Below are 113,005 nucleotides of genomic sequence, written 5' to 3'. Positions count from 1 at the left end.
TGCTTCATTCCAGCCCCGCATCCGCGGGGTTTTTTTATCCCGTCTCGGGTTGTTTACCGCGGAAGACGCTGTCAGATGCCGGGTGGCGGCTGCGCCTTACCCGGCCTACGGAAGCATTTGTAGCCCCGGTAAGCGAAGCGCCACCGGGGAAAATAGCTGATCAATGTCGACCGAAATTTTCCGGGCAGAACGTAAGTAAACTGAGATGACTAAGCTAAGGAGATATCAGAAAGATGGTGGTGGGGGAAGGATGACTCGGCTGCGCCTCGCCCTTCGGGTCGTTGCCTGCGGCAACGCTTTCTCGCTACGCTCGAATCGAACCTTAGTCGAAGCTTCTCAGCCTTCCCCTTCCGGGCAGAACGTAAGCAAACTGAGATGACTAAGCTAAGGAGATATCAGGAAGATGGTGGTGGGGGAAGGATTCGAACCTTCGAAGTCGATGACGGCAGATTTACAGTCTGCTCCCTTTGGCCGCTCGGGAACCCCACCAGGGGTAAAATTTTTGAGGTAAAGCTGAGAAATGGTGGTAGAGGAAGGATTATTCGTCGCTTCGCTCCTCACCCTTCGGGCCGTTGCTTTCAGCAACGTTTTCTCGCTTTCGCGAGAGTCGAACCTTAATCGAAGGTTCTCACCCTTCCCCGACTGGCGCCTTTTTCAGGATTGCCGGTCGGTGTTACTGCGTCACCGCAGTGAATAATGGTGGTGGGGGAAGGATTCGAACCTTCGAAGTCGATGACGGCAGATTTACAGTCTGCTCCCTTTGGCCGCTCGGGAACCCCACCACGGGGTAATGCTTATTACTGGCCTGCTTCCTTGCGGGAAGCGGGGCGCATCATATCAAATGACGCGCCGCTGTAAAGCTTTCCTTGAGAAAAATGAATCGTTTGGCTGCTTTTTATCCGCAAAGATGGAAAGCTAATCAATTCATTTACAATGAATTAAAGAATAATCGTCCTGTTGCCATAGACGAACACGCGCTGGGCCAACACCTGATAGAGCGCGCGGCTTAACACATTCTTTTCAACATCGCGTCCGGCGCGCATCATATCTTCGGCGGTATAGGTGTGATCCACATGAATCACATCCTGCATGATGATCGGCCCTTCATCCAGATTGTCGTTAACGTAGTGCGCCGTGGCGCCAATAATCTTCACGCCGCGCTCGTAGGCCTGATGGTAGGGACGTGCGCCAATAAAGGCGGGAAGGAACGAGTGGTGAATGTTGATAATCTTGTTCGGGAAACGGGCCACGAATGACGGCGTCAATACGCGCATATATTTCGCCAGCACCACGTAGTCAGGATTATGCGCCTCTATCGCCTGCGCCATCAGCGCATCATGTTCCTCGCGGGTATGGCCTTCATGGCTGACCAGTTCGAACGGAATATCAAAACGCTCCACCAGCGTGCGCAGGGTGTCGTGGTTACCAATCACCGCGGCGATTTCTACATCCAGCCCGCCATAGTTGGCCTTCATTAACAAATCACCCAGGCAATGCGCCTCTTTGGTAACCAGAATCACCACCCGGCGACGGCCCGCCGGGTTCAGCTCCCGCACGGAACCTTCCGGCAACGCGCCGTCCAGATCCGCCAGCAGAGTCGCGTCGTTAAAAATTCCTTCCAGTTCGGTGCGCATAAAGAAGCGACCAGTGCGGTGATCGACAAACTCGTTGTTCTGCACGATGTTCAGCTCGTGCTTGTAGCAAATATTGGTAATACGGGCGATCAGACCTTTCTGGTCCGGGCAAATGGTACGCAGTACTTTGCGTTGTAGTGATTGCATCGCGAGGAGATCCTGTTGAGTGTTTACTAATGTCTGTGGTGAGGCTTTACTGCCCGCAACACTTTTTAAATTTTTTACCTGAGCCGCAGGGGCAGGGATCGTTTCGGCCAAACTGGGGACGTGTACCATCAATATAGTACCACTCTCCCTGTTCCTGTAAGAACCGGGAGCGTTCGATAATAGCGCCCGGTTTTCCCTCTTCGCTATAACGCGCGACGAAGCTGACAAAACCCTCCTGCGCGTGGCTGCCGGGGGCGGTCTCATAGACCGTCAGCCCCAGCCATTGGGTGCGGGCGAATCCCGCTTCGATATCCTGGCGAAAATCGGCCGCATGGCATGAGGGGTGCCAGGTTTTGATAAGGTAGTCTGCGTCTTTCATCACAAAAGCAGTGTATCGGGAGCGCATAAGGTGTGACGGATCGGGCGCAACCTGCGCGCCAGTAAGATATCGCTGGCAACATAGGCTATAATCCGAGGCGCTACCACAGGGGCAAAGTTGAGACACGATTCGCTTCCTGGAACAAAAAAATTAACGCTGTAACACGTCTGGGTGGCACTATGTTAACTGAGCGGTAGCTATCATGCTACGCCCGGAATCCAGGGGAAGTTAAACAGGGATAATGAGAAAGGTCAAAATTGGTTTGGCGCTTGGTTCTGGTGCGGCCCGGGGATGGTCGCACATTGGGGTGATTACCGCCCTCCAGCGGCTGGGTGTCGAAATTGATATTGTTGCAGGGTGTTCAATTGGTTCGCTGGTTGGCTCCGCCTTTGCGTGCGGAAAAATGGCGGAGCTCGAAACGTGGGTACGTTCCTTTCGCTACTGGGATGTGCTCCGTCTGATGGATCTCTCCTGGCGGCGCGGCGGTCTGCTGCGTGGCGAGCGAGTCTTTAACCATTTCCGGCGTGTCATGCCGTACAGCGATTTCAGCGATTGCCAGATTCCGTTCGGAGCTGTGGCAACCAATCTCAGTACGGGCAGGGAGCTGTGGTTCACCGAAGGCGATATTCACCTGGCGGTCCGTGCCTCCTGCAGTATTCCTGGCCTGATGGCCCCGGTACCCCATAATGGTTATTGGCTGGTTGATGGGGGTGTGGTAAACCCTGTTCCCATTTCTCTGACCCGCGCAATGGGAGCCGATATCGTCATTGCAGTCGATTTGCAGCATGACGCCCACCTGCAGCAACAAGATTTAATGCCAGTCAATATCCACAATGAAAAGGCGGACGCGGGTAAGCGCGCCTGGCATGCCCGTCTACGCGAACGTCTGGGGCGTTCGGTCGCACGACAGAGCCGTGCGGCGCCCGCGGCGATGGAGATCATGACCACCTCCATTCAGGTACTTGAAAACCGCCTGAAACGCAATCGTATGGCGGGAGACCCGCCAGATATTCTGATTCAGCCATTTTGCCCACAAATCTCGACGCTTGATTTTCACCGTGCCGAAGCGGCGATCGCCGCCGGTACTCTCGCAGTTGAGAAAAAAATGAATGAATTGTTACCCTTGGTGCGAACAAGCGTGTAAGCACCCTTTTGATTACTTCAGCAAAATCTGACAGGCGATAGTTGCAATAGCATGCCACTATTTATCTATCGTCAGCCAGGGGAGAGACCATGACGCAGCCATTAACCGGAAAACAGATTTTGATTGTTGAAGACGAGCCCGTTTTCCGCTCGCTGCTGGATTCGTGGTTAACCTCGCTCGGTGCGTCCACGTCGCTTGCCCAGGATGGGCTTGAGGCGCTGGAAAAGATGAGCGGTATTACCATGGATCTGATCATTTGCGATTTGGCTATGCCACGAATGAATGGACTCAAATTCGTTGAGCGGGTGCGAAACGAAGGCGATCAAACGCCAATACTGGTGATTTCGGCTACCGAAAATATGGCTGATATTGCCAAGGCGCTACGCCTCGGTGTACAGGATGTCCTGTTGAAACCGGTAAAAGATTTAAATCGCCTGAAGGAAACGGTATTTGCCTGCCTCTATCCGAACATGTTCAATTCGCGTGTGGAAGAGGAGGAGCGTCTTTTTCAGGACTGGGACGCGCTGGTGAGTAACCCCAACGCCGCGTCGAAGCTTTTACAAGAGCTGCAGCCGCCGGTTCAGCAGATAATTTCCCATTGCCGGGTAAATTACCGTCAGCTTGTCGCCGCCGATCAGCCTGGTCTGGTCCTGGATATCGCACCTTTATCTGATGACGATCTGGCATTTTATTGTCTGGACGTTACGCGAGCGGGAGATAACGGCGTTCTGGCGGCTTTATTATTACGTGCCCTGTTTAATGGATTACTGCAGGAGCAATTGTCGCATCAGGGACAACGCCTGCCTGAACTGGGCAGTTTGTTAAAGCAGGTCAACCATCTTTTCCGCCAGGCCAATTTACCGGGTCAATTCCCACTGTTAGTAGGGTATTACCACAGCGGTTTAAAAAATCTTATCCTGGTTTCAGCTGGGCTTAACGCTACGCTTAATACCGGGGAGCACCATATTCAGGTCAGTAACGGTGTTCCGCTCGGTACGTTAGGTACCGCCTATTTGAATCAAATAAGCCACCGCTGCGACTCCTGGCAGTGCCAAATTTGGGGTACGGGTGGTCGCTTGCGCTTAATGTTGTCCACAGAATAAGCAAATGAATCACCATCAACAGATAGCTTTACCCGAGTTATCCTCGGGATGCTACTATCATTAGAAGATTCATTCGTATTTATCCTAATTCATCGATAGCGCACCCTTTTCGGACCCGGTTTAGCCGGGGGGGCTGATATACTCAATGCGTTATTAAATGTAAAAAAGTTCAAAACTTGAACAGTTCAGGAGAATTTCAATGGCTGCCCTAAATTCAAAAGTGAGAAAGGCCGTTATCCCGGTAGCGGGATTAGGAACGAGAATGCTGCCGGCCACCAAGGCTATTCCAAAAGAGATGCTGCCGCTGGTGGATAAGCCATTAATCCAGTATGTGGTCAATGAGTGTATTGCCGCAGGCATTACCGAAATTGTGCTGGTTACGCATTCATCCAAAAACTCTATCGAAAACCATTTCGATACCAGTTTTGAACTTGAAGCTATGCTGGAAAAACGCGTTAAACGTCAGCTGCTGGAAGAAGTGCAGTCTATCTGTCCGCCGCATGTCACTATTATGCAGGTACGTCAGGGACTGGCGAAAGGGCTGGGGCACGCAGTGCTGTGCGCACACCCGGTAGTGGGTAACGAGCCTGTCGCCGTCATCCTGCCGGATGTGATCCTCGATGAATACGAATCCGATCTCTCTCAGGATAACCTCGCAGAGATGATTAAACGCTTTGATGAAACGGGCAGCAGCCAGATCATGGTTGAACCGGTCGCCGACGTGACCGCCTATGGCGTTGTCGACTGCAAGGGCGTCCCGCTGCAGCCGGGTGAAAGCGTGCCGATGGTTGGCGTAGTGGAAAAACCGAAAGCGAATGCCGCCCCGTCTAATCTCGCTGTGGTGGGTCGTTACGTTCTGAGCGCAGAAATCTGGCCGCTGCTGGCAAAAACGCCTCCGGGAGCCGGGGATGAAATCCAGCTGACCGACGCGATCGATATGCTCATCGAAAAGGAAACCGTCGAAGCCTATCATATGAAAGGCAAGAGCCATGACTGCGGTAATAAGCTCGGTTATATGCAGGCTTTTGTGGAATATGGTATTCGCCATAATACGCTGGGTGAAGAATTTAAGGCATGGCTCAAGGAAAGCATGGGTATTAAAAGCTAACCCTGTGCCATGAACGATAAACCGGTGATAGCGTGCTACACCGGTTTTTTTGTGCCCGCAGAAGGCGCGTAAGAGGTTTTGTAAGGAAAGTTCAGCCGCGCCGGGATATATATGTCAGGTTGTGAATAGATGCTTCGTCTCAACCCAGGCAAAAAAAATCCCGCATTAAGCGGGATTTTTTAAGACAGAGCGGATGAGGGGAGATTAATCTTTAATCAGAAAATCTTCCAGCTGTTTGCCTTGCTCATCCATCGCTTTCTTGATTACTGCCGGAGTACGGCCCTGGCCGGTCCAGGTTTTAGTTTCGCCATTTTCGTCAACGTAGCTATATTTAGCCGGACGCGCAGCGCGTTTTGCTTTAGTACCGGTTTTAGCAGCAGCCATGCTGTTCAGCAATTCGTTAGGATCGATACCGTCAGCGATCAGCATTTCACGATATTGCTGCAGTTTGCGAGTACGCTCTTCGATTTCAGCAGCTGCGGCGCTTTCTTCTTCGCGACGTTCATTAACGACGACTTCTAATTTTTCCAGCATTTCTTCAAGCGTTTCGAGGGTGCATTCTCTTGCCTGCGCACGAAGAGTACGGATGTTGTTCAGAATTTTAAGTGCTTCGCTCATTGTAGTAATCTCAAACTTATAATGGGGGTGGTTTGTTGACCTAATAATAGAGCGATAAAAACAGATGTGCAATAGCCCGGAATGTAATTAATTCAAAAAGTATCCTCTATTAAGGATTAATATTAATTACGTTAACTTAAATTCTAAGTTCAGAACTGCGCCTCTGATAACACCTGGCGGGGCATAATCTGATGCCGTTGTGTTTGTTTTTGTGACAAATCCCGCAGCTTATTTAGTTTCTATGGATAAATATCAACCCGTAGTATTACCCCTGCAAAACTTCAGAGAATGGCGCAATCTTTTATAGATTCTGATTTTTACCTCATTAATGAGCATTATAAAAAGAGGTACGTTGCCGCATGCCGTGAGGATACAAAACGCGGTAAAAAAGAAAGTTACTCCCTGTTTTTTAATGCCATTTTTTGATGCGCATATATGGTTGCGACAGCAGATTCAGCCGGTTACAGCGGTGGACCCGGCTGTTCATATGACAAAATATGGTACACTCCCGTCATGGGAATATTACACGTTGATAAGGGTGTACCAGGCCAATGGCTCAACTTTATTTTTACTACTCCGCAATGAATGCAGGGAAGTCTACCGCCTTGCTGCAATCTTCATATAATTACCAGGAAAGGGGGATGCGTACGGTGGTTTACACCGCGGAGATCGACGATCGCTTCGGCGCCGGTAAGGTCAGCTCGCGTATCGGTCTATCTTCGCCTGCAAAGCTCTATAACCCGCAAACCGACCTCCTGGAGGATATCCGTGCGGAGAACGCCCGCAACCCCGTACACTGCGTTCTGGTGGACGAGAGCCAGTTTCTGACCCGTGAACAGGTCTATGCGCTATCTGAGGTGGTCGATAATCTGGATATCCCCGTACTTTGCTATGGGTTGCGTACTGATTTTCGCGGGGAGCTCTTTTTAGGCAGTCAGTATCTGCTCGCCTGGTCAGATAAACTTGTCGAATTAAAAACGATCTGTTTCTGTGGGCGTAAGGCCAGCATGGTGCTGCGCCTCGATCAGACTGGCAAGCCGTTTGCGGAAGGGGAGCAGGTGGTTATCGGCGGCAACGAGCGTTATGTTTCAGTCTGCCGTAAACATTACAAGGAGGCGCTGGCCGTCGGCTCTCTCGCGGCCCTGCAGGAGCCTGTGCGGGTATAAGTCATTCACCGGAAATATGCAGCCATAAAAAAACCCGCCAGCGGCGGGTTTTTTACAGAAGCGTCAATTAAGCGTTTTTCTTCGCTTTCTTCTCAGCTTTTACCGGTGCCTCAACGTTAGCGACTGCGGCTTCACCTTCACGATATTCACGACCGTAGTAGGTATCCAGCAGAATCTGCTTCAGCTCGGCGATCAGCGGGTAGCGCGGGTTAGCGCCGGTGCACTGGTCATCGAAAGCATCTTCAGAGAGCTTGTCAACGTGGGCCAGGAAGTCAGCTTCCTGCACGCCTGCTTCGCGGATAGATTTCGGAATACCCAGCTCAGCTTTCAGGCTTTCCAGCCAGGCCAGCAGTCGTTCGATCTTCGCTGCGGTGCGGTCGCCCGGCTGGCTCAGACCCAGATGGTCAGCGATTTCTGCATAACGACGACGTGCCTGCGGACGGTCATACTGGCTGAAAGCCGTCTGTTTGGTCGGGTTGTCGTTGGCGTTATAACGGATAACGTTGCTGATCAGCAGGGCGTTCGCCAGGCCATGCGGAATATGGAACTGAGAGCCCAGCTTGTGCGCCATAGAGTGGCAAACACCGAGGAAGGCGTTCGCAAACGCAATACCTGCGATAGTGGCTGCACTGTGTACACGCTCACGCGCTACCGGGTTTTTCGACCCTTCGTTATAGGATGCCGGCAGGTTTTCTTTCAGCAGTTTCAGCGCCTGCAGAGCCTGGCCATCAGAAAATTCAGACGCCAGCACGGAAACGTAAGCTTCCAGCGCGTGGGTTACCGCATCCAGACCACCGAACGCACACAGCGATTTCGGCATATCCATTACCAGGTTAGCATCGACAATCGCCATATCCGGGGTCAGAGCATAATCCGCCAGCGGATATTTCTGACCGGTGGCGTCGTCGGTAACTACCGCGAACGGAGTCACTTCAGAACCGGTACCGGAGGTGGTGGTGACCGCGATCATTTTCGCCTTCACGCCCATTTTCGGGAACTTGTAGATACGTTTACGGATATCCATAAAGCGCAGCGCCAGCTCTTCGAAGTGGGTTTCCGGGTGCTCATACATGACCCACATGATTTTCGCCGCATCCATCGGGGAGCCGCCGCCCAGCGCGATGATAACGTCTGGTTTGAAGGAGTTCGCCAGTTCAGCGCCCTTACGAACAACGCTCAGGGTTGGGTCTGCTTCAACTTCAAAGAAGACTTCAGTTTCAACGCCAGCCGCTTTCAGTACAGAGGTGATCTGGTCTGCATAGCCGTTGTTGAACAGGAAACGGTCGGTAACGATAAGCGCACGTTTGTGGCCGTCAGTAATCACTTCATCCAGTGCGATTGGCAGGGAACCGCGACGGAAGTAGATGGATTTCGGAAGTTTGTGCCACAACATGTTTTCAGCTCGCTTAGCAACGGTTTTCTTGTTGATAAGGTGTTTAGGACCCACGTTTTCAGAGATGGAGTTACCACCCCAGGAACCACAACCCAGCGTCAGGGAAGGGGCGAGTTTAAAGTTGTAGAGGTCACCGATACCACCCTGAGAAGCCGGGGTGTTGATCAGGATACGGGCAGTTTTCATCATCTGACCGAAGTAAGCCACGCGCTCTGGCTGGTTGTCCTGATCGGTATAGAGGCAAGAGGTATGACCGATACCGCCCATAGCAACCAGTTTTTCCGCTTTTTCGACCGCGTCTTCGAAATCTTTCGCGCGGTACATAGCCAGCGTCGGAGAGAGTTTTTCGTGGGCAAACGGCTCGCTTTCATCAACGACGTTAACTTCACCAATCAGGATCTTGGTGGAAGCTGGCACGGAGAAACCTGCCAGTTCTGCGATTTTATACGCCGGCTGACCTACGATAGCCGCGTTCAACGCGCCGTTTTTCAGGATCACATCCTGAACCGCTTTCAACTGCTGACCCTGCAGCATGTAGCCGCCATGGCTGGCGAAACGTTCGCGTACGGCGTCGTAAACGGAATCCACAACAACCACGGACTGCTCGGACGCGCAGATTACGCCGTTGTCGAAGGTTTTAGACATCAGCACGGATGCGACAGCGCGCTTGATATCTGCGGTTTCGTCGATAACAACCGGGGTGTTACCTGCACCTACGCCGATTGCTGGTTTACCGGAGCTGTATGCCGCTTTAACCATGCCAGGACCACCGGTCGCCAGGATCAGGTTAATGTCCGGGTGGTGCATCAGTGCGTTAGAGAGCTCAACGGAAGGCTGATCGATCCAGCCAATCAGATCTTTCGGCGCGCCGGCAGCGATCGCGGCCTGCAGAACGATATCTGCGGCTTTGTTGGTCGCTTCTTTTGCACGCGGATGCGGAGAGAAGATGATCGCGTTACGGGTTTTCAGGCTGATCAGCGATTTGAAGATAGCGGTGGAGGTTGGGTTAGTGGTCGGAACGATACCGCAAATGATGCCGATAGGTTCTGCAATGGTAATGGTACCAAAAGTGTCGTCTTCAGACAGCACGCCACAGGTTTTCTCATCTTTGTAGGCGTTGTAGATATACTCAGAAGCAAAGTGGTTTTTGATCACTTTATCTTCAACGATACCCATGCCGGATTCGGCAACGGCCATTTTAGCGAGAGGGATGCGAGCATCTGCGGCAGCCAGAGCGGCAGCGCGGAAGATTTTATCAACCTGTTCTTGGGTGAAATTGGCATATTCACGCTGGGCCTTTTTGACGCGCTCGACAAGTGCGTTAAGTTCAGCGACGTTAGTAACAGCCATAATGCTCTCCTGATAATGTTTAAACTCTTTTAGTAAACCAGCGATCGATACGACAACATTACATTATAGACAGAGGCGGTAGCCCTTGCGTAACCCTCATAAAAACAGTGGGTTACTATCTTGCTCTGCAACCTGCTTAACGCTAATTTACTAAAAGAGCCTTATCCTGGCATCATCCTTTTTTGATAGGGGACGCTCCCCGGTACGACACTCAGGTTACTCACTTCTGAGTACGAAAATCATGATCTGAATCAATTTATACCAAAGCTGATACCTTTCAGCAGCCATATTCTGGACAATATTTTCAAGTGTTAAATAATTACAAAAGTAATGGAGCCGGAAAATGCATTGCGTATACAAATAATTAACACATTTTCTTAACAAGGTGTTAAAGCAGATTTCTGGTGAACTGTTCTGATAAAAAGCGTATTGTCAGCACGGTTTTCTTCTTTTTATCCATTTTCTTCGGCATGGTGATTTGCGGAGCTGATTGTGACCCCTGTGCTCTTTGACGTTTCAACCTATTTTAAGTTCTTTATTGGGTTATTCGCCCTGGTTAACCCGGTCGGTATCATCCCGGTCTTTATTAGCATGACCAGCTACCAGACTGCTGTAGCCAGAAACAAAACGAACCTGACGGCCAACCTGTCGGTAGCGATTATTCTTCTCACCTCGCTCTTTCTCGGCGACTCCATTCTGCAAATCTTTGGCATCTCTATCGATTCATTTCGTATCGCCGGCGGCATTCTGGTGGTGACGATTGCGATGTCGATGATCAGCGGTAAGCTGGGGGAAGATAAACAGAACAAACAGGAAAAATCAGAGACGGCGATTCGCGAAAGCGTTGGCGTTGTGCCGCTGGCTTTGCCGCTGATGGCCGGGCCGGGCGCAATAAGCTCTACCATCGTCTGGGGTACCCGTTACCATACATGGGGTCATCTGCTGGGTTTCTCCGTTGCGATTGCGCTTTTTGCTCTCTGCTGCTGGGGATTATTTCGTATCGCGCCGTGGCTGGTGCGCCTGTTAGGGCAGACCGGCATTAACGTGATTACCCGTATCATGGGTCTGTTGCTCATGGCGCTCGGCATCGAATTTATCGTCACCGGGATAAAAAGCATTTTTCCGGGATTGCTGACATAAGCGTTTCGTATGAAAGAGCGGGGCCCCTGGCCACGTTCTTTCATGTGAATATCACAATTTCATATAAATTAAGTTGAATTTTTCTCCATCTATAATGAAATCCGCTAATAAAAATTAAGCGTTTATTTTCAGCCAGTTACCTTTCTTCTCAGTCTCTCTTTGCGCCGATTCCGTGCGCCATCTCTGTTATTTTATTCACATTATACTCTTGGGCTTGCTGTGCGATTACTGAAATGATATTAGTAATTTCAACATTCGCCCAGATGAATGTGCTAAATAATAACCAAATGTTAAATTTTTGTACAAAAACCAGTCGATGAGCCTGCTTGCAGGTGTTGTCGGGGAAAAGGGGACAGCTTTTTCTATACCGCCTTGAATCAACTTGGTTTTTTAATAGACTGCCCGTTTTACGGGGTACGCCTCACGCGGCCGGACCTCTCTTTAAAAGAGAATTGCTTAACAAATTTGCAAATTGTATTGGCGCGCATTTCGGCCATTTGATACTTTCCGGCGTGATATTTAGCAAGCGCATTTTAGCGAATGAGAATTATTTTCAAATAATAATGCTCGATAAGATCATTACACGTGTCTCAAACAGGGGAGGCGCGTCACGAATCGACGCAAGGTGGCCGGACGAGTCGCCAGTAATATATAAAGTCGGTGATAGCAAGCAGTACCCACCTGACAGCAGCATAAACTCCTGCGTTGCTCAGGTCCCGCAAGGGAAATTAAACAGGCTGGCTGTAAAGCCAGTAATTATAATGAGTGGAGTATCAACACAATGTCCATCATCACAAAAAAAAGTCTGGTAGCAGCGGGGATTTTAACTGCGCTAATCGCGGGCAACGCGGCAATGGCTGCCGACGTGCCTGCCGGTGTTCAGCTGGCCGAGAAGCAAACGCTGGTTCGTAATAACGGTGCTGAGGTTCAGTCTCTGGATCCGCACAAGATTGAAGGGGTGCCGGAGTCCAACATCAGCCGCGATCTCTTTGAAGGTCTGCTGGTGAGTGACGTTGACGGTCATCCTGCGCCAGGCGTAGCGGAAAAATGGGAAAATAAAGATTTTAAAGTCTGGACTTTCCATTTACGTAAAGATGCAAAATGGTCGGACGGCTCGCCCGTTACCGCCCAGGATTTCGTATATAGCTGGCAGCGTCTGGCGGATCCTAATACCGCTTCGCCTTATGCGAGCTATCTGCAATATGGTCATATTGCCAATATCGACGATATTATCGCCGGTAAAAAACCGATTACCGATCTGGGCGTGAAAGCGATCGACGCCAATACCCTGGAAGTGACGCTGACCGAGCCGGTACCCTATTTCTACAAGCTGCTGGTTCACCCGTCTGTCTCCCCGGTACCCAAAGCCACGGTGGAGAAATTTGGCGATAAGTGGACCCAGCCTGCCAATATCGTCACCAACGGCGCTTATAAACTGAAAGCATGGGTGGTGAACGAGCGTATCGATCTGGAGCGTAACCCCCAGTACTGGGATAACGCGAAAACGGTTATCAATCAGGTAACCTATCTGCCTATCTCCTCCGAAGTGACGGATGTTAACCGCTACCGCAGCGGTGAAATCGACATGACCTATAACAACATGCCGATTGAGCTCTTCCAGAAGCTGAAAAAAGAGATCCCTAAAGAGGTGCATGTCGATCCTTATCTCTGCACCTACTATTACGAAATCAACAACCAGAAAGCGCCGTTCACCGATGTACGCGTACGTACCGCGCTGAAGCTCGCTCTGGATCGCGACATTATCGTCAACAAGGTGAAAAACCAGGGCGATCTGCCAGCCTACAGTTACACCCCGCCTTATACCGATGGCGCTAAGCTGACCGAGCCGGAGTGGTTCAAATGGTCGCAGGAAAAACGTAATGAAGAGGCGAAAAAATTGCTGGCCGAAGCGGGTTATACCGCAGATAAGCCGCTGACCTTCAGCCTGCTTTACAACACCTCCGATCTGCATAAAAAACTGGCTATTGCCGTCGCCTCTATCTGGAAGAAAAACCTGGGCGTAAACGTGAAGCTGGAGAACCAGGAGTGGAAAACCTTCCTCGACAGCCGCCATCAGGGTACCTTTGATGTGGCGCGTGCGGGCTGGTGTGCCGACTATAACGAGCCGACCTCCTTCCTGAACACCATGCTGAGCGACAGCTCGAACAACACCGCGCACTATAAGAGCGCCGAGTTTGACAAGCTGATCGGTGATACATTGAAAATCACTGACGAAGCGCAGCGCAGCGAACTTTACAATAAAGCTGAACAGCAGCTCGATAAAGACTCTGCGATCGTGCCGGTTTACTATTATGTCAACGCCCGCCTGGTTAAGCCATGGGTAGGTGGATATACCGGTAAAGACCCGATGGATAATATCTCTGTTAAGAACTTGTATATTATCAAGCATTAATGGCAATAAGTGAGGCAGGCTCGCCTGCCTCACTGTGTCTAACCCTCGTCATACTATATAGGCACACGCCAGAAGGTACGGGCAATGTTGAAATTTATCCTACGTCGCTGTCTTGAAGCGATACCTACGCTCTTTATTCTGATTACCATCTCTTTCTTTATGATGCGTCTCGCCCCGGGGAGTCCTTTTACCGGTGAACGTACGCTGCCGCCTGAAGTTATGGCGAATATCGAAGCGAAATATCATCTGAACGATCCCATTACCACGCAATACTTCAATTATCTGAAGCAGCTTGCACACGGTGATTTTGGACCGTCCTTTAAATATAAAGACTATTCCGTAAACGATCTGGTGGCTTCCAGCTTCCCCGTTTCGGCGAAATTAGGCGCTGCGGCCTTTATTCTGGCGGTGGTGCTTGGCGTGAGCGCAGGGGTTATCGCCGCGCTTAAGCAAAATACCAAATGGGACTACACCGTCATGGGCGTGGCGATGACGGGGGTAGTGATACCCAGCTTCGTTGTCGCTCCGCTGCTGGTGATGATCTTCGCCATTACGCTGAAATGGCTACCCGGCGGCGGCTGGAACGGTGGGGCGCTGAAGTTCATGATCCTGCCGATGGTGGCGCTCTCCCTGGCCTATATCGCCAGCATCGCGCGTATTACCCGCGGTTCAATGATAGAGGTGCTGCACTCCAACTTCATCCGTACCGCGCGGGCGAAAGGGTTGCCGATGCGCCGTATCATCTTCCGCCATGCGCTGAAACCCGCGCTGCTGCCGGTTCTCTCATATATGGGGCCAGCGTTCGTGGGGATCATCACCGGTTCTATGGTTATTGAAACCATCTACGGTCTGCCGGGCATTGGTCAGCTGTTCGTTAACGGCGCGCTCAACCGCGACTACTCGCTGGTGCTGAGCCTGACTATCCTCGTCGGCGCGCTGACGATCCTGTTTAACGCTATTGTCGATGTGCTCTATGCCGTTATCGACCCTAAAATTCGCTACTAGCGCCGGAGTACGCCATGATGTTGAGTAAAAAAAGCAGCGAGGCGCTGGAAAACTTCAGTGAAAAGCTGGAAGTGGAAGGGCGTAGCCTCTGGCAGGATGCCCGCCGTCGCTTTATGCATAACCGGGCGGCGGTCGCCAGCCTGGTCGTGTTAATCATTATTGCCCTGTTTGTAACGCTGGCGCCGATGCTCTCCCAGTTCACCTATTTCGATACCGACTGGGGCATGATGTCCAGCGCACCGGACAGGGAATCGGGTCACTATTTCGGCACCGACTCGTCCGGGCGCGACCTGCTGGTTCGCGTGGCGATTGGCGGTCGCATCTCCCTGATGGTGGGGATCGCCGCAGCGCTGGTCGCGGTGATTGTCGGCACGCTCTACGGTTCACTCTCCGGCTATCTGGGCGGGAAGGTAGACTCGGTGATGATGCGCATGCTGGAGATCCTGAACTCCTTCCCGTTTATGTTCTTCGTCATTCTGCTGGTGACCTTCTTTGGCCAGAACATCCTGCTGATTTTTGTGGCGATCGGCATGGTCTCCTGGCTGGATATGGCGCGTATCGTGCGCGGCCAGACCCTCAGCCTGAAGCGCAAAGAGTTTATCGAGGCGGCCCAGGTGGGCGGCGTCTCCACCGCCAGCATTGTGGTGCGTCATATCGTCCCGAACGTGCTGGGTGTGGTTGTGGTTTACGCCTCTCTGCTGGTGCCGAGCATGATCCTCTTTGAATCCTTCCTGAGCTTCTTAGGTCTGGGCACCCAGGAGCCGCTGAGCAGCTGGGGCGCGCTGCTGAGTGATGGCGCGAACTCGATGGAAGTATCGCCGTGGCTGCTGCTCTTCCCGGCGGGTTTCCTGGTGGTAACCCTGTTCTGTTTCAACTTTATCGGCGATGGCCTGCGTGATGCCCTCGATCCGAAAGACCGTTAAGGAGTGGTGCCATGACAATTATTGACACGGCGATGGCGCCTCAGGCGCAACAGCAGAGCGACGTTCTGCTGAACGTAAAAGATCTGCGCGTGACGTTTAAAACCCCTGACGGTGATGTGACGGCTGTTAACGATCTTAATTTCAGCCTGCGGGCAGGCGAGACGCTGGGGATCGTTGGCGAGTCAGGTTCCGGCAAGTCGCAAACCGCCTTCGCGCTGATGGGGCTGCTGGCGCAGAATGGCCGGATTGGCGGTTCTGCCACGTTTAACGGTCGGGAGATTCTGAATCTGGCTGAGCCCGAGCTGAATAAGCTGCGCGCCGAGCAGATCTCGATGATTTTCCAGGACCCGATGACCTCCCTGAACCCTTATATGCGTGTGGGCGAACAGCTGATGGAAGTGCTGATGCTGCACAAGGGCATGGGCAAAGGCGAGGCGTTTGAAGAGTCGGTCCGCATGCTGGACGCGGTAAAAATGCCGGAGGCGCGCAAGCGTATGCGTATGTATCCGCATGAGTTTTCCGGCGGGATGCGCCAGCGCGTAATGATCGCGATGGCGCTGCTCTGTCGGCCTAAGCTGCTGATTGCCGATGAACCGACCACCGCGCTGGATGTGACCGTTCAGGCGCAGATCATGACGCTTCTTAACGAGCTGAAGCGTGAATTTAACACCGCTATCATCATGATCACCCATGACCTCGGCGTCGTGGCCGGGATTTGCGACAAGGTGCTGGTGATGTATGCCGGGCGGACCATGGAGTATGGTCAGGCGCGCGATGTCTTTTATCATCCGGCTCACCCGTACTCTATCGGCCTGCTCAACGCGGTGCCGCGCCTGGATGCGGAAGGGGAGTCGCTGCTGACCATCCCGGGCAACCCGCCAAACCTGCTCCGTCTGCCGAAAGGCTGTCCGTTCCAGCCGCGCTGCCCGCACGCGATGGAGATTTGTAACAGCGCGCCGCCGCTGGATGAATTTGCCCCAGGCCGCCTGCGAGCCTGCTATAAGCCGCTGGAGGATCTGGTATGAACGCTATAGATGAAAAACGCAACGTACTGCTGGAAATTGCCGATCTGAAGGTCCACTTCGACATCAAAGATGGCAAACAGTGGTTCTGGCAACCGCCGAAAACGTTAAAAGCGGTGGATGGCGTCACGCTGCGCCTCTATGAGGGGGAAACGCTGGGCGTGGTGGGCGAATCGGGTTGCGGCAAATCGACCTTTGCCCGCGCGATTATCGGGCTGGTGAAAGCCAGCGGCGGTAAAGTCGCATGGCTTGGTAAAGATCTGCTGGGGATGAAGCCGGACGAGTGGCGCGACGTGCGCAGCGACATCCAGATGATTTTCCAGGATCCGCTGGCCTCATTAAACCCGCGTATGACCATCGGCGAAATCATCGCGGAGCCGCTGCGCACCTACCATCCGAAGATGCCGCGTCAGGAGGTTCGCGAGCGGGTTAAAGTGATGATGATGAAGGTGGGGCTGCTGCCAAACCTCGTCAACCGCTATCCGCACGAGTTCTCCGGCGGTCAGTGCCAGCGTATCGGTATCGCGCGGGCGCTGATTCTGGAGCCGAAGCTGATTATCTGCGACGAGCCGGTCTCCGCACTGGATGTCTCTATTCAGGCGCAGGTCGTCAACCTGCTGCAAAAACTGCAGCGTGAGATGGGGCTGTCGCTAATCTTTATCGCCCACGACCTGGCGGTAGTGAAGCACATCTCCGATCGCGTGCTGGTGATGTATCTGGGTCACGCGGTGGAGCTGGGCACCTATGACGAGGTCTACCATAACCCGCTGCATCCTTACACCCGGGCGCTGATGTCGGCAGTGCCGATCCCGGACCCGGATCTGGAGAAGCATAAGACCATTCAGCTGCTGGAAGGGGAGCTTCCTTCGCCTATCAACCCGCCGTCGGGCTGCGTGTTTCGTACCCGTTGTCCCATGGCAGGCCCGGAGTGCGCGCAGACCCGGCCGGTGCTGGAGGGCAGCTTCCGCCATGCGGTTTCCTGTCTCAAGGTAGACCCTTTATAATCGCAAGGGCTGACATGATGTCAGCCCTTACTTTTTGCGAGGTTAATGTGTCTTTTACGATCTCATCCGTTCGCCGCCGGCTGTATCATCTGCTGTTCGATCTTAATACGCCTTCCGGCCGCCGCTTTGAAGGGCTCTGCGGCCTCTTCGCCCTGCTGAGCGTGGTGATTATTTTTGTCGAGTCGGGTTTAGGTACGCAATACCATCTGACCTTCGACGAGTGGCATCTATTTGTCTGGCTGGAGCTGGGAGTAACGCTGATATTCACGATGGAATATCTGCTGCGGGCCTTCTGCTGGCCGAACCCCAGGGCATATGTTTTCAGCTTTTGGGGGATTATCGATCTGGCCACTATTCTGCCGCTGTACGTGATGTGGTTGTGGCCGGAGATTAGCCTGAGCTACGTCTTTGCCTGGCGGGCGATGCGCGCCATTCGCGTGCTGCGTATCCTGAAACTGCTGCGCTTTATGCCGTCGCTGCGGGTCTTCTGGCAGGCGATCCTCAGCGCCCGCCACCAGCTCATCATCTTTTATTCGTTTATCGCCATCGTGATGATTATTTTCGGCGCCCTGATGTATCTGATAGAAGGGCCGAAATATGGTTTCACCACCCTTAACGCGTCGGTCTACTGGGCAATTGTGACGGTGACTACGGTGGGGTATGGCGATATTACGCCCCACACGCCGCTCGGACGTATTGTGGCTTCGGTGCTCATTTTGATCGGCTATTCCGTGATCGCCATTCCGACAGGGTTAATTACCACCCATATGAGTAGCGCTTTTCAGAATCGCCAGTTGCGTAAATGTACGAACTGCCAGCAGGCGGGGCATGAACATAGCGCACGGTTCTGCAACCACTGCGGTACGCGTTTGCCCTGAGGGGAGAGTGCCGGGCGCGGGCCCGGCGAAAGGCTTATTCGCGCCAGAGAATATGGCAGAGCTTGTGATCTTTTTCCCGGCACAGCAGCACACGGGCAAAGATATCGTTGATCTCTCCGCCGTCGGTGTCGGCAAGGCCAATCACCACTTCCGAGAAAAAGTCGGGGTTGAGGTCGAAGTCGACATGCTCGCTCCAGTCTTCGGAGGGATCGAAAAGCTCGGCGCCGCCACGCTCTTCAAACTGAAGATTAAAGAGGATCACATCCGCCGGATCGAGATTATCCACGGCGAGTTCGAGAAAAATATCATAAGCCTGCTCGAGCGTTTCATCCTCGGTCAGGCGGTTGTTCAGATCCATTTCCATGATGACTACCTGTTAAACATCGTTGGGCACGTTTTACAGCAACGGACTAAAGAAGTAAAACAGTCGTTCTGCAATTCGTTGCCAGAGAGGACGTTTCATCCATAGCCGCGCATCCAGCAGGCGGGAGCGGGAGATATAATCATCCTGAACGGCCGCCAGATCGCCGCCAAATCCGGCGTCGTCAATCACCAGCGTAATTTCAAAATTGAGCCAGAGGCTGCGCATATCGAGATTGACGGTGCCCACCAGACTCAGCTCACCATCCACCAGCACGCTCTTGGTGTGCAGCAGGCCCCCTTCGAACTGGTAAATTTTTACCCCCGCGGCCAGCAGTTCGCTAAAGAATGCCCGGCTCGCCCAGCCCACCAGCACCGAATCGTTTTTACGCGGCAGGATAATGCTGACATCCACACCGCGCTGCGCGGCGGTACAGATCGCATGCAGCAGATCGTCGCTCGGCACGAAGTAGGGGGTTGTCATGATCAGATATTCACGGGCCGAGTAGGCGGCGGTAAGCAACGCCTGATGAATAAGATCCTCCGGGAAGCCCGGCCCCGAAGCAATGGTGTGGATGGTATGGCCGCTCGCCTCCTCGAAGGGCATGATATTCGCATCGGGAGGCGGCGGAAGGATCCGTTTTCCGGTCTCGATTTCCCAGTCGCAGGAGTAGACAATTCCCATCGAGGTCGCGACCGGCCCTTCCATACGCGCCATCAGATCCACCCACTGGCCCACGCCCGCCTCCTGCTTAAAGAAGCGAGGATCGACCAGGTTCATGCTGCCGGTATAGGCGATGTAGTTATCGATCAGCACCATTTTACGGTGCTGGCGCAGGTCCATGCGGCGCAGAAAAACGCGCAGCAGATTAACCTTCAGCGCCTCCACCACTTCTATGCCCGCATTGCGCATCATGGCGGCCCAGGGGCTGCGGAAAAAGGCGACGCTGCCCGCGGAATCGAGCATCAGACGGCAGTGGATCCCCCGGCGCGCGGCGGCCATCAGGGATTCAGCTACCTGATCAGCCATCCCGCCGGGCTGCCAGATGTAAAACACCATCTCGATATTGTGACGCGCCAGCTGAATATCGCGGATCAGCGCCTGCATTACGTCGTCGGAATCGGTCAGCAGCTGTAGCTGGTTGCCTTTCACGCCGCCAATACCCTGACGCCGTTCGCAAAGCTTAAACAGCGAGGTGGCGACGCTGCTATTCTCCTGCGCAAAAATATGGTGGCACGATTTAAGATCGTTAAGCCATTTGGCGGTGGAGGGCCACATGGCGCGCGCCCGCTCGGCACGCCGCTTGCCGAGATGCAGTTCACCAACGGAGAGATAGGCGACGATACCCACCAGCGGGAGAATATAGATGATCAGGAGCCAGGCCATGGCGGAGGGAACGGCTCTGCGCTTCATCAGGATGCGAAGCGTCACCCCCGCAATGAGTAGCCAGTATCCCAGAATGACCAGCCAACTCACCACGGTGTAGAAGGTCGTCATAAAAAATCCTTTTGAAAGCGTATTGTTATGAGTTTACGCATCCCGCTTCATCTGGCAAATAAAAACGGCAGATAAAAGCGCTGGTATGTGGGCGCAGGGGATCTATAATGAGGCCTCTGTTAAGGAAAGAGTTGTAGACATGAAGCGCAGTAGAACTGAAGTCGGGCGCTGGCGCATGTTGCGACAAATGAGCCGCCGAAAAGCCCGCTGGCTTGAAGCCCAATCCCGCCGCAATATACGTATCCACGCCATCAGAAAATGTGGACAGAGTCGTCACCGCAACGCGCTGGTGTTTGCCGTGTACGATCTATGAAAAAGGGCACCGTTAGCGGTGCCTGTTGTTTATTAGCATGCTAATATTCTTAACATCTCCGTTTCGTTTTTCCTGTATAATCAGCGCAAACCCTTCACAGAAATTAACAATGAATCCATACGTTTGGGTCGTAATTGCGCTTTTAGCCATGGATGCGCTGCGCGAACTGATGGGAATGCCCTCTCTCTTTGCGCTTATAAATGAATTGTTATACTGGCTGCTATTTTGGTTACATCAATAGAACCTTTTCCGGAAACGTTTTATGCATACAATAGCGTCAGGCAGCAGTACCGTTACGCGTAATAAAGGAGAAAAACGTGTTAGCTGAATATGGCGTGATGAATTTCTGGACCTACGTGGTCGGCGCTATTTTTATTGTTCTGGTTCCGGGACCCAACACGCTGTTTGTTCTGAAAACAGGTATAGGCCACGGCGTCAAAAAAGGTTATCTGGCGGCGCTTGGGGTCTGGATGGGCGATGCGGTGCTGATGTTTCTGGCCTGGGCTGGCGTTGCGGCGCTGATTCAAACCACGCCGCTCCTGTTTCATACCGTCAAATACCTGGGCGCCCTCTATCTGCTCTGGCTTGGCGGTAAAATTCTCTGGTCGATGGCGCGAAACCGCGACCAGCAGGCGGGGGGCGTGGAGCCTGCCAGCGCGATTATGAAACGCTCGCTGGTATTAAGTCTCACCAACCCGAAGGCAATTCTCTTTTATGTCTCGTTTTTTGTGCAGTTTATAGACGTTAACGCCCGCGGTACCGGCGTCGCGTTTTTAATTCTGGCAACCACGCTTGAGCTTATCAGCGTGCTGTATATGAGCTTTCTCATCTTCTCCGGCGCGTTTGTTACCCGCTATCTGAAAAGCCGTAAAAAACTCGCCAGACTGGGCAACGGGCTGATCGGTTTGCTGTTCGTGGGATTTGCGGCGCGTCTCGCCACGCTGCACTAGAGAGGGCAGGCCAGTCAGTAAAACCCCTGACTGGCCATGTTCAGACGGTTTTTACAACCCTTTCTTATCCATCAGCAGCGCCAGATCCACCAGGCGGTTCGAGAAACCCCACTCATTGTCATACCACGCCAGAATCTTGACCATGTTTCCGCCAATCACCAGCGTGGAGAGGCCGTCGATAATGGATGAGCGCGGGTCGCCCTGATAGTCGCTGGAGACCAGCGGTTCGTCGCTGTAGCCCAGAATCCCCTTCAAAGGCCCGCTGGCGGCAGCCTGACGGAAGGCCTCATTCACCTCTTCGGCAGTGACATTTCGGCTCAGCGTCACCGTCAGATCCACAATCGATACAACCGGCACCGGCACGCGCAGGGAGTACCCGGTCAGCTTGCCTTCGAGAGCGGGGATGACTTTCCCCAGCGCCTTCGCCGCGCCGCTGGAGTAAGGGACAATCGACAGGGCCGCTGCACGCGCGCCGCGCAGATCTTTCTCGGGCTGATCGTGCAGCGCCTGGCTGTTGGTATAGGCGTGGGTCGTGTTCATCAGCCCGTGTTCAATGCCAAACTGTTGATGCAGCACCTGGGCCGCCGGTGCCAGCCCGTTAGTGGTGCAGCTTCCGTTACTGACAACCGCGTGCTGCGCCGGATCGTACAGTTCGTGATTCACTCCCATCACCACCGTCAGATCGTCATTCTTCCCCGGCGCGGAGATGATGACGCGCTTCGCGCCGCCGCGGGTGATATGCACCGCCGCTTTCTCACGCTCGGTGAAGAACCCGGTGGCTTCAATTACCACCTCGACGCCTGCCTCTTTCCATGGAATATTTGCCGGGTCGCGTTCGCTAAATACCGTGATGCGCTCGCCGTCGACCTGCAGCGCGCCATCCGCCGCCTCTACAGGCACCGGCAGCGTGCCGAGCAGGGAATCATACTTAAGCAGATGGGCGAGGGTCTTGCTGTCCGTCAGATCGTTAATGGCCACAATCTGCAGATCCGGGTTGCCCAGCGCCGCGCGCAGAAAATTACGTCCGATACGGCCGAAACCGTTAATACCGACCTTAACCATAATGCACTCCTTATCTCTGTTGTCTGGAGTTACTCTAGGCTTCAGGCCATATGGCGTAAATGACAAAAAAGGATCAGATTAAGCCATCTTGCGGCAGTGAAAGCGCTGGCGGTATTCCCCCGGGGTGAGATGGAGCTGCTTTTCAAAAACGCGGCGCAGGTTAACGCTGGTTCCAAACCCGCTTTTCCCGGCGATAAGCTCCAGCGAATCATGCGTCTGCTCCAGGAGCTGCCGGGCGGCGGCCAGACGCGCCTCGGTGACATAACGGGCCGGAGAGACGCCGGCGTCACGGGTAAACACGCGGGTGAAGTTACGGGGACTCATGGCGACGCGTTCGGCCAGCTTCTCGACGCACAAATCGGCGGTGAGGTTCTGCAGGATCCAGCTTTGCAGCTCGCTGATGGGGCCAGTCGTGCCGGACTGCAGCAGGTTATAGCGGCTGAACTGCAGCTGCCCGCCGGGACGCCTGAGATACATCACCATATCCTGCGCCACATCGCGGGCGAGGGAAAATCCGTAATCCTCTTCCACCAGGGCCAGCGTCAGGTCGAACCCGGAACTGACGCCTCCTGAGGTCCAGATGTGACCATCCTGAATATAGAGCGGGCCGCCTTCGACCCTGATTGTTGGATAGTGTGCCTGCATCGTCTCCAGCAGCCGCCAGTGGGTTGTCGCCCGCCGCCCGTCGAGTAATCCGGCCTGAGCCAGCAGCATCGCGCCCCCGCAGACAGAGACGATCCGGCGCGCGTGGGGAGCGGCAAGGTGCAGCCAGTCCACCACGGCAGTGCTCTCCTGCTCGTTCATGCCACGTCCGGTAATGATGATGGTGTCGAGCGGTTCGCGCGGATCCAGCTGCGGCAGGCGATAGTCCGCCAGCAGGTTTAAGCCGGACTGGCCGTGGATCACCTGATGGGGCTGGGTAGTGGCGATAATGATGTGATAGCAAGGGTGAGAAAGGCCTTCCGGGTGCAGCCGGTTGGCCTGCATCAGAATGTCGGCGATACCGGCGGCTTCGAACAGCATGCCGCCGTCAGGAACGATAATCAGGATCTTTTTCATGTCCTGAAAAGTACCTTTATCGAAAAATAAGTCAAGCCGCAGGAGAGGGGGCCGCCTCTTGCGCGCTGACCTTTTTCATCGGAATCACGGCGATAATCAACGCTCCCAGCACCAGGAAACCGGCCACCATAAAGATCCCGGCGTTGAAGTTCCCCGTGACATCTTTCATCCAGCCCATCAGCAGCGGGCCGAGCGCTGCGCCGGTCATCCCGGTAGCGTTAATTACCGCGATACCCACCGCCCGTGCACGCAGGGAGATATAGCGATCCGGCGTAGTCCAGAAGATAACCATGGCCGCAAACGCCCCCGCTGAAGCCATGACAATCCCGGCAAACTGCCATAGCGGGTTGGTGCTGGTGGCGGTCATTATCCAGCCCGCCGCGGCGAACAGATAAGGCAGCAGCGTGTGTACCTTACGTTCGTTCAGGCGGTCGGAACGTTTACTCCACCAGACCATCGCGACAATGGTACAGACCTGGGGAATAGCGCTCAGAATACCGATAGTGACGTTGCTGCTGTTTTCGTTGAAGCTGCGCAAAATCAGCGGCGTCCAGACGCTGAGCGCGCTGAGGGTATTGGTCAGACAAAAATAGGCAACGGTGTAGAGAATGATAATCGGGGTAAATAGCTCCCGCGCCATGCTGCGCGGGGGCAGGGCAGCGGTGCTGGCTGCCCGCTGCGAGTTTTGCAGCGCCACTTTATCCGCTTCCAGCATCTCATTCAGGCAGGCTTTATCATCTTCGGTCAGCCATTTGGCCTTCGCCGGACTGTCGTCCAGCCAGAACCAGACCACCAGCCCCAGCAGCACCGAAGGGAATCCTTCCAGCAGGAACAGCCACTGCCAGCCTTTGAGATTCAGCAGTCCGTCCATATTGAGAATGTAGCCGGAGGCGAGCGAACCCAGCGCCATGGTCACCGGCATGGCAATCATAAACAGGGCGTTGGCACGGGCGCGGTAGTGCGCCGGGAACCAGTAGGTTAAATAGAGCAGTAACCCTGGCAGGAAACCAGCTTCGGCAATCCCCACCAGCATGCGCAACACGTAAAGGCTGTTTGGCCCGGTGGCGAACATGGTGGCGGTAGAGGCAATACCCCAGACCACCATCAGAATGGCAATCCAGCGGCGCGCGCCGACGATACTCAGCATGACGTTACTGGGGATGCCGCAAATCACATACATCACATAAAACAGCGTGGTTGCGAGACCAAACATGGTGCTGGTTAGCCCCAGATCTTTGCCCATTGTCAGGCCGGCAAAGCCGATGTTAATGCGATCGAGGTAGGAGAAAACAAACAGAATAAATAAAAAGACGATTAAACGCCGGAACAGTTTTTTAATGACGGCTTGCTGACGCGGATCCAGAGGCGGTTGAGCAGGAGGTGCGTTCATGAAAAGCTCCACATTGCGATTTTTAGTATGAGGGTGCAGGTCGGCTAAACGTATAGAAAATAGCCAGTGGCTTCGTCAAATTAATGTTCTAAAAATGATACGTAATTGTTATTTGGATAGCATTTATGAATCATATTGCGATCGGGATCGCTTCTCCCGGTTGGCAGGCGGCGGAAACCCTCCCCGGGCGCGCATGTTGTTATAGCGGTCACAGATTCGCAGGGTATAATCGTTTATCAGCCGCCTGTTTTTGGTAAGGAAACGCATGAGTACCCCAAATAAAACCACTGACGATCGGGCATCTGCGCCTGGCTTTCATCGGGAAGATTTTCCCTTTTACTGGATCGTCAACGTCCACGCACGCTATATGCAAATTATGGAAATCTCACTCAAAAAAGCCCAGCTGGATGTCTCAGGCTTTCGGGTGCTGATGGTGACCCACCAGTATGGTAAGGCCAGCATTTCGCAGATCGCGGAATATGCCATGGCAAAGATGCCCACCGTCACCAAAATTGTCGGCAGGCTGCGTGAAGATGGACTTGTCACCACCGCCAGCAGCGAGCATGACGCCCGGGTAACGGAGGTGATGCTTACCGACGCGGGACGACAAAAAGTGGAAGAGGCGATGGCCCAGGCGAGCAAAGTTTTTGAGAAAGGCTTTAAAGGAATGACCAGCAGCCAGGTGGCAAAAATGAACCTCTCCCTGTCCAAAGTGCTCGACAACCTGAACGAGCTTTAAGGCAAAACAGCCGAATGACAAATTTGTGAACCGCGTAGACCTTTCCGCTAATTCTTTGTTATTTATCTGCTTTTTCTAACCTGTCGCGATGGGCCATCATCGCGCACTCCCACTGCCATTCGCTCTGTTTTACGTTATTTTTCATCATCATGAATAATTAACCATGCTTACATAATGGTTAATAAGATGTTGCTTGAGCGTAAAATTAACGTGAAATATTACTTGAATATTCATCTAATTCTTCCATGATTGACCTGACGTTAGTCAGGATAAAAAAAGAGCAATAATGCTCAGCCTGAATTTGATTCATTTTTTCTGGTGAAGGTATCAATCATGAAGCCAGTACGCAAGAGCAATGGTTTTGTCGAGCAGTTTACACTCGGCGAGGGGGATCTCCGCTTCGCGGTGAAAGACACGCTGGATGTTGCCGGATACCGCACCCGGGCAGGCTGTCCGGCGCTGGCAACCGTACCGGTGGCAGAGCGCCATGCCGGGGTCGTCGCCACCCTGCTGGAGGCGCGCTGCCTGCTGGTCGGTAAAACCACGCTGCATGAACTGGCTTTCGGCGTTACCGGCATCAATCCTCGCTGCGGCACGCCGGTCAATCCGCGTTATCCCTCCCTGATCCCGGGCGGCTCCTCCAGCGGGTCGGCGGCGGTGGTTGCCTCTGGCGAGGTGGATTTCGCCCTCGGCACCGATACGGGCGGCTCCGTGCGAATGCCTGCCGCCTGCTGCGGCATTATCGGGCTGAAACCGGGCTTTGGCGTGTTAAGCCGTCATGGCGTCATGCCTGAAGAGAGCTCGCTTGATTGCGTCGGCGTGTTCACCCGGGATGCGGCCATGCTACGCGACGTGGTGACCCGGCTGGCGATCCCCGTCGGCGAACCGCTCGACGCATTGCCCCCCATGGCCTGCGTGCTGGCGGCTGAGCCAGAGATTGACGCCTGCATTCTCGAATTTCTTGCACAGGCAGGATGTTCCCCCCAGGAAACGACGCTTGCTTTGCTGGAGGAGGCGCACCGCGCGGGGCTCACCCTCATTAGCCATGAAAACTGGCGTGCATCAGGCCCGCTTCTCGCCACCAGTCTGGTGTCGGCGGATGTGGCTTTACGCATCCGTGCCGGCGCAGACATTACCCCTGCCGCGTTACGCCAGGCAGAACAGACGCGTATCGCTTTTACCGCCGGGGTGGATGCCTTACTCGATAAGACGCCGCTGCTGGCGATGGCGACGCTGCCGGAGCTGCCGCCCACCTTGCAGGAGGCGAAGGAGCCGCTAAGCGTGGTCAACCTGACGCGTCTGGTTCGCCCCTTTAACCTCAGCGGCCACCCGGCGCTGACGCTGCCCGTCGGCGAAATCGACGGGCGTCCGGTGGCGCTGCAGCTTATCGCCCGCAAGGGTCATGACGGGTTGCTGGTGCAGGCCGCCGAGTGGCTCTTGTCGCGACGACGTCACTAGCCCTCACATTTCTGTTTTCACCCTGAAGATTCAGTGAGTTCGACTCATTGCGGCTTCGCTCGTCCTGACGCGCGCCGCTGATAACTATCCGGAGGATGCTATGTCTGCCGTACCTGTTCGTGAGGCGCTGGTTCCGCTGCTGAGTGAGGTGGCTAAACGCAGCCATGAATTTGAGCATCAGCGTCATATCTCCGACGACGTGATCGCCCGCTTCAAGGAGGCGGGAGTCTACCGCGCCCTGGTGCCCCGGATGTACGGCGGCGACGAATGTTCCCCGGCGCAGTTTTGCGAGCTGATTGAACAGATCTCCACCGCCGACGGCTCGGCCGGCTGGGTGGCAAGCTTTGGCATGAGCCCGTTCTACCTCGGCGCGCTTGCGCCAGACACCCTGAAGGAACTCTGGCGCGACGGGCCTGACGTGGTCTTTGCCGGGGGGATCTTTCCGACGCAAAAAGCGCAGCAGGCCGATGGTGGCTATCGCGTCAGCGGACGCTGGAGCTTCGCCAGCGGCAGCATGGGAGCGTCGGTGCTGGGCGTTGGCATCCTGCCGGAGGGCGATCAGCCCCTGCCGCGTATGGCGGTACTGCCAAGAGCCAGCGTGCAGATCGATCCGGTCTGGGACACCGTCGGGCTGGCGGGCACCGGCAGCCACGACCTGGTGGTTAACGACGCGTTCGTGCCGCATGAGTGGACCTTTGTGCGCGGCGGAGCGCTGAATCTGGAAGGGCCGCTTTACCGCTACCCGGTGCTCTCGCTTGCCACGCAGGTGCTCTCCGTGGTGGCGCTGGGGGTGGCGCGCGCCGCGCTCAACGAAATCTACGCCATTGCCCATCGTCAGCAGTCGGTCACCGGCGCGCCGGGGCTGGCTGAACGCCCGCAGGCGCAGATGCAGATCGCCCGTTGCGAAGCCGAACTGCGATCGGCCCGGGCCTGGTTTTATGAGGCGATTGACGAGGTCTGGCAGCGGTTGCTGGCGGGAGACGACCCGAACTGCGAGCAGATCAACGCCTTACGGCTTTCCTCTACGCATGTCACCCGCGTGGCCGCTGAGGTGGCGCGTCAGGCCCTGGCGCTGAACGGCATGGGGGGCGTCACCATGACCAGCCCGCTACAACGCTATGTTCGCGACACGATGGTGATTACCCAACATGCCTTTATGGGCGACCTCTCGTACCTCAATGCCGGGACGGTCTTTTTTGGCGGCAAACCGCTGCCAGGTTACCTGTGATTTTTAACGAAAGGAGTAACAGATGAGCCAGTCAACGACCTTACGCGTGCTGTTTTGCATCGGCGTTAACCAGAATTTTTTCGATGCCAGCGCGGCAGAAGCTAAACAGGTGTGGGCCGCCTTCGGGGTGATGATGAAAGGCATCGAGGAGACGCCGGGCATTCGCGTCATCGGCAATATGGACGACGACCAGCTGATGGTCGGGCCATCCACCGCCGCGCCGTGGACTACCTACGTGCTGGCGGATGCCGAGCGCCTGGAAAACGTGGCGGCGGTCTGCAACCTGTTCCGCACCACGCCGGTGGGCGACAGCGGAAGCAGACTATGGAAGTACTGCAAAATCGAAGCCCGCGTGGGCCGCGAACTGATTATTCAGAGCTGACCATGAACGCCCGGGATGCGCTGCGCCTGCAGCAACTCGAAGAATACCAGGCCGCACGTCTCTGCATCAGCCACTACATGCACCTGTGCGACCGGCTCGACACGCCGGAAATAGTGCAGGCCATTGGCGCGCTCTTTACCGCCAATGCCTGCTGGGAAGGGGTGGGTGAACCTTACGCCACTCGTCTCGGTCGCCACCAGGGGCGAGAGGCAATTATGACCATGATGGCGGGATATGTGCGAAAGCCCGCGCACTTTGCCATGAACGCCCATTTTCTCTGTTCAGAGGCGCTATGGCACGAGCCGGACGGGCAGCTTAAAGGCCGCTGGCTGATGTTACAGACCTCGGCGTTCAGCGCGGGCGGCGCCCATCTGAACGCCGCTGAAATTGAGGTCACCTTTACACCCGGGGAGCCCGGGATGGTGATGGCGCATTTCACGACCCGCAACCTCTTCAGCAGGCCGGTTGACCACTGGCAGGCGGCAGATGCCTTACCCGTACCGGATAAAAATTGACTGGCAGGAGACTGGATATGCAGTGCGAGCAACACATCAGCGTGAAAAACATCGACACCGTGCCGTCACGCACAGAAATCGCGGCGCTGGTCCAGCGTGACCGGGTCCACACCTCGCTCTACACCTCGGAGACGCTGTTCCGCCTTGAGCTGGAGAGAATTTTCAGCAAAACCTGGGTCTGGGTGGCGCACACCAGCGAAATCCCGGAGAGCGGCAGCTTTAAAACGACCGAGATCGGCACCCAGCCGGTGATCGTGGTGCGCGACCGTAAAGGCAACGTCCATACGCTGCTGAACCGCTGTCGCCACCGTGCGGCGACGGTGTGCGAGCATCGCAGCGGCAAAACCAACAGTTTTGTTTGCCCCTATCACGGCTGGGGCTACGCGCTGGACGGCAGCCTGCGCGGCGTCCCGCATCCGGAAAGTTACGCTGACCAGCTGGAGAAAGGGGAGCTGGGGCTGGTGTCGCTGCGCACCGAGCAGTACGCCGGAATGATCTTCGCCACCTTTAACGAGCAGATTGAACCGCTGGAGGATTTTCTCGGCGCGGCCAAAAAGTGGATGGATCTCTTTATGAAACAGGGGGCGGGCTATCCGATCAAAACCGGACCGGCGCACCGTTTCCGCTTCCCGGGCAACTGGAAAATCCAGCTGGAAAACACCACCGACGGCTATCACTTCCCGGTGGTCCACCGCTCGTTCTTAAGCTCCGTGGATAAGCAGACCGAAGAGATGCTCAACTTCGTTGACGGCAGCGGCTACGTCGAAGATTTAGGCAACGGACACAGCGTAATGGTGATGATCCCTGAGCTGGTGGATCTCGAAGCCAACCTTGACGCCCCCATCCCGGAACGCTTCACCGAACTGGCGGAGGCCCTGCGCGCCGATCATGACGAAGCGCAGGTGCGGCGCATCGTTCGTGCCGTCGGCGGCTCCGGTTTTAACCTCAATATTTTTCCGAACATCGCCTGTTCGATGGCCTTCTTCCGCGTGCTCCAGCCGGTATCCGTCAACGAAACCGAAATTCACCATGCGGTGATCACCATGGAGGGCGGGCCGGAGATTGCCAATCAGGCGCGCCTGCGTCTGCACGAACACTTTCAGGGGCCGATGGGTTTCGGCACGCCGGATGACTCCGAGGCCTGGGAGCGCGTGCAGCGCGGGGCTACGTCGGGCGACGATCTCTGGATCATGCTCAACCGCGGTCTGGCGGGGGAGTTCCGCACCGACGATGGACTGCGCAGCGACGTCAGCGCCGAAACCGGCATGCGCGCCGCCTATCAGCAGTGGAAAAAGCTCATGACGGAGAACGAAAAATGATGACGCCCGATTCTGCTCTCTTTACCGCCATGTCGGTGGTGAATCTTGAAGGCGATCTGCTCGACCAGGGGGAGTTCAACGCCTGGCTGGATCTGTGGCAGCGCGACGGTCTTTACGTGGTGCCCATCGATCCCGCCGAAACCGATTTTAAAAACAGCCTCAACTACGCCTGCGACGATCACCCCATGCGGGAGAAGCGGGTGAAACGGCTTTACAGCGGCGAATCGATCTCCACCACGCCGCGCGCCCGTACGCTGCGCACCCTGTCGCGCCTGCGCGTGCTGGAGTCAGACGACAGCACCATCGTGGTACGCGGGGCGCAATCCCTGTGGGAGCACCGCAAGGGCCATAGCCGCCACTACGCGGCAGATATCACCTGGCATCTGCAGCAGCAGGGCGAACGCTGGCTGATCCGCCAGAAGGTGATCCGCCTGGTTAACAGCGACGATGTGCTGCACAGCATCGGCTACATCCTCTGAGGAGCCGCGTATGACGCAAACCGTAGTAGTGACCGGCGCGGCCGCCGGGTTAGGAAATGTTATCGCCTCCACGTTGCTGGCGCAGGGCTTTCAGGTGGTGCTGACGGATGTGGACGCCGCCCGCGCGCAGCAGGCGGCAGATGAGCTGGATAACGGCAACGTGCTGGCACTCGGGCTGGACATCCGCCAGCCGGAGGATTTTGACCGCGCGCTGGCGGCCACCCTGACGCGCTTCGGCAGCCTGGAGGTACTGGTGAACAACGCTGCGCTGACGCTCGCCACACCGGTGATGGAGATCGACGTCGACGAGTTTGACCGGGTGATCGCCACCAACCTGCGCGGGACTTTTGTCGGCTGCCAGACCCTGGGGCGCTATTTCGCCAGCCGTGGCTACGGGCGGATTATTAACCTGGCGTCGCTCGCCGGGCAAAACGGCGGTACGGCGTCGGGGGCGCACTACGCGGCGTCCAAAGGCGGCATCCTGACGCTCACTAAGATCTTTGCCCGCGAGCTGGCGAAATCGGGGGTGACGGTGAATGCTATCGCCCCCGGCCCGATGGATCTGCCCACCGTTCATGCACTGGTCCCGGAAGAGAAGATGGCGAGCCTGTTGCAGACGATCCCGGTGGGTCAGCTGGGGGAGGCGGAGTTTGTGGCGCAGGCCGTAGCGCTGCTGGCTTCCCCGCAGGCGTCGTTTGTCACCGGGGCGACATGGGATATCAACGGCGGTCTGTTTATGCGCTAAGGAGCGATCATGCTGACGTTACAGGTTATCCGGCGCGAGCTGCAGGGCGAAGTGGTGCTACTGACGCTGGCGCATGCGCAGGGTATTGCCCTCCCGGCGTTCAGCGCCGGGGCCCATATCGACCTGCATCTTGCGAAAGATTTGGTTCGTCCGTACTCCCTGTGCGGCGATCCTCAGGACCGTCACCACTATCAGCTGGGCATTCTGAAAGAGAGTGACTCGAAGGGCGGTTCCGTGGCCGTACACGCGCTGAAGGAAGGTGACAGTGTCACCGTAAGCGAGCCGCGCAATCTCTTTGCCCTGGACGAACATGCCCCGCATAGCCTGCTGATTGGCGGCGGGATCGGCATCACCCCGATGCTGGCGATGGCCGCCGAGCTGCATGCGGCGGGGCGTTCATTCTCGTTGCACTACTGCGCCCGTTCCCGCGCGCAGGCAGCCTTCGTGTCACGGCTGGAAGCGTCAGCGTATGCGCCACATCTGCATTTTAGCGATGAACAGCGTCTGAACCTGACGGCGGTACTGAGCGACGTGCCGCCTGATACCCACGTTTACGTGTGCGGGCCGTCGCGTCTGATGGAGGCGGTTAATGCGCAGGCGTTAGCGCAGGGTTTTGCCCCCGGGCAGATCCATCAGGAGTGTTTTAGCGCGGAGGTGGAGACCAAAGGCGAGGCGTTTGAAGTGTTTGCCGCCGCCAGCGGCATCGCCGTGACCGTGCTGGAAAACCAGACCATCGTCGAAGCGCTGGCGCAGGCCGGGCTGAAGGTCAACGTCTCCTGTAAACAGGGGATCTGCGGCAGCTGCCTGACCGATGTCATTGAAGGGGAGCCGGACCACCGCGACCACTATCTCACTGACGAAGAGAAGGCCGACGGCGATCAGATATTGCTCTGCTGCTCCCGCGCGAAGTGCGGGCGGTTAGTTATCGATCTGTAAGGAGATCCCCATGACACTGCAAACTGAATTTCGTAACGCAATGGCCCAGCTCGGCAGCGCCGTGTCGGTGATCACGACAGACGGCCCGGCGGGCAAGTTTGGCTTTACCGCGTCTGCCGTCTGCAGCGTGACCGATACGCCGCCAACGCTGCTGGTCTGTATGAACCGCAGCTCTTATGCCCATCAGCACTTCTGTCGCAACGGGGTGCTTTGCGTCAACGTGCTCTCCGGCAGCCATCAGGAACTCTCCGGCATCTTTGCCAACGCCAGCTTGCGTTCGGAGGAGCGTTTCCTGCACGACAGCTGGCAGGTGATGAGCAGCGGCGCGCCGGTGCTGAGTTCGTCGGTAGCAAGCTTCGACTGCCTGATTGCCGACTGTCATGAGGTGGGCAGCCATTCAGTTTTCTACTGCCAGGTGCAGGCGATTCGCATCAGCGAGCAGCCGCGCGGGCTGGTTTATTTCAACCGTCGTTACCATACCATCGGGCATGACACTGAGCCTGGCCATTTTCCCGCCAGCAGGGGTAATGCGTAATGAGCAACGTCGTCACAGAACAAAAAATCAGTACTGAAGTGAGCCAGGATGCGAACCAGATGCGCAAGCTGGTGATCGCCTCTGTGCTGGGCAATGCGCTGGAGTGGTATGACTTTTTCCTCTACGGCACCGCTGCGGCGCTGGTGTTTGGGCCGCTCTTCTTCCCGGTAGGCGGCGATCCTTTGCAGGGCACGCTGCTGGCCTTTTCCGGTTTCGCCGTCGGCTTTTTAGCCCGTCCGCTGGGCGGGATTATTTTCGGCCACCTGGGAGACAGATACAGCCGCAAGATGACCTTGATCATGACCTTAACGCTGATGGGGGCGACCACTTTTGTGATTGGTCTGCTGCCTACCTACGCGCAGATGGGGATTTGGGCGCCATTGACGCTGATTATTCTGCGCTTTTTACAGGGCGTGGCCTCCGGCGGCGAGTGGGGCGGCGGCGTATTGATGCTGAGCGAAAACGCCCCGGCGTCCCGTCGCGGCTACTACACCGCCTGGAGCCAGATGGGGGTATCGGGCGGGTTTGTCCTGTCGGCATTTGCCTTCTATCTGGTGCAGAAACTGCCGGAAGCGGACTTTATGCGCTGGGGCTGGCGCCTGCCGTTCCTGCTGAGCATCGTTATCTTTTTGGTCGGCGTTTATATCCGCAAAAACATTCGCGAAAGCAGGGCGTTTACCCAGGCGAAGCCGGAAGATAAGCACGAAAAAATTCCACTGCTGATCCTGGTGCGCGAACACCCGAAAGCGCTGCTGCAGGCCATTGCGTTGCGCCTGCCGGAAAACGGCGCGTCCTATATCTTCTTCACTTTTTCAGTGGTCTATGCGAAGCACATTGGCATCAGCACCGGCGACATCATCAGCGCCGTGACGCTGGCGATGCTGGTGGAGTTTTTCTCCATTCTCTTCTGGGGGGCGCTCTCCGATCGTATCGGTCTTAAACCAGTCTACTACATCGGCGTCATCGGCCTGCTGGTGATGGCCTTCCCGTTCTTCTGGCTGCTCTCTACCGGCAGCTATGGCTGGATCCTGCTGGCCATGTTCCTCGGCCTGCCGTTCTGCCACGGAGCGATGATCGGCACCCAGCCCTGCATAATGAGCGATCTCTTCCCGGTGCGGGTGCGCTACTCCGGGCTGGCGCTCGGGCATGAAGTGGGGTCGATCTTCTCCGGCGGTTTGGGGCCGATGCTCGCCGTCGCGCTGCTGATCCAGTTTGACGCCGCCTGGCCCATATCGATTCTGCTGCTGGTTTACGCGTTACTGGCTTGGGCTGCGCTACGTAGCCTGCCGTCTCACAAAGAGGAAAGAGAATGATAGATAAAAGGGTGCTGGATACAGACCACGCGGTTGCCGACATCTTTGACGGCGCGGTGGTGATGGTCGGCGGATTTGGCCCGGCGGGGCAACCCGCAGAGCTGCTGGATGCGCTTATTCGCCGCAGGCCGCGCGGGCTGACGCTTATCAGCAACAACGCGGGAAATGGCGACTATGGCCTGGCGGCGCTGCTGAAGGCAGGCTGCGTAAAAAAGGTGATCTGCTCCTTCCCGCGTCAGGTGGATTCCTGGGTCTTTGACGATCTTTATCGTCGGGGAGAGGTCGAGCTGGAGCTGGTGCCGCAGGGCAATCTCGCGGCGCGCATTCAGGCGGGTGGGGCCGGGCTGGGCGGCATTTTTACCCCAACCGGTTTTGGCACCGAGCTGGCGAAAGGGAAAGAGACGCGACGTATCGACGGTAAAGATTACGTTTTTGAAACGCCGCTGAAGGCCGATTTCGCGCTGATCAAGGCGCTGAAGGGAGACCGCTGGGGCAACCTGGTGTTCGACAAAACAGGGCGTAACTTTGGCCCGATTATGGCGACCGCAGCCGCCTGCACCATCGCGCAGGTGAGCGAGACGGTGGCGCTGGGGGAGCTGGACCCCGAAGCGGTGGTCACGCCGGGGATCTTTGTGCAGCGAGTGGTGGTCGCGGCGGGCGCGCTTAAGGAGTCCGCATGAATAAGTTAACCCCAGAACAGCTGGCCCAGCGTATTGCCCGCGACATCCCCGAAGGGGCCTATGTCAACCTCGGCATCGGTATGCCTACCCGCATCGCCAACTGGCTGCCTGCCGACCGCGAGATCTTTTTGCACAGCGAGAACGGCATCCTCGGCATGGGGCCCGTCCCGGCGCCGGGCGAAGAAGATCCGGAGCTGATCAACGCCGGTAAGCAGCCGGTCACGCTGCTGGCGGGCGGCTGCTATTTCCACCACGGCGACTCCTTCACCATGATGCGCGGCGGTCACCTTGATATCTGTGTGCTGGGGGCGTACCAGGTCTCCGAACGTGGCGATCTTGCGAACTGGAGCACCGGTGAACCCTCGTCGATTCCGGCCGTGGGTGGCGCGATGGATCTGGCGATTGGCGCCAAAAAAGTGTTTGTGATGACCGAACATCTGACCAGAAAAGGCGAGTGCAAAATCGTCAAAGCCTGCACTTATCCGCTGACCGGAATAGCCTGCATCGACCGGATCTACACCGATATGGCGGTGATGGATATAACCGAAACGGGCGTCGTGGTGCGGGAGCTTTTTGGCGATATCACTGCCGACTATCTGCAGTCCGTCACGCCGGTCGCGCTGACGTTTGCCCTGTTGAACGAAGACGCCACGGCGTAAGGCGGGAGAGTATGGAGCTGGAATATCGACTCGATGGCCCGACCGACGCCCCGCTGCTGGTACTCTCCAGTTCGCTGGGCACCACCTGGGCGATGTGGCAGGCGCAGATGCCCGCCCTGACGCGCCATTTTCGCGTGCTGCGCTACAACACCCGTGGCCATGGCCGCTCACCGCTGCCGCCGACGGCCATCAGCCTGGCCTCCGTGGGCCAGGATGTGATTGATCTGCTGGATCACCTGGGGGCAGAAAAAGCCTCTTTCTGCGGGATCTCTCTCGGCGGTTTGATCGGGCTGTGGCTCAACCGCTACGCCCCGGAGCGTTTTCACCGTCTGGTGGTGGCTAACACTGCCGCCAAAATTGGTGCAACGGAGGGCTGGTTACAGCGGGCGGCGCTGGTTCGTGAGCAGGGTATGGCGCCCGTCGCGGCGACGGCAGCCGACCGCTGGTTTACGCCGGACTTTCGCCTGCAGCACCCGGATGGGGTGGCGGAGCTGGTCGCAGGGCTTAAAGATACGCCTGCGGAGGGCTATGCCGCCTGCTGCGAAGCGCTGGCCTGCGCCGATCTGCGTGACGAACTGCCGGCCATGCCGCGCCCGATGCTGGTCATTGCCGGAGAAAACGACCCGGTGACGACGCCTCAGGATGCGCGACTGCTGGTAGCGGCAGCCCCGCACGCCCGCTACGTAGCTTTGCCCGCCTCTCATCTCTCGAACGTCGCCTGTGCTGACGCCTTCAGCCAGCACGTCATCACCTTCTTAACGGCAGGAGCACAACATGAGCATCACAATTGAATCCATCGCCTGCTGGCTGGTGGATATCCCGACGATCCGTCCGCACAAGCTGTCGATGACGACCATGGGCTGCCAGACGCTGACCATTGTGCGCATGAGCTGCGCCCAGGGCGTCGTCGGCTGGGGCGAAGCGACCACCATCGGCGGCCTGAGCTACGGCGCCGAAAGCCCGGAGGCGATCAAATCCGCCATCGAAACCTATCTCGCGCCGCTGCTGTGCGGCAAAACCTTCAGCGGCCCGGCGGCGCTGGCGCAGGCTATGAACGGCAGCGTGAAGGGCAACACCTTTGCGAAATCGGCCCTCGAAATCGCGTTTCTGGATGCGCAGGGCAAAGCGCTGGGCGTTCCCGTCAGCGCGCTGCTGGGCGGTGCGATATGCGAACGGCTTCCCGTTCTCTGGACGCTGGCGAGCGGCGATACGGAAAAAGATATCGACGAGGGCAAACGCCTGCTTGCCGAAGGGCGGCACAACGCTTTCAAGCTGAAGATTGGCGCGCGGGAGCTGGCGACCGATATCCGGCACGCGCTGGCGATCGGGGCTGCGCTTGGGGACGACGTGAGCATTCGCGTTGATGTCAACCAGGCCTGGGATATGACCACGGCGATTAAGGGGATGCATCAGCTGCAGGAGGGCGGTATCGACCTGGTGGAACAGCCCATTCCCCTGTGGGACAGGCAGGGGTTAATTACCCTGAGCCAGCGCTTTGCCATCCCGATCCTGGCCGATGAGGCGGTCTCAACCAGCCATGACGGCTATGCGCTGGCAAGCGGCGGCTTTACCGGCGCGTTCGCGCTGAAGATTGCCAAAGCGGGCGGCCCGGCGCAGGCGCTGAAGCTGGCGCACATGGCGCAGGCGGCGGGGGTGGCGCTCTATGGCGGCACCATGCTGGAGGGGACGCTCGGCACGGTGGCGTCCCTGCATGCCTGGTCAACGGTGCAGATGCAGTGGGGCACCGAGATGTTCGGCCCGCTGCTGCTGAAAGATGACATCGTGGCGCGCCCGCTCATGTTCAGCGACGGGCAGGTAACCCTGCCGTCCGGCCCCGGTCTGGGGATTGAAATCGACACCGACAAACTGCGCCATTACGCGCGCCAGTAAGGAGCTTACATGCTTTTTAAAGTGGAAATGACCGTCAATATTCCTGCCTCGCTGCCGGCAGAGCAGGCTGAGGCGATCAAAGCCAAAGAGAAAGCCTATTCGCAACGTCTGCAGCGAGAGGGTAAATGGCTGCACATCTGGCGGGTGGTGGGACAGTACGCCAATGTCAGCATCTTCGACGTCGCGGATAACCAGGAGCTGCACACGCTGTTAACTGAATTACCGCTCTATCCCTATATGGCTATTACGGTGCAACCGCTCTGCGCCCATCCGTCTGCCATTTAAAACAAAAAATACCCTACAAAATGAGGAACCTGCCATGACCACGAATCCGGTATATCCGTCAGAACTGGACGCCTTGCTCGCCATCAGCAGCGGTTTAAATGCTGAGGGTGGAAACGAACGTTTTAAACAGATCATGCATCAGCTGCTGAGCGACCTCTGCCACACCATTAAAAAGTTCGATATCACCGACGAAGAGTTCTGGGTCGCCATTAACTACCTGAACGAGCTGGGCGAGCGAAAAGAGGCGGCGCTGCTGGCGGCGGGACTGGGCCTGGAACATTATCTGGATATGCGCGCCGACGAAAAGGAGGCTGCCGCCGGCAACACCAGCGGTACGCCGCGCACCATCGAAGGGCCGCTCTATGTGGCGAACGCGCCGCTGAGCCAGGATTTCGCCCGCATGGATGATGACAGCGAAGAGACGGAGGCGATGTGGCTTCACGGGAAGGTCACCGATCTGCAGGGCAACCCGGTGGCAGGGGCGGTGGTCGATATCTGGCATGCCAACACGCATGGTTGCTATTCCTTCTTTGATCCCTCCCAGAGCGAATACAACCTGCGCCGCCGCGTCCGGACCGCAGCGGACGGCAGCTACGCGGTGCGCAGTATTGTGCCCTGCGGCTACGGCTGCCCGCCGGACGGTCCGACGCAAAAATTACTCAACGGCCTGGGGCGTCACGGTAACCGTCCGGCGCACATTCACTTCTTTGTCTCGGCGCCGGGTTTTAAGCATCTGACGACGCAGATAAACCTCAACGGGGACCAGTACCTGTGGGATGACTTTGCGTTTGCCACCCGCGAAGAGCTGATTGCCGATCCGGTGAAAATCACCGATGACAAGCTGGCCCGCAAGCGTGATATTCACGCTCCCCATACGGAGGTGAGCTTCAGCTTTGCGCTGGTGAAGGCCGCTGAGAGCGGAGAGGAGGAGAGAGTTAAGCGTGCGCGCGTGATGGAATAGCAGGCTTCAGTGGCAAAGAGCCAGTCAGTCAGTTGCTTAACTGGCTGGCTCTTTTATATATCAGAATACTTTCTTATACGGCTTAACAATAACCTTGCTGTAAACGCCCGCCGCCACGTAAGGGTCCGCTTCTGCCCAGGCATTCGCTGCTTCCAGCGATTCAAACTCAGCAATAACGGTTGAACCGGTAAAGCCAGCTGCGCCCGGATCGTTACTGTCCACGGCTGGCATCGGTCCCGCGGTTAACAGTTTACCTTCATCATGCAGCAGCTGAAGGCGTGCCAGATGGGCAGGGCGAACGGAGAGACGTTTTTCCAGGGAATCGGCAACGTCTTCAGAGAAGATAACGTAAAGCACGGCAATGCTCCTTAAGAGAAAAAGTGAGGATTACGTTATGTGAAAGCGCTACGTCCTGCAATGTAAAGATAGCGACTTTGTTAAATCCCTGCCGTTAAGCGGGTTATTTTTCACCAGTAGCAGCGATTAATCTTCAGAAGATGGGATGGCTTATTGAATATGATTGCTATTTGCATTTAAAATCGAGGTCTGGTTTTTTCACTGAAACGATTATGACATCAATGACCCTTGATTTACCTCGCCGCTTTCCCTGGCCGACGCTTCTCTCCGTCGTCATTCACGGTGCCGTCGTGGCGGGGCTACTTTATACCTCGGTACATCAGGTTATTGAAATGCCCGGGGGCTACTTTATACCTCGGTACATCAGGTTATTGAAATGCCCGCCCCGGCGCAGCCGATTTCGGTGACGATGGTTACCCCCGCCGATCTTGAGCCGCCGCAGCCTGCACCTGCACCGCCCGAACCGGTGGTTGAGCCGCAGCCCGAGCCGGAGCCGGTTCCTGAACCGCCCAAGGAAGCGCCGGTGGTGATCCACAAGCCGGAGCCCAAGCCGAAACCAAAACCGAAGCCTAAGCCGAAGCCGGTGAAAAAGGTCGAGGAGAGGCCGAAGCGCGAGCCGCGACCGGTAGAGCCGCGCACGACGCAGCCGTTCACCAATACCGCGCCGTCCAGACCGCTGACAAGCAGCGCGCCCGCCACGACAAAACCGGTGGTCACCGCGCCCGCAGGTCCGCGCGCCCTGAGCCGTAACCAGCCGCAGTATCCGTCGCGCGCGCAGGCGCTGCGCATTGAAGGCCGGGTGCGCGTTAAGTTTGATGTCACCGCGGACGGGCGTGTGGATAACGTGGAGATCCTCTCCGCGCAGCCGGCCAATATGTTTGAGCGTGATGTGAAATCGGCCATGCGCAAATGGCGCTACGAACCGGGTAAACCGGGTCGCGGCCTGATAGTGAACATTGTTTTCCGCCTGAACGGCGGGGCGCAGATGGATTAAGTAGAAGCCAGACGATCAAAATCGAAGCCTCCTTATGGAGGCTTTTTTTACAGGGCTGGCAGGGGACGCGGCTTACCTTCGTTATCAACCGCGACATAGATAAAGAGCGCTTCGGTGGCTTTATAGCGCTGGCCAATCGGCTCAGATGAGACTTTCTTCACCCAGACCTCAATGTTAATCGACACGGAGGTGTTGCCGCGTTTCACACAGCGGGCGTAGCAGCAGACCACGTCGCCTACCGCAACCGGTCGTAAAAAGGTCATGCCATCCACCCGGACGGTCACCACGCGACCGTGAGCAATCTCTTTTGCGAGGATCGCACCGCCCATATCCATTTGTGACATTAACCAGCCGCCAAAAATATCACCGTTTGCGTTGGTGTCGGCGGGCATTGCAAGTGTGCGTAATACCAGTTCGCCCTGCGGGGCGGGAGTTGTTGTAGTCATTCTCTGTTTCGCTCGTGACGGATAACTTCAGGCGGGATGCTACTATGAATCCAGACGCAGGAAAATAGCGGACAACGCCCGCAGAGCGGGCGCTGTTGTATCAGAAGGTGAGGGTAACGCCCGCGTAATAAGCGCGCCCCGCTTCGTTATAGGTGGAAGCGCCCTCATTTTCACGATAGATCTGTTTATCCAACAGATTACTTATACCCGCGTTGAGTCGCATATTTTTGAGCAGCTGGTAGTTGGCGTTCAGACCGACAATCGAGTAAGCGCCAATCTCTTTATCAGACAGCGAGTCGGTTTCGTTGCGGATCTCAGCATTTTTTCGCGGTTTCTGACGACCATAGAGCGTCCAGTTGAGGTCCGCGGAGAGTTTGCTGCTGATCTGCCAGTCGAGCATGGTGTTGACAGTGTATTTCGGGATAACGGAGAGCGGGTTGCCGGTATCTTTGTTCTCCGATTTAATCATATAGGTGGCGTTGGTGCGCCACTCCAGCGTATCCGCCACCACCGGGATAGTAAGGTTTCCTTCCAGACCTTCCACCACCGCTTTACCGCCGTTTTCCCACTGCAGGATATTCGCTCCCGTCGAGGTATAGCCCAGCACGTCGGTGCCCGCGACAATCTTGTTTTTATAATCGTTACGGAACCAGGTCACCCCTGCTTCATAACCCTCAGCGGCGAAGGAGAGTCCCACCTCTTTGTTAATGCTGATCTCCGGGTCAAGATCCGGATTACCCAGCAGGTAACAGCTGCCGGTGGCGATCGTGTTCGGGCAGCCGTTCCCGCGGGTGGAGAGCAGATAACCTTCGCTCGACTGATAGAGGTTCGGCGCCTTGAAGACCCGCGCGATACCCGCCTTAAATTTGAACATGTCGCCTAAATCCTGGGAGAGGTTCAGGCTTGGGCTCCAGTTGCTGCCGAATTTATCGTGATAGTCAAAACGCAGGCCCGGGATCAGGTTAGTGCCCGGGCGCGCCTCGATATTATCTTCCAGATAGATGCCGGTGATGTCGGCGCTGTTTTTACTGCTGCGTTCCGAGGCGGTACCCGGGACGCCGCCAATCACCTCGCCCTCGACGTTAGTCGCCTGCATGGAGGCGGGATCGTTCAGCTCGTCGCGGTTCCACTCCGCCCCCAGCGTCAGGTTCTGGTCAACCAGCCAGAAGAGAGGAATGGTCAGCTCGCCGGAGGTTCGGTAAGACTCCAGACGGCTGGTGTTGTACTCGTCGCTGTTGATCATCCCCTCCACTTTGCCGGTGGAGCCCTCCTGCAGACGGGTATTGTTGGTTTTCTCGTAGTAGACGCCGAACTTCGACTGTCCCCAGTCCCAGATGCCGTTATGGGTCAGACCATAAGACTGGCGGTAGAGGCGGTTTGTCTCGTGACCGTAGAGAGAGGAGACCAGCCCGCCCGGGCTTACGTTACCGTTGCTGTACTGGGTATCGCCAGCGTAGATGTTGCCCTGCCGGCTGTAGCTGTAATCAAAATCCAGGATCTGCTGCGGCGTCATTTTCCAGGAGAGCAGGGCGTTAATATCTTTGTTTCTGACCCCTTCCCGGCCCGCGGCGTACGAGCCATTCTGCGCTGTGTTGATGTCCTGGGCGTCAGCATCGGTTTTATTGATATTACCGTAGAGGCGCATGGTCAGGGCATCACCTGCCAGCGGGCCGCTGAGGTCGAAGTTGGCGCGTTTCGTGGCTCCTTCCTTATCGTTCTCCGGCTGGTTGGTGAAAAGCGACAGGGAGCCGTGCCAGTCGTTGGTAGGCCGTTTGGTGATGATATTGATGACGCCACCCGCCGCGCCGGAGCCGTAACGCGCCGCGGCAGGACCACGCAGAACCTCAATACGCTCTACCATCTCCGGCGGCACCCAGTTGGTATCGCCGCGGGTATCTCGTTCGCCGCGCCAGCTGTAGCGAACGGCGTTGCGGGAGGTGACGGGGACACCGTCGATAAGGATAAGGGTATTCTCCGGTCCCATGCCGCGAATATCGATCTGGCGGTTATTGCCGCGGCTGCCGCTGGCGCTGTTACCGGTCAGGTTGACGCCGGGCATTTTGCGAATAATTTCCGAGAGGTCATTGACCGGCGGCGCTTTCTCTATATCTTTCGCGGTAATTATGGAGACGCCAGGCTGCTGTTTCAGCGCCTCTTCCGCCGCCTCAACAACCATCGTCTCGCCGTTATCCGGTATATCGTCGTCGGCAAAAGCCGTGTGGCTTAACGCAGCCAGAATCGCCAGCGTGAGTGAAGCGGGAGCGCATTTTATTATTTTGTTCATCAACTCATTTCCATTTGTTAAAAACGCGATGACGAATAATAATGATAGTTATTCTCATTACAATATCAGGTGCAAATCTCCTTAATTTCTTCACGATTGCGTCAATTTTGAAGGGGGTGTGAAAGAGGGGAATCGGGAGAGAAAAACGGCCAGAACGCAGCGCGATCTGGCCTTAGCACGTCAGGATTTTTCGTCCTGCGGCATGTGTCGGTAGATGTAAACGCCGCTTATCAGCGTAAAGATTAAGGTCAGCGCGGTCAGGCCAAACACCTTGAAGTTGACCCAGATATTTTGTGGCAGCCAGAACGCGATATAGATATTCGCCAGGCCGCAGAGAATAAAGAAAATGGCCCAGGCGATATTCAGACGCGACCAGACCGCCGCAGGTAGGGTAAGCTCTTTACCGAGCATGCGCTGAATCAGCGGCTTTTTCATTACCCACTGGCTAATCAGCAGCGCGCCGGCAAAGAGGGCGTAAATAACGGTCACCTTCCATTTGATAAACTCATCGTTGTGAAAGAAGATCGTCAGCCCGCCAAACACAGCCACCAGTACAAAGGTGATCAGCGCCATTTTTTCCACCTTGCGGTAGCGCACCCAGCTGTAGATCAGCACGACGGCGGTGGCGATAATCAGCGCCGTGGTCGCGGCGTAAATATCGTACAGTTTATAAAAGGCGAAAAAGACGACAAGCGGTAAAAAATCCAGAAACTGCTTCATTCTACGATCCCATCCAGGTGTGGGGCGGAGCGATCAACGCTCCGCCATCAGGATATTACTGACGAATTAACATATACAGGCGGAACAAATAGACCAGCAACAGCGCGGAGATCAGGTTGCTGATGGTATTGGCGACCACCGCGCCTACGTTTGGCGTCAGAACGGCAAAGTTTGGCGCAAAGAGTAGCAGCAGGGTTTTTGCCAACAGCCAGCTTATCACGCCGGGCGCCACCAGACGCACGTTAGACCATGCGAGCTTCATGCTGCTGCGCATCGCGCTAAAGACGCCCATTTTATCCTGCACCACCATCACGGGGGCGAAGGCCAGAACGATCGCCAGCACTACGCCCGGCACCACGACCAGCATGATCCCCATCTGCACCAGCAGGGTGGTTAAAAAGATCAGGATAAAGAGCTTCGGTAACACCGGTGCGCTGGCGCCAATGGCGCGTAGCGCGCTAACGCGTTGACCCGCCGATACCAGCTGGATCATCAGCAGCACCCCGCCGGCAAGAATGGCATTACCAATCAGACCGGAAAAGGTGGAAGCGGCGGAGGCGCGCAGCAGGATCTGCTGCTGTTCCGGCGTCATGTTCTGCACCAGTTCGAACAACCCCGCGCTGCCGCTGAGGTTATCCCCCTGGCTTAACAGGGCAATTTGCTCATCGCTGGGTGAAAACGCATGGCCAAGCACTACCGTAATAAACGCGCATAGCAAAGCGATCAGCAAAAACGTAATGAACTGATTGCGGAAAAAATTCCCCGTGTCACGGTAGACAGACTTCGCCGTGATAGACATTTACTCTCCTTGAGTATGGCAGATGTTAATTAACAGGTAATTGTACCCTGGATAACTCAGCGGTGGCATCCTCAAGGCTTGTATGGAAAAGCATATCTTTGTAAAGCGGCGGTAATCCATACCGCGCCCGCGCCCGGTTACACGCCTCATTCACCTGTCCATCTTCTCCTGACATGGCAAATTCCCGACAGGGAGAGGGACGGTTTTCATAAATCGCGCAGCGCGTCGCGCTGCCGGGGGAGCCCTCGAGTGCGGCGCAGCGACTCTTACGCTGGTTGGTGCCGCTCATGCAGCGCAGGAAAGGGGTTAACGGCTCGGTAAGGTGAACTGGCACCGAACCGCCGCCATCTTCGGTTTCGGCCCAGTAAAAGGAGACACGAAAATACGCACAACAGGCTCCGCACGACATGCACGGATTGAGATCACTCATAGTACACACCTGCAAAAAAAGAACGCATCAACAGAAATTGTCAGAGCGCTAAATTAGCCAGCCGTTTTGCCACGGGCAAGAGGGTATCAAAGAAAATTTTGTAACCGTGTTATTGCGCAAAATTGATGTGGATGCGAAACGGTGTGACGCAGGTAGTTACCAAAAATTAATCCAGATCAATGAATGTTAAGTTACTGGTTTTAATGTGATCTGAGGTAGATCACTTGTTACTCATTTATGAGTATATTCACCGCGCATGTAAAACCACATCGATGGAGCGGATATGAAAAAGTTAGCGGTGGCAGCCCTTGTGTTAAGTTCATTCTCTGGCGGGGTTTCTGCCCATGAAGCGGGGGAGTTTTTTATTCGTGCCGGTTCGGCCACGGTTAGACCGACGGAAGGCTCGGATAACGTGCTGGGTCTGGGCGGCTTTAACGTCAGTAACAATACCCAGCTCGGGTTAACCTTTACCTATATGGCGACGGATAATATCGGCGTTGAGCTCTTGGCCGCCACGCCATTTCGTCACCATGTCGGCACCGGCCCGACCGGGGATATCGCCACGGTCCACCATCTGCCGCCCACCCTGATGGCGCAGTGGTATTTCGGCGACGCCAGCAGCAAGGTGCGCCCCTACGTCGGCGCGGGTGTGAACTACACCACCTTCTTTGATGAGAAGTTCAACGACACCGGCAAAGCGGCAGGGCTTTCCGATTTAAGCCTGAAAGATTCATGGGGAGTGGCGGGCCAGGTGGGGCTGGACTACCTTATCAACCGCGACTGGCTGATCAACGCCTCGGTCTGGTATATGGATATCGACACCGATGTGCGCTTTAAGGCGGGGGGAGAACAGCAGAGCATCAGCACCCGCCTTGACCCGTGGGTCTTTATGTTCTCGGCGGGCTATCGTTTCTGATCCTGTACGCAAACTGGCCCCCGCATGGCCAGTTTGCTTCGCTTTCCTTAAAACGACGGATAAACCGGGCGCTCGTCCAGCTTCGTGCAGTATCTCGGGGTCGTTTCGCCATCATAGATATAGGTGAAAGCATCGTTTGAGATGGAATGGAAAAGCATATCGCCGTTCGCAAAGGGCACCATCTCGGTATCCCCGGATCGTTTGTGCCCGGCGCCGGTTTCAAAATGTCCCCTCCATCTCTCCTGAGTATGGTCGTAGGCGTGCAGGATAACCTCGACCAGCCCTCTCTCCGGACAGTTAAGCCGCAAAAAGGTGGAAGAGAAATTCAGGGAGATTGCAGGGAAAGGGATAAAAAAGAGTAAAACCAGGAACGCTCTGTAAGACATCAACCCATAAAAACCTTGTTCAAAACAGAAATAAGATTTTACTTACGTTAATAAAAACGTTATTGCAGTGGATCAAGATATTTTATATTTCAAGGGGATAAAGGTCTCTTGCGAGACCTTAAACGATCATTTTTGAATCAAATAGCGAATGGTCGGCCCGTCCTGCTGGATATCCAGCACCTTATAGCCATGGTTTTTTGCATCCTGCGGAATATTGTTGATGGATTGCGGACAGTCGCTCACCACTTCCAGAATCTCCCCTTTTTTAAGCTGCGGCAGCGCCTCCAGCGTGGCGACCGCCGGGTAAGGGCAGGGTTCGCCCACCATATCCAGGCGGTAGTCTGGCACAATCGCTTTCATACAACGTTCTCCTGCGTTTCTGTTTTGACTGCGGTACGGCGGAAGAAGCGCTTCTCCTGCGCAAGGACCAGTAAAAAAGCAATAAGCAGCAGGCCATAGGTGACCAGCAGGCCGCCCAGCGGACCGAAGGTGCTGAGCAGATTGACTTTGTCCCAGCGGGTGGCGAGCGCGGGAGAGAGATCGTCCCAGAAGTAAGCCAGAAGGGTAGAGCCAATCACGTTACCCAGCCCAACCCACCAGTAGTGCACCTGCCCCTCTACGGCGCGGTACATCCAGCCGGTTTCACATCCCCCCGCCAGCACAATACCAAAGCCAAACAGCAGACCACCGATAACCGCATTCGGGCCTGCCCACATAATTTTGGGTTCCACGCCAAGCTGGACGTAGCTGAAAATCCCGATAGCGCTTACCGCCATCCCGGCAATAATCGCTTTCGCCATCATGGTGCGCCCAGTGATCCACATATCGCGAAACGCCGAGGTAAAGCAGATCTGCGCGCGTTCAATCAGCAAACCGAAACCGACGCCGAACAGCATCGCCAGCCCCAGCTTCGGCTGATTGAGCGCAGTGCAGAGCGCCCAGGCGATTATTGCCAGAAAGACCAGCATTCCGAGGCGGAAACGGCGGCGCGCCTGATCCGGTTTTTGCGTTAACGGCGAGGCGGCGCTGACTTTGGTGATTTTTACCGGGATGCGAAAAAGCGGCAGCAGCGTAAAGCGAGCGCCAAAATATGAGCCGATGGCGGTTGCCACCGCAAAGAACCAGGCGTGCAGGGAGAACTGCGGGATGCCGGTAAAAAAGGCCGCCAGGTTACAGCCCATCGCCAGCCGCGCACCAAATCCGGCAATAATCCCACCGGTAATGGCCTGTGCGATGCGGATACGGCTTTTCGGCATGCGTAGCTTGACGTTATTGGCCCACAGCGCCGCGGCGAAACAGCCGCCGAACATGCCGATAATCATCATGCCATCAACGCGGGTCAACGGCGTCCCGTCGAGATGGATCAGCTTATAGTAGCCCCACTCTTCGGCATGCACCCCCGCCAGCTGGAGTAACTGTCCGCCCCAGCGCGTAAATTCGCCGGTTACGGCCCAGAAGGTGCCGGTGATACCAAAGTAGTAAGTAGAGAGAACGCCCGCCGCGATAACGGCCGGAACCGGCGACCAGAACTTAATCAGATACGCCTGTTTGAAGTGTTGCCATGACATATTTAAACCTCTGAACTCAGAAGGATCTAAATGGCCGAAAGGCCGGAAAAGGAGAGGGGATAATACGCTGATGGGAGGATTAGGGAAGCACAGATAAGGCAAAATATCGACGCGATCAATTTTGCCCTCAGGATGCCGTCCGGCAGAATACCGGACGGGGAAACGTTACGCGGGGCGGGTCGCGGCCTTCATGGCGCTGGCGAAGGCTTTTAGCTCATCCAGCATCGGCTGCGGCCTGTCGAGATTACGCTCGATGATTTTCACTACCGCCGAGCCGGAGATGGCCCCCGCGGCGCCCGCGCTCACGGCAGCGGAGACCTGCTCGGGGGAGGAGATACCAAATCCCTGCAGCGGCGGCGCGGCATGATACTCTGTGAGTTTTTCCACCAGATGGTGCAGCGGCAACGCCGCTTTGTTTTCCGCGCCCGTAACACCCGCGCGGGAGAGCAGGTAGGTGTAGCCGCGACCCCAGGAGGCGATTTGCCGCAGCAGGTCATCGTCGGCGTTGGGCGGGCAGATAAAAATAGGCGCCACGTTATGGCGCATCGCCGCCTGGCGGAACGGCGCGGACTCTTCCACCGGCACGTCGGCCACCAGCACGGAGTCGACCCCCACGCGGGCGCACTCGGCGTAAAACTCATCGATGCCGCGATTAAAAACCAGGTTGGCGTACATCAGCAGGCCAATGGGGATGGTCGGGTGTTTCTGGCGAATAGCCGCCAGCATTTCAAAGCACTGGGTCGGCGTCACCCCGGCGGCGAAAGCGCGCAGCGTGGCGTTTTGTATGGTCGGGCCGTCGGCCAGCGGATCGGAGAAGGGGATCCCCAGCTCCAGCGCGTCGGCGCCGCCTTCAATCAGCGCGTCAATAATTTTTAAGGACTGCTTCGGCCCCGGATCGCCCAGCGTCACGAAAGGAACAAAGGCGCCCTCCTGGCGTGCTTTCAGTGCGGTGAAGGTATTGTCGTAGCGTTCCATCAGATCTCACCTCGTGCTTTCAGAATATCGTGAACCGTGAAGATATCTTTATCACCGCGACCGGAAAGGTTAACCACCAGCAACTGCTCTTTTTCCGGGTTCGCTTTCATCATTTTCAGGGCGTGGGCCAGCGCGTGGGAGGACTCCAGCGCCGGGATAATTCCTTCGTTACGGCAGAGGGTCTTGAACGCCTCCAGCGCTTCGTCATCGGTAATCGAGACATACTCGGCGCGCCCGGTGCTGTTGAGGTAAGCGTGCTGCGGCCCGACCGACGGGAAATCGAGCCCGGCCGAGATGGAGTAGGACTCCTCGATCTGCCCCTCGTCGGTCTGCATCATCGGCGCCTTCATGCCGAAGTAGATCCCCACGCGGCCATGCTTCAGCGGCGCGCCGTGCTCGCCGGTTTCGATGCCGTGGCCCGCAGGCTCTACGCCAATCAGACCGACGCTGCTCTCTTCGATAAAATCGGCGAACATGCCGATGGCGTTGGAGCCGCCGCCAACGCAGGCGATCACCGCATCCGGCAGGCGACCCTCTTTCTCAAGGATCTGCGCTTTGGTCTCTTCGCCGATCATGCGCTGGAACTCACGCACGATGGTCGGGAAAGGGTGCGGCCCCGCCGCGGTGCCGAGCATGTAGTGCGCGGTTTCATAGCTGCCGGACCAGTCGCGAAGCGCCTCGTTACAGGCATCTTTCAGGGTGGCTGAGCCGCTATGCACAGGAATCACTTCCGCCCCCATCAGGCGCATACGAAATACGTTTGGCGACTGGCGCTCCACATCTTTCGCGCCCATGTAAATACGGCACTTCAGGCCGAGCAGGGCGCTTGCCAGGGCGGAGGCGACGCCGTGCTGTCCCGCGCCGGTCTCCGCGATAATTTCTGTTTTGCCCATCCGCTTCGCCAGCAGCGCCTGCCCCAGCACCTGGTTTGTTTTATGCGCGCCGCCGTGGAGCAGATCCTCGCGCTTGAGATAGAGCGTGGTGTTCGTGCCTGCGGTCAGGTTACGGCATTTGGTCAGCGCCGTCGGGCGGCCCGCGTAATTTTTCAGCAGGTCGGTAAATTCAGCCTGAAAGGCGGGGTCTTTCTGCGCGCTCACAAAGGCTTCTTCCAGCTGGCGCAGCGCGGGCATCAGAATTTGCGGAACGTACATACCGCCAAATTCGCCAAAATAGGGATTCAGTAAAGTACTCATTATTGCTCCTTAGTAAGCACGCAGCGTCTTAAATACCGAGGCCAGCTTGCTGGCGTCTTTGATGCCCGGTTGGGATTCGACGCCGGAATTAAAATCGAGGCCAGCGCAGCCAGCTTTCGCTGCTGCCACGCAGTTGTCCGGCCCTAAACCACCCGCCAGCAGGACGTTATCCAGCTGTTCACCGCCGAGCAGCGACCAGTCAAAACGCTCGCCGGTGCCCCCCTGGCCATTGTCCAGCACATATTTATCCACCCGCTGCAAATTGCGCGGCGGCAGGGTGTGGCCCACGCTCATTGCTTTCCAGATCTGCACCTGGGCAGGCAGGGCATCGCGCAGCTGGTCGATATAGGCCTGGTCTTCACTGCCGTGCAGCTGCACCGCGGCCAGCTCCAGCGACTGCGCCTTCGCAACCACCTCATCAACCGGCGCGTCGCGGAATACGCCCACATAGCGCAGCGGCGCGCCAGCCATTACCGTGCGCGCCTGTTCATCGGTCACGCAGCGCGGGGAGGCGGCGACAAAAATCAGCCCGCCGTAAATCGCCCCCGCTTCCAGCGCGGCGGCGGCATCTTCAGGACGGGTAAGGCCACAGACCTTATTTTCCCCCAGCAGCACGCGGCGGATCGCGGCGCTCAGATCGTCCTCGGACATCAGCGCCGAGCCGATCAAAAAGCCGTTGGCAAAATGGCTCAGCTCGCGCACCTGAGCGTAGGTGGTAATTCCCGACTCGCTGATTACCGTGACGCCAGCGCCAAGACGCGGGGCCAGCTCGCGGGTGCGGTTCAGGTCAATGGAGAGATCGCGCAGGTCGCGGTTGTTGATGCCGACGACTTTTGCCTCCAGGGCGATAGCACGCTCCAGCTCCTCTTCATTGCTCACCTCCGTCAGCACCCCCATATTGAGGCTGTGCGCCACGGCGGCAAGCTGGCGATACTGGTCATCGTCCAGCACGGAGAGCATCAGCAGGCAGGCGTCCGCCTGGTAAAAGCGGGCCAGCCAGATCTGGTACGGGTCGATGATGAAGTCTTTGCACAGGATCGGCTGCGGCGCGATGTTGCTGACCACGGGCAGAAAGTCGAAGCTGCCCTGAAAATATTTCTCATCCGTCAGCACGGAGATGGCTGAGGCATGGTGTTTATAAATCCCGGCGATGCGCGCAGGATCAAAATCGTCGCGGATCACCCCTTTAGACGGAGATGCTTTTTTACACTCCAGAATAAAGGCGGTGCGGGCGCCACGCAGGGCATCATAAAAACGACGGCTGCTCGGCACGACCTCGTTCTGGAAGCTCGCCAGCGGCTGCTGCGCTTTGCGGGCCTCTACCCAGATGGCCTTGTCGGCGACGATTTTCGCTAAAACGGTCTGCATTGTTTACCCTCTTGCAGCAAGTGCGGTAACGCGGTCATATGCTGCGCCGGAGCGCAGCACATCCAGAACTTTTTGTACGTTGGCTTTTAAATCTTCTTCGCCGTGCAGGCGCATCAGCATCGCGACGTTCGCGGCAACGGCGGCCTCGTGGGCGGCCTCACCTTTACCTTGTAGCAAGCGCGTAAGAATGTCACGGTTTTCTTCCGGCGTGCCGCCCGCCAGCTGTTCCTGATGATAGGGGGTAAGGCCAAAGTCCGCCGCCTCCAGCTGATAGCTCTCAATATTGCCGTCGCGCAGCTCCGCCACCAGCGTTGGGGCGTGGAGGGAGACCTCATCCATACCACCGCTGTGTACCACGGAGGCGCGCTGATAGCCCAGCACGCGCAGCGTTTCAGCAATCGGTAGCACCAGTTCCGGGCTGTAGACGCCAATCAGCGCCAGCGGGGGATGTGCCGGATTAATCAGCGGCCCCAGGACGTTGAACAGGGTGCGGGTCTTAAGCTGCTGGCGTACCGGCATCGCGTGGCGGAATCCGGTGTGGTACTTCGGCGCAAAGAGGAAACAGACGCCCAGCTCGTCCAGCGCTTCCCGGGAGCGCTCGGCGTTCATCTCCAGATTGATGCCGAAGGCGGCAAGCAGATCGGACGAGCCGGAGCGGCTGGAGACGCTGCGGTTGCCATGTTTCGCCACCTTCAGCCCGCAGGCCGCGGCGACAAAGGCGCTGGCGGTGGAGATATTGATGCTGTTGCTGCCGTCACCGCCGGTGCCGACAATATCGGCAAACAGGTAGTCCGGGCGCGGGAAGGGAGCCGCGTTTTCCAGCAGAGCGGTGGCCGCGCCGGCGATCTCCTGCGGATGTTCGCCGCGGATCTTCATGCTCACCAGCGCGGCGGCCAGCTGCTCCGGCTTAAGCTCGCCGCGCACCACGGCGCTGAAGAGCTGGTGGCTCTCCTGCTGTGTCAGGGTTTCGGCCTGGTAGAGTTTTTCCAGCACCGGCTGCAGGGTATTGGTCTGTTCCAGCTTTTGCAGCGCCCAGTCGAGAGTCTGCTCCAGCAGGCGCGCCCCCTGCGAGGTGAGGATCGATTCGGGGTGGAACTGCATCCCGCAGACGCGGTCCGCGTCGTGACGCACCGCCATCACCATCCCCTCGAAGGAGGCGTTAATGGTCAGACCCGCCGGGATATTGCTCCCCACCAGGGAATGGTAACGGGCCACCGGCAGCGGGTTGGGCAGACCGGCGAACATCCCCTGGCCGTCGTGTTCAATGCTGGAGGCTTTGCCGTGCAGGATCTCCCCCGCCTGGCCGACGTAGCCGCCGTAGGCTTCGACGATCGCCTGATGGCCCAGGCAGATACCGATTATCGGCAGCTTGCCGCGCAGGCGGGTTAACAGCTCCGGCATACAGCCCGCTTCGCTTGGCGCGCCCGGCCCGGGAGAGAGGAGGAGCACCGGATTCTGCATGGTCGCCAGCCGGTCAATCAGCGTTTGCGCCGGAACGTGGTTGCGGTAGATCACCACGTTATGGCCGTTCGCGCGCAGCTGGTCAGCCAGGTTGTAGGTAAAGGAGTCGATGTTATCGAGCAGCAGAATGTCAGCCATCAGAAAATCTCCTGTGCGTGGTGTGCGGTGGCAATGGCGCGCAGGACCGCGCGGGCTTTATTACGCGTTTCATCAGCTTCAGACTGCGGAACAGAGTCGAGAACTATGCCGGCCCCGGCCTGGACGGTGGCAATGCCATCTTCCACGTAGGCCGAGCGAATGACGATGCAGGTATCGAGATCGCCGTGGGCGGTAAAGTAGCCCACCGCGCCGCCGTAGCTGCCCCGGCGCTGACCTTCAGCCTGGGCGATGAGCTGCATGGCGCGCACCTTCGGCGCGCCGCTCAGGGTGCCCATATTCATGCAGGCGCGGTAGGCGTGCAGCACATCCAGATCGCTGCGCAGCTCGCCCACCACGCGGGAGACCAGATGCATCACAAACGAGTAGCGATCCACCTTGGTGAGGTCCGCCACGTAGCGGGTGCCGGGGGTGCAGATACGCGCCAGATCGTTGCGCGCCAGATCCACCAGCATCAGGTGTTCGGAGAGCTCTTTGTGGTCGGTACGCATCTCCAGCTCAATGCGGCTGTCGAGATCGCGATCCAGCGAACCATCGGCGCGACGACCGCGCGGGCGGGTGCCGGCAATGGGGTAGATCTCAATCTCGCGGCTGACGGCGTCATATTTCAGGGAGCTCTCCGGCGAGGCGCCGAAGAGGATGAAGTCGTTATCCTGCATAAAGAACATATAGGGGCTGGGATTGCTCTTTTTCAGTACGTCGTAGGCGGCCAGGGGGGAGGGGCACGGCAGCGAGAAGCGGCGGGAAGGGACGACCTGGAAAATTTCTCCGGCGCGGATCGCCCGCTGCATCTGGCGCACCACCGCGCCATACTCCTCGTCGCTCTGGCTACATTCGCAGCGCATATGTTCCACCCTCTGCACCGGCAGCGCGGGCGGCTCTTCGGTCATCTGTGCTTTGAGCTGGGCGATGCGCTGTTCAAGGCGCACTTTTTCCGCGGCGCTGTCGCTGAAAAGGCTGGCCTGAATGCGGGTATATTTTTTCTGATGATCCACAACCAGCAGCGTTTCCGCGAGATAGAAGCAGTAATCGGGGCAGCGGTTACCCTGCGCAATCTCCGGCAGGTTTTCAAACCCGGCCACCAGGTCATAGGCAAACAGGCCGCCGAAGAACATCGCCTCGCGTTCGTTTTCCGGCACCGCCACCAGCGTCTGCAGCAGGCGGAAGGTATCAAAAACGGAGAGGGAGCAGAGACGGGCATCTTCATCCAGCAGCTGGCTGACCGGCGGGAAGCGCAGGGTGCGCGCATCGGGGCGTTTTTCATTCTCTACCCCTGCCGGAAGTGCCGCGTCAAGGCGCGGCAACAGGGAGGCGCCATTTTCGGAGAGCGCCTGGATCGTGACAGTGTCACCTGTAGCGGTAATACGTAGCGCGCTGTCGACCAGCAGCAGGCTTTTCAGATCGTCCTTGCTGTCGATATCGGCTGACTCCAGCAGGAGTGTCGCCGGGCGCGCGCCGCAAAGTTGATGGAACAGAGCGGCAGGGTTGTGGCGATAGGCCACCTCGCAGGTCAGCAGTTCGAGTTGTGGTTTGGCTGTTTGCATGTTGCTGTTCTCATATTCTGTTCAAAAAAAAGCCCGCCGGGGGCGGGCAAGGTATCCGTGCGCGTACGCAGACGTGCAGCGCTGCCCGAGAATCAGGAGGTGCGCCAACCGTAGTGGAGTGAAAGAGTAAGGGTCATTGTCGGATACCTTGTCGTGTGAACTTGCGTACTAGTTAACTAGTTCGATGATGTAAAGTCAACCCCTGATTTCAGAAATTGCCAACAAATCGGTATCATAGATTTTTAACCTCTTATTTACCTTTATGGAAGCCGTTTTGAGCGACACAAATTACGCCGTGATTTATGATTTACACAGCCATACGCAGGCCTCCGACGGCCTGCTGACGCCCGAAGCGCTTGTCCATCGTGCCGTGGAGATGCGTGTTGGCACGCTGGCGATCACCGATCATGACACCACCGACGCCATTGCCGCCGCCCGCGCGGAGATCGCGCGCAGCGCGCTGCCGCTGGCGCTGGTATCAGGCGTGGAAATCTCCACTCTCTGGGAAAATCACGAAATTCACATCGTTGGTCTTAATATCGATATCGCCCACCCGGCGATGTGCGCGTTTCTTGCAGAGCAAAAAGCGCGGCGTAACCAGCGGGCGCAGCTGATCGCTGAACGGCTTGAAAAGGCGCATATTCCCGGCGCGCTGGAGGGGGCGCGTCGGCTGGCTAATGGCGGAGCGGTGACGCGCGGTCATTTTGCCCGCTTCCTGGTCGAGGCCGGGAAAGCGAGCAACATGGCGGATGTCTTTAAAAAATACCTCGCGCGCGGGAAAACCGGCTATGTTCCTCCCCAGTGGTGTACAATAGAACAAGCTATTGATGTGATTCATCATTCTGGCGGCAAGGCGGTACTGGCCCATCCGGGGCGCTATAACCTTTCCGCTAAGTGGCTGAAAAGGCTGCTGGCGTATTTTGCCGAACAGGGCGGAGAGGCGATGGAAGTCGCCCAGTGCCAGCAGGCTCCCAACGAGCGAACCCAGCTTGCGGCATACGCCCGCCAGTTTGGGCTGCTGGCTTCGCAAGGGTCTGATTTTCATCAGCCCTGCGCCTGGATTGAACTGGGCCGTAAGCTCTGGCTGCCCGCAGGCGTGGAACCGGTCTGGCAGCTCTGGGAACAGCCGCAGCAACCTGTAAACGAGAGGGAAGTATGAGCCAGTTTTTTTATATCCACCCGGACAACCCGCAGCCGCGCCTGATTAATCAGGCGGTGGAGATCGTGCGTAAGGGCGGGGTGATCGTCTATCCGACCGATTCCGGCTATGCGCTGGGCTGTAAAATTGAAGACAAGTCCGCCATGGAGCGCATCTGCCGCATTCGCCAGCTGCCGGACGGTCACAACTTTACCCTGATGTGTCGCGATCTCTCAGAGCTCTCGACCTATGCCTACGTGGATAACGTGGCGTTTCGCCTGATCAAAAACAATACGCCGGGTAACTACACCTTCATCCTGAAAGGGACCAAGGATGTGCCGCGCCGCCTGTTGCAGGAGAAGCGCAAAACAATTGGTATGCGCGTCCCCTCGAACCCGATCGCTCAGGCTCTGCTGGAGACGCTTGGCGAGCCGATGCTCTCCACCTCCCTGATGCTGCCGGGCAGCGAATTTACCGAATCGGACCCGGAAGAGATCAAGGATCGCCTCGAAAAAGTGGTCGAGCTGATTATTCACGGCGGCTATCTGGGGCAACAGCCCACCACGGTTGTGGATCTGACGGATGATTCCCCGCAGGTGATCCGTGAAGGGGTTGGCGACGTGACGCCATTCCTGTAGACGCGTCAGCGCCTGGTTAACGCCAGGCGCTGATATTCGCTATCGCGCTCCTGTGTCGCTTAACAGCAGGGCAATACTCCGCCCGCCCTCCGTCTGCTCCAGCGCAATCTTCACGATAATCGTCAGCGGTACGGAGAGCAGCATCCCCACCGGACCGAGCAGCCATCCCCAGAAGATTAACGATAAAAAAACCACCAGCGTCGAGAGGCCCAGCCCACGCCCCATCACTCGCGGCTCAAGAATATTCCCGAACACCAGGTTCACCAGCAGATATCCCCCCAGCACGATAAGCGCATCGTAAAAACCATTAAAGACCAGCACCTGCGCGATAGGGGGAAGGGCGGCCAGCACCGAGCCGATATTAGGAATATAGTTAAGGGCAAAAGCCAGCAGCCCCCAGATAAAGGCGAAGCGCACGCCCAACGCGGCCAGCATGCCCCAGACCACCAGCCCGGTAATGATACTGATGGCAGTCTTGAGCACCAGATAGCGCGAGACGCTGTCCACCGCCCGCTGGATAGCCCCCATGCCTTCGGCCGGGCGCGACATCAGCGGCTGAAGCTTAGCCGGCAACTGCGGCACCTCCAGCAGCATAAAAACCACGGTTAACAGCAGCAAAAAGATGGCGCTCATGGCGTTGGAAAGCTGCGCCAGCAGGCCGGTCACCAGCGACATCGCGGCGTTCGGGTCAATATATTTCAGCAGATCCTCCACCGACACCCCGATCCCTGCCCGCTGCAGCCAGGGTTCCAGCTGCTGCAGCGGCACCGCCAGCGAGGAGCGATACTGGGGTAGCGTACGGGTCAGCTCATTGAGGGAGGTGCCCAGATAGGCAAGCAGCAGCACCATTCCCAGCACGATAACGCTGATCAGCAGCGTAATGGCCACCACGCGGGGGAGGCGTAAACGTCCCATTCGCTGCACCAGCGGATTAAGGATCACGGCAATAAACAGCGCCAGAATAAACGGTACGATAATATCGGCCGCTAAACGGATGCCCGTCAGAATAATCACCAGCATACCCAGCATGATGACCAGCTTTAATCCGTTCAACGTAATAACAGGTTTAGCCATAGCAGTTCCTGAACTGATTTTTCCAGACAGAATAAAACGCCTCGCTAAACAAAATATTAACGAATATCAAATACGAAGGGTAAAGAAATGAAAAGCCTTTGAGTTAATTCCTGGCCTGTGGTACAAATCCGATGTGTTTAATAACTGAGGACAATTTTCATCCGCAAAGACGAGAAGCAACCCCGCGGATAATTGTAATATTATGGACAATCTGTTCAGCAAATGGTTTTCTGCTCACCCCACGCCTTCGATCCCTCTTTTTTGCCTGCCGTCCGGCGAGCAACACTGGCGCAGCGCGCTCTAGCCCCGTCTCCTGCCTAAGCTGGCGTGTTACGCCATTTTTACATTTTCGGTTTGCCGTTCACGGTATACCGCATGGAATATTATTCTCAAGCAGGAGAAGAACGATGTTTTACTGGATACTTTTAGGTCTGGCGATTCTGACCGAAATTACCGGCACCTTGTCGATGAAATGGGCAAGCCTCGACGGAGGACATACTGGCTTTATTTTAATGCTGGCCATGATCTCCCTCTCTTATATATTTCTCTGTTTCGCGGTAAAAAAAATCGCGCTGGGCGTGGCGTACGCGCTCTGGGAAGGGATCGGTATTTTACTGATTACGATTTTCAGCGTTCTGCTGTTTGATGAAGCGCTGTCGGTCACAAAAGTGACCGGTCTGGCGATTCTGGTGGCCGGCATTGTGCTGATTAAATCGGGGACCCGCCACGCATCCGCAGACAAGGAGGAGCGCCATGCAGCAGTTTGAATGGGTACATGCGGCCTGGCTGGCGTTAGCCATTGTGCTGGAGATTGTCGCCAACCTCTTTCTGAAATTCTCAGACGGCTTTCGCCGCAAACGCTATGGCTCCATCTCCATCGCTGCCGTGCTCGGCGCCTTCAGCGCCCTGTCGCAGGCGGTTAAGGGCATCGATCTGTCGGTGGCCTACGCCCTGTGGGGCGGCTTTGGGATTGCCGCGACGCTGGCGGCAGGGTGGATCCTGTTTGGGCAGCGTCTTAACGCCCGCGGCTGGGTGGGGCTTGTGCTGCTGATCGCCGGAATGGTGGTCATCAAACTGGCCTGAGGCTACTGCCGGGCCAGCGCCTCCAGCCGATCGCGAAAGCCGGTAACCGATATCGCCCGGTTATCGGCCCGATAGCGATCCTTGGCCGCCGGGGCGGAGCTCTGAACGCCAATCAGCTGCCACCCCTGGTCGGTTTCAAGCATGAGCGGCGAGCCGCTGTCGCCCGGCAGCGTGTCGCACTGGTGGGACAGCACGCCGGTCTGCGCCCAGCCAGTTACCTCGCAGCCCGCATGGGTGTAGAGCGTATCCAGATGATCGACCGGATAGCCGGACTGCGTCACTTTTCTCTGTGCCGTTTTCAGTGCGGCGGTGAGTGCCGCTTTGTCGCCCTCAAAGAGCGGCAGGGGCGTAATGCCGGACGGGGGATAGCGTAGCACCACCAGGCCAAAGTCCCACTCCGCGGCATTCGGCGGTACGATCCAGCCGTCACCGTCCGCTTTGAGCCGTCGGCCAAGCGACGGATCGACGCGCCCTTCAATACCGTGAATGTCGTAGCGCCAGTGTCCTTTAAGCGAGACAAAGCGCAGGGCGACAGCTTTATCCGGTTTGCCGTTCGGCGGCGTCAGCAGGCAATGCCCGGCGGTTAAGGCCAGGTGCGGAGAGATCAGGGTGGCGGTGCAGAGATTGCCGCTGGCGGTTTCCAGCTGGCCGATAGCGTCCCAGGGGGATTGAGTGGGATCCGTTACGCGCGTGCGATCGTCGTGGCCGAAAAACAGCGTCTGCACTTCCGTGGCATTGATGGCGTCATCATCGCCCTCATCTGCGTGTACAAAGCCCGAAAAGAGGCAAAACGTTCCCAGTAAACTTACAGCTATTTTCCGCATATCTCACTCTGGTGGGGTAATTATGATTATTAAAAGCGAACCCTATGAAAATACTATAGACGGGACAGCGTTAAAGCGGGAGTAAAATCAGCGTGCTACATTCATGAAAGATAAAAATGGAGGGTGACGAGCGCGCATATAATGAGTGCGGTAAGAATGAACTCAAACCGGTAACGGCGCAGCATACCCCCTCCGCAAAAGAAACGGCGCCGATCCTGTGTCGGTTCAGCGCCGGATTACTGTTCTCCCTTACGGGAGCGGTTCCTGACGTTTACGCAGCAGGCTGAGCCGCCGGTTTAGCCGCCGTAGATTTTACCGCTTTTTTGTGGTGTTTTTTGGCCGCCTGGGCTTTCTGTTCAGCTGGCGCACTTTCCTTTTTCACCGCTTTTTTGTGGTGCTTTTTCGCAGCCTGCGCTTTTTGCTCAGCCGCTTTTTTATGTTTTTTGTGGTGAACCGTTTTCGCCGGGGCCGTTTTAGCGGTAGCGGCTGGCGCAGCGGAAGCGGCGGTGTCAGCCGCGAACGCAGCTGAAGAGAGACCCATAGCAGCGGCAACGACCAGAGCTAATACTTTTTTCATTCCTGTACCCTCGAATTTAATTTCTCATGCAACCCCCCTGCGGGGCCGTTGAAATCACTATATCTCTGTAAATCCGGGGCTTCCGTGAGTGAATGGTATCGGCGTGTAACGCTTTGTACACTGCCGGGGTTTCCCCCGGCAGAAGGGTTACAGATAGCGGGTAGTGAGGTGTTCGCGGAAAAAGCGAATGTTTAACGGCTCGCCGGTTGCCTGCTCGATGAGCTGTGCGGTGGTAAAGCGGCTGCCGTGCTGCCAGATATTCTGGCGCAGCCAGTCAAAAAGCGCGGCAAAATCGCCTTCGGCAATGGCATCCTCCAGCCCCGGCAGCGCGCGACGGGCGGCGCTGAACAGCTGCGCGGCATACATGGCGCCCAGGGTGTAAGAGGGGAAGTAGCCAAAGCCGCCATCGGTCCAGTGAATATCCTGCATACAGCCGTTGCGGTAGTTCTCTTTCGTGGAGAGCCCCAGCCAGGCCTGCATTTTTTCATCCCACAGCGCCGGAATATCCTCTACCTCGATCTCGCCGTTGATCAGCGCACGCTCGATCTCATAGCGCAGAACAACATGCGCCGGATAGCTCACCTCGTCGGCATCAACGCGGATATAGCCCGGCTTCACGCGCTGATTCCAGGCGATAAAGTTCTCTTCGCTGAAGGCCGCCTGGCTGCCAAAACGGGCGTGGACCGCCGGCAGCAGATGTTTAAGAAATGCGTTGCTGCGCCCGAGCTGCATTTCGAAAAAGAGGCTTTGCGATTCGTGAATGGCGGTGGAACGCGCCAGGGCGACAGGCTGGCCGAGCCAGTTGCGGGGCAGGTTTTGCTCGTAGCGGGCGTGGCCTGTTTCGTGGATCACGCCGAACAGGGCGCTGAGAAGCTCCTCTTCGTCATAACGGGTAGTGATGCGTACATCCTCCGGCACGCCGCCGCAGAAGGGATGGGCGCTCACATCCAGGCGGCCGGCGTTAAAATCAAAGCCGAGCATGGACATCGCTTCCAGCCCCAGCTCCCGCTGGATGGCGGTGGGGAACGGCCCCTGCGGCGGCACAAACGACTGGTGGGACTGCTTTTCCACTACCTGAGCCAGCAGATCCGGCAGCCAGCTCTTCATATCGCCGAACAGCCCATCCAGCTGTGCGCTGGTCATGTCCGGCTCAAAAATATCGAGCAGGGCGTCATACGGCGTGCAGCCTTTCGCCGCGGCGCGCAGGCGCGCCTCTTCGCGGCTTAGCCTGACCACCTCTTTCAGTTTGGCGCTAAAGCCCTGCCAGTCGTTTGCCGGGCGCTGAGTGCGCCAGGCGTGCTCGCACTTGCTGCCCGCCAGCGATTTCGCCTCCACCAGCGCTTCCGGCAGCAGGGAGGCCTGCTGATAGTGACGTCGCATCTCACGCAGGTTGGCCTGCTCCACATCATCAAGATCTTCACTTTCGGCGGCGCTAAGCCACTCACCTACCTTTTTATCGGTGAGGATCTGGTGCTGCAACACGCTAATCTCGGCCAGCGCTTCCCCGCGCGCGGCGCTGCCGCCGGGGGGCATAACCGCGAACATATCCCAGCTGGCGATGGCGGAGAGGTGCGAGAAGCGGGAGAGACGCTGGAAGGTACGGGTGAGCTGTTGATAAGCAGATGATTTTTCCACTGTTGTTATTCCTTATCGTTCGGGATCGCTCCGGGAGTTTAACGTGATTTTTACATTATTTATCTGTTTTTCATGCACGCATGCTCAGGTGTCAGGCGTAAAAGGCAGGGGAGCGTCGTGCGTGGCGCAGAGAAAAAATGAAAATACCGGGATTTTCGCCAATGTCGCTTTGCGATATTGATGAAACTGCATATATATTTTTGTTCAGGATTCTGGCTGGATTTATGCTGCCTGGCGCGCTAATGGTCTGGATCATATTGGGCCGGAAAATACGAAAATTGCCCGATCGGGCCTGTCAGGCGTTCCTGAAGAGAGAATATGTTGCGATGACCACTTTTTATCAACTGGCGGCCACCAGCCTGCAGGGGCAACCGGTCGCTATGGAAGACTACGCGGGAAAGGTAGTCCTGGTAGTAAATACTGCCAGCCGGTGTGGCTTCACGCCGCAATACGCAGGGCTTGAAACGCTTTACAGAAAGTATGCTGCTCAGGGGCTGGTGGTGCTCGGTTTTCCCTGCAACCAGTTTGGTAAGCAGGAGCCCGGTGGTGTCGACGATATCGCGCAGACCTGTTACATCAACTACGGTGTGAGCTTCCCGATGTTTGAGAAAGTGGAGGTCAACGGCGCCGCAACACACCCGGTATTTCGTTACCTGAAAGAGGAATTACCCGGCGTGCCGGGGAAGCGGATCAAGTGGAACTTTACCAAGTTTCTGATTGGGCGAGACGGCAAACCGCTTAAGCGATTTGCACCGTTTACCACGCCGGAGAAAATGGAAACGGCCATCATTGCTGCACTAAAAATGTGAACATCTGAACTATTCGGACATTCACATTAAATCGCATACGAGAGAGATAATATTTATATGACGCCACGATCAGGCGTTAATTTTCGAAATCAGTTTTACAGACGCGGGACGGATTACGTCGAAGCGCGCAGCTTACGGATGTCTTTCCTCATTGCTGTCTGGAATTTTATGCAGGGCGTCGATATCGATTTCGCTGTCCGCTTTTTCAATTAACCGGGCAATCGCGAGGAGATCGTTAAATTCGCTCAGCAGCATTTGCGCGTCAGAGCGCAGCAGATCGTCAGAGACTTCCATCACCGAGTTAATGGCTTTATTGACGCTCTCGACCATCTTATCCGTGCCGCCATTTTTCCCGACCGCCAGCAGCATTGCGCTGAGCAGCAGGGACTGCGCCTCCACCTGCGCGGTGAGCGCTTTGGCTTCAGCGTCCATCTTTGAGATCTTGGCGACCATACTGATAATGATATTTTTCATTTTAATTCCCCGTGAATGATTCGCGCATTCTACCAGGGTTTTGGGTGAAAACAGTGATGGTTTTCCGAAACTCAAAGAGAGAATTTAAAATTAATGTAAGCGCCGGTGCAGGCTCGCCCCTGCCAGCAGCGCGCCGCAGAGCAGCAGGGCGATAAAACCGCCCACGCCATTCCAGCCGTAACGGTGCCAGAACAGACCGCCGAGCGTCCCGGCAATGCTCGATCCTACATAATAACTGAAGAGATAGAGCGATGAGGCCTGCCCTTTGGCGCGGCGCGCGCGCGGGCCGATCCAGCTGCTGGCGACGGAGTGGGCGGCAAAGAAACCGGCCGAAAAGAGCAGCATGCCGGCAAAAATGAGCCACAGGGAAGAGAAGAGCGTCAGCAGCAGGCCGAGCAGCATCACCGCAGTGGAGAAGATCATTACCGGCCCGCGCCCGTAGCGCGTGGTCATTGCTCCCGCTTTCGGCGAGCTCCAGGTGCCGGTGAGATAGGCCACCGACAGCAGGCCGACCAGCGCCTGGCTCAGATGCCAGGGGGAGAGCATCAGCCGATAGCCAATGTAATTAAACAGCGTGACAAACGCCCCCATCAGCAGAAACCCGATTAGAAACAGCCTCGGCAGCCCCGGGTCGCGCCAGTGCAGACGGAAGTTGATAAAGAGCGTTTTCGGGCGCAGGGAAGAGGGGCGAAAGTGGCGCGAGGCGGGAAGAATTTTCCAGAACATCAGCGCCGAGGCCAGCGCAAAACAGCCGATTGCCGCCAGTGCGATCCGCCAGTTAAAGAAGTCGGTCATCACCCCGCTCAACAGTCGCCCGCTCATACCGCCGATGGAGTTACCGCTGATATAGAGTCCCATTGAGAAGGCGACAAAGCTGGGATGGATCTCTTCGCTCAGGTAGGTCATGCCAACCGCCGCTACGCCGCTCAGTGAAAGGCCCACCAGAGCGCGCATCACCAGGATACCGTGCCAGCTGCTCATCATCGTTGAAAGTAGCGTACAGACGGAGGCGAGCAGCAGCGCGGTGACCATCACCGGCTTACGCCCGATGGCGTCAGAGAGCGGGCCGGTAAAGAGCAGGCCAACCGCCAGCATCGCCGTGGAGACCGAGAGCGAAATACTGCTGCTGGCAGGCGAAACCCCGAACTCATGGGAGAGCACCGGCAGGATCGGCTGCACGCAGTAGAGCAGGGCGAAGGTTGCAAGTCCGGCGGAGAAAAGCGCCAGGGTGACGCGCATAAAGGGGGGCGTGCCTCGGCGGATAAAGGTTATCTGAGGTGCGGAAGCGGGCGTTTTGATATCGCTGGATGGGGCGATATCAACGGCAGAAGTACGGCTCACAGAAGTTCCTTGTATAAACATCCCCGTGATTCAGGTGACGGGTATGACCACAGCTACAGGGTAGGAAAATGTAAATATTCTGTCTAATATATTAATAATCTTAAATGATACTTTTAAAATATGAATATTGAACTGCGCCATCTGCGTTATTTCATTGCCGTCGCCGAGGAGCTCCATTTTGGCCGCGCCGCCGCCCGGCTCAATATTTCCCAGCCGCCGCTTAGCCAGCAGATCCAGCTGCTGGAGCAGCAGGTTGGCGCCCGTCTGCTGGCGCGCACCAACCGCAGCGTTGAACTCACGGCCGCGGGCAGGCAGTTTCTTGCCGACAGCCGCCAGATCATGAGCCAGGTGGATGACGCCGCCGCCCGCGCCGCCCGGCTGCACCTCGGGGAAACCGGGGAGATCCGCATCGGATTTACCTCCTCGGCGCCCTTTATCAGCGCGGTTTCTACTACGCTCTCCTCCTTTCGTCGCGACTACCCGGACGTGCATATTCAGACCCGCGAAATTAATACGCGCGAGCAGATTGCCCCCCTCAACGAAGGCTCGCTGGAGCTGGGGCTGATGCGCAATACGCACCTGCCGGAGACCCTTAGCTGGCAGAAGATACTGCGGGAACCGCTGCTGGCGATGATCCCCACCGATCACCCTCTGGCGTCACTTCCCGCCGTAAGCCTGGCGGCGCTGGCGAAAGAGCCGTTCGTCTTTTTCGATCCACACGTGGGTACCGGGCTGTATGACGACATTCTGGGACTGATGCGCCGCTACGGGCAGGCGCCAGTGATTACGCAGGAGGTGGGGGAGGCGATGACCATCATCGGACTGGTAGCCGCCGGTCTTGGCGTTTCTATTCTCCCCGCCTCCTTTAAGCGGGTGCAGCTGGAGGAGATGCGCTGGATCCCGCTGGCCGAAGAGGACGCTATCTCCGAGATGTGGCTGGTCTGGTCCCGTCATCATCCGCTGAGCCAAGCGGCGCTCCGGTTCAAAGATCGGCTGCTTGCAGCGGCGCATCGTCCGTTTTGAGCGCAAAAGATGGGGAAAAATGTGCAGTAAATCACAAGGCTAAGTAAAAATTTGACGATCGTCCGCGAAGTGTTTCACCATAGCCGAAAGTTTATTTCGAAGCGCGAAAATAAGGGAGTGCCAGGTGGTCGCTGACAGTCAGCCGGGACATATCGATCAGATTAAGCAAACCAATGCGGGTGCAGTATATCGCCTGATAGATCAGCTTGGTCCGGTCTCGCGTATCGATCTTTCTCGTCTGGCCCAGCTGGCCCCCGCCAGTATCACCAAAATTGTGCGTGAGATGCTGGAGGCGCATCTGGTGCAGGAGACGGAGATCCAAGAGCCGGGCAGCCGCGGGCGTCCGGCGGTGGGGCTGGTGGTGGAGACGGAGGCCTGGCACTACCTGTCGATCCGCATCCTTCCCGGCGAGCTCTTTCTCGCCCTGCGCGATCTGAGCAGCAAGCTGGTCGTTGAGGAGCAACTGACGCTCTCTCTTGAGCCTGGCGAAGCGTTGCTGTCGCGCATCATCTGGCATATCGACCAGTTTTTTATTCGCCACCAGAACAAGCTGGAGCGTCTGACCGCTATCGCCATTACGCTGCCGGGCATTATCGATACCGAGAACGGCATCGTGCACCGGATGCCCTTTTATGAAGAGGTGAAAGAGATGCCGCTGGGTGATGCGCTGGAGGCGCATACCGGCGTGCCGGTCTATATTCAGCACGACATCAGCGCCTGGACGATGGCCGAAGCGCTGTTCGGCGCGTCACGCGGCGCGCGGGATGTCATCCAGGTGGTGATTGACCATAACGTTGGCGCGGGCGTCATCACCGACGGGCGGCTGCTCCATGCGGGCAGCAGCAGCCTGGTGGAGATTGGCCACACCCAGGTCGACCCCTACGGCAAGCGCTGCTATTGCGGTAACCATGGCTGCCTGGAGACTATCGCCAGCGTTGAGAGCGTGCTGGAGCTGGCGCAGCTGCGCCTGAGCCAGTCGATGAGTTCGGCGCTCCACGGCCAGCCGCTGACGGTCGAATCCCTCTGCGCGGCGGCGCTCGAAGGCGACCTGCTGGCGCGGGATATCATTACCGGAGTGGGGAATAACGTGGGGCGTATCCTGGCCATCATGGTGAACCTCTTTAATCCCCAGAAGATCCTTATCGGTTCGCCGCTCAACAAAGCCGCTAATATCCTCTTCCCGGCGATTTCCGACTGTATCCGCCAGCAGTCGCTTCCCGCCTACAGCCGCAACATCGTGGTGGAAAGCACGCAGTTTATCAATCAGGGGACGATGGCTGGGGCGGCGCTGGTCAAAGATGCGATGTACAACGGCTCCCTGCTGATCCGCCTGTTACAGGGATAACTCTTTTTCAAAGATGTAAGAAAATTTGCGCTAACGCAAGCCTGCTCCCGGGTCCATACCTTAGACTGCCTCCACTGAATTATTTACCTGGTTTATATTTTCGAAGCATATACCCAAGAGGTGGAGTGAGTGATGCTTAAGCGTTTCTTTGTAACGGGTACAGATACCTCTGTCGGCAAGACGGTTGTCTCCCGTGCCTTGCTGCAGGCCCTGGCGGCAGGTGGTAAAAGTGTGGCTGGCTATAAGCCGGTTGCGAAAGGCAGTAAAGAGACGCCGGAGGGACTCCGCAATAAAGATGCGCTGGTGCTGCAGAGCGTCTCCAGCCCAGAACTGCCTTATCACGCCATTAACCCCATCGCGCTCAGCGAAGAAGAGAGCAGCGTGGCGCACAGCGGCCTTATCAATTACTCCCTGCTCTCAAACGGGCTGGCGCACTTAAGCGAGCAGGTTGACCATGTGGTAGTGGAAGGCACCGGCGGCTGGCGCAGCCTGATGAACGATCTGCGTCCGCTCTCCGAATGGGTGGTGCAGGAACAGCTGCCGGTACTGTTGGTGGTAGGCATTCAGGAAGGGTGTATCAACCACGCTTTGCTGACGGCGCAGGCGATCGCCAATGACGGCCTGCCGCTTATCGGCTGGGTCGCTAACCGCATCAACCCGGGCCTGGCCCATTATGCCGAGATTATCGACGTGCTGAGCAAGAAGCTGCCGGGGCCGCTGGTGGGGGAATTACCCTACCTGCCGCGCGCCGAGCAGCGTGATTTAGCGCAGTACATCAACCTGTCGATGTTCGGCAGTATGCTCTCCGTAGATCGAGTCGTGGCGTAAGGTCCGCGACAGCACCGACGCCACCACGCAGGCGATTAATAAGGCGGGCAGTAAGAGATACTGCCCGGTCATCTCACACACCATCAGCGCCGCCATAATCGGCGCATGCGTGGTGGCTGCCAGCAGCGATGCCATTCCGGCCAGACCCAGCAGTAGCGCAATCTCCGCGTCAGGCACCCAGAGGCCGATCAGACGGGCAAAGAGCATACCCGTCGCCAGTCCGACAAACAGGGTAGGGGTAAAAACGCCGCCGGGCGCTCCCGAACCGCTGCTTGCCAGAACCGCCAGCAGCTTGCAGAGAAAGACCCCGGCTATCATCGACAGCAGCGGCGGCTCCAGCAGAAAGGCCTGCACCACGCTATAGCCATTCCCCCACACCTTCGGCGTCAGCAGCGAAAGCAACCCGACGATAAGCCCCCCCAGCGCCAGCTGGAGCGGGGGTGAGAGCTTCAGGCGTAAAAAGAGGGTATGGCTGTAACGCATCAACGCCATCAGCGCCGGCCCGCAGAGGCCCGCCAGCAGCCCCGTCGCCAGGATCAGCGCGTAATCAAGCCCGTTCAGCTCACCGCTGAAGTTCACCTGATAAAGCTGCGCCGCGCCGGGACTGAGCAGGCGGGTGGTGAGTAGCGCCACTACGGCGGCGATCACCACCGGCCCCAGGGAGGCGAGCATCAGCGTCCCAAAGAGAATTTCGGCGATAAAGAGGCTGCCCGCCAGCGGCGCATGATAGGCGCTGGCCATACCGGCCGCCGCGCCGCAGGCGATCCAGAGCTTCCATTCGCTTTTCGGCGTAAAGCGGCGGGCAAAAAACGACGCGGCGAGGGCGGCCAGGAGGATCATTGCCCCTTCCCGGCCTATGGCGCTGCCGCTGGCGACCACCAGCAGCGAGGCGAGGGATTTGACCAGGCTCGCGCCGTAGTCAAAGCGACCATCGTCGGTCTCCAGCGCCTCCATGTAGTCAGTCGGCGCATGGGGACGTTGCTGGTTAAGCCGCTGCCAGCCCCAGAGCAGTAAACCCGCCGCCGCGCCGCCAAGCGCGGGGGTCAACGCCCGTCGCCAGGGCGCCAGGGCGCTGGCGGCATTCACCAGGCTTCCGCTCTGATTATCGAGAAACAGCCACTCCAGCCAGTACATGGCGTGACGAAAGAGCGCCACCGCCAGCGCGGCCAGTACCCCTGTCAGAGAGGCGATCAGCAGACGGCGAAACATCGCGCGGATATCGGGATAGGCGTGAAGTCGATGCATGATGAATCACGAGATGAGAAGAAAAGAATATTGTGAAGCGAAAACGCGGGGTTAGCAAAAGTTATCCGTGCGGTAAATTACCCTCACCCGGGCGGGTGAGGGTGGCGTTTAGCTGTGGATATTGAGCGCGCGGCGGGTTTTACCGGAGCTGAGGTACTCGGCGATATAGTCCTGGGAGATCTCCCCGTTATAGCGACCCTCTTCATCCACAATGGGCATCCAGCTGGTGTTGCTCTCATACAGACGCGACAGCACTACGCGCAGGTTATCTTCCGCTTTGCCGGTCATGCGGAACGGATGCAGCAGATCGGCGCAGGTGCCGGTAGCGTTGCGTGCCTCGCGGCGTTTGACAAAGCCCAGCGGTTTGCCGTTTTCATCCACCACGGTGATAGCGCGAATATCGTTATCGTCCATGATGGCGAACGCCTCCGGCAGCGGCGTGGAAGGGCGGGCCGTCAGGGTTGGCTGCTGATCGGTGACGTCGCCAGCGGAAACCAGCAGCAGACGCTTGAGCGTGCGGTCCTGGCCGACAAAGGAGCCGACAAACTCGTTCGCCGGTTTCGCCAGCAGCTCGTCCGGGCTGGCGCACTGCACGATATGGCCCTGACGAAAGACCGCGATACGATCGCCGAGCTTCAGCGCTTCGTCGATATCGTGGCTCACCAGCATAACCGTTTTTCTCAGCTTGCGTTGCATCTCCAGAAACTGGTTCTGGATCACCTCGCGGTTAATCGGGTCGACTGCGCCGAAAGGTTCATCCATCAGCAGTACCGGCGGATCTGCCGCCAGCGCGCGGATCACGCCGATACGCTGCTGCTGGCCGCCGGACATCTCGCGCGGATAGCGGTGGAGAAACTTATGCGGATCGAGCGCCACCATATCCATCAGCTCTTCGGCGCGTGATTTACAGCGGGCCTTATCCCAGCCCAGCATCCGCGGCACGACGGTAATGTTCTCTTCGATGGTCATATTGGGAAACAGGCCAATCTGCTGGATCACATAGCCGATATTGCGACGCAGGGTGACGGTATCCATCCCGCTGGTATCTTCGCCGTTGATAAAAATCTTGCCGCTGCTGGGAGCGATAAGGCGGTTAATCATCTTCAGCGTAGTGGTCTTGCCGCAGCCGGACGGCCCCAGCAGAACGCACATCTCCCCCTCGGGCACGTTGAGGTTAATATTGTCCACAGCCTTAAAAATCTGACCGTTTTTCTGGGTAAATTGTTTGGTGAGATTTTCGAGTTTAATCATTAACGAATCCCCTTTGGAGTCAGCGCGATCTGCAGGCGATGCAGCAGCCAGTCGAGCACAATCGCTAAAAGACAAATCATCAGCGCACCGGCAATAAGCAGACGCACGTCGCTGCCGCCAATGCCGTTGAGTAACAGCAGCCCCAGGCCACCCGCGCCAATTACCGCCGCGATGGCCATCACGCCGATATTCATCACGACGGCGGTACGAATGCCGCCAAAAATCACCGGCAGCGCCATCGGGATCTCCACCCAGCGCAGGCGTTGCCAGAAGGTCATGCCGATACCGCGTCCCGCTTCACGCAGGCCCGGCGGCAGACTGTCGAGGGCGGTGTGGGTGTTACGCACAATCGGCAGCAGCGAGTAGAGAAACACTGCGGTAATGGCGGGCAGGGCGCCAATTCCCTGACCGATCAGCGAAAAGAGCGGGATCATCAACCCGAACAGGGCGATAGAGGGAATGGTCAGCACGATAGTGGCGATTCCCAGCACCGGCGTCGCCAGCCATTTGTGACGCACGATAAGAATACCCAGCGGCACGCCGATAATAATCGCCAGCCCGACCGCCAGGGCCACCAGCCAGAGATGCTGGAAGGTGAGCGTCAGCAGATAACCCCAGTTGTCGATAATGTAATGAATCGTATCCATGACGCCTCCTTACAGCAGATGCTTGCTACGCAGGAAATCTCGGGCGACCTGCTGCGGTGACTGGTGATCGATATCGACCCGTTTGTTCAGCTCGGTAATCACATCGTTGTTGAGCTGGGCGGAGAGGGTGTTAAGCGCCTCTTCAAGGCCAGGGTTCGCTTCCAGAGTATCTTTACGCACCACCGGGGTGACCGCGTAGCTCGGGAAGAAGCCCTTGTCATCCTCCAGCACTTTAAGGTCGAAGCCCTTCACGCGTCCGTCAGTGGTATAGATCAGGCCAGCGTCGACGAAGCCGTCGCGTACCGCGTTATAGACCAGGCCCGGGTCCATCTGGCGGATCTGCGGGCGGTCGAGCTTCATGTTATAGGCCTCCTGCAGCGGCTTCATGCCGTCGCTGCGCCCGGCGAACTCCAGATCCAGCCCCAGCATCCAGTTATGATCGGGGTCGGTTTTTCGCACCTGCTCAATCTTCGCCACCAGGTCGGACATGGTGTTAATGTGCTCCGCCTCGGCACGCTTGCGCTGCATGGCGAAGGCGTAGGTGTTGTTCATATCGGCGGGCTTCAGCCAGACCAGACCGTGCTTCGCATCCAGACGCTTCACCGTCTCGTAAGACTCTTCGGGCGACATCCGTTTGTTGATGTGGTTAAAGATGATGAGCGAGGTGCCGGTGTATTCCCAGGTCATATCGATCTGCTTGTTGATCATCGCATTACGGGAGATAACCGTGGCGATATTGGTTTGTGGCTGGACCTGAAATCCCTTTTTCTGCAGATACTGTACGGTCATGGCCGAGAGGATATGCTGCTCGGTAAAGCTTTTGGTGGCGAGAATGATCGGCGCGGCCTGCGCCTGGGCGGCGAAGAGCGCGGCGACAAAAAGCGCCTTCAGGACGGAAACAGGTTTCATCGAAGCTCCTTATTATTCTTATCAGGCGGTGTGCGGGCTGAGCAGACGGCCAAGCTCGGCAAGCAGGGTGTCCAGAATCAGCGCAAAGAGCGCCGTGGCCACCGCGCCCAAAATCAGCGTCGGGAAATCGTTGAGGTAGATGCCGGGGAAAATCAGCTCGCCATAGCTGCTGGCGCCAATCAGGAAGGCGAGCGGCGCGGTGCCGACGTTAATGGCGGTAGCGATGCGAATACCGGATAGCATCACCGGCCAGGCGTTGGGCAGCTCCACCTGGCGCAGCCGCTGCCATTTGGTCATGCCGATACCGTTAGCCGCCTCAATCAGCGAGGCTGGTACTGAACACAATCCGGCATAGGTGTTGCGGACAATGGGCAGCAGCGAGGCGAGGAACAGGGCGATAATGGCGGGCTTATCCCCGATACCAATCACGATCATCGCCAGCGCCAGCACCGCCAGCGGCGGCAGGGTGTTACCGACGTTAAAAATCTGCATCACATATTCAGCGATGCCGCGCGCCGCAGGACGGCTCAGCAAAATTCCGCTGGGGATCCCCACCAGCAGGGCAAAGAACATGGAGCTAAAAACCAGTTTGAGATGCTGCTCGCCGAGATAGATAAGGTCGACCTGGCGCGCTTTAATCGTCTCCGGACCCACCCCCCAGACCAGAAGGGCGAGAATGAAAACGATCAAACCCACGAATAGCAACGAACGTTTAAGGAACGACGAGTACATGGTGATGTGCTCCCTGGGTGCATGTGTTATAGCAATCCTGTGATTGCCTGTTGTTATGCCATGTTTCGGCAGGGGTAGTTCAGCTATAGCAAGGCGATGGGAAGGGTTCCAGCCAGGAGGGGAAATGTGTGATCCGCGCGGGGTGCTGTAAATCCAGGGTTACGCCCTGTGGCATAAGGGCTGAGCGGGGCGGTGCAGAATAGTCTTAAAAGCGGAGCGGTGAAGGTGACAACGTCACAAACAGGAGGCCCGCGCGCCAGACGCGCGGGCTGAGGATTAACGCCAGAGCGGCTTATCGGCAACCGGGATAAGCAGCCCTTCCTGCCACTGCGCCAGCGTCAGTTGGGCCAGCTTTGCCAGCGCAACGTAGAAGGGATGATTCGCCTGTTCGGCTAACACCGCTAAAAACCGTTTACTCCATGGCAACAGGTGCCATGCCAGCAGCTGGTCACGCTCGGCGTCGCGTTCCGTTTCCGTAAGCCAGGCGGTGAGCAACAGCAGCGCGCCAAAGCTATCTTCCGGCTCGTTCTGCTCCATCGCGAAATGGATATTGTTATCGCGCATCCACTGGCGCAGCGAGAGAGTTGACTCTCCAAACAGTACCGACTCCCGATCGAGCCAGACGGAGCCCCACGGCGGCGCAGGCAGCGCCCACGGGCCGATGAAGAGCCGCTGCCAGGCGTCCCTCAGGGGCTCCGTTGCGGGTTCACGCATCGCTTTTGCCAGCGGCAGCAGGCTTTCCTCCGCCAGCGGCCAGTCCCGCCACCAGTCGCTCTGCGTCAGGGCGGCGACCAGCGGCGCGGCCTGCTCGCTCTCCGGCGGGTAGTAGAACAGGGCACCTAACACCCTGGCGCAAAACGCGAAAGATTCGCGTTGGGACAGTTCAGTCATGAGATCAATCCTTGTTGCGCGGGTTGTCCCGCGCTTTGTTATTAACCGGCAATTGCCACGCCGACGGTCATGTGCAGACCATAAAAGAGTCCACGGCCAATCAGTTCACCTGCCAACACCAGCAGAATGCCCGCCGCCAGGCCCGGCGTTTTCGGCTCCTGTCGGCGCACCAGCGGGCAGATCCAGCAGCCGAGTCCGGCGGCAAGCAATATGATACGCCAGACCTGCAGCGCGCCATAGTCAGGCAACAGCGCGCTGGCCTGCTGAATTGCGCTTTGGATAGCCCCCAGCCCGTTGCTTTGCATCACCACCACCGCCACGGTCGCCAGCAGCGCCAGTACGCTGAGAGCGGCGGCGCGTCCGGCGTTAAAACTGACCCCGGCGCTATGCAGCAGAAGGGCGGCGAAGAGCGGGCCCGCCAGCGCGGCGGTCAGGAAAAAGCTCAGCGTCGTAAAGCCGTTGTGCCAGGTAGGAACGGTATCGATCTGGTAGACGTGCGTCATCGCCCCGATAAAGAGGATACCCAGTACCATACTGACAATGGCCCAGAGCTTTCCGGCGACGGCGGGCATTTTACCTAAAAACGCCACGAGCCAGCCGATACCGCCCACCGCAAAGAAGAGCGAACCTGCGGCGATTTCGTTACTCAGCGCCGAGGCCCCCACCCGGTTAAGGGAGTTAAAGGCCCGCAGCGGCGAACCGAGATGCAGAATCGAGGCGACAAAACCGACCCCCATCACCACCCACAGAAAGAACATGCTGCGTATGAGGCGCGCGCGGGCCGCCTCGTCGCGCGACTTAAGCCAGACCAGCCCCATCACGATCAGCGCGCCTGCCACGCACTGCCCAAAAACGGTGAAGATCACCAGCGGCCACTCATGCCATCCGTTTCCCATCTCACACCTCCTTCGGGTTTGCCAGATAGCCGGTGGTATCGCCCGTCGGGCGGCTGTTGGCGTTGGGTTTAATCACAATATTCGGCTTCGTAAAGTGCGCCGAGGGCAGCGGCGCAACCGCCGCCAGCTTGCCATGCTTCCGGCGAAGCTCCTCAATCGGTCCGAAATCGAGCGCGCGCAGCGGGCAGGACTCCACGCAGATCGGCTTTTTGCCCTCCGCCACGCGCTCATGACAGCCGTCGCACTTGGTCATATGCCCTTTGGCGGCGTTGTACTGCGGCGCGCCGTACGGACAGGCCATATGGCAGTAGCGGCAGCCGATGCAGACATCCTCGTTAACCACCACAAAGCCATCCTCGCGCTTGTGCATCGCCCCGCTGGGGCAGACTTTGGTGCAGGCCGGGTCTTCGCAGTGGTTGCAGGAGATGGAGAGGTAGTAGGCAAAGACGTTCTGGTGCCAGACGCCGTTGTCCTCCTGCCAGTCGCCGCCCGCGTATTCGTAGATACGGCGAAAGCTGACCTCCGGGGTTAAATCCTTGTAGTCCTTGCAGGCCAGCTCGCAGGTTTTACATCCGGTGCAGCGGCTGGAGTCAATATAAAATCCGTACTGTGTCATGGGTTACTCCTTACGCCTTCTCGATTTGCACCAGGTTGGTGTGCTGCGGGTTTCCCTTGGCCAGCGGGGAGGGGCGATGGGTGGTAAGGGTGTTGATGCAGGCGCCGCGATCGACGCGATCGCCGTTCATATCGGCATCATGCCAGGCGCCCTGGCCCATGGCGCTTACGCCGGGCATGATGCGCGGCGTGACTTTCGCCGGGATACGCAACTCGCCGCGATCGTTAAAGACGCGTACCAGATCGCCATTTTTGATGCCGCGCGGCTCCGCATCCACCGGGTTCAGCCACACCTCCTGACGGCAGGCCGCCTGCAGCACATCTACATTGCCGTAGCTGGAGTGAGTGCGGGCCTTGAAGTGAAAACCGAAAAGCTGGAGGGGGAATTTGCTGCGCTCGGGCGCATCCCAGCCCTCAAAGGTAGAGGCATACACCGGTAGCGGACTGATGGTTTCATCTTTTGCCAGCTCCCAGGTCGACGCAATCTCTGCCAGCCGGCTGGAGTAGATCTCGATTTTACCTGAAGGGGTTTTCAGCGGGTTAGCCTCAGGATCCTCGCGGAATTTTTTATAGGCAACGAAATGCCCCGCCGGATCGCGCCGCTTGTAAATGCCCATCTTTTTCAGCGCCTCATACGAGGGGAGCGCCGGATCTTTCGCCACCATTTTAGCGTAGAGAAACTGCAGCCACTGCTCCTGGGTACGTCCTTCGGTAAAACGCTGATAAACATCCGGCCCAAGGCGCTTCGCCACCTCGCTCATGATCCAGTAGATAGGCCTGCGCTCAAATTTGGGCGCGGTGACGGGCTGGAGGAAGATCAGGTAGCCCATATTGCCCGCGTAGTCGTTGGGAATGATATCTTCCTGCTCTACGGTCATCAGGTCCGGCAGCAGGATATCGGCATACTTCGCGGAGGAGGTCATGAAGTTGTCGATCACCACTATCATCTCGCACAGCTTATCGTCCTGCAGGATCTCGTGGGTTTTATTGATATCGGAGTGCTGGTTAATCAGGGTGTTACCGGCATAGTTCCAGATAAATTTGATCGGAACCTCGAGCTTCTCTTTGCCGCGCACACCGTCGCGGGTAGCGGTCATCTCCGGGCCGCGCGCAATGGCATCGGTCCAGGTAAAGCAGGAGATCTGCGTTTTAACCGGATTCTCCGGCAGCGGCATGCGCTCGATGGTGATGGTGTAGGTGGATTCGCGCGCGCCGCTGTTGCCGCCGTGGATACCGACGTTGCCGGTTAAAATCGGCAGCATGGCGATGGCGCGGGAGGTCAGCTCGCCGTTGGCCTGGCGCTGCGGTCCCCACCCCTGGCAGATATAGGCAGGTTTCGTGCTGCCAATTTCGCGAGCCAGCTTAATAATGCGATCTTCGGGGATGCCGGTGATGCGCGAGGCCCAGGCGGGGGTTTTGGCAATGCCATCCTCGCCCTGATCCAGAATCCAGGCCTTATAATGACCGTTAGCGGGCGCCCCTTCCGGCAGGGTCTTTTCGTCATAGCCGACGCAGTATTTATCGAGGAAAGGCTGATCGACGAGATTTTCATTAATCAGCACCCAGGCGATGCCCGACACTAGCGCGGCGTCGGTGCCGGGGCGAATCGGGATCCACTCGTCTTCACGCCCTGCGGCGGTGTCGGTGTAACGCGGATCGATAACGATCATACGCGCCCTGGAGCGCTCGCGGGCCTGCTCCAGATAGTAGGTGATGCCGCCGCCGCTCATGCGTGTCTCTGCCGGATTGTTGCCAAACATCACCACCAGCCTGGTGTTTTCAATATCGGAGGTGCTGTTGCCGTCGTTCGAGCCGTAGGTATAGGGCATGGCGCAGGAGATTTGCGCGGTGCTGTAGGTGCCGTAGTGGCTGAGAAAGCCGCCGTAGCAGTTCATCAGGCGCGCTACCAGCGAGGCGTAGGGGGAGGAGCGGGTGATATTGCCTCCGACGATCCCCGAGGAGTAGTTGATATAGACCGCTTCGTTGCCGTACTGACTGACCACCTTTTTCAGGCTGGCGGCCACCGTATCCAGCGCCTCATCCCAGCTGATGCGCTCGAATTTACCTTCGCCACGCTTGCCCACGCGCTTCATAGGATAGTTAAGACGGTCAGGATGGTTAATGCGCCGACGGATAGAGCGGCCGCGCAGGCAGGCGCGCACCTGATGGTTACCGTAGATGTCATCGCCGGTGTTATCGGTTTCTACCCAGTAAACTTCGTTGTCGCGCACGTGCAGGCGCAGGGCGCAGCGGCTGCCGCAGTTGACGGAGCAGGCGCCCCAGACCACCTTATCCGGCTGCGGCGCTGTCGCCTGCTGTACTGCCGCGGCGGCGCTTTTCAGGCCAAAAGGCAGGGAGACGCCTCCGGCCGCTATCGCCAGCGAGCCGATGGCGGTGGATTTAACGAGTGTTCGACGGCTGATCCCGCCGTGCGGTTCTTTTTCAGACATAACTCACCCCAGCTTGATGATTTCAGCCCGAAACGATAATCAGGCTAACGAGGGGGTGAGTGTTACTTATTTGGAGGTAGCAAATATTAACCCTTGTCAAAACAAGGGTCAGAGTGGAATAAAAAATTACTGCGGCTCAGCCGGAACGCCATCTTGCGTCGCCGCGCCGCTTACCGGATAGTTACCGCTGCTGGTGCGAGTATAGAGGATCTTATGTGTATCGTTGGCGCAGTGGCCGACGACCTGGGCGTCAGGGCGATCCGCCTGATCGTTTGGCACAATATCCAGCGTAAAGCCCGACTCCGGTACGCCATTGTTGATAATGCGCTGCTGGATGTCGCTTTTAACGCGTTCACATGAGTCGGGAGCAGCCAGCACGGCAGGGGAAGCGCCCGCTAACAGCAGCGCGGTGATCCAGGTTAACCGTTTCATCTTTCTCTCCTTATTTCTGTCAGTCGCTATAATTTTAGCAGAACCAATGTAAGCATCTTTCTCTGTAGTTAACTTTCTGATATTTCTCATTACGATTTTTCCACCCCGTCATTCCAACCTTTTCCTCTACTGGCTGGCAGAGAAATGAGACTTAAACGCTCAGTTGTGATTTTAAAAAAGCCCGGGCGTTAACAGGCCTCGGGCTAAAATTGCAGTAATACTGGTATTAATCGTAGAGCCATTTCCCGGCTTTGGCTGATTCAATGATCATTTCCAGAGTAAGAGCCTTCAATGGGCGGTTAAGCCATTGTTTTCTACGCTTCCATTGCCACCAAAATATCTCAGATTCAAAATAGTTATCTAAAACAAAATTGCTATGTTCGATGCTATATCTGGTGAACAGGTCAATAAGCATATCCTCCAGATCTTCCGGCAGGAGATTAAAATGTTCCTTAAACGTCCATTCTTTTTTTGCTGGGCGTTTGCGCGCACTATAATTTTCGGTGATGTATTGTAAAAACTCTTGTTCATCAGGTAGCAGCATCAGAAACTTGTCCATGCGATTTGATCTTTCGGGCGGGCGATCAGGTTATATTTTTTTCTTGTCTCTCTTGCAACTAAGGAAAATATAATGGTTGCCTGAGCATAACCGACATAAGGTACAGCCCTACCTATTACAGTTCTTATTCTCTCTGTGCTGAACGTCGCAGCCGCCCTTAATCAGCGCGCCGCCATCATCGTATAACCACATGTTTCCTGGTATAGCCATGTTATTTTAATACCTTTATATGAATGATGTCAGGCAAAAACTATACCTTTCTTTTTATGATTTCTCCATGAAAAGTTATATAAATCAATGATATGTAATTTTGTTTGGTATTCGTGAGGGGGATGATTTACAGTGTTTTCTGTGCTTATGTACAGTATTGTAGGGTAGGTTATTATGCCTTTTTGTCACGAAATGTAGCCCGCATTCTGGCCCGCCATGGCGAACGCATCTGATGGAAGAGAACGAAAGGCGCACATTCATTCAGTTCAATCCAAACGAGGAGCTATGCAGTGGGCGCAAAACATACTGTTCAAAAGTCTGGAATCTTCTCCAGAAATAGATTTAACTTATTGATAAATAATGGACGATTTGTCGGAGCGTTGAAGTAAATAACGTAATACATTGAATTGGATAATTTCACTTCACTCCAGGAAGCTATAATGTAAATGGCTGTATTTATTACTCTAATTGGGAATTTTCCCCGCAGCGGTGAATGACGTGAAAAAATTAGTTGTTTTGATGGCGCTGGGAACGGCGCTGGCGGGGTGCGATAACGCCTCTGAACCCCTCGCTTTTACGCCGGAGATGGCGAGTTTTTCGAATGAGTTTGACTTTGATCCCTTGCGCGGGCCGGTTAAAGCCTTTACCCAGACGCTGGTCAATGACAAGGGAGAGGTGAGCAAGCGGGTCGCGGGCTCGCTCTCTGCGGAAGGCTGTTTTGACACCCTGGAAATGCACGATCTTGACGCCAGCACGAGTGTGTCGCTGGTGCTGGACGCTAACTACTACCGCGACGCCGAAACGCTGCAGCAAAAGGTTAAACTGCAGGGAAAATGTCAGCTCGCCGAGCTGCCTGCCGCCGGGATCGTCTGGGAGACCGATGACAACGGCTTTGTCGTGGCGGCGCACGGGAAGGAGATGGAGGTGAAATACCGCTACGATACGGAAGGTTATCCGCTGGGTAAAACCACCGTCGCGGCGGGGCAGCATCTGGCGGTTACCGCCACGCCTTCAAAGGACAAACGTAAAAAGCTCGATTACACCGCGGTGAGCTCTCTTAACGATAAGCCGGTCGGATCGGTGAAGCAGACATGCGACTACGATCGTCACAATAATCCGTTAAGCTGTGAAATGGTGATTAAGGATGAACGCGCCACGCCAGCGGTGACGCGTAAATATACCATTGAAAACAGTATCGACTACTATTGAGCACCCTCAGGGCGCGATGGTGCGGCCTGTGCGGCGATCCAGGCAGCGCAGGGTGTTAGGCTCCCAGTAGGCGTTGACGTTGGCGCTTTGCTGACACTTGTCGCGAGCGTCAAAGGCTACATCCTCTTTATCCCACTCTTTTTCGACGCGGGTATTCACTTTCTGGCGAAGGCTGCGGGTGTCATTCCATTGTTCTTTATCCATGGCGGCATTCTGGCGGCTCTGGGCGCTGTCACCAGATTCAATAATCAGCTTGCTGGTTTCAGCCGAGACCGGCGCGGTGAAGGCGAAAGCCGTCACGGAGAGCATGGCCGCCAGACAAAGGCGTGTGCGTAATTTCCTCATGGCGTGTTCCTTTAAACGAGTGCAGACGGGCTGAAATATTCTACACCAATTGAAAAGGGGCGCATACCCGCACAGCGGGCATGGAAAGAGGCGGGTCATTATCGCGTATGATAGTTAAATGTCCCCTTAGCGACCCTGAATATGTTTAAAACCAGCTTACTTTTCTTTGTTACTGCGCTGTGCGAAATCATCGGCTGCTTTCTTCCCTGGCTCTGGCTGAAGCGCGGCGCGCCGGGGCTGGTGCTGATCCCTGCGGGGCTGGCGCTGGCGCTTTTTGTCTGGCTCCTGACGCTGCACCCGGCGGCCAGCGGGCGGGTCTACGCGGCTTACGGCGGCGTCTATATCTGCACCGCGCTGCTCTGGTTATGGGTGGTGGACGGGGTAAAACTCAGCGCCTGGGACTGGGCTGGCGCATGCGTTGTCCTCTGCGGAACGCTGATTATTATCGCTGGCTGGGGGCGCGCCTGAAGCGCAGTTTTTTGTGATCGGAGGTCGATTTTTCGATCTTTATACTTGTATGGTAGTAGCTCAGTTGCGTAAATTTCCCACATCACAACATGCGATGTAAGGAACTACGTTATGAAAATTGTCGGGGCTGAAGTTTTTGTTACCTGCCCGGGGCGCAATTTTGTCACCCTTAAAATCACCACCGACGAGGGGATTGTCGGCCTGGGGGATGCCACCCTTAACGGACGGGAACTCTCCGTGGCCTCCTACCTGAAGGATCATCTCTGCCCGCAGCTGATAGGGCGGGATGCGCAGCGTATCGAAGATATCTGGCAATTCTTCTATAAAGGCGCCTACTGGCGTCGCGGGCCGGTCACCATGTCGGCGATCTCCGCCGTGGATATGGCGCTGTGGGATATCAAAGCCAAAGCGGCCAATATGCCGCTCTATCAGCTGCTGGGCGGCGCTTCCCGTGAAGGGGTGATGGTCTACTGCCACACCACCGGCCATACCATCGACGATGTGCTGGAGGATTACGCCCGCCATAAAGAGATGGGCTTTAAGGCGATTCGCGTACAGTGCGGCATCCCGGGAATGAAAACCACCTACGGCATGGCGAAGGGGAAAGGGCTGGCGTATGAGCCTGCTTCCAAAGGGCTCTGGCCGGAAGAGCAGCTCTGGTCCAGCGAAAAGTACCTCGATTTTACACCAAAGCTGTTTGAGGCGGTGCGCAATAAGTTTGGTTTCCACGAGCATCTGCTGCATGACATGCACCATCGCCTGACCCCCATCGAGGCGGCCCGCTTCGGCAAGAGCATCGAGGATCATCGCCTTTTCTGGATGGAAGATCCCACCCCGGCGGAGAATCAGGCCTGTTTCCGCCTGATTCGCCAGCATACCGTCACGCCGATTGCGGTAGGGGAAGTCTTTAACAGCATCTGGGACTGCAAGCAGCTCATTGAAGAACAGCTGATCGACTATATCCGCACCACCATTACCCACGCGGGCGGCATTACCGGGATGCGCCGTATCGCCGATTTCGCCTCCCTCTACCAGGTTCGTACCGGCTCCCATGGCCCGTCGGATCTCTCGCCGATTTGCCATGCCGCGGCGCTCCATTTCGACCTGTGGGTGCCTAACTTTGGCGTGCAGGAGTATATGGGCTATTCCGAACAGATGCTGGAAGTTTTCCCGCACAGCTGGCGCTTTGACAACGGCTATATGCATCCTGGCGATAAACCGGGCCTCGGCATTGAGTTCGATGAAAAGCTGGCGGCGAAATACCCCTACGATCCCGCTTATCTGCCGGTGGCGCGTCTGGAAGACGGCACCCTGTGGAACTGGTAACAGAGGAAGAAATGATGAAAAGCGTAGTAATTGAACAACCCGGGAAGCTGGTCATCGAGGAGCGCCCTCTGCCGGTGCCGTCAGCGGGGGAGGTGCGGGTGAAGGTCCGTCTCGCCGGGATTTGCGGATCGGACAGCCATATCTACCGTGGTCATAACCCGTTTGCCCGCTATCCGCGCGTAATCGGACATGAGTTTTTCGGCGTTATTGACGCCGTGGGCGAGGGGGTGGATGAAAAACGCCTCGGCGAACGAGTGTCCGTCGACCCGGTCATTAGCTGCGGTCATTGCTATCCCTGCTCCGTCGGCAAGCCGAACGTCTGCACCTCCCTGGTTGTGTTGGGGGTTCACCGCGACGGAGGTTTTAGCGAATACGCCGTGGTGCCCGCGCAAAATGCCTGGACCATCCCCGATGCCATTACAGACCGGCATGCGGTGATGGTTGAACCCTTTACCATCGCCGCGAACGTTACCGCGCAGGCAGCGCCGCGGGAGCAGGATGTGGCGCTGATCTACGGCGCAGGCCCTATGGGGCTGGTCACGGTGCAGGCGCTGAAAGGGGTTTACAAGGTGAAGAAGGTGATTGTGGCCGATCGCATCGAAGAGCGGCTGGCGATGGCCAGACGCAGCGGCGCGGACTGGACCATCAACAACGGGGAGCGTCCGCTTGCCGACGCGCTGGCGGAGGCGGGAGTGAAGCCGACGCTGATCGTTGACGCCGCATGCCATCCCTCCATTTTGCAGGAGGCGATTACCCTGGCCTCGCCGGCGGCGCGCATCGTTCTGATGGGCTTCTCCAGCGAGCCGAGCCAGATTGTTCAGCAGGGTATTACTGGCAAAGAGCTCTCTATTTTCTCATCACGCCTGAATGCGAGGAAATTCCCGGTAGTGATCGACTGGCTGGCGAAAGGGGCGATCGATCCGGAAAAACTGATTACCCATACCTTTGATTACCAGCACGTTGGCGACGCTATCGAACTCTTTGAGAAAGACCAGCGGCAGTGCTGCAAAGTGTTACTCACGTTTCAAAACTAATTACGCGAGAGGGCCTGCCATGACGGGCTCAGAAAATATGCATCTTACCTTGTCGAGATAGCCATTATGAATCAAGCACAACCTCAACGAAGCACCTCGGATCTGGTGCGGGCCGCCGTCTCCGGCTGGCTGGGCACCGCGCTCGAGTTTATGGATTTCCAGCTTTACTCGCTGGGCGCAGCTCTGGTTTTTCATGAAATCTTCTTTCCGGAGCAGTCCGCCGCTATGGCGCTGATTCTGGCGATGGGTACCTACGGCGCGGGCTATATTGCGCGCATCGTCGGGGCGTTTATCTTTGGTCGCATGGGCGATCGTATTGGCCGTAAAAAGGTGCTCTTTATTACCATTACCATGATGGGGATCTGTACCACCCTGATTGGCGTTCTGCCTACCTATGCGCAGATCGGTATTTTCGCGCCGGTATTGCTGGTGACGCTGCGTATCATCCAGGGGCTGGGAGCAGGGGCGGAGATCTCCGGCGCGGGCACCATGCTGGCGGAGTACGCGCCGAAGGGCAAGCGCGGCATCATCTCCTCGCTGGTGGCGATGGGCACTAACTGCGGCACCCTGAGCGCCACGGCGATCTGGGCGGTGATGTTCTTTGCCCTCTCCCGCGAGGAGCTTATTGCCTGGGGCTGGCGCGTGCCGTTCCTGGCAAGCGTGGTGGTAATGATTTTCGCCATCTGGCTGCGGTTCAACCTGAAAGAGAGCCCGGTATTCGAAAAGGTCAGCGAAGGCGAGACCGCAACGCCGCTGGCGGCGCAGGAGAACACGCTTGGCGCGATGTTCAGCAGCAAATCCTTCTGGATCGCCACCGCACTGCGTTTTGGTCAGGCGGGCAACTCCGGTCTGATCCAGACTTTCCTGGCGGGCTACCTGGTGCAGACGCTGCTGTTTGATAAAGCCATCCCCACCGATGCGCTGATGATAAGCTCCATCCTCGGTTTCCTGACGATTCCGCTGCTGGGCTGGCTGTCGGATAAGGTTGGACGCCGCCTGCCTTATATCATCCTGAATATCTCGGCGATTATTCTGGCCTGGCCGATGCTGTCGATGATCGTGGATAAGACCTACAGCCCCGGCACTATTATGACCTCCATTATCATTATTCATAACGTGGCGGTGCTGGGCCTCTTCGCGCTGGAAAACATCACTATGGCGGAAATTTTTGGCTCCCGTAATCGTTTTACGCGTATGGCGATCGCTAAAGAAGCGGGCGGCCTGGTCGCGGTGGGCTTTGGCCCGGTACTGGCCGGTATCTTCTGTAATATGACCGGCTCCTGGTGGCCGATTATGGCGATGCTGGTGGCTTATTCTGTGATCGGCCTGCTCTCGGCGCTGCTGATGCCGGAGGTGCGCGACCGCGACCTGAGCCTGGCGGCAGACGCCGCAGAAAGTGAGCCGCAGACGATGGCTTATAGCGCGCTGGAAAGCCGTCGCCAGGGATAAGGTGTGGTTTATAGGTTGTCGATAGATGTCACACAACTTTTAATTCATATCACACCACCTGGACAAAAGTTAATATAAATCAATATCCGGAGCTGCGGGATCGGTATGGTGGTGGGGAGAGGTAGTCTTTTCCTCACTGCCATTCTAGTTGATGTAGTACGCAGTCGCCGTTGCGCAGGGCGCGCGGCAGACTTGAGCTTCACTTTTCTGACGAGTCACAATCATGGAAAACCAGTTATTACAGGCGAACGCCACGCTTCCTCAGTACGATCGCGATAATCTGAAAGCGCGGATTGTTCATTTAGGGTTTGGCGCATTCCATCGTGCGCACCAGGCGGTCTATGCCGACATTCTGGCGGCCGAACACGGCAGCGACTGGGGCTACTGCGAAGTCAACCTGATTGGCGGGGAGCAGCAAATTGCCGACCTCAGGGGGCAGGATAATCTCTACACCGTGGCGGAAATGTCGGCGGATGGCTGGACCGCGCGGGTCGCAGGAGTGGTAAAACAGGCGCTGCACGCGCAGGTGGATGGGCTGGAAACGGTGCTGGCGGCGCTGTGCGAGCCGCAGGTAGCGATTGTCTCGCTGACCATTACCGAGAAAGGGTATTGCCACTCGCCAGCAACGGGCCAGCTGATGCTCGATCACCCGCTGATCGCCGCCGATCTGCAAAATCCGCATCAGCCGAAATCGGCGCCCGGCGTGGTGGTGGAAGCGCTGGCGCGTCGTAAAGCGGCGGGCCTGGCGCCATTTAGCGTCATGTCCTGCGATAACATGCCGGAAAATGGCCATGTGATGCGCAACGTCACCTGCGCCTATGCCCGCGCGGTGGACAGCGAGCTGGCCGCCTGGATCGAGGCGAACGTCAGCTTCCCGTCAACAATGGTTGACCGCATCGTGCCTGCCGTCACGGCGGAGACGCTGGATAAGATCGCGCAGATCACCGGCGTACGCGACCCGGCGGGGGTGGCCTGCGAGCCGTTCCGCCAGTGGGTTATTGAAGATAATTTTGTCGCCGGTCGTCCGGCGTGGGAGAAGGCGGGAGCCGAACTGGTTTCGGACGTGGTTCCCTTTGAAGAGATGAAGCTGCGCATGCTGAACGGCAGCCACTCTTTCCTCGCCTATCTTGGCTATCTTGCGGGCTATCAGCACATTAACGACTGCATGGAAGATGAACACTACCGCCGGGCGGCGAAGGCGCTAATGCTTCAGGAGCAGGCGCCGACGCTAAAGGTGAAAGGGGTGGATCTGGCGCGTTATGCCGAGATGCTTATCGCTCGCTACAGCAACCCGGCGCTGCGTCACCGCACCTGGCAGATCGCCATGGACGGCAGTCAGAAGCTGCCGCAGCGTATGCTTGACTCCGTACGCTGGCATCTGGCTCATCAGCGTCCATTCCCGCTGCTGGCGCTGGGCATTGCCGGCTGGATGCGCTACGTCGGCGGCGTGGATGAGCAAGGCAATGCCATTGAAGTATGCGATCCGCTGCTGTCACAGATTCAGGCGGCGGTGCAGGGCAGTGAAGAAGGGGAGAGCCGCGTTAAAGCGCTACTGGGGATCGAAGCGATCTTCGGTCAGGAGCTGCCGCTGGAAGCACGCTTTGTGGAGGCGGTGATGGCTGCTTATCGTCTGCTGCTGGAGAAAGGGGCTAAAGCCGCCGTGGCGCAGACCGTAACAGAGTAAAAGTTCACATGCCGCCGTTCGCGGCGGCATGGTGGCGCTTTTTAGTGGAACCCAAGACGAATGAGTTCGATGGGTTCAAAACGACCTTCGCAACCTTCGATTTCTACCGTTTTGCACCGGCGTACCTGCGCGGCATCAAGCCCTTCGCCATGAATCGCCTTAACGACGCCGGTATTGCCGGTGCCGTTAATCATTACACGGCTGCCGGTGGTGATAGCATTACGGTTACGGTCATAAGTCATCATTGTTTTGTCTCCTTAAAGCTTACCCGATACGGCGAAATATCGACTGCTGCCGTTCGCGGAGCCCTATAAATACCCCTCTGCGCCATGCGTTTTTTTGTTTTTGATCAACATCACACTTTTTTGTGCAGATTTCACCCGAACGGGTAACAGAGGCTTTTGGGGCGGGAAAAGGAGAAAAGGAGGAACAGGCAGGTTAACGCACCCCGTAACATAACGGGGTGCGGCAAATTACTCTTCGGAAAACCAGTCGCTGTTTTCCTGGTGAATAAGCTGTACCGACTCGCCAATTTCCTGCAGATGCAGGGTCATCGCTTTTTCCACCGCGTCGGCGTCGCGTTTTTCCAGCGCGGTGAAAATATCGTGATGCTGGCGAAGCAGCATTTCCGGCGGCGAGACGTGGTCGAGGCTCATATAGCGTACGCGGTCGATGGTGGCCTTAATATTTTCGATGGTATCCCACGCCAGCTGGCAGTCGGCAATCTGCGCCAGCTTCTGATGAAACTCGTCATCAAGCTGGAAGAAATCGTTGAGCTGTTTGCGCTCAATGGCAATGCGCTGCTGATGCAGATTTTGCTCCAGCAGATAGCATTGATGGTCGTCGATAAGCGTGGCGGCGCGGCGGGCGACGGCGCACTCTATCGCCTGGCGTACAAAACAGCCGTTGCGTACCTGGGTGAGGGAAATTTTATTCACGTAGCTGCCGCGCTGGGGACGGATCTGGATCAATCCGTTTTCAGCCAGCTTAATAAAGGCTTCACGCACCGGCTGGCGGGAGACGTCAAAACGCACCGACACCTCTTTTTCAGAAAGCGGCGTACCGGGCGGGATCAGGCAATGGACAATATCCTGACGCAGGATGCGGTAGATCTGCTGATTAACGGGCTGGGTAGGATTAAGTTGCGATTCAGCGGCCATGCGTTGCGATATCTCAAAAGGGTTACTTCAGAATACTACCATTCTTTTGCCCCCCGGCACAGGCCTGGCCGTTGTATGGGGTGTACTTTAGCTTATCCAGTAGCGAGTTAACCGGCATCCGGTGTATCTGCTACAGCTTAAAGGCGGGCCAAAACCTCTGCGGCATTTCAACGGCACGCAGGGGAAAAACCCCGCCTCTGGAACAACGGGGATTCTGTTAAATGATACCTTCTTTCCTGACTGCTGGCTGTTTCCTTTTTGCTAAACAGGCCTCTGCGAAGGCGATTAATGCGCAGGTTTTTTCAGCATTGAGACGATGATTATGCTGCACAGCAGGGTGCCAGCGGCAAATAAGGCGATGCTCTGAAGTCCTGTTACCGCTATCACACGTCCACCAACAAGCGCCCCCGTTCCAATCGCGGCATTAAAAATGGCAACATAGATGGCTGAGGCGGGTTGTGCTCCATCCCCGGCGCAGCGAAGCAGCCATGTCTGTAATCCAACAAATATAACAGCCATACTTGCCCCCCATATTGCCAGCAGCATTCCTGTTAACCAGAGAGAATGCGGTGCTGCGTTACCAACACCAAGTGCGCCAAGCGCAACTGCACTCAGGATAAGTGAAGTGATAATCAGCGCTTTAATATAACGATCGATAAGCTTGCCTGCGATGATATTCCCCATCAGACCAGAAAGACCGGACGCCAGCAGCAATGCTGAAATGGAAGTCGGTGGTACGCCCTGAGTCTTTATCAGCAAGGGTTCGAGATAGGTAAAAGCGGCAAAGTGAGCAGAAATAATGCAGGCTGTAGCCGCATAAAGTGCAATAAGTACCGGTTTTTTGAAGATCCCATAGTAGAGCGTTAATCTGACCGATACAGGGGCAGCCAGCCTGGGCAGCGTCCAGAACAGAATAGAGGCGGTAAGTAGTGACAGCAGGGAAATCGCCGTAAATGCGCTTCGCCACCCTGCGATATCAGCAAGCAAACTGGATAGCGGCACCCCTATAACGCTGGCAGCCGAAACACCGCTAAAAACGATCGCTGTGGCGACTCCCAGTTTCTCTACCGGAACAATTTGCGCCGCCACAACGCCTATGAATGCCCAGAAAGTGCCGTGTGCGATTGCTCCGGCCATACGCGCAATCATAAAGAGAGTCATGGAGTGGGAAAGTGTCGTCGCCAGACATGAAAAGGCAAGAATCAGCATCAGGCCAACAAGCAGAGCCTTTCGCGGGATGCGTGCGGGCATCGCTCCGGCAACAAGCGCCGTCAGCGCACCAACCCAGCCGTAGATGGTCACAACAAGGCCTGCGCCAGACTCAGTCTGATGCAGATCCTTCGCTAAGGCGCTGAGCATGCCCACGGGGGCAAGTTCGCTGGTTACAATCGAAAATGCGCTAATCCCAAGCGCAAATATTGCTGCCCAGGCGCGCACAGGCACTGGGCTCGCATGTAAAAGGGTGTCGTTCATTAGAAGTACTCTTGAAATATCTCGGAAGTGGTCGAAATGTGATGTAAGGGCGCAGGAAACTTAACTATTGACGCCTTTCATTCCTTCAGCCGTGTAACGTTCCCCGGCGATTGAGACGGTGGATATCGCTGTACGAAGGTCCCGCAGTTCGGCCTCAGAAAGCTGAACGCCCAGGGCATCAACATTTTCATTCAGATGGTGCAGGTTGCAGGTGCCGGGTATAGGCACAATGTTCTCGCCCTGAGCAAGTAACCAGGCCAGCGCTATCTGTGAAGGTTTGCAGCCTTTGCTCACCGCCAGGGCCGTTAACAAATCCACAAGGGAGTGGTTTTTAATGAGATTCTCTGGCTGAAAACGGGGAAGCGAGCTGCGAAAGTCCTCCTTTACCGGTACCGGCTCATGCTGAAACCTGCCCGTCAGAAAACCACGCCCAAGCGGTGAATAGGCTACGAAGCCAATCCCTAAAGCTTTACATAACGGGAGTACATGCTCTTCCGCTTCCCGGCTCCAGAGAGAATATTCTGTCTGCACCGCAGCCACAGGGTGAATCGCATGAGCGCGACGGAGCGTATCCGCGCTGACCTCGCATAAACCGATGTGACCGATTTTCCCTTCCCGCACCAGCTTCTCCAGGCCGGACATCGTCTCTTCGATGGGAGTGCGGGTATCAACGCGATGTACGTAATAGAGATCGATATGGTCTACGCCCAGGCGTTTAAGCGAATTTTCGCAACACTTACGCGCGTAATCCGGGGTATTGCAGAGGCTTCTTTTATATTCACCGGGCTGGCGGACAATGCCAAATTTGGTAGCCAGCTTTAGCCGGGGCTTACGAGTCCTGATAAATTTGCCCAGCAATTCCTCATTGTGCCAGGGACCATAGGTATCTGCGGTATCCAGGAAATTAATACCTCGCGCTATTGCCTTATCCAGCACTGCCAGCGATGTCTCATCGTCGCGAGGACCATAAAACTCGCTCATGCCCATACAGCCCAGGCCAATAGCAGATACGTTGAGGGACCCTGTCAGTTTACGTGTTTGCATGTTTATCTCCTTGTGGGAACTGCAGTATCCTCTTGTCGGAATCGATAAAACAGAGACGAAAGCGGAGAGCCGTTTTCCACAATCGGAAAGCCTATGAAGAGAGCATTCAACTGGGATGACACACGTATTTTTCTGGCCATCGTGCGTGCAGGAATGTTAAGCGGCGCAGCAGAAGCTCTTGAGATGGGGGTTGCAACGATCTCAAGAAGGCTGGAGCGGCTAGAGCAGGCTCTGGCTATGCCGTTGTTTAGCAGGCATCAGAGCGGCTACCGGCTTACGGACGAGGGCGAGGCGCTGCTGGAGCGTGCTGAGGCGCTGGAATATGCAGGGCTCGCTTTCGGCGAGACGGCGAATTTACAGGGGAATGTTGCGGGGCTTGTCCGGCTGGCGACATCTGATAATCTTGCCTCCCATTTTATTCAGCCTTCGCTGAAAACGTTGCTGGAAAAATATCCCAGCCTGCGGGTGGAGGTTCTGAGCGGAGTACAATCGGTTAATTTGCATCGCAGGGATGCCGATTTAGCCGTACGGATGGTAAAGCCTGAGAGCGGGAATCTGACGCTGAAGCGTCTGGGAACCGTAGGGTTTGGTCTGTACGGCGCAAAAACATACCTCAAAGAACTGGACCGGATGGAAGGGGGGGTAAGGCTAAGTGAGGCCCACTATGTAGGTTGGTCCGATTCACACCAGCACCTCCCTGCCGCACGATGGGTTACGCGAATGTTGCGCGGAAGGCCGTGCCGGGTGGAAGCAAATACTCTCGTGGCACAGGTATCGGCAGTGTCAGCAGGGCTGGGTTTAGGCGTTTTGCCGCACTTTATGGCGAGAGAAAAGGATCTTCAATGTATTGATTCTGAGCCTGGAGTGGATCAGGCGCTGTGGCTGGTTATGCATTCGGATCTGGCGGAGTCACGGCGGGTCAGAGCAACCGCAGACCATCTCATTGCTCTGTTCGATGAGGTCAAAGATCAACTGACGATGCCATAAAAGCAGCCCGGCCCGCAGGCCGGGCGGAGGGTAACTATCCGCGGTGCACGTTTAAGCCCGCAAAGCTCTGGCTGACCGGCATCATTTCCACGGTGTTGATATTGACATGTTTCGGCAGGGTGGCGACCCACCAGACCGTTTCAGTCACATCTTCCGGCGTCAGGGCGTTGGCGTTCTCGTAGGTTTTATCCGCTTTCGCATCATCGCCCTTGAAGCGAACGTTAGAGAACTCGGTGCCTCCCACAAGTCCTGGCTCAACGTCGGTAACGCGAATGGCGGTGCCGTGCAGATCGGTGCGCAGGTTGAGGCTGAACTGGCGAACAAAGGCTTTGGTCGCGCCGTAAACGTTGCCGCCCGCATAGGGCCAGCTGCCCGCGGTAGAGCCAATATTGATGATGTGTCCACGGTTCCGCTCCACCATCCCCGGCAGAACGGCACGGGTCATATAGACCAGACCTTTGTTATTGGTGTCGATCATATTTTCCCAGTCTTCGACGCTCGCTTTGTGAGCCGGTTCCATGCCCAGCGCCAGTCCCGCGTTATTGACCAGAACGTCGATTTCACGCCATTCGGCGGGCAGACCGGCAATCATCTCTTCGATAGCGGCACGGTTACGCACGTCGAGCTGTGCGGTGAGAATGCTGTCGCCCAGCTCCTCTTTCAGCTCCTGCAGACGCTCCTGACGACGACCCGTAGCAATCACCTTATGCCCGTTGGCGACGAAGCGACGCGTAATACTTTCACCAAAACCTGCCGTTGCACCGGTAACTAATACAATCATCTCTCTGTTCCTCAACGCTTTTTGTGGGGGTAATACCATAGCACGCCCGCTGGCGCCGCGTTAAGGCAACTTTGCTTCCTTCATAAGTCGCAAGAGGCTGCGCTGATATCTACAGGGGGATCTATTCGACATTTTTTAGCGCCATGCCAGGGTAATTTACTGCTCCAGAGAAAGTTTGTGGTGTAAATAAGGACTTTAGTATGAAAACGAAAGGATTTTTTATCACTCTTGTTGTCCTGGCATTCCTGGCACAGCCAACGCTGGCAAAACCGAACCGCCTTTCTGACAGCGAGGTTAAGAAAGCCATTATCGCGGAGTCGATAGCTGGCTGGTCCGGCAACTGTGCCTGCCCCTTCAACCGCGCCCGCAACGGCAGCGCCTGCGGAAAACGCAGCGCCTGGAGCAAAGCGGGCGGCTATGCCCCCGTTTGCTATGAAAATGAAGTGACCCCGGAGATGATCCGTGAGTGGCGGGCGAGGCGGGGGGAAAATTAATGTCATCCATGCCTCATTTATGACACACGCCACCGGGCGTGATTAGCAGGGCTGCCCTGATGTGAAGATTGCAGCCCGGCGCAGGCTGACCTACTCTGGGGAGATAATCTGCGTTCTGGAGTAAAACATGTCGGCTAATCCCTTTTTTGACGTCAGCCTGTTGCCCTATCAGGCTCCCCGTTTCGATCTGATTGACGATAGCCACTATCGTCCCGCGTTTGATGAGGCGATACGCCAGAAGCGCGAGGAGGTGTCGGCTATCGTGGCGCTTGAGTCCGCCCCTGATTTTGACAACACCGTGTTAGCGCTGGAGCGAAGCGGGGCGATGCTCACCCGCGTCAGCAGCGTCTTTTTCGCCATGACCTCGGCGCATACCAACGACGCGTTGCAGGTGCTGGAGGAGGCTATCGCAACCGAGCTTGCCGCATTAGCCAATGATATCTGGCTTAACGATACGCTTTTTGCCCGCGTGGAGGCGGTCTGGCAGGCGCGGGAATCGCTTGATGACGAGTCGCGTCGGCTGGTGGAGGTGATGCATCAGCGATTTATCCTGGCGGGGGCCAGGCTTGATGCGGCGCAAAAAGCGGAGCTGAAAGCGCTCAATACCGAAGCCGCCTCGCTCACCAGCCAGTTCAACCAGCGTCTGCTGGCGGCGGACAAGGCGGGCGGGCTGGTGGTGGATTATGCGCATCAGCTTGACGGGCTGAGCGCGGAAGAGATCGCCGCTGCCGCCCAGGCCGCAGCTGAGAAAGGGCTGTCGGAGCGCTGGCTTATCCCGCTGCTTAACACCACGCAGCAGCCTGCGCTGGCGTCGCTTCGCGACCGGCAGACGCGGGAAAACCTCTTCCAGGCAGGCTGGAACCGTACCCAGAAAGGGGATGAGAACGATACCCGCGGTATCGTTCTTCGCCTCGCGACCCTGCGCGCGCGACAGGCGCAGCTGCTGGGTTTTGACAGTTACGCCAGCTGGAGCACCGCCGATCAAATGGCGAAAACGCCCGACGCGGCGCTGGCCTTTATGCGCGGAATTGTTCCCGCCTCGCGGGAGCGGGCGCGCGCTGAACAGGCGGATATCCAGCAGGTGATAGATGACGAGCAGGGCGGTTTTCAGGTGCAGGCCTGGGACTGGGCCTTCTACGCCGAGCGCGTGCGGCTGGGACGCTACGCGCTGGATGAGTCGCAGATAAAACCCTACTTCGCCCTGAATACGGTGCTGGAGGAGGGGGTATTCTGGGCGGCGAGCCAGCTGTTTGGTATCCGCTTTGTCGAGCGTTTCGATATTCCGGTCTATCATCCGGACGTGCGCGTCTGGGAGATTTTCGATCATACCGGCGAAGGCATGGCGCTCTTTTACGGTGACTTCTTTGCCCGCGATTCGAAAGGCGGCGGCGCCTGGATGGGCAACTTTATTGAGCAGTCCCATGAGTTTGCCGCCCGCCCGGTGATCTACAACGTCTGTAACTACCAGAAACCCGCCAGCGGCCAGACGGCGCTGCTCTCCTGGGATGATGTCATCACCCTGTTCCACGAGTTTGGTCATACCCTGCACGGCCTCTTTGCCCGCCAGCGTTTCGCCACCCTCTCCGGCACCAACACGCCGCGTGATTTTGTCGAGTTCCCCTCGCAGATCAACGAGCACTGGGCGAGCCATCCGCAGGTCTTTATCCGCTACGCCCGCCACTATCAGACCGGGGAGCCGATGCCGGAGACGCTGCGTGAGAAGATGCTTAACGCCACGCAGTTCAACAAGGGGTATGACATGACCGAACTGCTGAGCGCCGCCCTGCTGGATATGAACTGGCACGGCCTCAGCGCCACAGAAAAGGTAGATGATGTCGAAACATTTGAATCCGCCGCGCTGAAGAAAGAGGGGCTGGATCTCCCCGCCGTGCCGCCGCGCTATCGCAGCAGCTACTTCGCCCATATCTTTGGCGGCGGTTACGCGGCGGGTTATTACGCCTATCTCTGGACACAGATGCTGGCCGATGACGGCTACCAGTGGTTTGTGGAGCAGGGCGGCCTGACGCGTGAAAACGGCCAGAAATTCCGCGAGGCGATTTTGTCACGCGGGAATAGTACGGATTTGGCGGAGCTTTATCGCCAGTGGCGCGGGCACGATCCGCAGATCGAGCCAATGCTGAAAAATCGTGGGCTGAGTGAGTAAGACCTTATCAGGCTGAAAACTGGCCTTTCAGGAACGACATCAGAATGCCCGGCACTACCGGCAGGTCAAGAAATTGAGCATTCGTGAAACGGCAGATGCGACAGGATACCGCCCTCCCGGATACGCCGCATTCAGGCGCTTTACCGGCATTCAGAAATGGATAATGTTGGTTAAGTTGTGATTGTTGTATGATGCCGACGGGTATAACCGCTTATATATTGAGGGATTAATGATGGCGAGAGCGCTGGCCTGTCTTGGTGATAAAACGAGTTACGGAGAAATCATTTCAGCGACTGCGTCCTGGTTTGAAGGAAGTAAAGCAATAGCCCGGACCGGCGACAAGGCTTCATGCAGCAAATGCAACGGGTATTTTGAAATCCTGGCCTCCGCACAGGACTGGGCAGAAGAAGGCAAAGCGTATGCTGCCACCGGTGACAGGGTACTGTGCCGTTGCCCCGATCACTATGTTTACGGTTCAGCCACGCAGTGGACCAGCACAGGCACTAGCTCACTCACCTCCCGCAATACCAGTCAGTCGCCTGTACCAGCGCAGCAGACACAGGATGCCAGCACCCGGAACTGTATTCGCTTTCAGTGTGCCGGTGACGATGGCCTGCTAATGGCAGGCTGTCGCTACACCCTCATATTCCCGGACGGACGTTCTGAAGCTGGCGTTACCGATGAGCACGGGGTTACGGGATGGCATTATGCTGAATCCCCTGAAAATATTAATCTGCATATTTTAATGGATTAAATATGGCTGTTTACCACCTCAGTACCCGTATTAACTCTAATGTCCCGGCTGATTCTTTACTGTATGACCTGTGTATTTATCGCATGGACTCACGCAGAAATAAATTCCCTCTGGTAGATGTGAAACAACAGGCGTTTTCGGGTAATTATGAAACCCAGACTCACATGACCGCAAATATAAATGAGTCACTTTCGACAATTTATATTATGGAAATAAAACTTTATCGAAAAACCCTGTTGCATACGCACTGTGTAACGCCTGTTCCGTTCACTAAAATGTACACGCTGGAAGAATTTGCATCAGGCAAAGCCTGGTCTCCGGTGAAGCGGGAAAACCCCTGTTATTTTGAGTCAACAGGGACAATGAAGCCCGAGAGTCAGGGGGGCGAAACAAAGCAGATTAAAATTACCCTCCCTGAACGACCATTTGTAGCGAAAGAATATCCTGTCGGAACGCCGCAGGATCCGTTTGAAAAACATAAAATTGAATCTGAAGTACACGACAGATTTTATCATTATTCTTATCCTTATCAGGCCAGCGCAAGTGTATGTGGACCTGCTGCATTTTTTTACTGTGTTCAAATGGACCGCCCTGATGTCTATGCCCAAGCTGCCAGGGAACTCTGGCGGTATGGAAAGACTAAAATAGGTGCATTGACAATTTCCCCTGGCGAAGGGTGTAAACACCCTTCAGGTATGTTTTATACAGGTGGAGGTCAGCCAGGGATCTTAGGGATTGACTGGATGACGCTGGCTGGACTCAGGGATTCAGAAAATACCATACTGAGCTTTGATGCTCTTGATTCGCCAGTGGCTGGTATCACAATGTGGCAAACACTGAGGGAGTGGTTTGAAAAGGCCGGTTATGAAATAGTTTTTAGTAATGTAGGAATCACTCAGGCAGGCACCCAGGGAATTAGAGATTTAAATAAGTATGTGGAGCAAGGTTATAAAGTCGTGACATTAATAAATGATGGGCTGCTTGAAGGTAGTACAAACAACACGACATTACCAACGCACTGGGTTGTATGGGATGGTTCTGTAACACAGGATGAAAATAGGTATATTAACTTAAAGTTATTTTCTTGGGGAGAATCAGCTAACTGGATTAAACAGAAAAAAGATTTGCGGTTTTTTATCAACAGATTCTTCGGGGGGATGGTTTTCAAACCATTAAAATAGCCATGAGGATGTTTTTTATTGTTTTTATTTCATTTGCAGTATCAGCATGCAGTTTACATGCTAATGTTACTCCTGATGGTAATTCACTCAACGATGCTCTAGTAGGAACGCTGTATTCCAGTGAAATAAATATAAATGGTGGCGCTGTATCATCTTTAGATTCCAGTGGGAAAGAAAGATTCGTAGGTGAAATCATTCCATCCGATACAGGATTAACTTTAAGATATTGTAACGATTCTCCGGCACACAATTGCGTCAGGATTCAGGGAGTACCCGTAAAGCCGGGGATTGTCACTGTACGCGTATCAGGCGGATTGTTTGGCACAAATGTAGCGACAGGCGGGGAATTTGATAAAACATATACTATTAAGATCAAAGATCGAGCCGATGCTGAAAAATCGCGGGCTGAGTGAGTAAGCCTTTATCAGGCTGAAACCGAACCGGGCGCGATGCCCGGTTTTTTATCGTTCAAACATTATAAATTAAGCGCCGAATGCGCCATCTATCGTATGCATCGCGCCTGTGACAAAACCGGCCTCCGGCCCGGCAAGCCAGGCGACCATACCCGCGACCTCTTCAGGTCGTCCGTGTCTTTTTATCGCCATAAAGCTGTGCATCAGATCTTTCATCGGCCCGTTTTCAGGATTGGCATCGGTATCTATTGGTCCGGGCTGAACCACGTTGATTGTTATTCCTCGTGGTCCAAAATCACGCGCCAGGCCGCGGGCTAAACCCTGTAGGGCTGATTTACTCAGCGCGTAAGCCGCCATGCCGGGAACCGGCATACGGTCGCCGTTAACTGAACCGATGATAATGATACGTCCACCGGGAGACATTTTGCGTGCCGCCTCGACAGACGCATGATAGGGAGCATGAATATTAATCCTGAACAGGCGGTCAACAGCATCAGGATCGTGGTCCAGCGCATCGCCCAACAGAGCAATGCCAGCATTAACCACCAGAATGTCGAGCGGTCCGCTGTCACGCACTGTTGTGATAACAGCCTCTCGATCGGCACTGTCGGTAAAAATAGCCTCCGATTTTGTCTCTTTCGCTAATTCCTGTGCTGCCTCTTTTGAACCGGAGTAGGTGAATCTGACTTTTGCACCTTCTGTCGCGAAACGGCGCACAATCGCGGCGCCAATACCCCGGCTGCCACCCATAACCAGAACGTTTTTACCTTCAAAATTGCGCATGCTGAATATCCTCATCGGGTTTTGTAGTGTACACTACAAATCACCAGAAATATAAAGTCAAACGGTTTTGTAATGAGCACTACAAAAATAGGTAAAACGCCCGGACGCCCGCGAAAATTCGATGCTGAAAACGCGGTAACCGTGGCGCAGCGTTTGTTTCATGCGCGCGGATATGACGCGGTGAGCGTTGCAGAGGTGACTGCCGCGCTGGACATAAATCCCCCAAGTTTCTATGGCGTGTTTGGCAGCAAAATTGGCTTGTATAACCAGGTACTTAGTCGCTATTCCAGAACAAGCGCGCTTCCCTTTACAGAGATTTTGCGCGAAGGGCGACCCGTCGCAGAGGCGTTAACGGAACTGCTAGAAGCGGCGGCGCGGCTGTATGCCGGCAATGAAATGTGTACGGGCTGTCTGGTTATCGAAGGCACCCGGTGTAACGATCCTCAGGCGCGGGAATCAGCCGGGTCATTTTATCGGGCAGCGGAGAGGGGGATTTATGATTTTATCGCCTCTCACTATCCGCAGGAGGCTGAACGTTTAACGGCTTTTATGAGCGTTGTTATGTCCGGACTCTCCGCTAAAGCCCGACAAGGTTATGGCGTTGAGCAATTACTGGAAAGCGCCCGTCTTGCCGGGCTGGCCTTATCAGCAACAGTACCGAACCGGCTTGAATGAACTGCTTTCGCTTGTATTGTTTCAGTCGAACTTACCGTCTGAAGAAAAGGTAGCGCTACAGCATGTTTTGCAATAGAAGGCATGTTTTTCAGAAGGGGCCTCTCATGAGGCCTCCTTTTTCAGCAACCTACCTGTACCACCGTCTCCGTTTCGGTTTAGGTATGCAGGAAATAGCGGTGAGTTGTGTTCCACAGAGGGAGCAAACAGCACCATGAGGTTGGTTTAAGTCAGAACGAAAAGTAGTGAAAAAGAACTTTTTGTTCGAACAAACCTGGCATTTGAACTGGATGTTGGGGATATCCCCTCCTGCCCGGTGAATTGAAGCTTCACGGTACAGTAAATAGGCATCAATGTATCTAATTATCTGAATATATTTTGTACCGCCACCAGAGTCTGGCAGAGAAACAATGGGGTGTACGTTATAAGCAAAACGGCAACCCGAAGGTTGCCGTCCTGGTTATACCAGCGCGTTAGGGCAGGTTTCGCCTTTTTCCAGTTGCAGCAGATTATCCAGCGTCGTTTCGGAGATACTGATCAGCGCCTCGGCGGTGAGGAAGGCCTGGTGCCCGGTGAAGAGCACGTTATGGCAGGCGGAGAGGCGACGGAATACATCATCCTGGATAACGTCGTTAGACTTATCTTCAAAGAAAAGATCGCGCTCGTTCTCGTAGACATCCATCCCCAGCGCGCCGATTTTTTGCGTTTTCAGCGCTTCGATGGCCGCCTGAGAGTCCACCAGACCGCCGCGGCTGGTGTTGATAATCATCACCCCATCCTTCATCTGTTCGAAGGCGCTCTGGTTAAGCAGGTGGTAGTTTTCCGGCGTCAGCGGGCAGTGGAGTGAAATCACATCGGACTCGCAGAAGAGGGTGGAGAGATCGACATACTCTACGCCGAGATCCAGCGCGGCGGCGCTTGGATAGGGATCGAAAGCCAGCAGACGCATTCCAAACCCTTTCAGGATGCGCAGGGCCGCCACGCCGATCTTACCGGTACCGATAATGCCTGCCGTTTTGCCGTGCATGGTAAAGCCGGTCAACCCTTCGAGGGAGAAGTTGGCATCACGGGTGCGTTGATAAGCGCGGTGAATGCGTCGGTTCAGCGACATCATCATCCCGACGGCGTGTTCCGCTACCGCTTCCGGAGAGTAGGCGGGAACGCGCACCACCTTCAGCCCCAGCTCTTTGGCGGCGTCAAGATCGACGTTATTGAAGCCCGCGCAGCGCAGCGCCACATATTTAACCCCCTGGGCCTTAAGCTCTTCCAGTACCGGGCGGCTGCCGTCATCATTAACGAAAATGCAGACCGCGTCGCAGCCGTGGGCGGTTTTGGCGGTTTTTTCAGTCAGCAGAAAGTCGAAAAATTCGATATCAAATCCGTAGGTCTCATTAACATGTTGCAGGTACTTTTTGTCGTACTGCTTTGTGCTATAAACGGCTAGTTTCATAAGACTTTCTCCAGTGAAGTTTCCCTCACGTTAGCATGATTAAAAATTTCTTACAAATCTTAAAATTTTATTGATTTCAATAAGTTCTATGAATAATTTTAGTGCATCTATCCTTAAACTTGTCGTTTACTTCACCTGACTGACCAAACATGCAACAATAAACGGCTCTGTCGGCTTATTTTTTCGCTAAATCAGGATATTAACTACCCATGAAGGGTAAATACAAAGCCGCGCTTGCGCTCCTTCTGCTTGTTATTCTTCTGCCGCTGACGCTGCTGTTGACGCTCGCCCAGTGGGTACCAACCCTGGCCGGGATCTGGCTGCCTGCGGGCACGCGTATCGCCTTCGAGGAGTCTCCCCGGCTCACCCGTCACGCCCTGATTATTCCCGACCTGCGCTATCTGGTGGAGGATTGCGAGATTGCCCGCGTGAAGAATGCCCGTCTCGCACATCCCAGCCGCTGGAAGCTGGATATCGATTCGCTCGATCTCAATACCACCTGTCTGGGCAAGCTACCGCAGACGGAGCCTTCCGGCGCCTCGCCGAAAACGCTGGCACAGTGGCAGGCGATGTTACCCAACACCTGGCTTTCGATTGGCAGGGTAACGCTCGCCCCATGGCAACAGTGGCAGGGAAAAGTCACCGCCTCGCTCACGCCAGCCCGCCAGACTATCGCCTGGCAGGGGGAGGCGTTTCAGCTACAGGCCGCGCTTAATGGCCAGCATCTGACCGTGACCGAACTGGCGATCCATCTTACGCCAGATCGGGAGCCCATCCGGCTGGAGGGGGATTTTACCCTGCCGCTGGTGCCGGATGGCTTGCCGGTGAAAGGCCATGCGCTGGCTACCTTTACCGTGCCGTCCATCGCCGCGCCGGTGGATGCCGAACTGAACTGGGACGACGACCGGGGGCAGCTGATCGCCATTGCCCGGGATAACCCCGAGCCGCTGCTCGATCTCCCCTGGCAGATTAGCGACAGCACATTCACCGTCAGCGATGGCCGCTGGAGCTGGAACGAAGCCGGCATAACGCCTGGCGGGCGGGTGAGTTTCAGAGTGGAAAACTGGCGGCAGGGGCTGGAAGGGGCGACCGTCAGCGGACGCCTCAACATGCTGACTCAGGGGATAGCGGGCAAAGCCAACGCGGTGCTCACCTTTGGCCCCGGCAGGCTGAGCATGACGCAGAGCGCGCTACCTATGCACCTCACCGGCGAGGCTAAACATGAGGATCTTATCCTCTACGCCACCCTTCCGGCGACGCTGACCGGCGCGCTGTCCGATCCGCAGCTGGCCTTCGCTCCCGGCGCGCTGCTGCGCTCGCGCGGGCGGATAATTGACTCCCTCAATATTGACGAGATCCGCTGGCCGCTGGCCGGGGTCAGGCTCTCCGCGCAGGGGGTGGACGGGCGGTTACAGGCGATCCTGAAGGCGCACGAAGAGGAGATGGGTGATTTTGTGCTGCACCTGGACGGGAAAGCGAGCCAGTTTCTGCCGGACCATGGGCTCTGGCAGTGGCGCTACTGGGGGGAAGGCAACTTTACGCCGATGAACGCCCGCTGGGACGTGGCGGGCAGAGGGGAGTGGCGCGACAACACTATCGTGCTCACCGATCTCGCCACCGGGTTCGATAAGCTCCAGTACGGAACCATGCTTATCGACAAGCCCCGGCTGGTGCTGGCTGCGCCGGTGAGCTGGCAACGCGACGCGGCCAGCCCGCACTTCAGCGGCGCGCTGGCGCTGGACGCCGGGCAAACGCTTTTCACCAGCGGCGGCAGGCTTCCCGCCTCGACGCTGCGCTTCAGCGTCGACGGCACGGACCCGACGCTTTTCCAGTTCAAAGGCGATCTGCGCGCGGGTGATATTGGTCCGGTGCGGGTAACGGGCCGCTGGGATGGCGAGCGGCTGCGCGGCCAGGCCTGGTGGCCGAAACAGTCCCTGACGGTCTTTCAACCGCTGCTGCCGCCTGACTGGAAGCTGGCCCTGCGCGACGGGGAGCTCTATGCGCAGGTCGCCTTTTCCGCCGCCACCGGGCAGGGATTCGAAGCGGGCGGCCACGGCGTGGTGACAAATGCCAGCGCCTGGCTGCCCGATAACAAAATTAACGGCGTCGATTTTGTTCTGCCGTTTCGTTTTGGGGCGGGTACCTGGTCTCTGGGAACCCACGGGCCGGTCACGCTGCGCATCGGCGAGGTGGTGAATCAGGTAACGGCGCGTAATATCACCGCCGATCTGCAGGGTAATTATCCCTGGAGCGAGGCGCATCCGCTGCTGCTCACCAACGTCAGCACCGATCTGCTGGGCGGGAAGATCACCCTTCAGCAGCTGCGTATGCCGCAGCACGATCCGGCTCTGCTGCGGGTGGAAAACATCTCCACCAGCGAGCTTATCAGCGCCATCAATCCCAAGCAGTTCACCCTTTCCGGCCCGGTAAGCGGCGCGTTGCCGTTCTGGCTGGAGAACGATCGCTGGATCATAAAGGATGGCTGGCTCACTAACCCCGGCGCCATGACCCTGCGCATTGACCAGGATACGGCAGACGCTATCGTCGAGAAAAACGTGGCGGCGGGGGCGGCTATCAACTGGCTGCGCTATATGGAAATTTCCCGTTCCTGGACGAAAATCAATGTGGACAATCTGGGCGTGATGACGCTGCAGGCGAGCATCACCGGCACCAGCCGGGTAGAGGGCAAAAGCAACACGGTGCACCTTAACTATTCCCATGAAGAGAACCTTTTTACCCTCTGGCGCAGCCTGCGTTTTGGGGACAATCTACAGTCATGGCTTGAGCAAAACGCGGCGCTACCGGATGTCCGCTGTCAGGCAGACAAGGTCTGTAAGGAGCAAGAATGAACAAGCTGGCAGGGGCGTTCGGCGTGGCGATCGTCATGATGACCGGCTGCACGCCGCGTATCGAAGTGGCGGCGCCGAAAGAGCCCATCACCATCAATATGAACGTGAAAATTGAGCACGATATCCACATCAAGGCCGACAAGGATGTGGAAGACCTGCTCAAAACTCGCAGCGATCTCTTCTGAGGAGAGGACGATGAGAACAGGCATCGTGGTGTCTCTGACGCTCTGCTTCAGCCTGCAGGCGCAGGCGCTCACCCTCGACGAGGCCCGCCAGCAGGGGTGCGTCGGGGAAACGTTCAGCGGCTATATCGCCCCGCTGCGCCAGGATGCCCAGACGCTGGCGCTGGTTAAGCGTATCAATGCGGCGCGCAATGAAAGCTACCAGAGGCTGGCGGAGAGCAATAATCTCCCGGTGGAGGAGGTGGCGAAAATGGCGGGGCAGAAGCTGGTCACCCGCGCGCAGCCGGGTGAGTATGTGAAAGGCATTAACGGTCGCTGGATGAAAAAGTAGTCAGCGGTAGCGCCGCCGGTACTCGCCAGGCGAGACGCCGAAGCGCTGCTTAAAAGCGGTGGAGAAGTGGCTGTGATCGGCAAAACCCCAGCTATAGCCGATGCCCGCCAGCTTCTCTTCATCCCCCGTGGCGCGGAGCGCCTGCGCGCAGAGATCGAGACGGCGGTTTTTGATGTATTGCGCCACCACCAGCCCCTTATCGGCAAACATACGGTAGAGGCTGCGCACCGACATGCCGCTCTCGGCGGCGATCCATTCCGGGCGCAGCGCGGGCGACTGCAGATGTTCGTCTATCAGCGCCAGCACGTTCCTGAACTGCCGCTCCTTGCGCGGCGCCGTCTCCTGCTCCTGAAAGGCGGGGCGCAGCAGGCAGACCATCGCTTCCAGCGCCGCTTCGCTCTCCCTGTCGCTGAGGGCGCCATTCTCCATACTCTCTTTCAGCAGCCGGAAGCTGAGCTGGACGGTGGGTAGCTGGCGGGAGAGGCGATGGGCGCAGCGGATCGCCTGAAAGCGGCACTGCTGTTCGACGATCTGGCGCGGCAGCAGGAGGGAAATTTGTCTGGATCGCTCCGGCCAGTAAATGGAGCAGGGGCGCGAGGCGTCAATCAGGGTGATATCGCCCGCCTCCAGCACGCTCTGCCGATCGTTCTGCTCGACGATGGCGCTCCCTTCGAGCTGAAAAACGGTATAAAACCAGGCGTCGTTGCCCAGTTTAATCTCCTCGCGGGAGCGGAGGAGATTCACCCCGGCGGTGGTGACGGTGCTGAGCTTCAGGCTGCGGGCGTAGCTGGTCTCCAGTTCGCCGATAAACTCGCCCGGCAACGGGCGCGCCGCAAAACGTCCGCAAACCTGGTTAATTTGCGCCAGCCACTGCTGATACTTTTCCTTCTCGCTTGCACACGCCATCTCTCATCTCGCTTCACGGTCAATGTTTTCGCATTGTTGCATTTGTGTTGCATTTTGTCAGGGGTACGGGGGTGACTATAGGTAAGAACACTTACCGGGAACAGTGGCATAAGCGGGAAATATCATGTTTTGCGGGGGCTGTCACAGCTGACAAAGCGAATGTCACGCAGATAAAAGCGCGTCTGGCAAACAGCTCGTAGACTGCCTTAACACCCTGCACATTATAAGGAGCACCTATGTCTGAACCCGAGATCGCCGTCCTGCAAAGCGTGCAGCAGTTTCTCGACCGGCATCATGGCCTGTGGATTGAAGGTCGGCAGACCGCCTCCGACAGCGAAAAACGTCTTAACGTCTTTAACCCTGCCACCGGGGCGGTTATCGCCTCCACCGCTGACGCCAGCGCGGAGGATGTGGATCGCGCGGTGATGTCCGGCTGGCGCGCCTTTATCGCCCGTAGCTGGGCGGGCAAGCTTCCCGCCGAGCGGGAGCGCATCCTGCTGCGCTTCGCCGATCTCGTCGAGCAGCACGGGGAGGAGCTGGCGCAGCTTGAGACGCTGGAGCAGGGCAAATCCATTAACATCTCCCGCGCCTTCGAAGTGGGCTGTACCCTCAACTGGATGCGCTATACCGCCGGGCTGACCACCAAGATCGCCGGAAAGACGCTCGATCTCTCCATCCCGCTGCCGCAGGGGGCGCGCTATCAGGCGTGGACCCGTAAGGAACCGGTGGGAGTGGTGGCGGGGATTGTGCCGTGGAACTTCCCCCTGATGATCGGCATGTGGAAGGTGATGCCGGCGCTGGCGGCGGGCTGTTCTATCGTGATTAAGCCGTCGGAGACCACGCCGCTGACCCTCCTGCGCGTGGCGGAGCTGGCGAGCGAAGCAGGTATCCCCGATGGGGTCTTTAACGTGGTGACCGGCAGCGGCGCGGTGTGCGGCGCGGCGCTGACCTCGCATCCCCGTATCGCAAAAATTAGCTTTACCGGCTCCACCGCCACCGGCAAGCAGATTGCCCGCGCGGCGGCCGATACGCTGACGGGCGTGACGCTTGAGCTGGGCGGGAAAAACCCGGCCATCGTGCTGAAGGATGCGGACCCGGCCTGGGTGGTGGAAGGGCTGATGACCGGCAGCTTCCTTAACCAGGGGCAGGTCTGCGCCGCCAGCTCGCGTATCTATATCGAAGCGCCGCTCTTTGACACCCTGGTGAGCCACTTTGAGCAGGCGGTGAAGTCGCTCAGCGTCGGGCCAGGCATGTCGCCGCAGGCTTTTATCAACCCGCTGGTCTCCCGGGCGCACTGCGATAAAGTGCAGTCGTTCCTGGATGAGGCGCAGTCGCGCCGGGCGGAGCTGATTGTCGGTAACAGTGGCCCCGACGCGCAGGGCTATTACGTTGCGCCAACGCTGGTGGTCAACCCGGAGGCGAGCCTGCGTCTGACCCGCGAAGAGGTATTCGGCCCGGTGGTTAACTTGGTGCGCGTGGCGGACGGCGAAGAGGCGTTACGGCTGGCGAATGATACCGAATATGGCCTGACCGCCAGCGTCTGGACGCAAAACATCAGCCAGGCGCTGGAATACACCGATCGCCTGCAGGCGGGCACCGTGTGGGTCAACAGCCATACCCTGATCGACGCTAACCTGCCATTCGGGGGAATGAAGCAGTCGGGCACCGGGCGCGATTTCGGTCCCGACTGGCTGGACGGCTGGTGTGAAACCAAGTCGGTCTGCGTCCGTTATTAAGAGGGCTCCCCGGGCGGAGTGATTTCGCTGCACCAGCGATTTCGCCCGCCCTCTTTGGCGCGGTAGAGCGCCGCATCGGCCGCCGCGATCAGTTCGGCGGCGGTTTGGCCCGATGCCAGAGTGGCGATGCCGATACTCACCGTCACCACGGCGCTCACCGGCGAGCTGGCGTGGGGGATGGCCGCATGGCGCAGCCCCTTCTGTACGCGAGCGGCCACCTCCTGCGCCTGCTCGCGATCACAGTCAAAGAGCATCGTTAAAAATTCTTCGCCGCCGTAGCGGGCCACCCGATCCTCCTCGCTGCGCACCGACTTCTTCAGCACCCTGGCCACGCGAACCAGACAGGCATCTCCCGCCTGGTGGCCGTAGGTGTCGTTGTAGCGCTTGAAGTAATCCACATCTAGCATCATTACCGAGAAGCGTCGCTGCTGGCTGACGGCGTTCTCCAGCACATGCAGCATTGCCCGGCGATTGGCGGTCTCCGTGAGCGGGTCCTGATGCGCGAGCAGATCCAGGCGGGCGATCAGCCGCTGATTCTGCTGGTTTCGCTCCCAGGCCTCATCGAACCAGCGCAGCAGGATAAACCGCCCGCAGATCAGAATAAGGGTAAAAAGCGACCAGACCACGGCAAAGCGGATATTGAGCGCTTCATTGAGAGAGACGCTGGCAAAGGGCAGCGTGATCCAGAGCGGCGCGATAAAGGCTGCCAGCCCCGTCGGGTAAAAGTAGAGCGCGGCCATGGCGGTAAGTAACAGAATGATTGCCAGCGGCCAGACGTGGGGCAGGTGCAGAAGGGTAACAAACCAGTAGCAGCAGAGCGACCAGACAAGGCTAAGCAACAGCAGCATCACGCTCACCCCGCGCATCGTGCGCCAGCTGAGTATTACGGTGGCCACCGCGAGCAGGATAATTCCCCCCATGGCCACATCAACCGTATCCATCAGCCGCGCGCTGACCAGACTGGTCTCGGGCAAATCATGAAAGAGGATGTCGCGCAGGAGGACCATCAGCGCAAAGCTGATATTCACAAAAGCCAGCCAGGGCAGGTTGATCGCCAGGCCGCGGGCTACCATCGCCTCGCGGGTCGGCCAGGAAGGTAAATCGGCGGGAGGGTTATGGCGTCTTTCCATTACGTCGTCGCTAAAGAGTGACTAAAAGAGGCGGGCGGAGAGACCGCCCGCCTGCCGGTTAAGGCGTTACGATATTAAACCAGAAATCGAATTTATCCATATAACCAAGCATCTGATCGAGTTTGGCGCTGTCGCCGGTAATGGTGACGTCACCACTATCCTGGGCCTGCTTCAGCGTTACCTCTTTCAGGATGATCTTGTTCAGGGTGTCGCGGTTGAGCTTCACGGTGGCGTCGGCGTTCTGCGCTTCGGCATTGGCGGTGTGGTTAAGCACGCCGTTTTCCAGTTCCAGCTTATATTTACCGCCGTCGTCGCCGAGATCGATATTAAATACCGATTTCGCGTCGCCCGCTTTCTCGCCGTTAATATGGACCGCCAGATAGTCAAAGAACATTTCCGGCGTCATGGCGCGAACGGTATCCGGGCTGGCGGTGTTAGGGGTTGGCCCCTTGATCACGCCGTTACGCAGCTCCTGCGCGCCCGTCAGATAGAAGTTACGCCATGGGCCCGACTCCGCCTGGTAACCCAGCTGCTCCAGGGCATCCGCTTCCAGATTACGCGCCGCCTGGTTGTTCGGATCGGCAAAGACGACCTTACTCACCACCTGGGCAACCCAGCGGTAGTTACCCTGATCGAAGTCGGTTTTCGCTTTTTGTAATATGGCGTCCGCGCCGCCCATATACTCGACGAATTTTTTAGCGGCCTCTTCCGGCGGCAGTTCGTCAAGCGTAGCCGGGTTGCCATCGAACCAGCCCAGATAAAGCACATAGGTGGCTTTAACGTCATGGCTTACCGAACCGTAGTAACCCCGGTTGGCCCAGGTGTGCGCCAGCGAATCGGGCAGCTTAAACTGGGCGGCGATTTCGTCGCGCGTCAGCCCTGCGTTGGCCATGCGCAGCGTCTGATCGTTAATGTAACGATAGAGGTCGCGCTGGCTTTTCAGCAGGTTCAGCACGTTTTCCTTGCCCCAGGTCGGCCAGTGGTGCTGCGCCATAATGATCTCGGCCTTATCACCCCAGCGTACAATCGCCTGGTTAATGTATTTCGACCACGGCAGCGGCTCGCGAATTTTCGCGCCGCGCAGGGAATAGGTGTTGTGCAGGGTATGGGTGACATCCTCCGCGGACTCGATGAGTTTCTTCTCTTCGATATACCACAGCATCTCTGACGGCGCTTCAGAGCCCGGCGCCAGCATAAAGTCATAGGTCAGTCCGTCGATAACCTCTTTCTGCCCGTCTTTTTCAATAATATTGGTCGGGGCGATAAGGGTAACGGTGCCCGCAGAGGTGGTAGTGCCCAGTCCGGCGCCAACCTGGCCTTTCACGTCGGGTTTCAGCAGGTTGCCGTACATATAGCTGGCGCGGCGGCTCATCACGTTACCCGCCATAATATTTTCCGCCACCGCGGCTTCCATAAAGCCGGCCGGCGCATAAACCTTCACTTTGCCCGCTTTGACGTCCGCTTCATCCACTACGCCGCGCACCCCGCCGTAGTGGTCAACGTGGCTGTGAGTATAAATAACGGCGACCACCGGTTTTTTCCCGCGATTTTTATAGTAGAGATCCATCCCCACTTTGGCCGTCTCCGCTGAAACCAGCGGGTCGACCACGGTAATCCCTTGCGTCCCTTCGATAATGGTCATATTCGAGAGATCGAGGTTACGGATCTGATAAACACCGTCGGTCACCTCGAACAGGCCGCTGATATTAATCAGCTGCGACTGGCGCCAGAGGCTGGGGTTGACCGTATCGGGCGCTTTATCGCCCTCTTTGATAAATGCATATTGCTGCGGGTTCCAGATAACATTTCCCTGTTCGCCTTTAATAACTTCCTGCGGCAGAGGGGCGATAAAGCCTTTATGGGCGTTGGTAAAATCGGTGTTATCAGAGAAGGGGAGCTGGCTGAAGAGAGCGTTATTCGCCTGCTGCGTGGCAGCGGAGGCCTCCTTCGGTGCTTCTGCGGCTATTGATGACAGAGGTAAAGCGGTAAAAAAGCCTGCAAGCACAAGGCTTCTGGCAATTAAATTAAATTTCATTCTCAAACCTCTCAGGTTATGCGCAACATTGTCGAAAAACCTAATGTTCTGACGGCGGGCGGTTCAATAAAATGAATTGAGTGAGCAGAATAACTATAATTCAGACCATATATTCAGCAAGCTGATGAATATAAATTCGGTGCCCTGAAGAGGGATAGAAAAGAGCCGGGCCATGCCCGGCCCGGTTTTACTGATTATCCTTTTTTTTGCCCAGCGTCGGGGTTTCGTCAAAGAAGTTCCACGGTTTGAGCAGCGTATGAACCCATTCGGTCGGCATCATCGGCCACTCTTCGGCCCTGGCCACGTGGGTGGTGCCGGTGGTCATCCAGACCACGTCGTCCTGATTATCCAGCGACTCGTTGTCTTTGCTGTACTGCCCCAGCCCGGTATCGTGCGCGGAGCGGTTCGGGTATTTTCCTTCGGGATAAAGCTCGTCAGGGTGGTAGCGGGTCACCCACAGCTGCTTATCCATAAAGCTCAGACGATGGTAAATCCACTCGTCCGGGGCGAACTTCGCGCCGGAGGCGACCGGGTGCGTTCCCCCGGCGTAAGGGATTATCTGATAGGAGACAGGGTTGCCCATCCGGTTCTCTTTACTGGTGTTGCTCAGCAGACGGATGGTGCCCGGATCGAACTTCTGCGCCGCCTGCTGCTCGCTGTCAATCGTATACTGGTTGACCTGCATAGTGCTGGTACGCGGGCCGCCGGCGGTATTGGGTTTCACTTCCGGGTCCATCGCCACCAGCCGGTTGTTAATGCCGTCGACGTCGAGATCGAGACGGAAGTTATAGATGTGCTGGTGGGTGGTGCCCACGATGTTGTGATCGATCAGCGTCCCGTACTTCGTGTCATCTTTGGCGCTCGGATCGTGCATGGTTTTTGCCTGCACCCCTTTCACCGCTTCGATGCCGGTTGCCCCTGCATCGATACCGATGGTGCCGTTTTCGTGGAAGATCCAGTCAAAGATATAGTCATAGTTACCGACGGTGCTCACCCAGCGCACCACCAGCTCCCGGCGTTCGGCGCTGACGTTCGGTTTGCCCATCTCCTGATGCTTATACTCCGGCCCGGCGTAGCGTTCAAAGATAGCGATGGCGCGGGGGATTTTCATCGGCTCACCCGTGTAATCGGGGATGGTCTCATCCAGCATCACCGCGTTTGACGGCGCGTCTTTGCCGCGCACCAGCGGGGAGGTGAGGGTGCCCATGCCGTAGTCGCCGGAGTCGAGATAGGCTTTAAAGTACCAGCCGATGTCCGGGTCGCCATAAGGCACAATCATCCCGCCCAGCGAGCCCTGATACATGACCTGCCGTTTTTTGCCGTTGTCGTTATAGGTAACGGTGGAGATCATGGGCCCCACGCGGGAGTCAAGGCTGAGATGGAAATCCCAGTTCTGCCAGTGCACCATGTCGCCGGTAATGGTGTAGTTTTTACCCTCCGGCTCCACAATCTCCAGCGGCTTGTGTCCGGGGGCGATACGGTCCCGGCCATCGTAGGGGCGCGGCGTCAGTGGCACCGGTACCACCGGACCCTCTTCAATTTTCTGGATCTTTTTCTGCTCAAGATCAACCACGGCCACCAGGTTTTCGATAGGGTGCGCCCAGTAGTTGCCGTCGCCCACGTCGAGATAACTGATCACTTTCAGCAGGCGATCCTCCTGTTTGAGGCCATCTTTGCCGTCAAAGAAGCCCACCGTCAGGGGCGTGGTAATCACCTTTTTCGGATCGGTAACACCATGTTTTTTCAGCGCTTCGGCGTATTCGGGGCTGGCGTCGATCACCTGCTGGACGGTGGCGAAATCATCCAGCAGCACCATGCCGTGCGCCCCCGGGATGGCCTCCCAGCGGAGCACTTTTTTCTCATTCAAATCCACCCGGCTTTCGATAATTTCGCGGCCAACCAGCATGGTGATATTGACCTGGCGCGGCGTATCCACCGCGGTGCCGTTCAGCACAAAATCCCACACTTTGGCTTTTTCTGGCTCCGCCAGCGAAATCTGCGTAAAGCGGGTGTTGGGCTTAAAGTCGGGAGAAGCTTTGACAATCTCCACGGCGCGCTTAATCTCGTCACCGCTCAGGGCGTTAAGAGGGTGAGGCCGCTTTTCCACCTGGAAAGTCTGGTCGAGCCCCGACTGAAATACATCGTTGATAAAGGTGTCGGAGATAAACGCCTCTTTGCCTTTCATCACGATCGGCACCTGCAGTTCGAGGGTCTTGCCGTTGACGACCACCGTTTTCGCGCCCGGTTTAGCCTTCACGAAGGCGCCATCTTTGGCGAGGGTAAACATACCGGCGTAGTCGTCCCACTGCACGTCGGCGCCAAACTCTGCCATAGCTTTATCCATCGGGACCATATGCGCCTCTCCCCCGTGGGCAAAGGCGGGGGATTGCCAGGCGCACACCAGCGCAACGGCCATGGCCAGCGCCGTTTTGCGGGCGGAAAAAGAAGAATGGGTTCGCATCGTTGACCTCTTGTTGTGTTTATAGTGTTGTGCCAGCGTTATCCTGACAGGCGCAGACGAAAAGCGTTTGCCTGCATCTGCCAGGTTATTTGTCAGCTTTGCCAGATTAATTTGCCGGAGCGGAGCGCCCCGGCAGGGAAGGGATTAAGCGGGGAAATCGCCCTGCTGGCGCGCCACCAGCGTCAGGATGGAGTAGAGCGCCACCGCCTGCTGATGCTGGTTAAAGACCTCTACGGCCCACTCCACCACGCCGGTCGGTTTTTCCTCCGCGCTGCGCTGCTTCTTGACCGTTTTACGTTTACAGGTCAGGCGCACCTGGAGGGTATCGCCCGGCTTCACCGGCTCGATAAAGCGCAGATTTTCCAGCCCGTAGTTAGCAATCACCGGCCCGACCCCCGCATCGACAAAAAGCCCTGCCGCGGCGGAGAGAACAAAATAGCCATGCACCACCCGCTCGCCGAAGATCGACTCCGCCGCGCCGATCTTGTCCATATGGGCGTAGAAGTGATCCCCGCTAAGGCAGGCGAAGTTAACGATATCCGCCTCGGTCATGGTGCGGCGGGGAGTCAGCAGGCTGTCGCCGGGCTGGAGCTCCTCAAAATATTTGCGGAAGGGGTGAATGCGATCCTCTTGCACCTGCGCGCCGCGCACCCACTGGCGGCCAATGGCGGCCAGCATGGTCGGACTGCCCTGTACGGCGGTGCGTTGCAGGTAGTGTTTGACGGCGCGCAGGCCGCCCAGTTCCTCGCCGCCGCCCGCGCGTCCCGGCCCGCCGTGTACCAGCTGCGGCAGGGGAGAGCCGTGGCCGGTGGACTCTTTCGCCGACTCCTCGTTGAGGATCTGAATACGCCCGTGGGCGCGCGCCGCGCCGCAGATAAAGTGACGCGCGATCTGCGCATCGGCTGTTACCAGCGTCCCGGCCAGGCTACCGCCCCCCGCCCGCGCCAGCGCCAGGGCATGCTCCGCGTCGCGGCTGGGCATCAGCGTGGCGACGGGGCCAAACGCCTCGGTGCTATGAACGGCGGGCGTTTCATCCGGCTGCGGACAGTAGAGCAGGGTTGGCGGGAAGAAGGCTCCCGCCGCCTCGGTATCGGCTTTGCCGCCGAGCCGGATCTGGCACCCTGCGGCAAGAAGGCTATCCACCTTCTCCTGCACGTCGGCACGCTGTTCGCAGTTGACCAGCGCCCCCATCTTCACTCCCTCCTGCGCCGGATCGCCGTACACTACATTCTCAAGCCGGGCGACCAGCGCCTGGCTGACCGCCTCGATCTGCGCCTGCGGCACAATAATCCGGCGAATGGCGGTACATTTTTGCCCCGCTTTGGCGGTCATTTCCCGCACCACTTCCCGGATAAACAGCGCAAACTCGGGCTGTTCCGGCGTCACATCCTCGCCCAGTACGCAGCAGTTAAGGGAGTCCGCCTCCATGGTGAAGGGGATCGAATTTGCCACCAGGTTGGGATGAACCCGCAGCTGCTGTCCGGTGGCGGCCGAGCCGGTAAACGTCACCACATCCTGGCTATCAAGGTGCGCCAGCACATCCCCGGCGCCGCCGCAGATAAGGCTGATGGCCCCGTCCGGCACCAGGCCGCTGTCGACGATCGATTTCACCATCGCCTGGGTTACCTGTGCGGTGGCAGTGGCGGGCTTGATGATGGCGGGCATCCCGGCAAGCCAGGTGGGGGCCAGCTTCTCCAGCATCCCCCAGCAGGGGAAGTTAAAGGCGTTGATATGCACCGCCACTCCCGCCCGGGAAGTCAGCACGTGGCGGGCGGCAAATCCTCCCTCTTTTGAGAGCGGGATCAGCTCATCTTCCGGCCAGATCGTATCGTCCGGCAGCTCCCGGTTACCGAGGCTGGCGTAGGTGAAAAGGGTGCCGATCCCCCCTTCGATATCCACCCAGCTGTCGGCGCGGGTCGCACCGGTCTGCGCGGAGAGGGCGTAGAACTGCTCTTTCTCGTTCAGCAGATGTTTTGCGACCGCCTTCAGCATGGCGGCGCGTTCGATAAAGGTCATCGCCCGCAGCGCGTCGCCGCCCCGTTCAACGGCGTAGCGGCGGGCGGCCGCCCTATCCCGCCCCTCGCTGGGAACTGTCCAC

Annotated in this window: 111 protein-coding genes, 2 tRNA genes, 2 other RNA genes and 4 pseudogenes; 59 read left to right on the top strand and 60 right to left on the bottom strand. The window is 56.9% G+C overall.

The annotated features are described in order from the left end of the window. Positions 1-234: 234 nt before the first annotated feature. The 6 genes from BN3796_RS15980 to BN3796_RS15955 form a co-directional block, all read right to left on the bottom strand. Positions 235-361: non-coding RNA, RtT sRNA (locus BN3796_RS15980), on the bottom strand. Positions 362-404: 43 nt separating this feature from the next. After that, positions 405-489: transfer RNA gene (locus tag BN3796_RS15975), tRNA-Tyr, on the bottom strand. 32 nt (positions 490-521) lie between these two features. Continuing rightward, positions 522-653: non-coding RNA, RtT sRNA (locus BN3796_RS15970), on the bottom strand. A 44-nt stretch (positions 654-697) separates the two neighbouring features. Continuing rightward, a tRNA-Tyr gene (locus tag BN3796_RS15965) sits at positions 698-782 on the bottom strand. A 156-nt stretch (positions 783-938) separates the two neighbouring features. Further along, positions 939-1,781, bottom strand: coding sequence for a formyltetrahydrofolate deformylase (purU, locus tag BN3796_RS15960; protein WP_061709358.1), 843 nt, complete (start codon positions 1,779-1,781; stop codon positions 939-941). A 46-nt stretch (positions 1,782-1,827) separates the two neighbouring features. Then, complete coding sequence (locus BN3796_RS15955) at positions 1,828-2,286, bottom strand: YchJ family protein (protein WP_061709357.1); 459 nt, start codon at positions 2,284-2,286, stop codon at positions 1,828-1,830. 115 nt (positions 2,287-2,401) lie between these two features. On the opposite strand from BN3796_RS15955, the gene rssA reads away from it, so the two are divergent. From rssA to galU, 3 genes are all read left to right on the top strand, one after another. Then, the gene (gene rssA, locus BN3796_RS15950; protein WP_061709356.1) at positions 2,402-3,304 is read left to right on the top strand and encodes a patatin-like phospholipase RssA; all 903 of its coding nucleotides are present in this window, start codon (positions 2,402-2,404) and stop codon (positions 3,302-3,304) included. An 89-nt stretch (positions 3,305-3,393) separates the two neighbouring features. Next, the gene (rssB, locus tag BN3796_RS15945) at positions 3,394-4,407 is read left to right on the top strand and encodes a two-component system response regulator RssB (RefSeq protein WP_061709355.1); all 1,014 of its coding nucleotides are present in this window, start codon (positions 3,394-3,396) and stop codon (positions 4,405-4,407) included. A 199-nt stretch (positions 4,408-4,606) separates the two neighbouring features. Then, a complete protein-coding gene (gene galU, locus BN3796_RS15940) occupies positions 4,607-5,515 on the top strand; it encodes a UTP--glucose-1-phosphate uridylyltransferase GalU (RefSeq protein WP_061709354.1) in 909 nt (302 codons plus the stop codon). Between the two features lie 204 nt (positions 5,516-5,719). Here galU and hns read toward each other — a convergent pair whose 3' ends face one another. After that, a complete protein-coding gene (hns, locus tag BN3796_RS15935) occupies positions 5,720-6,133 on the bottom strand; it encodes a histone-like nucleoid-structuring protein H-NS (RefSeq protein ID WP_061709353.1) in 414 nt (137 codons plus the stop codon). 551 nt (positions 6,134-6,684) lie between these two features. Here hns and tdk point away from each other — a divergent pair. Then, entirely contained in the window at positions 6,685-7,299 is a 615-nt protein-coding gene (tdk, locus tag BN3796_RS15930; RefSeq protein WP_061709352.1) for a thymidine kinase, read from the top strand. Between the two features lie 67 nt (positions 7,300-7,366). On the opposite strand, the gene adhE is transcribed toward tdk, so the two are convergent. Continuing rightward, positions 7,367-10,042: a bifunctional acetaldehyde-CoA/alcohol dehydrogenase gene (gene adhE / locus BN3796_RS15925; RefSeq protein ID WP_061709351.1), complete on the bottom strand. Its 2,676-nt coding sequence runs from the start codon at positions 10,040-10,042 to the stop codon at positions 7,367-7,369. 492 nt (positions 10,043-10,534) lie between these two features. Between adhE and BN3796_RS15920 the strand changes: the two genes are divergently transcribed. The 7 genes from BN3796_RS15920 to BN3796_RS15890 all read left to right on the top strand — a co-directional run bounded on the left by BN3796_RS15920 (position 10,535) and on the right by BN3796_RS15890 (position 18,427). After that, positions 10,535-11,182, top strand: a complete 648-nt coding sequence (locus BN3796_RS15920) for a YchE family NAAT transporter (RefSeq protein ID WP_061709350.1) — start codon at positions 10,535-10,537, stop codon at positions 11,180-11,182. A 781-nt stretch (positions 11,183-11,963) separates the two neighbouring features. Then, on the top strand, positions 11,964-13,595 hold the full coding sequence (gene oppA, locus BN3796_RS15915) for an oligopeptide ABC transporter substrate-binding protein OppA (RefSeq protein ID WP_061709349.1): 1,632 nt from the start codon (positions 11,964-11,966) through the stop codon (positions 13,593-13,595). A gap of 84 nt (positions 13,596-13,679) precedes the next feature. Then, positions 13,680-14,600 carry an oligopeptide ABC transporter permease OppB gene (oppB, locus tag BN3796_RS15910; RefSeq protein ID WP_061709348.1) on the top strand — a complete coding sequence of 307 codons (921 nt, stop codon included), beginning with the start codon at positions 13,680-13,682 and terminating at the stop codon, positions 14,598-14,600. A 14-nt stretch (positions 14,601-14,614) separates the two neighbouring features. Continuing rightward, entirely contained in the window at positions 14,615-15,523 is a 909-nt protein-coding gene (oppC, locus tag BN3796_RS15905) for an oligopeptide ABC transporter permease OppC (protein WP_061709347.1), read from the top strand. A gap of 11 nt (positions 15,524-15,534) precedes the next feature. Further along, positions 15,535-16,548 (top strand): ABC transporter ATP-binding protein, encoded by a 1,014-nt coding sequence (gene oppD / locus BN3796_RS15900; protein ID WP_061709346.1) that lies wholly within the window; start codon positions 15,535-15,537, stop codon positions 16,546-16,548. Continuing rightward, the gene (oppF, locus tag BN3796_RS15895) at positions 16,545-17,549 is read left to right on the top strand and encodes a murein tripeptide/oligopeptide ABC transporter ATP-binding protein OppF (protein WP_061709345.1); all 1,005 of its coding nucleotides are present in this window, start codon (positions 16,545-16,547) and stop codon (positions 17,547-17,549) included. The genes oppD and oppF overlap by 4 nt, the downstream gene beginning before the upstream one ends. Positions 17,550-17,596: 47 nt before the next feature. Continuing rightward, positions 17,597-18,427: an ion transporter gene (locus BN3796_RS15890; RefSeq protein WP_148381812.1), complete on the top strand. Its 831-nt coding sequence runs from the start codon at positions 17,597-17,599 to the stop codon at positions 18,425-18,427. Positions 18,428-18,461: 34 nt separating this feature from the next. Here BN3796_RS15890 and BN3796_RS15885 read toward each other — a convergent pair whose 3' ends face one another. Next, entirely contained in the window at positions 18,462-18,791 is a 330-nt protein-coding gene (locus BN3796_RS15885) for an HI1450 family dsDNA-mimic protein (RefSeq protein ID WP_061709343.1), read from the bottom strand. A gap of 33 nt (positions 18,792-18,824) precedes the next feature. Next, the gene (gene cls, locus BN3796_RS15880; protein ID WP_061709342.1) at positions 18,825-20,285 is read right to left on the bottom strand and encodes a cardiolipin synthase; all 1,461 of its coding nucleotides are present in this window, start codon (positions 20,283-20,285) and stop codon (positions 18,825-18,827) included. Between the two features lie 139 nt (positions 20,286-20,424). On the opposite strand from cls, the gene BN3796_RS20335 reads away from it, so the two are divergent. The 3 genes from BN3796_RS20335 (at position 20,425) to leuE (ending at position 21,548) form a co-directional block, all read left to right on the top strand. After that, positions 20,425-20,598, top strand: a complete 174-nt coding sequence (locus tag BN3796_RS20335; protein WP_148381811.1) for a YciY family protein — start codon at positions 20,425-20,427, stop codon at positions 20,596-20,598. A 37-nt stretch (positions 20,599-20,635) separates the two neighbouring features. Then, positions 20,636-20,839, top strand: coding sequence for a KPN_01571 family protein (locus BN3796_RS21195; RefSeq protein ID WP_407681209.1), 204 nt, complete (start codon positions 20,636-20,638; stop codon positions 20,837-20,839). 76 nt (positions 20,840-20,915) lie between these two features. Further along, positions 20,916-21,548: a leucine efflux protein LeuE gene (leuE, locus tag BN3796_RS15875; protein WP_061709341.1), complete on the top strand. Its 633-nt coding sequence runs from the start codon at positions 20,916-20,918 to the stop codon at positions 21,546-21,548. 51 nt (positions 21,549-21,599) lie between these two features. On the opposite strand, the gene gap is transcribed toward leuE, so the two are convergent. From gap to hpaX, 3 genes are all read right to left on the bottom strand, one after another. Further along, positions 21,600-22,610 carry a type I glyceraldehyde-3-phosphate dehydrogenase gene (gene gap, locus BN3796_RS15870; protein WP_061709340.1) on the bottom strand — a complete coding sequence of 337 codons (1,011 nt, stop codon included), beginning with the start codon at positions 22,608-22,610 and terminating at the stop codon, positions 21,600-21,602. Positions 22,611-22,688: 78 nt separating this feature from the next. Beyond that, positions 22,689-23,669 (bottom strand): GlxA family transcriptional regulator, encoded by a 981-nt coding sequence (locus BN3796_RS15865; RefSeq protein ID WP_061709339.1) that lies wholly within the window; start codon positions 23,667-23,669, stop codon positions 22,689-22,691. Positions 23,670-23,700: 31 nt separating this feature from the next. Further along, complete coding sequence (hpaX, locus tag BN3796_RS15860) at positions 23,701-25,059, bottom strand: 4-hydroxyphenylacetate permease (RefSeq protein ID WP_061709338.1); 1,359 nt, start codon at positions 25,057-25,059, stop codon at positions 23,701-23,703. Positions 25,060-25,324: 265 nt separating this feature from the next. On the opposite strand from hpaX, the gene BN3796_RS15855 reads away from it, so the two are divergent. The 17 genes from BN3796_RS15855 (at position 25,325) to catA (ending at position 39,183) form a co-directional block, all read left to right on the top strand. Further along, entirely contained in the window at positions 25,325-25,798 is a 474-nt protein-coding gene (locus BN3796_RS15855) for a MarR family winged helix-turn-helix transcriptional regulator (protein WP_061709337.1), read from the top strand. A gap of 333 nt (positions 25,799-26,131) precedes the next feature. Next, entirely contained in the window at positions 26,132-27,256 is a 1,125-nt protein-coding gene (locus BN3796_RS15850) for an amidase (protein WP_061709336.1), read from the top strand. A 100-nt stretch (positions 27,257-27,356) separates the two neighbouring features. Continuing rightward, positions 27,357-28,484, top strand: a complete 1,128-nt coding sequence (locus BN3796_RS15845; RefSeq protein WP_061709335.1) for an acyl-CoA dehydrogenase family protein — start codon at positions 27,357-27,359, stop codon at positions 28,482-28,484. Positions 28,485-28,506: 22 nt separating this feature from the next. After that, on the top strand, positions 28,507-28,866 hold the full coding sequence (locus BN3796_RS15840; protein WP_061709334.1) for a hypothetical protein: 360 nt from the start codon (positions 28,507-28,509) through the stop codon (positions 28,864-28,866). Beyond that, entirely contained in the window at positions 28,809-29,381 is a 573-nt protein-coding gene (locus tag BN3796_RS15835; protein WP_238379241.1) for a nuclear transport factor 2 family protein, read from the top strand. The genes BN3796_RS15840 and BN3796_RS15835 overlap by 58 nt, the downstream gene beginning before the upstream one ends. 17 nt (positions 29,382-29,398) lie before the next feature. Beyond that, positions 29,399-30,700 (top strand): aromatic ring-hydroxylating oxygenase subunit alpha, encoded by a 1,302-nt coding sequence (locus BN3796_RS15830; RefSeq protein ID WP_061709332.1) that lies wholly within the window; start codon positions 29,399-29,401, stop codon positions 30,698-30,700. Beyond that, positions 30,700-31,179, top strand: coding sequence for an aromatic-ring-hydroxylating dioxygenase subunit beta (locus BN3796_RS15825; RefSeq protein WP_061710035.1), 480 nt, complete (start codon positions 30,700-30,702; stop codon positions 31,177-31,179). The genes BN3796_RS15830 and BN3796_RS15825 overlap by 1 nt, the downstream gene beginning before the upstream one ends. Positions 31,180-31,189: 10 nt before the next feature. Next, complete coding sequence (locus tag BN3796_RS15820) at positions 31,190-31,924, top strand: SDR family NAD(P)-dependent oxidoreductase (protein WP_061709331.1); 735 nt, start codon at positions 31,190-31,192, stop codon at positions 31,922-31,924. Positions 31,925-31,933: 9 nt separating this feature from the next. Beyond that, on the top strand, positions 31,934-32,860 hold the full coding sequence (locus BN3796_RS15815; RefSeq protein WP_061709330.1) for a PDR/VanB family oxidoreductase: 927 nt from the start codon (positions 31,934-31,936) through the stop codon (positions 32,858-32,860). Positions 32,861-32,870: 10 nt separating this feature from the next. Then, a complete protein-coding gene (locus tag BN3796_RS15810; protein WP_061709329.1) occupies positions 32,871-33,395 on the top strand; it encodes a flavin reductase in 525 nt (174 codons plus the stop codon). Beyond that, complete coding sequence (locus BN3796_RS15805; RefSeq protein ID WP_061709328.1) at positions 33,395-34,708, top strand: MFS transporter; 1,314 nt, start codon at positions 33,395-33,397, stop codon at positions 34,706-34,708. The genes BN3796_RS15810 and BN3796_RS15805 overlap by 1 nt, the downstream gene beginning before the upstream one ends. Then, positions 34,705-35,388: a 3-oxoacid CoA-transferase subunit A gene (locus BN3796_RS15800; RefSeq protein ID WP_061709327.1), complete on the top strand. Its 684-nt coding sequence runs from the start codon at positions 34,705-34,707 to the stop codon at positions 35,386-35,388. The genes BN3796_RS15805 and BN3796_RS15800 overlap by 4 nt, the downstream gene beginning before the upstream one ends. Then, positions 35,385-36,047, top strand: a complete 663-nt coding sequence (locus tag BN3796_RS15795; protein WP_061709326.1) for a 3-oxoacid CoA-transferase subunit B — start codon at positions 35,385-35,387, stop codon at positions 36,045-36,047. Before BN3796_RS15800 ends, BN3796_RS15795 begins: the two co-directional genes overlap by 4 nt. Positions 36,048-36,058: 11 nt before the next feature. After that, positions 36,059-36,838, top strand: a complete 780-nt coding sequence (pcaD, locus tag BN3796_RS15790) for a 3-oxoadipate enol-lactonase (RefSeq protein WP_061709325.1) — start codon at positions 36,059-36,061, stop codon at positions 36,836-36,838. Then, positions 36,822-37,937: a muconate cycloisomerase family protein gene (locus BN3796_RS15785; protein ID WP_061709324.1), complete on the top strand. Its 1,116-nt coding sequence runs from the start codon at positions 36,822-36,824 to the stop codon at positions 37,935-37,937. Before pcaD ends, BN3796_RS15785 begins: the two co-directional genes overlap by 17 nt. A gap of 9 nt (positions 37,938-37,946) precedes the next feature. Next, on the top strand, positions 37,947-38,222 hold the full coding sequence (gene catC / locus BN3796_RS15780; RefSeq protein WP_061709323.1) for a muconolactone Delta-isomerase: 276 nt from the start codon (positions 37,947-37,949) through the stop codon (positions 38,220-38,222). 34 nt (positions 38,223-38,256) lie between these two features. After that, positions 38,257-39,183, top strand: coding sequence for a catechol 1,2-dioxygenase (gene catA, locus BN3796_RS15775; RefSeq protein WP_061709322.1), 927 nt, complete (start codon positions 38,257-38,259; stop codon positions 39,181-39,183). Between the two features lie 60 nt (positions 39,184-39,243). Here catA and BN3796_RS15770 read toward each other — a convergent pair whose 3' ends face one another. Then, positions 39,244-39,540, bottom strand: a complete 297-nt coding sequence (locus tag BN3796_RS15770) for a YciI family protein (RefSeq protein ID WP_061709321.1) — start codon at positions 39,538-39,540, stop codon at positions 39,244-39,246. A gap of 221 nt (positions 39,541-39,761) precedes the next feature. On the opposite strand from BN3796_RS15770, the pseudogene BN3796_RS15765 reads away from it, so the two are divergent. After that, a pseudogene (locus BN3796_RS15765) lies at positions 39,762-40,534 on the top strand (energy transducer TonB). A 47-nt stretch (positions 40,535-40,581) separates the two neighbouring features. Here the strand turns inward: BN3796_RS15765 and yciA are convergent. The 5 genes from yciA to BN3796_RS15740 all read right to left on the bottom strand — a co-directional run bounded on the left by yciA (position 40,582) and on the right by BN3796_RS15740 (position 45,213). Continuing rightward, the gene (gene yciA / locus BN3796_RS15760; protein WP_061709320.1) at positions 40,582-40,980 is read right to left on the bottom strand and encodes an acyl-CoA thioester hydrolase YciA; all 399 of its coding nucleotides are present in this window, start codon (positions 40,978-40,980) and stop codon (positions 40,582-40,584) included. Between the two features lie 100 nt (positions 40,981-41,080). Beyond that, positions 41,081-43,264, bottom strand: a complete 2,184-nt coding sequence (locus tag BN3796_RS15755) for a TonB-dependent siderophore receptor (protein ID WP_061709319.1) — start codon at positions 43,262-43,264, stop codon at positions 41,081-41,083. Between the two features lie 180 nt (positions 43,265-43,444). Further along, positions 43,445-43,984: a septation protein A gene (locus tag BN3796_RS15750; RefSeq protein ID WP_061709318.1), complete on the bottom strand. Its 540-nt coding sequence runs from the start codon at positions 43,982-43,984 to the stop codon at positions 43,445-43,447. A 55-nt stretch (positions 43,985-44,039) separates the two neighbouring features. Continuing rightward, the gene (locus tag BN3796_RS15745; protein ID WP_061709317.1) at positions 44,040-44,783 is read right to left on the bottom strand and encodes a YciC family protein; all 744 of its coding nucleotides are present in this window, start codon (positions 44,781-44,783) and stop codon (positions 44,040-44,042) included. 25 nt (positions 44,784-44,808) lie between these two features. After that, positions 44,809-45,213: a YkgJ family cysteine cluster protein gene (locus BN3796_RS15740; protein ID WP_061709316.1), complete on the bottom strand. Its 405-nt coding sequence runs from the start codon at positions 45,211-45,213 to the stop codon at positions 44,809-44,811. Between the two features lie 283 nt (positions 45,214-45,496). Here BN3796_RS15740 and ompW point away from each other — a divergent pair, with 283 nt between their 5' ends. Beyond that, positions 45,497-46,129, top strand: coding sequence for an outer membrane protein OmpW (gene ompW / locus BN3796_RS15735; RefSeq protein ID WP_061709315.1), 633 nt, complete (start codon positions 45,497-45,499; stop codon positions 46,127-46,129). 47 nt (positions 46,130-46,176) lie between these two features. Here ompW and BN3796_RS15730 read toward each other — a convergent pair whose 3' ends face one another. The 8 genes from BN3796_RS15730 to BN3796_RS20610 form a co-directional block, all read right to left on the bottom strand. Beyond that, positions 46,177-46,515 carry a hypothetical protein gene (locus BN3796_RS15730; protein WP_061709314.1) on the bottom strand — a complete coding sequence of 113 codons (339 nt, stop codon included), beginning with the start codon at positions 46,513-46,515 and terminating at the stop codon, positions 46,177-46,179. Between the two features lie 126 nt (positions 46,516-46,641). After that, entirely contained in the window at positions 46,642-46,875 is a 234-nt protein-coding gene (yedF, locus tag BN3796_RS15725) for a sulfurtransferase-like selenium metabolism protein YedF (RefSeq protein ID WP_061709313.1), read from the bottom strand. Then, on the bottom strand, positions 46,872-48,083 hold the full coding sequence (yedE, locus tag BN3796_RS15720) for a selenium metabolism membrane protein YedE/FdhT (protein WP_061709312.1): 1,212 nt from the start codon (positions 48,081-48,083) through the stop codon (positions 46,872-46,874). Before yedE ends, yedF begins: the two co-directional genes overlap by 4 nt. A gap of 165 nt (positions 48,084-48,248) precedes the next feature. Beyond that, positions 48,249-49,058 carry a tryptophan synthase subunit alpha gene (trpA, locus tag BN3796_RS15715; RefSeq protein ID WP_061709311.1) on the bottom strand — a complete coding sequence of 270 codons (810 nt, stop codon included), beginning with the start codon at positions 49,056-49,058 and terminating at the stop codon, positions 48,249-48,251. Further along, the gene (gene trpB / locus BN3796_RS15710) at positions 49,058-50,251 is read right to left on the bottom strand and encodes a tryptophan synthase subunit beta (protein WP_061709310.1); all 1,194 of its coding nucleotides are present in this window, start codon (positions 50,249-50,251) and stop codon (positions 49,058-49,060) included. The genes trpA and trpB overlap by 1 nt, the downstream gene beginning before the upstream one ends. A gap of 9 nt (positions 50,252-50,260) precedes the next feature. Then, positions 50,261-51,619 (bottom strand): bifunctional indole-3-glycerol-phosphate synthase TrpC/phosphoribosylanthranilate isomerase TrpF, encoded by a 1,359-nt coding sequence (trpCF, locus tag BN3796_RS15705; RefSeq protein WP_061709309.1) that lies wholly within the window; start codon positions 51,617-51,619, stop codon positions 50,261-50,263. Positions 51,620-51,622: 3 nt separating this feature from the next. Next, positions 51,623-53,218, bottom strand: coding sequence for a bifunctional anthranilate synthase glutamate amidotransferase component TrpG/anthranilate phosphoribosyltransferase TrpD (trpD, locus tag BN3796_RS15700; protein WP_061709308.1), 1,596 nt, complete (start codon positions 53,216-53,218; stop codon positions 51,623-51,625). Next, complete coding sequence (locus BN3796_RS20610; RefSeq protein WP_061709307.1) at positions 53,218-54,780, bottom strand: anthranilate synthase component 1; 1,563 nt, start codon at positions 54,778-54,780, stop codon at positions 53,218-53,220. Before BN3796_RS20610 ends, trpD begins: the two co-directional genes overlap by 1 nt. Before the next feature lie 274 nt (positions 54,781-55,054). Between BN3796_RS20610 and rnm the strand changes: the two genes are divergently transcribed. Continuing rightward, positions 55,055-55,939 carry an RNase RNM gene (rnm, locus tag BN3796_RS15690; protein ID WP_061709306.1) on the top strand — a complete coding sequence of 295 codons (885 nt, stop codon included), beginning with the start codon at positions 55,055-55,057 and terminating at the stop codon, positions 55,937-55,939. Then, positions 55,936-56,556 (top strand): L-threonylcarbamoyladenylate synthase, encoded by a 621-nt coding sequence (locus BN3796_RS15685; RefSeq protein ID WP_061709305.1) that lies wholly within the window; start codon positions 55,936-55,938, stop codon positions 56,554-56,556. The genes rnm and BN3796_RS15685 overlap by 4 nt, the downstream gene beginning before the upstream one ends. Positions 56,557-56,595: 39 nt before the next feature. Here BN3796_RS15685 and BN3796_RS15680 read toward each other — a convergent pair whose 3' ends face one another. Then, positions 56,596-57,630, bottom strand: a complete 1,035-nt coding sequence (locus BN3796_RS15680; RefSeq protein ID WP_061709304.1) for an AI-2E family transporter — start codon at positions 57,628-57,630, stop codon at positions 56,596-56,598. Between the two features lie 407 nt (positions 57,631-58,037). Here BN3796_RS15680 and mdtJ point away from each other — a divergent pair, with 407 nt between their 5' ends. Both mdtJ and mdtI read left to right on the top strand, forming a co-directional pair. Beyond that, the gene (gene mdtJ, locus BN3796_RS15675; RefSeq protein ID WP_061709303.1) at positions 58,038-58,397 is read left to right on the top strand and encodes a multidrug/spermidine efflux SMR transporter subunit MdtJ; all 360 of its coding nucleotides are present in this window, start codon (positions 58,038-58,040) and stop codon (positions 58,395-58,397) included. Beyond that, entirely contained in the window at positions 58,384-58,713 is a 330-nt protein-coding gene (gene mdtI / locus BN3796_RS15670) for a multidrug/spermidine efflux SMR transporter subunit MdtI (RefSeq protein ID WP_061709302.1), read from the top strand. The genes mdtJ and mdtI overlap by 14 nt, the downstream gene beginning before the upstream one ends. Positions 58,714-58,715: 2 nt before the next feature. On the opposite strand, the gene BN3796_RS15665 is transcribed toward mdtI, so the two are convergent. From BN3796_RS15665 to BN3796_RS15655, 4 genes are all read right to left on the bottom strand, one after another. Then, positions 58,716-59,537 (bottom strand): trypsin-like serine peptidase, encoded by an 822-nt coding sequence (locus BN3796_RS15665; protein ID WP_061709301.1) that lies wholly within the window; start codon positions 59,535-59,537, stop codon positions 58,716-58,718. A gap of 101 nt (positions 59,538-59,638) precedes the next feature. Continuing rightward, on the bottom strand, positions 59,639-59,722 hold the full coding sequence (ydgU, locus tag BN3796_RS21255) for a small membrane protein YdgU (RefSeq protein WP_456107080.1): 84 nt from the start codon (positions 59,720-59,722) through the stop codon (positions 59,639-59,641). An 86-nt stretch (positions 59,723-59,808) separates the two neighbouring features. Next, a complete protein-coding gene (gene asr, locus BN3796_RS15660) occupies positions 59,809-60,114 on the bottom strand; it encodes an acid resistance repetitive basic protein Asr (protein WP_061709300.1) in 306 nt (101 codons plus the stop codon). 147 nt (positions 60,115-60,261) lie between these two features. After that, entirely contained in the window at positions 60,262-61,749 is a 1,488-nt protein-coding gene (locus BN3796_RS15655) for a carboxypeptidase M32 (protein ID WP_061709299.1), read from the bottom strand. A gap of 326 nt (positions 61,750-62,075) precedes the next feature. Between BN3796_RS15655 and BN3796_RS15650 the strand changes: the two genes are divergently transcribed. After that, a complete protein-coding gene (locus tag BN3796_RS15650) occupies positions 62,076-62,558 on the top strand; it encodes a glutathione peroxidase (protein WP_061710034.1) in 483 nt (160 codons plus the stop codon). A gap of 132 nt (positions 62,559-62,690) precedes the next feature. On the opposite strand, the gene iraP is transcribed toward BN3796_RS15650, so the two are convergent. Together iraP and BN3796_RS15640 are read right to left on the bottom strand one after the other, a co-directional pair. Then, positions 62,691-63,032 carry an anti-adapter protein IraP gene (iraP, locus tag BN3796_RS15645; RefSeq protein WP_061709298.1) on the bottom strand — a complete coding sequence of 114 codons (342 nt, stop codon included), beginning with the start codon at positions 63,030-63,032 and terminating at the stop codon, positions 62,691-62,693. 90 nt (positions 63,033-63,122) lie between these two features. Next, entirely contained in the window at positions 63,123-64,373 is a 1,251-nt protein-coding gene (locus BN3796_RS15640; protein ID WP_061709297.1) for an MFS transporter, read from the bottom strand. Positions 64,374-64,493: 120 nt separating this feature from the next. On the opposite strand from BN3796_RS15640, the gene BN3796_RS15635 reads away from it, so the two are divergent. The 3 genes from BN3796_RS15635 (at position 64,494) to bioD (ending at position 67,569) form a co-directional block, all read left to right on the top strand. Beyond that, complete coding sequence (locus tag BN3796_RS15635; RefSeq protein WP_061709296.1) at positions 64,494-65,396, top strand: LysR family transcriptional regulator; 903 nt, start codon at positions 64,494-64,496, stop codon at positions 65,394-65,396. A gap of 124 nt (positions 65,397-65,520) precedes the next feature. Beyond that, the gene (mlc, locus tag BN3796_RS15630; RefSeq protein WP_061709295.1) at positions 65,521-66,741 is read left to right on the top strand and encodes a sugar metabolism global transcriptional regulator Mlc; all 1,221 of its coding nucleotides are present in this window, start codon (positions 65,521-65,523) and stop codon (positions 66,739-66,741) included. A gap of 132 nt (positions 66,742-66,873) precedes the next feature. Further along, entirely contained in the window at positions 66,874-67,569 is a 696-nt protein-coding gene (gene bioD / locus BN3796_RS15625; RefSeq protein ID WP_061709294.1) for a dethiobiotin synthase, read from the top strand. Here the strand turns inward: bioD and clcB are convergent. The 13 genes and pseudogenes from clcB to BN3796_RS20320 form a co-directional block, all read right to left on the bottom strand. After that, positions 67,504-68,814, bottom strand: coding sequence for a voltage-gated ClC-type chloride channel ClcB (clcB, locus tag BN3796_RS15620; RefSeq protein ID WP_061709293.1), 1,311 nt, complete (start codon positions 68,812-68,814; stop codon positions 67,504-67,506). The two genes, bioD and clcB, sit on opposite strands and share 66 nt — an antisense overlap. Positions 68,815-68,922: 108 nt before the next feature. Beyond that, a complete protein-coding gene (osmV, locus tag BN3796_RS15615; RefSeq protein WP_061709292.1) occupies positions 68,923-70,065 on the bottom strand; it encodes an osmoprotectant ABC transporter ATP-binding protein OsmV in 1,143 nt (380 codons plus the stop codon). Further along, entirely contained in the window at positions 70,065-70,712 is a 648-nt protein-coding gene (gene osmW / locus BN3796_RS15610) for an osmoprotectant ABC transporter permease OsmW (RefSeq protein ID WP_061709291.1), read from the bottom strand. The genes osmV and osmW overlap by 1 nt, the downstream gene beginning before the upstream one ends. Before the next feature lie 9 nt (positions 70,713-70,721). After that, positions 70,722-71,621, bottom strand: a complete 900-nt coding sequence (osmX, locus tag BN3796_RS15605) for an osmoprotectant ABC transporter substrate-binding protein OsmX (RefSeq protein WP_061709290.1) — start codon at positions 71,619-71,621, stop codon at positions 70,722-70,724. A gap of 21 nt (positions 71,622-71,642) precedes the next feature. Beyond that, entirely contained in the window at positions 71,643-72,353 is a 711-nt protein-coding gene (gene osmY, locus BN3796_RS15600; protein ID WP_061709289.1) for an osmoprotectant ABC transporter permease OsmY, read from the bottom strand. Between the two features lie 276 nt (positions 72,354-72,629). Beyond that, positions 72,630-73,244, bottom strand: coding sequence for a Tat proofreading chaperone DmsD (dmsD, locus tag BN3796_RS15595; protein ID WP_061709288.1), 615 nt, complete (start codon positions 73,242-73,244; stop codon positions 72,630-72,632). Between the two features lie 41 nt (positions 73,245-73,285). Next, on the bottom strand, positions 73,286-74,140 hold the full coding sequence (locus BN3796_RS15590; protein WP_061709287.1) for a dimethyl sulfoxide reductase anchor subunit family protein: 855 nt from the start codon (positions 74,138-74,140) through the stop codon (positions 73,286-73,288). 1 nt (position 74,141) lies between these two features. Further along, positions 74,142-74,756, bottom strand: a complete 615-nt coding sequence (gene dmsB / locus BN3796_RS15585; RefSeq protein ID WP_061708578.1) for a dimethylsulfoxide reductase iron-sulfur subunit DmsB — start codon at positions 74,754-74,756, stop codon at positions 74,142-74,144. Between the two features lie 10 nt (positions 74,757-74,766). Beyond that, entirely contained in the window at positions 74,767-77,205 is a 2,439-nt protein-coding gene (gene ynfE, locus BN3796_RS15580; RefSeq protein WP_061709286.1) for a selenate/tellurate reductase subunit YnfE, read from the bottom strand. A 126-nt stretch (positions 77,206-77,331) separates the two neighbouring features. Next, positions 77,332-77,637 (bottom strand): DUF1161 domain-containing protein, encoded by a 306-nt coding sequence (locus tag BN3796_RS15575; RefSeq protein ID WP_061709285.1) that lies wholly within the window; start codon positions 77,635-77,637, stop codon positions 77,332-77,334. Between the two features lie 226 nt (positions 77,638-77,863). Continuing rightward, positions 77,864-78,181 carry a DUF1493 family protein gene (locus BN3796_RS15570; RefSeq protein WP_081430682.1) on the bottom strand — a complete coding sequence of 106 codons (318 nt, stop codon included), beginning with the start codon at positions 78,179-78,181 and terminating at the stop codon, positions 77,864-77,866. Next, positions 78,181-78,315, bottom strand: a pseudogene (locus tag BN3796_RS21250) (STM2901 family protein); the annotation flags it as partial. The pseudogene BN3796_RS21250 and the gene BN3796_RS15570, both read right to left, overlap by 1 nt. A 10-nt stretch (positions 78,316-78,325) precedes the next feature. Next, positions 78,326-78,406, bottom strand: a pseudogene (locus BN3796_RS20320) (type VI secretion system tube protein Hcp); the annotation flags it as partial. A gap of 498 nt (positions 78,407-78,904) precedes the next feature. On the opposite strand from BN3796_RS20320, the gene BN3796_RS15565 reads away from it, so the two are divergent. Then, positions 78,905-79,615, top strand: coding sequence for a YnfC family lipoprotein (locus BN3796_RS15565; RefSeq protein ID WP_081430681.1), 711 nt, complete (start codon positions 78,905-78,907; stop codon positions 79,613-79,615). A gap of 6 nt (positions 79,616-79,621) precedes the next feature. On the opposite strand, the gene BN3796_RS15560 is transcribed toward BN3796_RS15565, so the two are convergent. Then, on the bottom strand, positions 79,622-79,960 hold the full coding sequence (locus BN3796_RS15560; protein ID WP_061709283.1) for a DUF1283 family protein: 339 nt from the start codon (positions 79,958-79,960) through the stop codon (positions 79,622-79,624). A 141-nt stretch (positions 79,961-80,101) separates the two neighbouring features. Here BN3796_RS15560 and BN3796_RS15555 point away from each other — a divergent pair, with 141 nt between their 5' ends. From BN3796_RS15555 to BN3796_RS15535, 5 genes are all read left to right on the top strand, one after another. Beyond that, complete coding sequence (locus BN3796_RS15555) at positions 80,102-80,428, top strand: YnfA family protein (protein ID WP_061709282.1); 327 nt, start codon at positions 80,102-80,104, stop codon at positions 80,426-80,428. A 111-nt stretch (positions 80,429-80,539) separates the two neighbouring features. Continuing rightward, positions 80,540-81,754 (top strand): D-mannonate dehydratase ManD, encoded by a 1,215-nt coding sequence (gene manD, locus BN3796_RS15550; protein ID WP_061709281.1) that lies wholly within the window; start codon positions 80,540-80,542, stop codon positions 81,752-81,754. Positions 81,755-81,768: 14 nt separating this feature from the next. Continuing rightward, positions 81,769-82,788, top strand: a complete 1,020-nt coding sequence (locus tag BN3796_RS15545; protein WP_061709280.1) for a Zn-dependent oxidoreductase — start codon at positions 81,769-81,771, stop codon at positions 82,786-82,788. A gap of 66 nt (positions 82,789-82,854) precedes the next feature. Next, complete coding sequence (locus BN3796_RS15540) at positions 82,855-84,237, top strand: MFS transporter (protein ID WP_061709279.1); 1,383 nt, start codon at positions 82,855-82,857, stop codon at positions 84,235-84,237. A 223-nt stretch (positions 84,238-84,460) separates the two neighbouring features. Beyond that, complete coding sequence (locus tag BN3796_RS15535; RefSeq protein WP_061709278.1) at positions 84,461-85,921, top strand: mannitol dehydrogenase family protein; 1,461 nt, start codon at positions 84,461-84,463, stop codon at positions 85,919-85,921. A 41-nt stretch (positions 85,922-85,962) separates the two neighbouring features. Here the strand turns inward: BN3796_RS15535 and ydfZ are convergent, their stop codons facing one another. From ydfZ to BN3796_RS15515, 4 genes are all read right to left on the bottom strand, one after another. Then, positions 85,963-86,166 carry a putative selenium delivery protein YdfZ gene (ydfZ, locus tag BN3796_RS15530; RefSeq protein ID WP_061709277.1) on the bottom strand — a complete coding sequence of 68 codons (204 nt, stop codon included), beginning with the start codon at positions 86,164-86,166 and terminating at the stop codon, positions 85,963-85,965. Between the two features lie 228 nt (positions 86,167-86,394). Then, the gene (locus tag BN3796_RS15525) at positions 86,395-87,081 is read right to left on the bottom strand and encodes a GntR family transcriptional regulator (protein ID WP_061709276.1); all 687 of its coding nucleotides are present in this window, start codon (positions 87,079-87,081) and stop codon (positions 86,395-86,397) included. 285 nt (positions 87,082-87,366) lie between these two features. Beyond that, positions 87,367-88,554, bottom strand: a complete 1,188-nt coding sequence (locus tag BN3796_RS15520; RefSeq protein ID WP_061709275.1) for an MFS transporter — start codon at positions 88,552-88,554, stop codon at positions 87,367-87,369. Between the two features lie 60 nt (positions 88,555-88,614). Then, positions 88,615-89,598, bottom strand: a complete 984-nt coding sequence (locus BN3796_RS15515) for an aldo/keto reductase (RefSeq protein WP_061709274.1) — start codon at positions 89,596-89,598, stop codon at positions 88,615-88,617. Positions 89,599-89,691: 93 nt separating this feature from the next. Between BN3796_RS15515 and BN3796_RS15510 the strand changes: the two genes are divergently transcribed. After that, positions 89,692-90,585: a LysR family transcriptional regulator gene (locus BN3796_RS15510; protein WP_061709273.1), complete on the top strand. Its 894-nt coding sequence runs from the start codon at positions 89,692-89,694 to the stop codon at positions 90,583-90,585. A 34-nt stretch (positions 90,586-90,619) separates the two neighbouring features. On the opposite strand, the gene ydfG is transcribed toward BN3796_RS15510, so the two are convergent. Then, positions 90,620-91,366, bottom strand: a complete 747-nt coding sequence (gene ydfG, locus BN3796_RS15505) for a bifunctional NADP-dependent 3-hydroxy acid dehydrogenase/3-hydroxypropionate dehydrogenase YdfG (RefSeq protein WP_061709272.1) — start codon at positions 91,364-91,366, stop codon at positions 90,620-90,622. Positions 91,367-91,566: 200 nt separating this feature from the next. On the opposite strand from ydfG, the gene BN3796_RS15500 reads away from it, so the two are divergent. The 6 genes and pseudogenes from BN3796_RS15500 to BN3796_RS20305 all read left to right on the top strand — a co-directional run bounded on the left by BN3796_RS15500 (position 91,567) and on the right by BN3796_RS20305 (position 96,372). Beyond that, positions 91,567-91,860 carry a hypothetical protein gene (locus tag BN3796_RS15500; protein ID WP_061709271.1) on the top strand — a complete coding sequence of 98 codons (294 nt, stop codon included), beginning with the start codon at positions 91,567-91,569 and terminating at the stop codon, positions 91,858-91,860. 127 nt (positions 91,861-91,987) lie between these two features. Beyond that, complete coding sequence (dcp, locus tag BN3796_RS15495) at positions 91,988-94,024, top strand: peptidyl-dipeptidase Dcp (RefSeq protein WP_061709270.1); 2,037 nt, start codon at positions 91,988-91,990, stop codon at positions 94,022-94,024. Between the two features lie 16 nt (positions 94,025-94,040). Continuing rightward, positions 94,041-94,198: pseudogene (locus BN3796_RS21045) on the top strand (recombinase family protein); the annotation flags it as partial. A gap of 10 nt (positions 94,199-94,208) precedes the next feature. Then, positions 94,209-94,778 (top strand): PAAR domain-containing protein, encoded by a 570-nt coding sequence (locus BN3796_RS20310; protein ID WP_238379239.1) that lies wholly within the window; start codon positions 94,209-94,211, stop codon positions 94,776-94,778. 2 nt (positions 94,779-94,780) lie between these two features. After that, positions 94,781-95,959, top strand: coding sequence for a hypothetical protein (locus tag BN3796_RS15485; RefSeq protein WP_061709269.1), 1,179 nt, complete (start codon positions 94,781-94,783; stop codon positions 95,957-95,959). Positions 95,960-95,967: 8 nt separating this feature from the next. Then, positions 95,968-96,372, top strand: coding sequence for a hypothetical protein (locus BN3796_RS20305; RefSeq protein WP_238379238.1), 405 nt, complete (start codon positions 95,968-95,970; stop codon positions 96,370-96,372). A gap of 69 nt (positions 96,373-96,441) precedes the next feature. Here BN3796_RS20305 and bdcA read toward each other — a convergent pair whose 3' ends face one another. Then, positions 96,442-97,155 carry an SDR family oxidoreductase gene (bdcA, locus tag BN3796_RS15480; RefSeq protein ID WP_061709268.1) on the bottom strand — a complete coding sequence of 238 codons (714 nt, stop codon included), beginning with the start codon at positions 97,153-97,155 and terminating at the stop codon, positions 96,442-96,444. Between the two features lie 72 nt (positions 97,156-97,227). On the opposite strand from bdcA, the gene BN3796_RS15475 reads away from it, so the two are divergent. After that, positions 97,228-97,830, top strand: coding sequence for a TetR/AcrR family transcriptional regulator (locus tag BN3796_RS15475; protein ID WP_061709267.1), 603 nt, complete (start codon positions 97,228-97,230; stop codon positions 97,828-97,830). A 457-nt stretch (positions 97,831-98,287) separates the two neighbouring features. Here BN3796_RS15475 and BN3796_RS15470 read toward each other — a convergent pair whose 3' ends face one another. Then, positions 98,288-99,277 (bottom strand): 2-hydroxyacid dehydrogenase, encoded by a 990-nt coding sequence (locus tag BN3796_RS15470; RefSeq protein WP_061709266.1) that lies wholly within the window; start codon positions 99,275-99,277, stop codon positions 98,288-98,290. Positions 99,278-99,486: 209 nt separating this feature from the next. On the opposite strand from BN3796_RS15470, the gene BN3796_RS15465 reads away from it, so the two are divergent. Genes BN3796_RS15465 through BN3796_RS15455 form a run of 3 tightly spaced genes read left to right on the top strand, consistent with a single transcriptional unit; the run spans position 99,487 to position 102,639 of the window. Next, positions 99,487-102,126 carry a YdbH family protein gene (locus tag BN3796_RS15465; RefSeq protein WP_061709265.1) on the top strand — a complete coding sequence of 880 codons (2,640 nt, stop codon included), beginning with the start codon at positions 99,487-99,489 and terminating at the stop codon, positions 102,124-102,126. Next, positions 102,123-102,311, top strand: a complete 189-nt coding sequence (locus BN3796_RS15460) for a YnbE family lipoprotein (protein ID WP_061709264.1) — start codon at positions 102,123-102,125, stop codon at positions 102,309-102,311. Before BN3796_RS15465 ends, BN3796_RS15460 begins: the two co-directional genes overlap by 4 nt. Positions 102,312-102,321: 10 nt before the next feature. Continuing rightward, a complete protein-coding gene (locus BN3796_RS15455; RefSeq protein WP_061709263.1) occupies positions 102,322-102,639 on the top strand; it encodes a YdbL family protein in 318 nt (105 codons plus the stop codon). On the opposite strand, the gene feaR is transcribed toward BN3796_RS15455, so the two are convergent. After that, a complete protein-coding gene (gene feaR, locus BN3796_RS15450; RefSeq protein WP_061709262.1) occupies positions 102,640-103,545 on the bottom strand; it encodes a transcriptional regulator FeaR in 906 nt (301 codons plus the stop codon). 236 nt (positions 103,546-103,781) lie between these two features. Here feaR and BN3796_RS15445 point away from each other — a divergent pair, with 236 nt between their 5' ends. Continuing rightward, entirely contained in the window at positions 103,782-105,281 is a 1,500-nt protein-coding gene (locus tag BN3796_RS15445; RefSeq protein WP_061709261.1) for an aldehyde dehydrogenase family protein, read from the top strand. Here the strand turns inward: BN3796_RS15445 and BN3796_RS15440 are convergent. The 4 genes from BN3796_RS15440 to paaZ all read right to left on the bottom strand — a co-directional run. Then, the gene (locus tag BN3796_RS15440) at positions 105,278-106,411 is read right to left on the bottom strand and encodes a GGDEF domain-containing protein (RefSeq protein ID WP_061709260.1); all 1,134 of its coding nucleotides are present in this window, start codon (positions 106,409-106,411) and stop codon (positions 105,278-105,280) included. The genes BN3796_RS15445 and BN3796_RS15440 overlap by 4 nt on opposite strands. 58 nt (positions 106,412-106,469) lie before the next feature. Continuing rightward, the gene (locus BN3796_RS15435; RefSeq protein ID WP_061709259.1) at positions 106,470-108,446 is read right to left on the bottom strand and encodes an alkyl/aryl-sulfatase; all 1,977 of its coding nucleotides are present in this window, start codon (positions 108,444-108,446) and stop codon (positions 106,470-106,472) included. Between the two features lie 187 nt (positions 108,447-108,633). Continuing rightward, positions 108,634-110,907, bottom strand: coding sequence for a primary-amine oxidase (gene tynA, locus BN3796_RS15430; protein ID WP_061709258.1), 2,274 nt, complete (start codon positions 110,905-110,907; stop codon positions 108,634-108,636). 144 nt (positions 110,908-111,051) lie between these two features. After that, the coding region (gene paaZ, locus BN3796_RS15425; protein WP_061709257.1) for a phenylacetic acid degradation bifunctional protein PaaZ at positions 111,052-113,005 on the bottom strand (1,954 nt) is incomplete at its 5' end.

Origin of the sequence: Pseudenterobacter timonensis (genome assembly GCF_900021175.1) — a bacterium.
GTDB classification, from domain to species: Bacteria; Pseudomonadota; Gammaproteobacteria; order Enterobacterales; family Enterobacteriaceae; genus Enterobacter; species Enterobacter timonensis.
Note: the sequence above shows the minus strand (reverse complement) of the source record. Positions and strands in the feature narration are given on the sequence as shown.

Coding starts and splice junctions, on each gene's coding strand:
- purU (WP_061709358.1), bottom strand. CDS start 1,781: ATGCAATCACTACAACGCAAAGTACTGCGTACCATTTGCCCGGACCAG.
- rssA (WP_061709356.1), top strand. CDS start 2,402: ATGAGAAAGGTCAAAATTGGTTTGGCGCTTGGTTCTGGTGCGGCCCGG.
- rssB (WP_061709355.1), top strand. CDS start 3,394: ATGACGCAGCCATTAACCGGAAAACAGATTTTGATTGTTGAAGACGAG.
- galU (WP_061709354.1), top strand. CDS start 4,607: ATGGCTGCCCTAAATTCAAAAGTGAGAAAGGCCGTTATCCCGGTAGCG.
- hns (WP_061709353.1), bottom strand. CDS start 6,133: ATGAGCGAAGCACTTAAAATTCTGAACAACATCCGTACTCTTCGTGCG.
- tdk (WP_061709352.1), top strand. CDS start 6,685: ATGGCTCAACTTTATTTTTACTACTCCGCAATGAATGCAGGGAAGTCT.
- adhE (WP_061709351.1), bottom strand. CDS start 10,042: ATGGCTGTTACTAACGTCGCTGAACTTAACGCACTTGTCGAGCGCGTC.
- oppA (WP_061709349.1), top strand. CDS start 11,964: ATGTCCATCATCACAAAAAAAAGTCTGGTAGCAGCGGGGATTTTAACT.
- oppB (WP_061709348.1), top strand. CDS start 13,680: ATGTTGAAATTTATCCTACGTCGCTGTCTTGAAGCGATACCTACGCTC.
- oppC (WP_061709347.1), top strand. CDS start 14,615: ATGATGTTGAGTAAAAAAAGCAGCGAGGCGCTGGAAAACTTCAGTGAA.
- oppD (WP_061709346.1), top strand. CDS start 15,535: ATGACAATTATTGACACGGCGATGGCGCCTCAGGCGCAACAGCAGAGC.
- oppF (WP_061709345.1), top strand. CDS start 16,545: ATGAACGCTATAGATGAAAAACGCAACGTACTGCTGGAAATTGCCGAT.
- BN3796_RS15885 (WP_061709343.1), bottom strand. CDS start 18,791: ATGGAAATGGATCTGAACAACCGCCTGACCGAGGATGAAACGCTCGAG.
- cls (WP_061709342.1), bottom strand. CDS start 20,285: ATGACGACCTTCTACACCGTGGTGAGTTGGCTGGTCATTCTGGGATAC.
- BN3796_RS20335 (WP_148381811.1), top strand. CDS start 20,425: ATGAAGCGCAGTAGAACTGAAGTCGGGCGCTGGCGCATGTTGCGACAA.
- BN3796_RS21195 (WP_407681209.1), top strand. CDS start 20,636: ATGCTAATATTCTTAACATCTCCGTTTCGTTTTTCCTGTATAATCAGC.
- gap (WP_061709340.1), bottom strand. CDS start 22,610: ATGGTTAAGGTCGGTATTAACGGTTTCGGCCGTATCGGACGTAATTTT.
- BN3796_RS15865 (WP_061709339.1), bottom strand. CDS start 23,669: ATGAAAAAGATCCTGATTATCGTTCCTGACGGCGGCATGCTGTTCGAA.
- hpaX (WP_061709338.1), bottom strand. CDS start 25,059: ATGAACGCACCTCCTGCTCAACCGCCTCTGGATCCGCGTCAGCAAGCC.
- BN3796_RS15855 (WP_061709337.1), top strand. CDS start 25,325: ATGAGTACCCCAAATAAAACCACTGACGATCGGGCATCTGCGCCTGGC.
- BN3796_RS15850 (WP_061709336.1), top strand. CDS start 26,132: ATGAAGCCAGTACGCAAGAGCAATGGTTTTGTCGAGCAGTTTACACTC.
- BN3796_RS15845 (WP_061709335.1), top strand. CDS start 27,357: ATGTCTGCCGTACCTGTTCGTGAGGCGCTGGTTCCGCTGCTGAGTGAG.
- BN3796_RS15840 (WP_061709334.1), top strand. CDS start 28,507: ATGAGCCAGTCAACGACCTTACGCGTGCTGTTTTGCATCGGCGTTAAC.
- BN3796_RS15835 (WP_238379241.1), top strand. CDS start 28,809: ATGGAAGTACTGCAAAATCGAAGCCCGCGTGGGCCGCGAACTGATTAT.
- BN3796_RS15830 (WP_061709332.1), top strand. CDS start 29,399: ATGCAGTGCGAGCAACACATCAGCGTGAAAAACATCGACACCGTGCCG.
- BN3796_RS15825 (WP_061710035.1), top strand. CDS start 30,700: ATGACGCCCGATTCTGCTCTCTTTACCGCCATGTCGGTGGTGAATCTT.
- BN3796_RS15820 (WP_061709331.1), top strand. CDS start 31,190: ATGACGCAAACCGTAGTAGTGACCGGCGCGGCCGCCGGGTTAGGAAAT.
- BN3796_RS15815 (WP_061709330.1), top strand. CDS start 31,934: ATGCTGACGTTACAGGTTATCCGGCGCGAGCTGCAGGGCGAAGTGGTG.
- BN3796_RS15810 (WP_061709329.1), top strand. CDS start 32,871: ATGACACTGCAAACTGAATTTCGTAACGCAATGGCCCAGCTCGGCAGC.
- BN3796_RS15805 (WP_061709328.1), top strand. CDS start 33,395: ATGAGCAACGTCGTCACAGAACAAAAAATCAGTACTGAAGTGAGCCAG.
- BN3796_RS15800 (WP_061709327.1), top strand. CDS start 34,705: ATGATAGATAAAAGGGTGCTGGATACAGACCACGCGGTTGCCGACATC.
- BN3796_RS15795 (WP_061709326.1), top strand. CDS start 35,385: ATGAATAAGTTAACCCCAGAACAGCTGGCCCAGCGTATTGCCCGCGAC.
- pcaD (WP_061709325.1), top strand. CDS start 36,059: ATGGAGCTGGAATATCGACTCGATGGCCCGACCGACGCCCCGCTGCTG.
- BN3796_RS15785 (WP_061709324.1), top strand. CDS start 36,822: ATGAGCATCACAATTGAATCCATCGCCTGCTGGCTGGTGGATATCCCG.
- catC (WP_061709323.1), top strand. CDS start 37,947: ATGCTTTTTAAAGTGGAAATGACCGTCAATATTCCTGCCTCGCTGCCG.
- catA (WP_061709322.1), top strand. CDS start 38,257: ATGACCACGAATCCGGTATATCCGTCAGAACTGGACGCCTTGCTCGCC.
- yciA (WP_061709320.1), bottom strand. CDS start 40,980: ATGACTACAACAACTCCCGCCCCGCAGGGCGAACTGGTATTACGCACA.
- BN3796_RS15755 (WP_061709319.1), bottom strand. CDS start 43,264: ATGAACAAAATAATAAAATGCGCTCCCGCTTCACTCACGCTGGCGATT.
- BN3796_RS15750 (WP_061709318.1), bottom strand. CDS start 43,984: ATGAAGCAGTTTCTGGATTTTTTACCGCTTGTCGTCTTTTTCGCCTTT.
- BN3796_RS15745 (WP_061709317.1), bottom strand. CDS start 44,783: ATGTCTATCACGGCGAAGTCTGTCTACCGTGACACGGGGAATTTTTTC.
- BN3796_RS15740 (WP_061709316.1), bottom strand. CDS start 45,213: ATGAGTGATCTCAATCCGTGCATGTCGTGCGGAGCCTGTTGTGCGTAT.
- ompW (WP_061709315.1), top strand. CDS start 45,497: ATGAAAAAGTTAGCGGTGGCAGCCCTTGTGTTAAGTTCATTCTCTGGC.
- BN3796_RS15730 (WP_061709314.1), bottom strand. CDS start 46,515: ATGTCTTACAGAGCGTTCCTGGTTTTACTCTTTTTTATCCCTTTCCCT.
- yedF (WP_061709313.1), bottom strand. CDS start 46,875: ATGAAAGCGATTGTGCCAGACTACCGCCTGGATATGGTGGGCGAACCC.
- yedE (WP_061709312.1), bottom strand. CDS start 48,083: ATGTCATGGCAACACTTCAAACAGGCGTATCTGATTAAGTTCTGGTCG.
- trpA (WP_061709311.1), bottom strand. CDS start 49,058: ATGGAACGCTACGACAATACCTTCACCGCACTGAAAGCACGCCAGGAG.
- trpB (WP_061709310.1), bottom strand. CDS start 50,251: ATGAGTACTTTACTGAATCCCTATTTTGGCGAATTTGGCGGTATGTAC.
- trpCF (WP_061709309.1), bottom strand. CDS start 51,619: ATGCAGACCGTTTTAGCGAAAATCGTCGCCGACAAGGCCATCTGGGTA.
- trpD (WP_061709308.1), bottom strand. CDS start 53,218: ATGGCTGACATTCTGCTGCTCGATAACATCGACTCCTTTACCTACAAC.
- BN3796_RS20610 (WP_061709307.1), bottom strand. CDS start 54,780: ATGCAAACAGCCAAACCACAACTCGAACTGCTGACCTGCGAGGTGGCC.
- BN3796_RS15685 (WP_061709305.1), top strand. CDS start 55,936: ATGAGCCAGTTTTTTTATATCCACCCGGACAACCCGCAGCCGCGCCTG.
- BN3796_RS15680 (WP_061709304.1), bottom strand. CDS start 57,630: ATGGCTAAACCTGTTATTACGTTGAACGGATTAAAGCTGGTCATCATG.
- mdtJ (WP_061709303.1), top strand. CDS start 58,038: ATGTTTTACTGGATACTTTTAGGTCTGGCGATTCTGACCGAAATTACC.
- mdtI (WP_061709302.1), top strand. CDS start 58,384: ATGCAGCAGTTTGAATGGGTACATGCGGCCTGGCTGGCGTTAGCCATT.
- BN3796_RS15665 (WP_061709301.1), bottom strand. CDS start 59,537: ATGCGGAAAATAGCTGTAAGTTTACTGGGAACGTTTTGCCTCTTTTCG.
- ydgU (WP_456107080.1), bottom strand. CDS start 59,722: ATGCTGCGCCGTTACCGGTTTGAGTTCATTCTTACCGCACTCATTATA.
- asr (WP_061709300.1), bottom strand. CDS start 60,114: ATGAAAAAAGTATTAGCTCTGGTCGTTGCCGCTGCTATGGGTCTCTCT.
- BN3796_RS15650 (WP_061710034.1), top strand. CDS start 62,076: ATGACCACTTTTTATCAACTGGCGGCCACCAGCCTGCAGGGGCAACCG.
- iraP (WP_061709298.1), bottom strand. CDS start 63,032: ATGAAAAATATCATTATCAGTATGGTCGCCAAGATCTCAAAGATGGAC.
- BN3796_RS15635 (WP_061709296.1), top strand. CDS start 64,494: ATGAATATTGAACTGCGCCATCTGCGTTATTTCATTGCCGTCGCCGAG.
- bioD (WP_061709294.1), top strand. CDS start 66,874: ATGCTTAAGCGTTTCTTTGTAACGGGTACAGATACCTCTGTCGGCAAG.
- clcB (WP_061709293.1), bottom strand. CDS start 68,814: ATGCATCGACTTCACGCCTATCCCGATATCCGCGCGATGTTTCGCCGT.
- osmV (WP_061709292.1), bottom strand. CDS start 70,065: ATGATTAAACTCGAAAATCTCACCAAACAATTTACCCAGAAAAACGGT.
- osmW (WP_061709291.1), bottom strand. CDS start 70,712: ATGGATACGATTCATTACATTATCGACAACTGGGGTTATCTGCTGACG.
- osmX (WP_061709290.1), bottom strand. CDS start 71,621: ATGAAACCTGTTTCCGTCCTGAAGGCGCTTTTTGTCGCCGCGCTCTTC.
- osmY (WP_061709289.1), bottom strand. CDS start 72,353: ATGTACTCGTCGTTCCTTAAACGTTCGTTGCTATTCGTGGGTTTGATC.
- dmsD (WP_061709288.1), bottom strand. CDS start 73,244: ATGACTGAACTGTCCCAACGCGAATCTTTCGCGTTTTGCGCCAGGGTG.
- BN3796_RS15590 (WP_061709287.1), bottom strand. CDS start 74,140: ATGGGAAACGGATGGCATGAGTGGCCGCTGGTGATCTTCACCGTTTTT.
- dmsB (WP_061708578.1), bottom strand. CDS start 74,756: ATGACACAGTACGGATTTTATATTGACTCCAGCCGCTGCACCGGATGT.
- ynfE (WP_061709286.1), bottom strand. CDS start 77,205: ATGTCTGAAAAAGAACCGCACGGCGGGATCAGCCGTCGAACACTCGTT.
- BN3796_RS15575 (WP_061709285.1), bottom strand. CDS start 77,637: ATGAAACGGTTAACCTGGATCACCGCGCTGCTGTTAGCGGGCGCTTCC.
- BN3796_RS15570 (WP_081430682.1), bottom strand. CDS start 78,181: ATGCTGCTACCTGATGAACAAGAGTTTTTACAATACATCACCGAAAAT.
- BN3796_RS15560 (WP_061709283.1), bottom strand. CDS start 79,960: ATGAGGAAATTACGCACACGCCTTTGTCTGGCGGCCATGCTCTCCGTG.
- BN3796_RS15555 (WP_061709282.1), top strand. CDS start 80,102: ATGTTTAAAACCAGCTTACTTTTCTTTGTTACTGCGCTGTGCGAAATC.
- manD (WP_061709281.1), top strand. CDS start 80,540: ATGAAAATTGTCGGGGCTGAAGTTTTTGTTACCTGCCCGGGGCGCAAT.
- BN3796_RS15545 (WP_061709280.1), top strand. CDS start 81,769: ATGAAAAGCGTAGTAATTGAACAACCCGGGAAGCTGGTCATCGAGGAG.
- BN3796_RS15540 (WP_061709279.1), top strand. CDS start 82,855: ATGAATCAAGCACAACCTCAACGAAGCACCTCGGATCTGGTGCGGGCC.
- BN3796_RS15535 (WP_061709278.1), top strand. CDS start 84,461: ATGGAAAACCAGTTATTACAGGCGAACGCCACGCTTCCTCAGTACGAT.
- ydfZ (WP_061709277.1), bottom strand. CDS start 86,166: ATGATGACTTATGACCGTAACCGTAATGCTATCACCACCGGCAGCCGT.
- BN3796_RS15525 (WP_061709276.1), bottom strand. CDS start 87,081: ATGGCCGCTGAATCGCAACTTAATCCTACCCAGCCCGTTAATCAGCAG.
- BN3796_RS15520 (WP_061709275.1), bottom strand. CDS start 88,554: ATGAACGACACCCTTTTACATGCGAGCCCAGTGCCTGTGCGCGCCTGG.
- BN3796_RS15515 (WP_061709274.1), bottom strand. CDS start 89,598: ATGCAAACACGTAAACTGACAGGGTCCCTCAACGTATCTGCTATTGGC.
- BN3796_RS15510 (WP_061709273.1), top strand. CDS start 89,692: ATGAAGAGAGCATTCAACTGGGATGACACACGTATTTTTCTGGCCATC.
- ydfG (WP_061709272.1), bottom strand. CDS start 91,366: ATGATTGTATTAGTTACCGGTGCAACGGCAGGTTTTGGTGAAAGTATT.
- BN3796_RS15500 (WP_061709271.1), top strand. CDS start 91,567: ATGAAAACGAAAGGATTTTTTATCACTCTTGTTGTCCTGGCATTCCTG.
- dcp (WP_061709270.1), top strand. CDS start 91,988: ATGTCGGCTAATCCCTTTTTTGACGTCAGCCTGTTGCCCTATCAGGCT.
- BN3796_RS15485 (WP_061709269.1), top strand. CDS start 94,781: ATGGCTGTTTACCACCTCAGTACCCGTATTAACTCTAATGTCCCGGCT.
- BN3796_RS20305 (WP_238379238.1), top strand. CDS start 95,968: ATGTTTTTTATTGTTTTTATTTCATTTGCAGTATCAGCATGCAGTTTA.
- bdcA (WP_061709268.1), bottom strand. CDS start 97,155: ATGCGCAATTTTGAAGGTAAAAACGTTCTGGTTATGGGTGGCAGCCGG.
- BN3796_RS15475 (WP_061709267.1), top strand. CDS start 97,228: ATGAGCACTACAAAAATAGGTAAAACGCCCGGACGCCCGCGAAAATTC.
- BN3796_RS15470 (WP_061709266.1), bottom strand. CDS start 99,277: ATGAAACTAGCCGTTTATAGCACAAAGCAGTACGACAAAAAGTACCTG.
- BN3796_RS15465 (WP_061709265.1), top strand. CDS start 99,487: ATGAAGGGTAAATACAAAGCCGCGCTTGCGCTCCTTCTGCTTGTTATT.
- BN3796_RS15460 (WP_061709264.1), top strand. CDS start 102,123: ATGAACAAGCTGGCAGGGGCGTTCGGCGTGGCGATCGTCATGATGACC.
- BN3796_RS15455 (WP_061709263.1), top strand. CDS start 102,322: ATGAGAACAGGCATCGTGGTGTCTCTGACGCTCTGCTTCAGCCTGCAG.
- feaR (WP_061709262.1), bottom strand. CDS start 103,545: ATGGCGTGTGCAAGCGAGAAGGAAAAGTATCAGCAGTGGCTGGCGCAA.
- BN3796_RS15445 (WP_061709261.1), top strand. CDS start 103,782: ATGTCTGAACCCGAGATCGCCGTCCTGCAAAGCGTGCAGCAGTTTCTC.
- BN3796_RS15440 (WP_061709260.1), bottom strand. CDS start 106,411: ATGGAAAGACGCCATAACCCTCCCGCCGATTTACCTTCCTGGCCGACC.
- BN3796_RS15435 (WP_061709259.1), bottom strand. CDS start 108,446: ATGAAATTTAATTTAATTGCCAGAAGCCTTGTGCTTGCAGGCTTTTTT.
- tynA (WP_061709258.1), bottom strand. CDS start 110,907: ATGCGAACCCATTCTTCTTTTTCCGCCCGCAAAACGGCGCTGGCCATG.